This is a genomic window from Leclercia sp. UBA5958 (genome assembly GCF_002430365.1).
Classification (GTDB): domain Bacteria; phylum Pseudomonadota; class Gammaproteobacteria; order Enterobacterales; family Enterobacteriaceae; genus Enterobacter; species Enterobacter pneumoniae.
On the sequence record NZ_DJCE01000005.1, the window covers coordinates 1 to 114,578 of the forward strand.

At 55.9% G+C, this 114,578-nt stretch carries 110 protein-coding genes (1 of these 110 running past the window's edge); 37 read left to right on the top strand and 73 right to left on the bottom strand.

Features of this window, described 5'->3' with window-relative positions; translation table 11 throughout:
* The 9 genes from B2Q93_RS07425 to fkpA all read right to left on the bottom strand — a co-directional run.
* On the bottom strand, positions 1–180 hold a 180-nt coding region (locus tag B2Q93_RS07425; RefSeq protein ID WP_023994387.1), incomplete at its 3' end, for a GTP-binding protein.
* 69 nt (positions 181–249) lie between these two features.
* Positions 250–2,364, bottom strand: a complete 2,115-nt coding sequence (gene fusA, locus B2Q93_RS07430) for an elongation factor G (protein ID WP_212478431.1) — start codon at positions 2,362–2,364, stop codon at positions 250–252.
* A gap of 96 nt (positions 2,365–2,460) precedes the next feature.
* Entirely contained in the window at positions 2,461–2,931 is a 471-nt protein-coding gene (rpsG, locus tag B2Q93_RS07435) for a 30S ribosomal protein S7 (protein ID WP_004106370.1), read from the bottom strand.
* Positions 2,932–3,027: 96 nt separating this feature from the next.
* Positions 3,028–3,402 (bottom strand): 30S ribosomal protein S12, encoded by a 375-nt coding sequence (gene rpsL / locus B2Q93_RS07440; RefSeq protein ID WP_000246815.1) that lies wholly within the window; start codon positions 3,400–3,402, stop codon positions 3,028–3,030.
* A gap of 124 nt (positions 3,403–3,526) precedes the next feature.
* Positions 3,527–3,814: a sulfurtransferase complex subunit TusB gene (gene tusB, locus B2Q93_RS07445; RefSeq protein WP_286932395.1), complete on the bottom strand. Its 288-nt coding sequence runs from the start codon at positions 3,812–3,814 to the stop codon at positions 3,527–3,529.
* Between the two features lie 7 nt (positions 3,815–3,821).
* On the bottom strand, positions 3,822–4,181 hold the full coding sequence (gene tusC / locus B2Q93_RS07450) for a sulfurtransferase complex subunit TusC (protein WP_040078346.1): 360 nt from the start codon (positions 4,179–4,181) through the stop codon (positions 3,822–3,824).
* Positions 4,181–4,567: a sulfurtransferase complex subunit TusD gene (gene tusD, locus B2Q93_RS07455; protein WP_046886732.1), complete on the bottom strand. Its 387-nt coding sequence runs from the start codon at positions 4,565–4,567 to the stop codon at positions 4,181–4,183. Before tusD ends, tusC begins: the two co-directional genes overlap by 1 nt.
* Positions 4,567–5,289 (bottom strand): helix-turn-helix transcriptional regulator, encoded by a 723-nt coding sequence (locus B2Q93_RS07460; RefSeq protein WP_040078344.1) that lies wholly within the window; start codon positions 5,287–5,289, stop codon positions 4,567–4,569. Before B2Q93_RS07460 ends, tusD begins: the two co-directional genes overlap by 1 nt.
* 166 nt (positions 5,290–5,455) lie before the next feature.
* Positions 5,456–6,277 carry an FKBP-type peptidyl-prolyl cis-trans isomerase gene (gene fkpA / locus B2Q93_RS07465; RefSeq protein ID WP_040078343.1) on the bottom strand — a complete coding sequence of 274 codons (822 nt, stop codon included), beginning with the start codon at positions 6,275–6,277 and terminating at the stop codon, positions 5,456–5,458.
* A 219-nt stretch (positions 6,278–6,496) separates the two neighbouring features.
* Here fkpA and B2Q93_RS07470 point away from each other — a divergent pair, with 219 nt between their 5' ends.
* Positions 6,497–6,715: a protein SlyX gene (locus B2Q93_RS07470; RefSeq protein WP_040078342.1), complete on the top strand. Its 219-nt coding sequence runs from the start codon at positions 6,497–6,499 to the stop codon at positions 6,713–6,715.
* A 48-nt stretch (positions 6,716–6,763) separates the two neighbouring features.
* Here the strand turns inward: B2Q93_RS07470 and slyD are convergent, their stop codons facing one another.
* From slyD to kefG, 4 genes are all read right to left on the bottom strand, one after another.
* Entirely contained in the window at positions 6,764–7,354 is a 591-nt protein-coding gene (slyD, locus tag B2Q93_RS07475) for a peptidylprolyl isomerase (protein ID WP_040078341.1), read from the bottom strand.
* A 94-nt stretch (positions 7,355–7,448) separates the two neighbouring features.
* Positions 7,449–7,649, bottom strand: a complete 201-nt coding sequence (locus B2Q93_RS07480; RefSeq protein WP_003861689.1) for a YheV family putative zinc ribbon protein — start codon at positions 7,647–7,649, stop codon at positions 7,449–7,451.
* Between the two features lie 13 nt (positions 7,650–7,662).
* Positions 7,663–9,468: a glutathione-regulated potassium-efflux system protein KefB gene (gene kefB, locus B2Q93_RS07485; RefSeq protein WP_286809584.1), complete on the bottom strand. Its 1,806-nt coding sequence runs from the start codon at positions 9,466–9,468 to the stop codon at positions 7,663–7,665.
* Positions 9,468–10,022: a glutathione-regulated potassium-efflux system ancillary protein KefG gene (gene kefG / locus B2Q93_RS07490; RefSeq protein ID WP_040078337.1), complete on the bottom strand. Its 555-nt coding sequence runs from the start codon at positions 10,020–10,022 to the stop codon at positions 9,468–9,470. Before kefG ends, kefB begins: the two co-directional genes overlap by 1 nt.
* Before the next feature lie 138 nt (positions 10,023–10,160).
* Here kefG and B2Q93_RS07495 point away from each other — a divergent pair, with 138 nt between their 5' ends.
* From B2Q93_RS07495 to B2Q93_RS07515, 5 genes are all read left to right on the top strand, one after another.
* Positions 10,161–12,065 (top strand): ABC transporter ATP-binding protein, encoded by a 1,905-nt coding sequence (locus B2Q93_RS07495; RefSeq protein WP_286932397.1) that lies wholly within the window; start codon positions 10,161–10,163, stop codon positions 12,063–12,065.
* Between the two features lie 15 nt (positions 12,066–12,080).
* On the top strand, positions 12,081–13,022 hold the full coding sequence (locus tag B2Q93_RS07500) for a LysR family transcriptional regulator (RefSeq protein WP_040078335.1): 942 nt from the start codon (positions 12,081–12,083) through the stop codon (positions 13,020–13,022).
* A 113-nt stretch (positions 13,023–13,135) separates the two neighbouring features.
* Entirely contained in the window at positions 13,136–14,296 is a 1,161-nt protein-coding gene (locus B2Q93_RS07505) for an HNH endonuclease signature motif containing protein (RefSeq protein WP_286932399.1), read from the top strand.
* On the top strand, positions 14,293–14,799 hold the full coding sequence (locus B2Q93_RS07510) for a YrhA family protein (RefSeq protein WP_046886737.1): 507 nt from the start codon (positions 14,293–14,295) through the stop codon (positions 14,797–14,799). Before B2Q93_RS07505 ends, B2Q93_RS07510 begins: the two co-directional genes overlap by 4 nt.
* A gap of 106 nt (positions 14,800–14,905) precedes the next feature.
* Positions 14,906–15,205 (top strand): DUF6966 domain-containing protein, encoded by a 300-nt coding sequence (locus B2Q93_RS07515; RefSeq protein WP_286932401.1) that lies wholly within the window; start codon positions 14,906–14,908, stop codon positions 15,203–15,205.
* 102 nt (positions 15,206–15,307) lie between these two features.
* Here the strand turns inward: B2Q93_RS07515 and mdcH are convergent, their stop codons facing one another.
* The 8 genes from mdcH to mdcA form a co-directional block, all read right to left on the bottom strand.
* Positions 15,308–16,204 carry a malonate decarboxylase subunit epsilon gene (gene mdcH / locus B2Q93_RS07520; protein ID WP_233802540.1) on the bottom strand — a complete coding sequence of 299 codons (897 nt, stop codon included), beginning with the start codon at positions 16,202–16,204 and terminating at the stop codon, positions 15,308–15,310.
* Positions 16,204–16,821 carry a malonate decarboxylase holo-ACP synthase gene (locus tag B2Q93_RS07525; RefSeq protein WP_212478426.1) on the bottom strand — a complete coding sequence of 206 codons (618 nt, stop codon included), beginning with the start codon at positions 16,819–16,821 and terminating at the stop codon, positions 16,204–16,206. The genes mdcH and B2Q93_RS07525 overlap by 1 nt, the downstream gene beginning before the upstream one ends.
* 2 nt (positions 16,822–16,823) lie before the next feature.
* The gene (locus B2Q93_RS07530; protein WP_046886741.1) at positions 16,824–17,783 is read right to left on the bottom strand and encodes an AEC family transporter; all 960 of its coding nucleotides are present in this window, start codon (positions 17,781–17,783) and stop codon (positions 16,824–16,826) included.
* A 123-nt stretch (positions 17,784–17,906) separates the two neighbouring features.
* Positions 17,907–18,707 (bottom strand): biotin-independent malonate decarboxylase subunit gamma, encoded by an 801-nt coding sequence (gene mdcE / locus B2Q93_RS07535; RefSeq protein WP_040078329.1) that lies wholly within the window; start codon positions 18,705–18,707, stop codon positions 17,907–17,909.
* Positions 18,707–19,540, bottom strand: a complete 834-nt coding sequence (locus B2Q93_RS07540; RefSeq protein ID WP_286932402.1) for a biotin-independent malonate decarboxylase subunit beta — start codon at positions 19,538–19,540, stop codon at positions 18,707–18,709. The genes mdcE and B2Q93_RS07540 overlap by 1 nt, the downstream gene beginning before the upstream one ends.
* On the bottom strand, positions 19,533–19,832 hold the full coding sequence (gene mdcC, locus B2Q93_RS07545) for a malonate decarboxylase acyl carrier protein (RefSeq protein WP_006177845.1): 300 nt from the start codon (positions 19,830–19,832) through the stop codon (positions 19,533–19,535). Before mdcC ends, B2Q93_RS07540 begins: the two co-directional genes overlap by 8 nt.
* A 9-nt stretch (positions 19,833–19,841) precedes the next feature.
* Positions 19,842–20,699, bottom strand: a complete 858-nt coding sequence (locus B2Q93_RS07550; RefSeq protein ID WP_286932404.1) for a triphosphoribosyl-dephospho-CoA synthase — start codon at positions 20,697–20,699, stop codon at positions 19,842–19,844.
* A complete protein-coding gene (gene mdcA / locus B2Q93_RS07555) occupies positions 20,699–22,354 on the bottom strand; it encodes a malonate decarboxylase subunit alpha (RefSeq protein ID WP_286932405.1) in 1,656 nt (551 codons plus the stop codon). The genes B2Q93_RS07550 and mdcA overlap by 1 nt, the downstream gene beginning before the upstream one ends.
* A 228-nt stretch (positions 22,355–22,582) precedes the next feature.
* Here mdcA and B2Q93_RS07560 point away from each other — a divergent pair, with 228 nt between their 5' ends.
* The 3 genes from B2Q93_RS07560 to B2Q93_RS07570 are packed head-to-tail and all read left to right on the top strand — an operon-like array spanning position 22,583 to position 24,720.
* Positions 22,583–23,605 (top strand): hydrolase, encoded by a 1,023-nt coding sequence (locus B2Q93_RS07560; protein ID WP_040078325.1) that lies wholly within the window; start codon positions 22,583–22,585, stop codon positions 23,603–23,605.
* Complete coding sequence (locus B2Q93_RS07565) at positions 23,602–23,820, top strand: YheU family protein (RefSeq protein ID WP_040078324.1); 219 nt, start codon at positions 23,602–23,604, stop codon at positions 23,818–23,820. Before B2Q93_RS07560 ends, B2Q93_RS07565 begins: the two co-directional genes overlap by 4 nt.
* 30 nt (positions 23,821–23,850) lie before the next feature.
* On the top strand, positions 23,851–24,720 hold the full coding sequence (locus B2Q93_RS07570; RefSeq protein WP_040078322.1) for a phosphoribulokinase: 870 nt from the start codon (positions 23,851–23,853) through the stop codon (positions 24,718–24,720).
* Positions 24,721–24,786: 66 nt separating this feature from the next.
* Here the strand turns inward: B2Q93_RS07570 and B2Q93_RS07575 are convergent, their stop codons facing one another.
* A complete protein-coding gene (locus B2Q93_RS07575) occupies positions 24,787–25,191 on the bottom strand; it encodes an OsmC family protein (protein WP_040078321.1) in 405 nt (134 codons plus the stop codon).
* Positions 25,192–25,501: 310 nt separating this feature from the next.
* Here B2Q93_RS07575 and crp point away from each other — a divergent pair, with 310 nt between their 5' ends.
* Positions 25,502–26,134: a cAMP-activated global transcriptional regulator CRP gene (crp, locus tag B2Q93_RS07580; protein WP_000242758.1), complete on the top strand. Its 633-nt coding sequence runs from the start codon at positions 25,502–25,504 to the stop codon at positions 26,132–26,134.
* Positions 26,135–26,191: 57 nt separating this feature from the next.
* On the top strand, positions 26,192–28,279 hold the full coding sequence (locus tag B2Q93_RS07585) for a YccS/YhfK family putative transporter (RefSeq protein WP_046886748.1): 2,088 nt from the start codon (positions 26,192–26,194) through the stop codon (positions 28,277–28,279).
* On the opposite strand, the gene argD is transcribed toward B2Q93_RS07585, so the two are convergent.
* The 5 genes from argD to ppiA form a co-directional block, all read right to left on the bottom strand.
* Complete coding sequence (gene argD, locus B2Q93_RS07590; RefSeq protein WP_286932413.1) at positions 28,280–29,500, bottom strand: bifunctional acetylornithine/succinyldiaminopimelate transaminase; 1,221 nt, start codon at positions 29,498–29,500, stop codon at positions 28,280–28,282.
* 87 nt (positions 29,501–29,587) lie between these two features.
* On the bottom strand, positions 29,588–30,151 hold the full coding sequence (gene pabA / locus B2Q93_RS07595; protein ID WP_040078317.1) for an aminodeoxychorismate synthase component 2: 564 nt from the start codon (positions 30,149–30,151) through the stop codon (positions 29,588–29,590).
* A 32-nt stretch (positions 30,152–30,183) separates the two neighbouring features.
* Positions 30,184–30,786, bottom strand: coding sequence for a putative adenosine monophosphate-protein transferase Fic (locus tag B2Q93_RS07600; RefSeq protein WP_046886751.1), 603 nt, complete (start codon positions 30,784–30,786; stop codon positions 30,184–30,186).
* Positions 30,776–30,943 (bottom strand): YhfG family protein, encoded by a 168-nt coding sequence (locus B2Q93_RS07605; protein WP_072056378.1) that lies wholly within the window; start codon positions 30,941–30,943, stop codon positions 30,776–30,778. Before B2Q93_RS07605 ends, B2Q93_RS07600 begins: the two co-directional genes overlap by 11 nt.
* A 109-nt stretch (positions 30,944–31,052) precedes the next feature.
* Entirely contained in the window at positions 31,053–31,625 is a 573-nt protein-coding gene (ppiA, locus tag B2Q93_RS07610; protein ID WP_040078315.1) for a peptidylprolyl isomerase A, read from the bottom strand.
* 278 nt (positions 31,626–31,903) lie between these two features.
* On the opposite strand from ppiA, the gene tsgA reads away from it, so the two are divergent.
* A complete protein-coding gene (tsgA, locus tag B2Q93_RS07615) occupies positions 31,904–33,088 on the top strand; it encodes an MFS transporter TsgA (protein ID WP_212478423.1) in 1,185 nt (394 codons plus the stop codon).
* 3 nt (positions 33,089–33,091) lie between these two features.
* Here tsgA and B2Q93_RS07620 read toward each other — a convergent pair whose 3' ends face one another.
* On the bottom strand, positions 33,092–34,408 hold the full coding sequence (locus B2Q93_RS07620) for a cytosine deaminase (protein ID WP_286932416.1): 1,317 nt from the start codon (positions 34,406–34,408) through the stop codon (positions 33,092–33,094).
* Positions 34,409–34,648: 240 nt separating this feature from the next.
* On the opposite strand from B2Q93_RS07620, the gene nirB reads away from it, so the two are divergent.
* The 4 genes from nirB (at position 34,649) to cysG (ending at position 39,778) form a co-directional block, all read left to right on the top strand.
* Positions 34,649–37,192: a nitrite reductase large subunit NirB gene (nirB, locus tag B2Q93_RS07625; RefSeq protein WP_040078311.1), complete on the top strand. Its 2,544-nt coding sequence runs from the start codon at positions 34,649–34,651 to the stop codon at positions 37,190–37,192.
* Positions 37,189–37,515, top strand: coding sequence for a nitrite reductase small subunit NirD (nirD, locus tag B2Q93_RS07630; protein ID WP_040078310.1), 327 nt, complete (start codon positions 37,189–37,191; stop codon positions 37,513–37,515). Before nirB ends, nirD begins: the two co-directional genes overlap by 4 nt.
* A gap of 68 nt (positions 37,516–37,583) precedes the next feature.
* Positions 37,584–38,393, top strand: a complete 810-nt coding sequence (gene nirC, locus B2Q93_RS07635) for a nitrite transporter NirC (protein WP_286932418.1) — start codon at positions 37,584–37,586, stop codon at positions 38,391–38,393.
* An 11-nt stretch (positions 38,394–38,404) separates the two neighbouring features.
* Complete coding sequence (gene cysG, locus B2Q93_RS07640; protein ID WP_040078307.1) at positions 38,405–39,778, top strand: siroheme synthase CysG; 1,374 nt, start codon at positions 38,405–38,407, stop codon at positions 39,776–39,778.
* 61 nt (positions 39,779–39,839) lie between these two features.
* Here the strand turns inward: cysG and trpS are convergent, their stop codons facing one another.
* The 12 genes from trpS to B2Q93_RS07700 all read right to left on the bottom strand — a co-directional run bounded on the left by trpS (position 39,840) and on the right by B2Q93_RS07700 (position 49,813).
* Positions 39,840–40,844 (bottom strand): tryptophan--tRNA ligase, encoded by a 1,005-nt coding sequence (gene trpS, locus B2Q93_RS07645; protein ID WP_040078306.1) that lies wholly within the window; start codon positions 40,842–40,844, stop codon positions 39,840–39,842.
* Positions 40,837–41,598, bottom strand: a complete 762-nt coding sequence (gene gph / locus B2Q93_RS07650; RefSeq protein ID WP_263617139.1) for a phosphoglycolate phosphatase — start codon at positions 41,596–41,598, stop codon at positions 40,837–40,839. The genes trpS and gph overlap by 8 nt, the downstream gene beginning before the upstream one ends.
* On the bottom strand, positions 41,591–42,268 hold the full coding sequence (gene rpe / locus B2Q93_RS07655) for a ribulose-phosphate 3-epimerase (RefSeq protein WP_040078304.1): 678 nt from the start codon (positions 42,266–42,268) through the stop codon (positions 41,591–41,593). Before rpe ends, gph begins: the two co-directional genes overlap by 8 nt.
* Before the next feature lie 41 nt (positions 42,269–42,309).
* Complete coding sequence (gene dam / locus B2Q93_RS07660) at positions 42,310–43,122, bottom strand: adenine-specific DNA-methyltransferase (protein WP_040078303.1); 813 nt, start codon at positions 43,120–43,122, stop codon at positions 42,310–42,312.
* Positions 43,123–43,189: 67 nt separating this feature from the next.
* A complete protein-coding gene (gene damX / locus B2Q93_RS07665) occupies positions 43,190–44,452 on the bottom strand; it encodes a cell division protein DamX (protein WP_286932421.1) in 1,263 nt (420 codons plus the stop codon).
* A gap of 92 nt (positions 44,453–44,544) precedes the next feature.
* Complete coding sequence (gene aroB / locus B2Q93_RS07670; RefSeq protein ID WP_040078301.1) at positions 44,545–45,633, bottom strand: 3-dehydroquinate synthase; 1,089 nt, start codon at positions 45,631–45,633, stop codon at positions 44,545–44,547.
* Between the two features lie 57 nt (positions 45,634–45,690).
* Positions 45,691–46,212 carry a shikimate kinase AroK gene (aroK, locus tag B2Q93_RS07675; protein ID WP_010436374.1) on the bottom strand — a complete coding sequence of 174 codons (522 nt, stop codon included), beginning with the start codon at positions 46,210–46,212 and terminating at the stop codon, positions 45,691–45,693.
* Between the two features lie 296 nt (positions 46,213–46,508).
* Positions 46,509–47,744, bottom strand: a complete 1,236-nt coding sequence (gene hofQ / locus B2Q93_RS07680; RefSeq protein WP_212478417.1) for a DNA uptake porin HofQ — start codon at positions 47,742–47,744, stop codon at positions 46,509–46,511.
* Positions 47,689–48,060 carry a HofP DNA utilization family protein gene (locus B2Q93_RS07685; RefSeq protein ID WP_286932424.1) on the bottom strand — a complete coding sequence of 124 codons (372 nt, stop codon included), beginning with the start codon at positions 48,058–48,060 and terminating at the stop codon, positions 47,689–47,691. The genes hofQ and B2Q93_RS07685 overlap by 56 nt, the downstream gene beginning before the upstream one ends.
* On the bottom strand, positions 48,050–48,514 hold the full coding sequence (locus tag B2Q93_RS07690) for a hypothetical protein (protein ID WP_286932425.1): 465 nt from the start codon (positions 48,512–48,514) through the stop codon (positions 48,050–48,052). The genes B2Q93_RS07685 and B2Q93_RS07690 overlap by 11 nt, the downstream gene beginning before the upstream one ends.
* Positions 48,495–49,034: a PilN domain-containing protein gene (locus B2Q93_RS07695; RefSeq protein WP_286932427.1), complete on the bottom strand. Its 540-nt coding sequence runs from the start codon at positions 49,032–49,034 to the stop codon at positions 48,495–48,497. Before B2Q93_RS07695 ends, B2Q93_RS07690 begins: the two co-directional genes overlap by 20 nt.
* Positions 49,031–49,813, bottom strand: a complete 783-nt coding sequence (locus tag B2Q93_RS07700; RefSeq protein WP_286932428.1) for a DNA utilization protein HofM — start codon at positions 49,811–49,813, stop codon at positions 49,031–49,033. The genes B2Q93_RS07695 and B2Q93_RS07700 overlap by 4 nt, the downstream gene beginning before the upstream one ends.
* Positions 49,814–49,933: 120 nt before the next feature.
* Between B2Q93_RS07700 and mrcA the strand changes: the two genes are divergently transcribed.
* Entirely contained in the window at positions 49,934–52,486 is a 2,553-nt protein-coding gene (mrcA, locus tag B2Q93_RS07705; protein WP_046886760.1) for a peptidoglycan glycosyltransferase/peptidoglycan DD-transpeptidase MrcA, read from the top strand.
* A gap of 47 nt (positions 52,487–52,533) precedes the next feature.
* Here the strand turns inward: mrcA and nudE are convergent, their stop codons facing one another.
* Positions 52,534–53,094: an ADP compounds hydrolase NudE gene (gene nudE / locus B2Q93_RS07710; protein WP_046886761.1), complete on the bottom strand. Its 561-nt coding sequence runs from the start codon at positions 53,092–53,094 to the stop codon at positions 52,534–52,536.
* A gap of 322 nt (positions 53,095–53,416) precedes the next feature.
* Between nudE and B2Q93_RS07715 the strand changes: the two genes are divergently transcribed.
* The 5 genes from B2Q93_RS07715 (at position 53,417) to pckA (ending at position 59,608) form a co-directional block, all read left to right on the top strand.
* Positions 53,417–55,552, top strand: a complete 2,136-nt coding sequence (locus B2Q93_RS07715) for an intracellular growth attenuator family protein (RefSeq protein ID WP_046886762.1) — start codon at positions 53,417–53,419, stop codon at positions 55,550–55,552.
* A 66-nt stretch (positions 55,553–55,618) separates the two neighbouring features.
* Entirely contained in the window at positions 55,619–56,302 is a 684-nt protein-coding gene (gene yrfG / locus B2Q93_RS07720; RefSeq protein ID WP_207292523.1) for a GMP/IMP nucleotidase, read from the top strand.
* Complete coding sequence (gene hslR / locus B2Q93_RS07725) at positions 56,299–56,700, top strand: ribosome-associated heat shock protein Hsp15 (protein WP_040078288.1); 402 nt, start codon at positions 56,299–56,301, stop codon at positions 56,698–56,700. The genes yrfG and hslR overlap by 4 nt, the downstream gene beginning before the upstream one ends.
* Before the next feature lie 23 nt (positions 56,701–56,723).
* Entirely contained in the window at positions 56,724–57,602 is an 879-nt protein-coding gene (hslO, locus tag B2Q93_RS07730; protein WP_040078654.1) for an Hsp33 family molecular chaperone HslO, read from the top strand.
* A 389-nt stretch (positions 57,603–57,991) separates the two neighbouring features.
* A complete protein-coding gene (pckA, locus tag B2Q93_RS07735) occupies positions 57,992–59,608 on the top strand; it encodes a phosphoenolpyruvate carboxykinase (ATP) (RefSeq protein ID WP_286932432.1) in 1,617 nt (538 codons plus the stop codon).
* Positions 59,609–59,710: 102 nt separating this feature from the next.
* On the opposite strand, the gene envZ is transcribed toward pckA, so the two are convergent.
* Entirely contained in the window at positions 59,711–61,057 is a 1,347-nt protein-coding gene (gene envZ / locus B2Q93_RS07740; RefSeq protein ID WP_046886764.1) for a two-component system sensor histidine kinase EnvZ, read from the bottom strand.
* Entirely contained in the window at positions 61,054–61,773 is a 720-nt protein-coding gene (gene ompR, locus B2Q93_RS07745) for a two-component system response regulator OmpR (RefSeq protein WP_001157751.1), read from the bottom strand. The genes envZ and ompR overlap by 4 nt, the downstream gene beginning before the upstream one ends.
* A gap of 227 nt (positions 61,774–62,000) precedes the next feature.
* Here ompR and greB point away from each other — a divergent pair, with 227 nt between their 5' ends.
* From greB to feoC, 5 genes are all read left to right on the top strand, one after another.
* Positions 62,001–62,474 carry a transcription elongation factor GreB gene (greB, locus tag B2Q93_RS07750; protein ID WP_040078285.1) on the top strand — a complete coding sequence of 158 codons (474 nt, stop codon included), beginning with the start codon at positions 62,001–62,003 and terminating at the stop codon, positions 62,472–62,474.
* A gap of 87 nt (positions 62,475–62,561) precedes the next feature.
* Positions 62,562–64,892 carry a Tex family protein gene (locus B2Q93_RS07755; RefSeq protein ID WP_212478412.1) on the top strand — a complete coding sequence of 777 codons (2,331 nt, stop codon included), beginning with the start codon at positions 62,562–62,564 and terminating at the stop codon, positions 64,890–64,892.
* Between the two features lie 303 nt (positions 64,893–65,195).
* On the top strand, positions 65,196–65,423 hold the full coding sequence (gene feoA / locus B2Q93_RS07760) for a ferrous iron transporter A (RefSeq protein WP_040078283.1): 228 nt from the start codon (positions 65,196–65,198) through the stop codon (positions 65,421–65,423).
* 30 nt (positions 65,424–65,453) lie between these two features.
* Entirely contained in the window at positions 65,454–67,772 is a 2,319-nt protein-coding gene (feoB, locus tag B2Q93_RS07765) for a Fe(2+) transporter permease subunit FeoB (protein WP_286932441.1), read from the top strand.
* 10 nt (positions 67,773–67,782) lie between these two features.
* Positions 67,783–68,019 (top strand): [Fe-S]-dependent transcriptional repressor FeoC, encoded by a 237-nt coding sequence (gene feoC, locus B2Q93_RS07770; RefSeq protein ID WP_286758442.1) that lies wholly within the window; start codon positions 67,783–67,785, stop codon positions 68,017–68,019.
* Between the two features lie 36 nt (positions 68,020–68,055).
* Here the strand turns inward: feoC and B2Q93_RS07775 are convergent, their stop codons facing one another.
* A complete protein-coding gene (locus B2Q93_RS07775; RefSeq protein ID WP_040078280.1) occupies positions 68,056–68,325 on the bottom strand; it encodes a YdgH/BhsA/McbA-like domain containing protein in 270 nt (89 codons plus the stop codon).
* Positions 68,326–68,437: 112 nt separating this feature from the next.
* A complete protein-coding gene (gene bioH, locus B2Q93_RS07780) occupies positions 68,438–69,211 on the bottom strand; it encodes a pimeloyl-ACP methyl ester esterase BioH (protein WP_212478410.1) in 774 nt (257 codons plus the stop codon).
* Between the two features lie 37 nt (positions 69,212–69,248).
* Here bioH and gntX point away from each other — a divergent pair, with 37 nt between their 5' ends.
* From gntX to gntT, 3 genes are all read left to right on the top strand, one after another.
* Positions 69,249–69,932, top strand: a complete 684-nt coding sequence (gntX, locus tag B2Q93_RS07785; protein ID WP_286932444.1) for a DNA utilization protein GntX — start codon at positions 69,249–69,251, stop codon at positions 69,930–69,932.
* Positions 69,933–69,990: 58 nt separating this feature from the next.
* The gene (nfuA, locus tag B2Q93_RS07790) at positions 69,991–70,566 is read left to right on the top strand and encodes a Fe-S biogenesis protein NfuA (protein WP_040078277.1); all 576 of its coding nucleotides are present in this window, start codon (positions 69,991–69,993) and stop codon (positions 70,564–70,566) included.
* A gap of 350 nt (positions 70,567–70,916) precedes the next feature.
* The gene (gene gntT, locus B2Q93_RS07795; RefSeq protein WP_207292528.1) at positions 70,917–72,233 is read left to right on the top strand and encodes a gluconate transporter; all 1,317 of its coding nucleotides are present in this window, start codon (positions 70,917–70,919) and stop codon (positions 72,231–72,233) included.
* Between the two features lie 32 nt (positions 72,234–72,265).
* On the opposite strand, the gene malQ is transcribed toward gntT, so the two are convergent.
* Both malQ and malP read right to left on the bottom strand, forming a co-directional pair.
* On the bottom strand, positions 72,266–74,356 hold the full coding sequence (gene malQ / locus B2Q93_RS07800) for a 4-alpha-glucanotransferase (protein ID WP_212478409.1): 2,091 nt from the start codon (positions 74,354–74,356) through the stop codon (positions 72,266–72,268).
* Positions 74,357–74,365: 9 nt separating this feature from the next.
* Positions 74,366–76,759 carry a maltodextrin phosphorylase gene (gene malP, locus B2Q93_RS07805; RefSeq protein ID WP_286932446.1) on the bottom strand — a complete coding sequence of 798 codons (2,394 nt, stop codon included), beginning with the start codon at positions 76,757–76,759 and terminating at the stop codon, positions 74,366–74,368.
* 638 nt (positions 76,760–77,397) lie between these two features.
* Between malP and malT the strand changes: the two genes are divergently transcribed.
* A complete protein-coding gene (gene malT, locus B2Q93_RS07810) occupies positions 77,398–80,103 on the top strand; it encodes an HTH-type transcriptional regulator MalT (RefSeq protein WP_046886773.1) in 2,706 nt (901 codons plus the stop codon).
* 134 nt (positions 80,104–80,237) lie between these two features.
* Here malT and B2Q93_RS07815 read toward each other — a convergent pair whose 3' ends face one another.
* The 3 genes from B2Q93_RS07815 to glpE are packed head-to-tail and all read right to left on the bottom strand — an operon-like array spanning position 80,238 to position 82,219.
* Positions 80,238–80,996, bottom strand: a complete 759-nt coding sequence (locus tag B2Q93_RS07815) for a DeoR/GlpR family transcriptional regulator (protein WP_040078270.1) — start codon at positions 80,994–80,996, stop codon at positions 80,238–80,240.
* An 18-nt stretch (positions 80,997–81,014) separates the two neighbouring features.
* Positions 81,015–81,845: a rhomboid family intramembrane serine protease GlpG gene (glpG, locus tag B2Q93_RS07820; protein WP_040078268.1), complete on the bottom strand. Its 831-nt coding sequence runs from the start codon at positions 81,843–81,845 to the stop codon at positions 81,015–81,017.
* A gap of 44 nt (positions 81,846–81,889) precedes the next feature.
* Complete coding sequence (gene glpE / locus B2Q93_RS07825) at positions 81,890–82,219, bottom strand: thiosulfate sulfurtransferase GlpE (protein ID WP_040078267.1); 330 nt, start codon at positions 82,217–82,219, stop codon at positions 81,890–81,892.
* Between the two features lie 211 nt (positions 82,220–82,430).
* Here glpE and glpD point away from each other — a divergent pair, with 211 nt between their 5' ends.
* Positions 82,431–83,939: a glycerol-3-phosphate dehydrogenase gene (glpD, locus tag B2Q93_RS07830; protein WP_046886775.1), complete on the top strand. Its 1,509-nt coding sequence runs from the start codon at positions 82,431–82,433 to the stop codon at positions 83,937–83,939.
* 81 nt (positions 83,940–84,020) lie between these two features.
* On the opposite strand, the gene glgP is transcribed toward glpD, so the two are convergent.
* The 6 genes from glgP to asd form a co-directional block, all read right to left on the bottom strand.
* Positions 84,021–86,468, bottom strand: a complete 2,448-nt coding sequence (gene glgP / locus B2Q93_RS07835) for a glycogen phosphorylase (protein WP_040078265.1) — start codon at positions 86,466–86,468, stop codon at positions 84,021–84,023.
* Between the two features lie 19 nt (positions 86,469–86,487).
* Positions 86,488–87,921: a glycogen synthase GlgA gene (glgA, locus tag B2Q93_RS07840; protein ID WP_046886776.1), complete on the bottom strand. Its 1,434-nt coding sequence runs from the start codon at positions 87,919–87,921 to the stop codon at positions 86,488–86,490.
* A complete protein-coding gene (gene glgC / locus B2Q93_RS07845; RefSeq protein WP_040078263.1) occupies positions 87,921–89,216 on the bottom strand; it encodes a glucose-1-phosphate adenylyltransferase in 1,296 nt (431 codons plus the stop codon). The genes glgA and glgC overlap by 1 nt, the downstream gene beginning before the upstream one ends.
* Before the next feature lie 17 nt (positions 89,217–89,233).
* Positions 89,234–91,207: a glycogen debranching protein GlgX gene (glgX, locus tag B2Q93_RS07850; RefSeq protein WP_286932448.1), complete on the bottom strand. Its 1,974-nt coding sequence runs from the start codon at positions 91,205–91,207 to the stop codon at positions 89,234–89,236.
* Positions 91,204–93,390, bottom strand: coding sequence for a 1,4-alpha-glucan branching enzyme (gene glgB / locus B2Q93_RS07855; protein ID WP_040078260.1), 2,187 nt, complete (start codon positions 93,388–93,390; stop codon positions 91,204–91,206). The genes glgX and glgB overlap by 4 nt, the downstream gene beginning before the upstream one ends.
* Before the next feature lie 250 nt (positions 93,391–93,640).
* Positions 93,641–94,744 (bottom strand): aspartate-semialdehyde dehydrogenase, encoded by a 1,104-nt coding sequence (gene asd / locus B2Q93_RS07860; protein WP_233802596.1) that lies wholly within the window; start codon positions 94,742–94,744, stop codon positions 93,641–93,643.
* Positions 94,745–94,922: 178 nt separating this feature from the next.
* Here asd and yhgN point away from each other — a divergent pair, with 178 nt between their 5' ends.
* Together yhgN and B2Q93_RS07870 are read left to right on the top strand one after the other, a co-directional pair.
* A complete protein-coding gene (gene yhgN / locus B2Q93_RS07865; RefSeq protein ID WP_015960802.1) occupies positions 94,923–95,516 on the top strand; it encodes an NAAT family transporter YhgN in 594 nt (197 codons plus the stop codon).
* Positions 95,517–95,913: 397 nt separating this feature from the next.
* Positions 95,914–96,360: a hypothetical protein gene (locus B2Q93_RS07870; protein WP_286809559.1), complete on the top strand. Its 447-nt coding sequence runs from the start codon at positions 95,914–95,916 to the stop codon at positions 96,358–96,360.
* Positions 96,361–96,627: 267 nt separating this feature from the next.
* Here the strand turns inward: B2Q93_RS07870 and gntU are convergent, their stop codons facing one another.
* The 5 genes from gntU to B2Q93_RS07895 form a co-directional block, all read right to left on the bottom strand.
* A complete protein-coding gene (gntU, locus tag B2Q93_RS07875; RefSeq protein ID WP_040078256.1) occupies positions 96,628–97,968 on the bottom strand; it encodes a gluconate transporter in 1,341 nt (446 codons plus the stop codon).
* A 3-nt stretch (positions 97,969–97,971) separates the two neighbouring features.
* Positions 97,972–98,499, bottom strand: coding sequence for a gluconokinase (gene gntK, locus B2Q93_RS07880; RefSeq protein ID WP_286932451.1), 528 nt, complete (start codon positions 98,497–98,499; stop codon positions 97,972–97,974).
* 126 nt (positions 98,500–98,625) lie between these two features.
* A complete protein-coding gene (gene gntR / locus B2Q93_RS07885; RefSeq protein WP_040078254.1) occupies positions 98,626–99,621 on the bottom strand; it encodes a gluconate operon transcriptional repressor GntR in 996 nt (331 codons plus the stop codon).
* Positions 99,622–99,711: 90 nt separating this feature from the next.
* Positions 99,712–100,407: a pirin family protein gene (locus B2Q93_RS07890; protein WP_040078253.1), complete on the bottom strand. Its 696-nt coding sequence runs from the start codon at positions 100,405–100,407 to the stop codon at positions 99,712–99,714.
* 123 nt (positions 100,408–100,530) lie between these two features.
* The gene (locus B2Q93_RS07895; protein ID WP_286932497.1) at positions 100,531–101,568 is read right to left on the bottom strand and encodes an oxidoreductase; all 1,038 of its coding nucleotides are present in this window, start codon (positions 101,566–101,568) and stop codon (positions 100,531–100,533) included.
* Between the two features lie 228 nt (positions 101,569–101,796).
* On the opposite strand from B2Q93_RS07895, the gene B2Q93_RS07900 reads away from it, so the two are divergent.
* Positions 101,797–102,468: a bactofilin family protein gene (locus B2Q93_RS07900; protein WP_286932453.1), complete on the top strand. Its 672-nt coding sequence runs from the start codon at positions 101,797–101,799 to the stop codon at positions 102,466–102,468.
* A 186-nt stretch (positions 102,469–102,654) separates the two neighbouring features.
* Positions 102,655–103,143, top strand: coding sequence for an N-acetyltransferase (yhhY, locus tag B2Q93_RS07905; RefSeq protein WP_286932455.1), 489 nt, complete (start codon positions 102,655–102,657; stop codon positions 103,141–103,143).
* Positions 103,144–103,283: 140 nt separating this feature from the next.
* Here the strand turns inward: yhhY and ggt are convergent, their stop codons facing one another.
* Positions 103,284–105,029, bottom strand: coding sequence for a gamma-glutamyltransferase (gene ggt / locus B2Q93_RS07910; protein WP_286932456.1), 1,746 nt, complete (start codon positions 105,027–105,029; stop codon positions 103,284–103,286).
* A gap of 122 nt (positions 105,030–105,151) precedes the next feature.
* Here ggt and B2Q93_RS07915 point away from each other — a divergent pair, with 122 nt between their 5' ends.
* The gene (locus tag B2Q93_RS07915; protein WP_286932457.1) at positions 105,152–105,529 is read left to right on the top strand and encodes a DUF2756 family protein; all 378 of its coding nucleotides are present in this window, start codon (positions 105,152–105,154) and stop codon (positions 105,527–105,529) included.
* Here B2Q93_RS07915 and ugpQ read toward each other — a convergent pair.
* From ugpQ to livH, 11 genes are all read right to left on the bottom strand, one after another.
* Positions 105,516–106,259, bottom strand: coding sequence for a glycerophosphodiester phosphodiesterase (gene ugpQ / locus B2Q93_RS07920; RefSeq protein ID WP_286932459.1), 744 nt, complete (start codon positions 106,257–106,259; stop codon positions 105,516–105,518). The two genes, B2Q93_RS07915 and ugpQ, sit on opposite strands and share 14 nt — an antisense overlap.
* A complete protein-coding gene (locus B2Q93_RS07925) occupies positions 106,256–107,326 on the bottom strand; it encodes a sn-glycerol-3-phosphate import ATP-binding protein UgpC (RefSeq protein WP_040078246.1) in 1,071 nt (356 codons plus the stop codon). The genes ugpQ and B2Q93_RS07925 overlap by 4 nt, the downstream gene beginning before the upstream one ends.
* Before the next feature lies 1 nt (position 107,327).
* Complete coding sequence (gene ugpE / locus B2Q93_RS07930; RefSeq protein WP_046886785.1) at positions 107,328–108,173, bottom strand: sn-glycerol-3-phosphate ABC transporter permease UgpE; 846 nt, start codon at positions 108,171–108,173, stop codon at positions 107,328–107,330.
* A complete protein-coding gene (gene ugpA / locus B2Q93_RS07935) occupies positions 108,170–109,057 on the bottom strand; it encodes a sn-glycerol-3-phosphate ABC transporter permease UgpA (RefSeq protein WP_286932461.1) in 888 nt (295 codons plus the stop codon). Before ugpA ends, ugpE begins: the two co-directional genes overlap by 4 nt.
* 116 nt (positions 109,058–109,173) lie before the next feature.
* Positions 109,174–110,490 carry a sn-glycerol-3-phosphate ABC transporter substrate-binding protein UgpB gene (gene ugpB, locus B2Q93_RS07940; protein ID WP_040078243.1) on the bottom strand — a complete coding sequence of 439 codons (1,317 nt, stop codon included), beginning with the start codon at positions 110,488–110,490 and terminating at the stop codon, positions 109,174–109,176.
* Positions 110,491–110,973: 483 nt separating this feature from the next.
* Complete coding sequence (locus B2Q93_RS07945; RefSeq protein WP_040078242.1) at positions 110,974–111,342, bottom strand: type II toxin-antitoxin system death-on-curing family toxin; 369 nt, start codon at positions 111,340–111,342, stop codon at positions 110,974–110,976.
* On the bottom strand, positions 111,339–111,560 hold the full coding sequence (locus B2Q93_RS07950; RefSeq protein ID WP_040078241.1) for a type II toxin-antitoxin system Phd/YefM family antitoxin: 222 nt from the start codon (positions 111,558–111,560) through the stop codon (positions 111,339–111,341). Before B2Q93_RS07950 ends, B2Q93_RS07945 begins: the two co-directional genes overlap by 4 nt.
* Positions 111,561–111,646: 86 nt before the next feature.
* Complete coding sequence (gene livF / locus B2Q93_RS07955) at positions 111,647–112,360, bottom strand: high-affinity branched-chain amino acid ABC transporter ATP-binding protein LivF (protein WP_046886786.1); 714 nt, start codon at positions 112,358–112,360, stop codon at positions 111,647–111,649.
* A gap of 1 nt (position 112,361) precedes the next feature.
* Positions 112,362–113,129 (bottom strand): high-affinity branched-chain amino acid ABC transporter ATP-binding protein LivG, encoded by a 768-nt coding sequence (livG, locus tag B2Q93_RS07960; RefSeq protein WP_046886787.1) that lies wholly within the window; start codon positions 113,127–113,129, stop codon positions 112,362–112,364.
* Positions 113,126–114,403, bottom strand: a complete 1,278-nt coding sequence (locus B2Q93_RS07965) for a high-affinity branched-chain amino acid ABC transporter permease LivM (RefSeq protein ID WP_046886788.1) — start codon at positions 114,401–114,403, stop codon at positions 113,126–113,128. The genes livG and B2Q93_RS07965 overlap by 4 nt, the downstream gene beginning before the upstream one ends.
* A protein-coding gene (gene livH, locus B2Q93_RS07970) for a high-affinity branched-chain amino acid ABC transporter permease LivH (RefSeq protein ID WP_046886789.1) crosses the window boundary here: on the bottom strand, positions 114,400–114,578 show its 3' end. Its footprint extends 748 nt past the window's final position; only the last 179 of its 927 coding nucleotides appear in the window; the start codon falls outside the window, past its right edge; it ends in the stop codon at positions 114,400–114,402. The genes B2Q93_RS07965 and livH overlap by 4 nt, the downstream gene beginning before the upstream one ends.

The window sequence follows — 114,578 nt, forward strand, 5'->3', positions numbered from 1 at the left end:
ACCACGCGCTTTTTCTTCTGGTGCGTTATCGATCTGGTCGAATGCACGAGCAGCACCGCCGTAGGTTTTAGCCAGTACGGTAGTGATTGCAGCGGTCAGAGTAGTTTTACCGTGGTCAACGTGGCCGATAGTACCAACGTTGACGTGCGGTTTTGTACGTTCAAATTTTTCTTTAGACACGGCTATATTCCTTACTATAGTGCTCTCCCCTCTGGAGAGAGCACGGGACTTAGGTTTTAATCCTGTGGATTATTTACCACGGGCTTCGATAACGGCCTGAGCAACGTTGTTCGGTGCATCATCATACTTCAGGAATTCCATGGTGTATGATGCACGACCTTTGGTCAGAGAACGCAGCTGAGTTGCATATCCGAACATTTCAGACAGCGGAACTTCAGCGTGGATCTTAACGCCAGTCACTTCGGATTCTTGACCACGCAGCATACCGCGACGACGGCTCAAGTCACCGATAACGTCACCGGTGTTCTCTTCCGGAGTTTCTACTTCAACCTTCATGATTGGCTCAAGCAGAACTGGTTTCGCTTTCTTAAAGCCATCTTTAAAGGCAAGAGAAGCAGCCAGTTTAAACGCCAGTTCAGAGGAGTCAACGTCGTGGTAAGAACCGAAGTGCAGACGGATACCAATGTCTACTACCGGGTAACCTGCCAGCGGACCAGACTTCAGCTGCTCCTGGATGCCTTTATCAACGGCAGGGATGTATTCGCCAGGAATTACACCACCTTTGATGTCGTTGATGAACTCGTAACCTTTCGGATTAGAGCCCGGCTCCAGTGGGTACATGTCGATCACAACGTGACCGTACTGACCGCGACCACCAGACTGCTTAGCGTGTTTACCTTCGATATCGGTAACTTTAGAACGAATCGCTTCACGGTAAGCAACCTGAGGTTTACCTACGTTCGCTTCAACGTTGAATTCACGCTTCATACGGTCAACGATGATATCCAAGTGAAGTTCACCCATACCAGCGATGATGGTCTGGTTAGATTCTTCGTCAGTCCATACGCGGAAGGACGGGTCTTCTTTCGCCAGACGGCCCAGAGCCAGACCCATTTTTTCCTGGTCAGCTTTGGTTTTAGGTTCAACGGCGATGGAGATTACCGGCTCAGGGAATTCCATACGCTCCAGAATGATCGGGTGATCCGGGTTACACAGGGTGTCACCGGTGGTCACGTCTTTCAGACCGATAGCCGCAGCGATATCGCCCGCGCGAACTTCTTTGATCTCTTCACGTTTGTTAGCGTGCATCTGTACGATACGGCCGAAACGCTCACGAGCTGCTTTCACGGAGTTCAGGATGGTGTCACCGGAGTTAACCACACCAGAGTACACGCGGAAGAACGTCAGGTTACCCACGAACGGGTCGGTAGCGATTTTGAACGCCAGTGCAGAGAACGGCTCGTCATCACTTGCGTGACGCTCAGCCGGAGTATCTTTACCGTCGTCCAGGATACCGTTGATCGCAGGAACGTCTACTGGGGATGGCAGGTAATCAATTACCGCATCCAGCATTGCCTGAACACCTTTGTTCTTGAACGCAGAACCGCAGGTTACCAGGATGATTTCGTTGTTCAGAACGCGCTGACGCAGAGCTTTTTTGATCTCTTCTTCAGTCAGTTCTTCACCACCCAGGTATTTCTCCATCAGCTCTTCAGATGCTTCAGCTGCGGATTCGATCAGGTTCTGGTGCCATTCGTCAGCCAGGTCCTGCATGTCAGCCGGGATATCTTCGTATTCGAAGGTCACGCCTGCATCTGCTTCGTTCCAGTTGATGGCTTTCATTTTCACCAGGTCAACAACACCGGTGAAACCTTCTTCAGCACCAATTGCCAGCTGCAGCGGAACAGGGTTCGCGCCCAGACGGGATTTGATCTGACCAACAACTTTCAGGAAGTTAGCACCCATACGGTCCATTTTGTTAACGAACGCGATGCGTGGAACTTTATATTTGTTAGCCTGACGCCATACGGTCTCAGACTGTGGCTGAACACCACCAACTGCGCAGTAAACCATTACTGCACCATCAAGAACACGCATGGAACGTTCTACTTCGATAGTGAAGTCAACGTGGCCCGGGGTGTCGATGATGTTTACGCGATGCGGTTCATACTGCTTAGCCATACCAGACCAGAATGCAGTAGTCGCAGCGGAAGTGATGGTGATACCACGTTCCTGCTCCTGCTCCATCCAGTCCATGGTAGCTGCGCCGTCATGAACTTCACCGATTTTGTGGTTTACACCGGTGTAGAACAGAATACGTTCGGTAGTGGTGGTTTTACCGGCGTCGATGTGCGCACTGATACCGATGTTACGGTAGCGTGCGATGGGTGTTGTACGAGCCATTTGATTCCTCGTTTGTTTCTTTAGGCGTTCAGTTAAGTTACCCAGAGCGGGCGGCTTCTCTGAAGCGCCCGCCTGGTGACTACGACTCCGAAGGGATTACCAACGGTAGTGTGCGAACGCCTTGTTGGCTTCTGCCATACGGTGAACGTCTTCACGTTTCTTAACTGCAGTACCTTTGTTGTCTGCAGCATCAGAAAGTTCGTTCGCCAGACGCAGAGCCATGGATTTATCACCGCGTTTACGAGCAGCTTCAACGATCCAACGCATTGCCAGAGCATTACGACGAACCGGACGAACTTCAACTGGAACCTGATAAGTAGAACCACCAACGCGGCGGGACTTAACTTCTACAGTTGGGCGAACGTTGTCGAGAGCGACTTCGAAAGCTTCCAGTTCATTTTTACCAGAACGCTGAGCCAGGGTCTCAAGCGCGCTGTATACGATTGCTTCTGCAGTAGATTTTTTACCATCTACCATCAGGATATTTACAAATTTTGCCAGCAGTTCTGATCCGAATTTCGGATCTGGAAGGATTTTACGCTGACCAATGACGCGACGACGTGGCATGGGAATACTCCGTTGTTAATTCAGGATTGTCCAAAACTCTAAGAGTTTAGTGTGACATTAAGATAAATCAGTTTGGCCTTACTTAACGGAGAACCATTAAGCCTTAGGACGCTTCACGCCGTACTTGGAGCGAGCCTGCTTACGGTCTTTAACACCAGAGCAGTCGAGCGCACCACGAACTGTGTGGTAACGAACACCCGGAAGGTCTTTAACACGACCGCCACGGATCAGGATCACGGAGTGCTCCTGCAGGTTGTGACCTTCACCACCGATGTAGGAAGTCACTTCAAAACCGTTAGTCAAACGCACACGGCATACTTTACGCAGTGCGGAGTTTGGTTTCTTAGGAGTGGTGGTATATACACGAGTACATACGCCACGTTTCTGCGGGCAGGCTTCCAGCGCAGGCACGTTGCTTTTTGCAACTTTGCGAGCGCGTGGTTTGCGTACCAGCTGGTTAACTGTTGCCATTAAATAGCTCCTGGTTTTAGCTTTTGCTTCGTAAACACGTAATAAAACGACCTCATACAATATGAGGACGCGAAATTTTAGGGCTACGTCGAAAAGGTGTCAAGAAATATACAGCGATCTCAAATCACCAGTTCATTTGACTGGTATGCGTAACTGCAAGATCAACGAAGTCAGTATAGCCAACTACGTCAATTTTGGTTGAAATTTGACCAGTCAGCCCTCGCGCGTCAAGGTCATCTTTGAGCGCATAGACTTTAATGGGGGCGTTAGTGATATTTTCAACGTAACGACTGCCTGCAATTGCGGCCAATACGCCGTCCTGAATTAGCACCAGGGCATCGCCGTCGCGCAACATTCTCAGTAATCCGTCAATGTCGCACTGCCAGGGTGAACGGCTCAGAGTATGGAGCATGGCGGCCTCAGAAGGTTAAAACGGTATCGTAATGAGAAAGTTCTTCGCGTAAGCGGTCGGATGTCAGCCGTGTCGCATCCAGAACCAGCGGCGTCTCGTCGTCCAGCCCGCGCTCTCGCATTGACGTGGAACAGATCCAGAAGGTCTCGATATCATAGAGAGGCAGTACCTTAAACGTGGCGATATAGTCGCGCATCAATATCGTCTGGGGCTGCTGTCCAGCGAGAAGTTGAAATACACCGTCGCCAATAAAGAAGACGCCAATCTCCTCCGTCAGTGCGGAAGTGGCAAGCAGTGCATCCAGCCCTTCCCTGCCAGCAGCATTGCCATGCGGAGCGGAAGTAAAAACAAAAGCCACGCGATTCATCAGAATTGCACCATGCGGTCGCAGGTTAATGCGGCTTGCGCCAGGGCGCCTAATCCGCTGAGAGTGAACCCAGGCTGCAGATTGGCGCCCGCCAAGCCCAGACGTTCGGCTTCTGTGGCGTCGGCAATACCACGGCGCAACGCCGCAGCCACACAAATGTGTAGCGCGACACCGGACTGTTGATGTAGGGCTTGCCAGCCACGCACCAGATCAAATTCATCGCTGGCAGGCGAAGTGAGCTGGTTAGCGTTATAGACGCCTTCACGATAGAAAAACACACTTATGAGCTCATGGCCGGCTTCCAGAAGTGCGCGGGCAAACTGCAGCGCGCTGCTTGCCTGCTGAGTGCCATAAGCCGGGCCGGTCACCATCAACGCAAAACGCATTACTTCTCTTGTCCCACAAAGTCGCCGCTTTTGAACTGACGGATGTAGAGGTACACCGTGTGTTTGGAGATATTCAGGCGATCCGCAACCTGGTTAATCGCATCTTTAATGTCGAAGATACCTTTCTCGTAGAGATTGAGCACGATCTGGCGATTTTTAGCATTGTTAGAAACATTGCGATCGGCATTAACCTCTTCGATGGTGAATTCCAGCGTCTGGGTGACGAGATCTTCAACGGACGAGGCGAAGTTAACGGAAGAGCCCACGTCAGGCGTTTCCGGCGGAATAAAGGTGTTCATGATTTGCGAGAACGGAACGTCAAGGTTCATGTTGATACAGAGCAAACCAATGACGCGCTGTTCGCGGTTACGGATAGCGATAGTGACCGACTTCATCAGCACGCCGCTTTTGGCGCGTGTGAAATAGCATTTGGAGACGCTACTGTCCGCGCCGGTCATGTCGTGCAGCATACGCAGTGCAAGGTCGGTGATTGGCGAACCAATTTTACGGCCGGTATGCTCACCATTAGCAATGCGGATGGCAGAACATTTCAGATCTTGCAGGGAGTGCAATACGATTTCGCAGTGGGACCCAATGAGCATCGCTAACCCGTCCACTACCGCCTCGTAGGATTTCAGAATATCGAAATCGGTCTGATCGAAAGGACGCTGATCCAGCAGATCGAGCTCACTGGTTTCGTTGGTTAAAAGCGACCTGGTCATGAAAAAAACACTCCTTTTCAGGAGCCTGTCGGTAGGTTTTCAGGGCAGGCTCATCATTTACACGGACAACTAAATTAATACAGCGTAGGTAAGGCTTTCCAGTGTTAATTGACTCTGCCCCGGAATAAAAAAAACCGCCGCCTGGTAGGCGGCGGGTTTCGCAGTTTTATTTCTTCGCTGCGTCTGCAGCTTTGGCATCTGCTGCAGCTTCAGGCTTGGCATCCGCCTTCGGTGCTGGTTTGATGTCCAGCAGCTCTACGTCAAAGACCAGCGTAGAGTTAGCCGGAATACCCGGAACGCCGGTTTTACCGTAAGCCAGATCCGGTGGGATGACCAGCTTGATTTTGCCGCCTTTCTTGATGTTTTTCAGGCCTTCTGTCCAGCCAGGGATAACACCATCCAGACGGAAGGAGAGCGGTTCGCCACGGGTGTAAGAGTTATCAAACTCTTTACCGTCGATCAGAGTACCTTTGTAGTTAACGACCACGGTGTCGCTGTCTTTCGGTGCGTCGCCGGTACCTTCTTTCTCAACTTTGTAGACCAGGCCGGTAGAAGAGGTTTTTACGCCCTTCTCTTTCGCAAAGGTGTCACGATAGGCTTTACCTTTGGTTTCGTTCTCGGCTGAATCTTTTTCCATCTTCTCTTGTGCAGCGCCTTTCACACGCGCTTCAAAAGCCTGGAGAGTTTGTTCAATTTCCTGATCGGACAGTTTGCTCTTATCAGCAAAGGCGTCCTGAACACCGGCAATCAGCTGCGCCTGATCCAGTTTGATGCCCAGTTTTTCCTGCTCTTTGAGAGAGTTTTCCATATAACGACCCAGAGATGCTCCGAGCGCATAGGCTGATTTCTGGTCGTCATTTTTGAACGCCGCTTTGCTGTCTGCAGCAGCAGCTGGTTTCGCAGCGGTATCTGCAGCGAAAGACAGCGGTGCATTCAGCGCGACAGCCATAGTGGTTGCCAGCAGCGTTACTTTAAACAGTGATTTCATCCATATCTCCAGGGACCAGGGCCTCTCACCCCAGTGTTAAATGTAAATGAGTTGCGTACTATAAAACGTTGCGGAAGAAATCTACAGACAGACTCCCCCGAAACTCGATTCTTTTCAGACTATTTTTGTTTAAATTAGTTTCTTACTCGCAGCATGATTACTGCGAACCGGACCAAAGTCAGTTAATATTCCGCGCCAGACTGAACAACGAGGTGAATCATGCAGGATACAACAATGGAAGCGAGACTGGCGGAGCTGGAAAGTCGGCTGGCTTTTCAGGAGATCACCATCGAAGAGCTGAACCAGACGGTCACGGCCCACGAACTTGAAATGGCAAAATTGCGCGACCTGCTACGCTTGCTGACTGAAAAGATCAAGGCGACCCAGCCTTCCCATATTGCTTCCCAGTCTGAAGAGACCCCCCCTCCTCATTATTGAGACGTAAAAAAAGCGGGATAATCCCGCTTTTTTATTACCTGCAAGGTATTAGTGGCAACCGCAGCCGCCGTTACCGCAACCACCTTTACCGTGGTCGTGACCATGGTCGTGATCGTGGCCGTGGCCACCGCAGCAGCCGTCGTGACCGTGATCATGATCGTGGTCATGACCGTGCGCACCGTGAACGTGGCCATGAGCCAGCTCTTCTTCGGTCGCTTCGCGGATCGCAACAACTTCAACGTTGAACTTCAGGTTCTGGCCAGCCAGCATGTGGTTGCCATCAACAACAACGTGGTCGTCTTCAACTTCGGTGATTTCAACCGGTACTGGACCCTGGTCGGTTTCTGCCAGGAAGCGCATGCCAACCTGCAGCTCGTCAACGCCCATAAATACATCTTTAGGAACACGCTGAACCAGATTCTCATCGTACTGACCGTAAGCGTCGTTTGCGCCAACAGCAACATCGAATTTATCGCCGACTTCATGACCGTCCAGCGCGGTTTCCAGGCCGGAGATCAGGGAACCGTGACCATGCAGGTAGTCCAGCGGCGCACTCACCGGAGACTCATCAACCAATACACCGTCTTCTGTACGTACCTGATAGGCCAGGCTGACCACCAGGTCTTTTGCTACTTTCATGATATCTCCTGAGCGTGGGAAAATTGCTGGCGCAGATTGTAACGGAAATCTGCACCTGTGTACCCTTTAGCTTAAAAAAACTCGGGGCATATCGCTAGTCCGGATGGAAAATGCCGATCACTTGCTCTTCTTTGCGAACGTGATCGCGGGCCTCTTTGTCAGCCTCGCGCATCTGGTGGCCGCACTTAACACACTCAACGATATCAATATTATTCTCGCGCCACATCGCCAGCGTGTCTTGCGCCTGGCAGGATGGGCATTTTGCGCCCGCGATAAAGCGTTTACGTACAGCCATCTTTCGTTACCCTTTATTCAAATTCATCCCAGCCGTCCAGTTGGCGCCGTTCCTGCTGCATCTCACGCTGAAAAATCTCTTCCAGTTCACGCCGGGCTTCCCGTGCGCGGGAGATTTGCACCGTGTCGGTATGCACAGGCATCAGTTCACGCAGCATACGCATATCCAGACGACGAAAATGCAGTTGCGCGCGCTGGGCCTGATGCGGGTGCATGCCGAGGGTAACCAGCGTTTTGCGCCCCAACTCCAGCGCACTGGAGAAGGTCTCGCGGGAGAACTGTTTTACCCCCGCCTGTAGTAGCTCATGGGCCTCTACGCGACCCCGCGCGCGGGCCAGAATATGCAGATGCGGAAAATGCTGCTGGCAAATCTCCACCAGCTTCATGGTGTCTTCAGGCTCATTACAAGTAATCACAATGGATTCCGCCGCTTCAGCCCCGGCAGAACGCAACAGCTCAACCTGAGTCGCATCACCGTAATAGACCTTATAGCCATATTTGCGCATCAAATTCACCGCGCTAATGTCGCGCTCGAGCACGGTGATCCGCATCTTATTCGCCATCAACAGACGCCCAATCACCTGACCAAATCGCCCAAAGCCCACCACGATCACCTGCGGTTTATCGTCTTCCACCCATGGTGTCTCGTCTTCATCCTCAGAAGGATTAAACTGCCGCGAAAGTCGTCTATCGATCAATTTCATCAGCAGAGGCGTGGTCATCATCGATAAGGTTACGGTCACCAGCAGCAGCGCCATCTGATCATGCTGGAACAAACGCTGGGAAGATGCTGTGGAGAAGAGCACAAAAGCGAACTCACCGCCCTGGCTTAATACGCCAGCAAACTGCATTCTTTCAGAATTGCGCAGGCCATAGATTCGCGCAAGCAAATAGAGCACCAGGGTTTTTACTGCCACCAGTAAGGCTACGCCTACCACGACCAGCAGCAAATGGGTATAGAGCACCCCCAGATTCAGCGCCATGCCCACGGAGATAAAGAACAACCCCAGCAGCAAGCCCTTAAACGGATCGATGGCCATCTCCAGCTCGTGGCGATACTCGCTCTCCGCCAGCAGCACCCCGGCAATAAAGGTGCCCAGCGCCATAGACAGCCCCAGGGCATCCATAAACAGGGCCGAGCCTAATACCAGCAGCAGCGTGGCGGCGGTAAAGACTTCGCGCACGCCGGACGCGGCAATAAAGCGGAATACAGGCCGCAGCAGATAGCGTCCACCAATCAACATGCCAATAAACGCCAGCACTTTCATGCCAACCTTCATCCAGTCGAAATGATCATCACCGGAGCCGGCCAGCAGCGGTACCAGCGCCAGCGCCGGAATCACCGCCAGGTCCTGAAAGAGCAATACCGAGAAGCCCAGTTGCCCGGCTTCGTTACGGTTCATCCCTTTTTCACGCATGAGCTGCAATGCCATCGCCGTGGAGGACATGGCCAGGCCAATCCCGCCGATGACCGCCGCCTGCCAGGAGAAATCGGTCAGCATCAACAGGCCACCCAGCACCGCTGCGCTACAGAGCACCTGCGCTGCGCCCACACCAAAAATCGAGCGCCGCAATTGCCACAACTTCGCCGGGTTGAGTTCAAGGCCGATGATAAACATCAGGAATACGACGCCAAGCTCGGAGAAATGCAGAATTTCATCGACATCGCTAATGAAGCCTAGCCCCCAGGGGCCAATGGCGATGCCGGCCAGCAGATAACCCAGCACCGCACCAATACCCAGCCGCGCGGCCAGCGGCACGGCGACCACCGCCGCAAATAAGAATAAAACGCCTGCCAGTAACAGATCGGAACCTTCCATCAGCGGCCTCCCGTCGGCAGGGGGTCAGCCAGCCAGTCACCATAGGCTTTGGCATGGCTTGCCAGCGTTTGCGGCTGCTGCCGACGCGCCCAGTAGATAATAATCGGACTGAGCCAGTGCATATGGCACATGGCCGCCGTTAGCTCAAAAGGCCGCAGAATGTCGCTCATGGGATAACGGTTAAGCCCATCGTGACGGTAGGCGCTCTCCGGCTCGCCAGTAGTGATCACGTTCCGCCAGTACTTTCCCGCCAGCTGATTGCCCCCCACGCCGCTGGAGAAACCCCGGCTGAGCACGCGGTCCAGCCACTCTTTCAGCAGCGCCGGGCAGCTATAGGTATAAAGCGGATGCTGGAAGACAATCACATCATGCTGACGCAGGAGTTCTTGCTCATGGGGAATATCAATAAAGAAATCAGGATAGTGCGCGTAAAGATCGTGCACTGTGACGTTGCTGAGCTGTGTCGCCGGCTTAAGCAGTACCCGGTTCGCCACCGAGTCCTGAGATTCCGGATGGGCATACAGCAGCAGCACTTTGGCTGTCTGAGACATCATTCCCCTCCCGGTAAGGTTTCTGTTTTTGTGTATCGTTGTTGTTTTGGGCTACCATGGCGGCCCGGTGCGGCGGCAAATGGTCCACACCTTACATTATCATAATGACAAATTAACATAGTCGGAACATACGGCGCTTCTATGATTGTTTTCTCCTCGTTACAAATTCGTCGCGGCGTGCGCGTCCTGCTGGACAATGCCACTGCCACCATCAACCCTGGCCAGAAGGTCGGGCTGGTCGGCAAAAACGGCTGCGGTAAATCCACCCTGCTGGCGCTGCTGAAAAACGAGATTAGCGCTGACGGCGGCAACTTTACCTATCCCGGAAACTGGCAGCTCGCCTGGGTTAACCAGGAGACGCCCGCGCTGAGCGAACCGGCGCTCGACTATGTGATTGACGGTGACCGCGAATACCGCAAGCTGGAAGCGGAGCTCAATGCCGCAAACGAGCGCAACGACGGCCACGCCATCGCCACCGTTCACGGCAAGCTGGACGCCATCGACGCGTGGACCATCCGCTCCCGCGCCTCTAGTCTTCTGCACGGCCTGGGCTTTAGCAACGACCAGCTCGAACGCCCGGTGAGCGACTTCTCCGGCGGCTGGCGTATGCGCCTTAACCTGGCGCAGGCGCTGATTTGCCGCTCTGATTTACTGCTGCTTGATGAACCGACCAACCACCTCGATCTCGATGCGGTTATTTGGCTGGAGAAGTGGCTCAAGAGCTATCAGGGCACTCTGATTCTGATTTCCCACGACCGCGACTTCCTCGATCCGGTGGTGGATAAAATTATCCATATCGAACAGCAAACGATGTTCGAATACACCGGCAACTACAGCTCCTTCGAGCGCCAGCGTGCAACGCGTCTTGCCCAGCAACAATCGATGTATGAAAGCCAGCAGCAGCGCGTGGCGCACCTGCAGAGCTTTGTCGATCGTTTCAAAGCGAAAGCCTCGAAGGCCAAACAGGCGCAAAGCCGCATTAAGATGCTGGAACGCATGGAGATGATTGCGCCTGCGCACGTCGATAACCCGTTCCACTTCAGCTTCCGCGCGCCGGAGAGCCTGCCGAACCCGCTGCTGAAGATGGAAAAGGTCAGCGCAGGCTACGGCGAGCGTACAATTCTCGACTCTATCAAGCTCAACCTGGTGCCGGGTTCACGTATTGGTCTCTTGGGGCGTAACGGTGCCGGTAAATCAACGCTGATCAAACTGCTGGCGGGCGAGCTTAACCCGGTCAGCGGCGAGATCGGTCTGGCAAAGGGCATTAAGCTTGGCTACTTCGCCCAGCACCAGCTGGAATTTTTACGCTCGGATGAATCGCCGATTCAGCACCTGGCGCGGCTGGCACCGCAGGAGATGGAGCAGAAGCTGCGCGACTACCTCGGCGGGTTTGGTTTCCAGGGCGATAAAGTCACTGAGAATACCGAGCGCTTCTCCGGGGGTGAAAAAGCCCGTCTGGTGCTGGCGCTGATCGTCTGGCAGCGTCCGAACCTGTTGCTGCTCGATGAACCGACCAACCACCTGGATCTCGACATGCGCCAAGCGCTAACCGAAGCGCTGATTGAATTTGAAGGCGCGCTGGTGGTGGTCTCGCACGATCGTCACCTGATCCGCTCCACCACGGACGATCTCTACCTCGTGCACGACGGCAAGGTCGAACCGTTCGACGGCGACCTGGAAGACTATCAGCAGTGGCTGACAGACGTACAGAAGCAGGAAAACCAACCGGACGAGTCGGCAAAAGACAACGCCAACAGCGCGCAGGCGCGTAAAGACCAGAAGCGCCGGGAAGCGGAACTGCGCACCCAGACGCAACCGCTGCGTAAAGAGATCGCGCGGCTGGAAAAAGAGATGGAAAAGCTCAACGCCACGCTTGCGGCCGTTGAAGAGAAGCTGGGCGACAGCGACCTGTACGATCAGAGCCGCAAGGCCGAGCTAACGGACTGCCTGCAAATCCAGGCCAAAACCAAATCCAGCCTCGAAGAGTGTGAGATGGCGTGGCTGGACGCCCAGGAACAGCTGGAAGCGATGCTACAGGCCGACTAAACTGCCGGGAGGAGTATGAGTTTCGATACCACGAGCGACATTACATTTCGCAAGCTCAGCATCTTCATGACGTTCATGGAGAAGGGCAATATCGCGCGTACCGCCGAAACTCTGGGCCTCAGCGGCGTCAGCGTGCACCGCGCGCTGCACACCCTGGAAGAGAACGTGCGCTGCCCGCTCTTCACCCATAAGGGGCGCAACCTGATTGCGCTCCCCTCCGCCTGGACGCTGCTGGAGTATTGCCAGGAGGTGATGCAGGTCATGGCGCGCGGCGTGGAAGAGTCCCGTAAGATTGCCGGTATAGGTCAGGGGCGGCTGCGCGTCGGCACGCTTTATTCGCTAACGCTGGAGACCGTGCCGCGCCTGATCATGGGCATGAAGCTGCGCCGTCCGGATCTGGAGATGGATCTGACGATGGGCTCCAACGAAACGTTGCTGCACATGCTGGACGAAGGCTCGCTGGACGCGATTTTAATCTCCATTTCCGAAAGCGATATCGATCGTAACAGTCTTGAAGTACTTCCTCTGTTCCACGACGACATTTTCCTTGCCGCACCGGCGTCTGCGTCCCTCAACACCGGCGAGCTGGCCGACCTGCGTGATTATAAAGATCAGAAATTCGTCGCGCTGGCAGAAGGGTTCGCCACCTACGCCGGGTTCCAGGAAGCGTTCCACATCGCCGGATTCGAGCCGGAAATCGTCACGCGCGTGAACGACATTTTCTCAATGCTGAGCCTGGTACAGGCGGGGGTCGGTTTTACGCTGATGCCGGGCAGGATGAAGAAGGTGTATGAGAACTCGGTTCAGCTACTGAAGCTGGCGCAGCCGTATCAGATGCAGCAGTTGATCGCCATCGTCTTTGCCCGCAACCGCGAGCAGGATCCCAGCCTGCGCGCACTGGCCGCCGAAGGGCGGATGTATGCGCGAAGCCTCACAGCAGATACCTCGGCCCCGTAAGCCTGGTGCATTCCCCCTGTTCCAGGGTTCACTAAAACTGAACGCCACGTTTGACTTATCATCCGTTATCTCTGAATATCCACAAAAACAACATGGCTTATAGCAGGAACAGGATGTTCACACTCTATATGAAATGGGATGCGGGCTGTGATCTAGCACCGGGTGATATTCAGTTCATCCTCACGCCACGCGATGCACTGGAAATGGCAAGCGTATTTTATGAACTGGATTATCTAAAATATGACCCTCAAACCCGTTTTCAACATTTTACCATCCCCAGGCGACGTGACGGCGTATACCACCGCTTCGCGGCACAGCCATACAAACGCAAGCGCCACATTGAATACGACGGCCTTTATGATGAAGTAAAATGGAATCTAGAGCATGGCTGGATGGTTGGCGTAAACACCGCAGAGAAGTGGGACCGTTTCCGCAACCCCTTCTTCTTCGATGACGACGGTAATCTGGTTTATGACTGTTTCATGGACAGCTATAGCGACAGTTTCCAGCGAGAAGTACGGAATATTTACGAACATTGCCTGAACGCACACCCGGGACGAAAACCTGCTCCGACCATTAAACAACATGATTCCGATGCTCCCGTACAGCACGCACAGGCCACCAAAACCATTAACAGCAAAGCAGCCGGACGATTACTGGCGGCAGGTGGAATCTACAACGGCAACATTGAAGGCTTTAGACAAACAGCGGAGCAACTTGGTGGAGAAGCCGTAACAGGCTACGACAGCGTTTTAAATGAAACCACGTCCGGTATGATGATAACCGCCGCCTCGCTGCTGCTCATCAGAAATCCAGCGACAGCGAAACAGTTGACCGACTATTTGGGAAAATATAAAAACAACCAGGTTCTGCTAAGTGATATAAATGTTACGGAGCTAAACTACTTTCGCAGAAACCGTCTCGAATATAATGCGCTACGAAAAGAATTTAATAGTACTGTTCGTCCTGCTTTTCTCAAATCTCTTGCCAATCACCCTGATGCTTTAACAACTTTTGACTCTGACAACCTGCTCCGACTTGCCAATGGAAAAGTCCCCGCAGGATGGGAGGTCCATCATAAAATCCCCCTTGATGATGGGGGGACAAATACCTTTGAAAACCTAACGCTGATACAAAGTTCGCCCTATCATTACACACTTTCAAAGGCACAGGGCACGATAACTAAAGCTCTTCCCTATAATGAAAGCGCAGAAGTGTTATGGCCTGCTCCAAAGGATGTAATTTATCCCGCTGGCATTAAGGAGAAGAAATGAAGTCTACCGATGAATTGTTAGGCATATTCAAGACCCTAATGACTGCTGATAACTACCCGATAGCCAATCCTGTCAATCCTGCCGTAATGGCAGATCTCATGCGCAATGCTCCACCAGCCGAATGGGGCAGTCAGAAAAGAACGGTTTACGAGGATATACAGCGCTTGATGGCTACCCGAACTGACTACCTGAATATGTTCAACTTTATGGATGGTCTGGAGTATAACGGACTGACTTTATATAACGCAGTTCAGGCAGAAAATGGTGTGCCATTATGGTCAAATATCTACGTCCGCAACGTTGATACACGCACCGATGAAATCTATCTTGATCAGAATCTCACTGATAAAGTGCTCATTGGTGAGGATGGTATATCCGTTATTGTCTTCAGTTTCACTGATGATTGCTATCAGATACGTGATAAAGTCTCAACGAATTATGTTATAGAATCACATAACCAATTTCACGAATTGTTATCCGCACTAATTGATACGGTGAATTAATATGCGTCAAATCTCAAACTGGTTGTTTCCACGAAAAACGACCAGTAGTAGTACGTGAACCGTGGGAAATACCTGGTGTTAAAATACTGAGTAGTGGGGGTTTAAAATGATAAATGAAATAAAGAAAACGTTAACCAATATTATTAGCATACTGCGCTCAAACAATGAGAATGCATGGGCCAAAACCTTTGAGACTCTTGGTAGTGAACTTGACGTCGACTGTGAAACTACAATATTCGCATTAAAAAAAGTTTACGGTGGAATGGGATCATTTAACGATATTGTTCTTCACAAAAATGGGCTACCGCTCCGTAAAGAGAATAACGAGCTGGAAGATTTGCGTCATAGGCTTTACCAGCAACTTGAGCAGGCAAACGATTTAATTAAAAAAGGGTGTTTACTCTAACACTCGTCATCAGCGTCGCTGACGCATGCTCAGGGAGATACCCACCCTGAGCTATAAGTGCCTAACTTGCCTTACGTTTTTCGAAAGAGCCGTTGGGAAAACTCACCGCTTAAGCCGCCCCGCCAAATGTACCGCTACCTCAACCCCGCTGCGTTCCAGCGATATAGACTCCCCTTCCCACGCCGCCTGGCGCGTTAAGCAGGTCAATATGCCGCCGGGCGGCATCTCAATAGCCAGTCGCGCGTCGCGTTCGTTGGCGGAAATGACTGCCTCCTGCCAGCGCACGGTGCGGGCCATATTCATCGCCAGATCGTCGGCGATCTTCTCCGGCTGCCACAGTACGCGGCCGGTGCTGCCGCTAAGATAGGCTAAGCGTGGGCGAGAGAGCGTCACGTTTTCAAACGCCGCCACCAGCTTCTGCGCCGGTTCCGCCAGCAGCGCGCAGTGCGATGGTACGCTGACCGCCAGTCGTTTGGCCTTGCTGGCCCCTTTCGCCAGCGCGCGCTCGGCGACCTGCGCCATCCCGTCATCGCCTCCGGCGATCACAATCTGCGTTTCGGCGTTCAGGTTCGCAATATAGGTCCCGGTGCCTTCGATAAGCTGTTCCACCTGTGGCAGGGTCAAGCCCATAATCGCCGTCAGGCCATAACCGTGCGGATACGCCTGCTCCATTAAATCGCCACGCAGCGCGACCAGCCTGAGCGCGTCGGTGAAATCCAGCGCGCCCGCGATAACCGCCGCCGGGTATGCGCCAATGGAGAGCCCGCTGACGATATCCGGCGTTACGCCGCGTCGCTCAAGCTCGCGCGCCCAGGCGACACCGGCTATCAGCAGCGAAAGCTGCACCGCGCGGGTATGGGATAACGAAGCAGCGCTATCCAGCGTATCAACCTCCGTCCCCAACACCTCGCGCGCCTGTGCCAGCTCGGTGCCCGGCAGGTTTTGCAGCATGCCTTCATGCTGCGTGCCCTGCCCCGGAAAAGTAAACAGTATTTTCATCACGCCTCCCTGTGCCACGGGTCCGTCACCAGACGCGGCCCGCGGCGAGTTTTCAGCAGCGTTTTGCCGTCGCGCAGCCACTCCGCCAGCGCAAAGCCGCCCTCGGGCGTATCCACCTGCGTATCTGCCCGGCACAGCGCGCGGCTAAGCTGGGCTTGCCAGGCAGCAAACGCATCGGGGGAGAGAGGCTGTGGAGCGCGGATCAGCAGGTCGAGATCGCTGTCGGCATGGATAACCGGAATGCCGGTTGCCAGCGCGTAACCGGTGCTGCCGGTAATGCCCCACGACCACGGCCACGGCTGCTGGGAAAGTTGCAGCGCCACCTGAACCGGCGGCTGCGTCACAAAGGGCGAGCGCAGCAGATCGGCCGTTACGCTCAGTGATTCGGGCGACACCACACGCAACACGTTTTCTGGCTTCACCCATCCGGCCGCCCGCTGGTCGCGGCGCAATCCGCGCACGCCAACGGGAATACGGCCTTCGCTATCAACATCACGCCGCACCACGACCGGCAGGCCGGTATGCCAGGCCGCCTCCACCCAGGATTCGGTGATGCCTTCCAGCGCGTCACGCGCGGTAAGCCAGATGAGGTCGTGGGGGCGTAATGTTGTGGTCATGATTACATTCCTGAAGTCAACGAGATAAACAGCGGCAGCGACAGGATACACAGTACGGAGCTTAACAGCAGCACAGCTTCCGCATCCGGTGACTGCACGCCAAAGCGGTTACCGAACACCACGCCGAAGAAGCCCGCGGACAGCGCAATCATCAGGATAGCGGTGATCGCCACAGAACCGTGCAGACCGAAGATTAAAACGATACCCCAGGCAATCGCAGGCTGGATCAGCAGCTTGGCGATGGTGGAGGTGATCACCATGGTGTTGATCTGCAGCTTACGGGCAGAGAGGATCACCCCGGTCAGGAACAGCGCAGCTGCGGTGGCAGACAGCCCCAGCGGTTTGATCGCCGCGAGAACCAGTTCCGGCATTTTGATGCCGATAGCGGAGAGGATCACCCCCAGCAGCGGGCCCATAACGATCGGTTTTTTAATCGAGCGCCACATCAGTACCGGCAGCATGGAGAGGGTTGAGCCGGAGTTATTCCCTTCGGCGCGCGCTTTTTCACGCTCAAGGATCAGCAGGCAGAACGGCGTCATCAGTACGGAGCCACAGGCGATGGAGACCGCCACGGAGAGCGAGGTAGAAGAACTTTCACCGAGCACGCTGCCCAGGATTGGCAGGCCGAGCGCCGCGTAGTTCGGCAGGGCGACGGTCAGCGTCAGCACGGCCGCATCCTGCGGAGATTTTTTAAAGACGTTGGTGGCGAGGAAATAGATGGCCGCATAGGTTATCCACATCGCCAGAGTCAGCACCAGAATCAGCGGCGACTGGGCCACGATGCCGGTCCATGGCGTTTGCACGGTGGCGCTGAACAGCGCGGCAGGCAGTGCAAAATCCATGACGAAAATATTAAGCAGGGAAACATTTTTGTTATCGACCATCTTTGCCTTACCGGCCCAGAATCCCAGCAGCATGATGACGAAAATCGGTGCAAGAGCATGAACAATTACGTAAGTCATAAATCACCTGTAGTAAAAAAGTTTAAGCACTGGCGCGATGTTTATTATTTTCAGGATGCAGCCTCCCGTGTGGGCGCAACGGGTGCGCCCACGGGGACGTGCATCTGGCAGGTCTCTTTTTACTTACCAGCTGGCTCGCATGCGTTCGCGAACGAGTGCCGAGCTGCGGCGATTGTCAGCGCCTAAGCGGTTTTTCAGGGTGGCGTCCTGACGCGCGTCGTTGATGGCCTGTTGCAGTGTGGTTTTCACCTGCGCCAGATCGTTATCGGTTGGGGCATCCGGGTTGTTGATATCCAGCAGGCTGGAAAGCAGCCCCAGCGTGGCGTAGTTGCTGATGTCATACGCCATCGGCGGAATGGTGGCCGCCAGTTTTTCCAGCGCCTCCACGGTACGCAGGGTGATACGCGCCGCTGACTCTTTACCCATTGCGTGGATCAGCACCCCTTTGTCGTTAAAGGCGATCAGGCGGTTAGCCTGGTAGCCGTGCGCCAGAAACGCGCCGGACATCGCTTTGCCGACAATCAGGCCAATCACCGGATGACCGGCCAGGCGCGCGTTAGCGTAGGCCGCAGCGGCACCAGCCAGCGCCTGGTGAATACCAAACGCCTCTTCACGACGACCATAGGCCTGACTTGGGACGTCAATCACCGCCACAATCGGGCGTTTAACGGCTTTATCGGCATCAGCGGCAACGGTTTCGCTGACCACTTTTGCCAGCGTCCAGCCTTCAAGCAGGCCCACTTCGCCCTGCGCGGCACGCGGATAGTGGTTGTTGGCATCCGGAACGACGGCGACAAAACGTACCGTTTCACCGTTAAGCTCACCGTCTGCGGCCTGCACGGACGGGCAGAGCCCTTCCAGACGTTTGGCGTTCGGGGCGAGGGTTTCCAGCCAGAGTTCGCCACGGCTCATTGAATTACTCATCATTTCACCTCCCGGGCAAAAAGCGCTTTGATCTGTTCGGCATCGGCCTGTTTGCGGGTGTCGAAATTGGTCAGACGGTTCAGGTAATCGTCGTAGTTATCGGTACGGTGTTTCGCCGGCACGCCTTTCGCCATCGCGTCGTTCATTGCCGCTTTCACCGCGTTCACGCCGTCACCTACCAGCGCATCCACCAGGCCGCTTTCATAGCGCACTTCACCGCCGGTCATGCTCCAGATAAACGGACGGTCGCGAGAGTCGTACTCTTCAATTCCCGCTTCCTGTTCGATAACCTGCGGGCCGTTCAGGCCAAGACGCGCTTCGCGGGTCACAATCAGGTAGCTGCACAGCGCTGCGGCGATGGACATACCACCGAAGCAGCCCACGGTCCCGGCCACAATGCCGATCACCGGCGTGTAGCGACGCAGATCGACAATCGCGGCGTGGATATCGGCAATCGCCGCCAGGCCCAGGTTGGCTTCCTGCAAGCGTACGCCGCCGGTTTCGAGGCACAGCATCGCCTGAGTCGGGATGCCGTTGCGGTTATCTTCCGCCGCCAGCTCCAGCGCCGCCGCCATTTTGGCACCGGACACTTCGCCCATACTGCCGCCCTGGAACGCGCCTTCGATGGCAACTACCACGGCAGGCTGACCGTTGATGGTCCCTTTCGCTACCACCATGCCGTCGTCGGCCTGCGGCACAATCCCCTGTGGCCCCAGCCACGGAGAAATAATGCCTTCAAACGGATCCAGCAGTTCGCGGTAGCTGCCGTCATCCAGCAGCGCCTGCGCACGCTGGCGTGCTTTTAGTTCGATAAAGCTGCTGTCATCACGCATGGCTCACCCCCTCAAAAACCTGTTCGATACGAATGCGCGCCACGCCCGGCGTCGCGCCGAAGTCGTGGATGGTCAGTTTGCCTGCGGGCAGGCTGCTGACGGTTTGCAGGCGGGTAAACAGGGCTTCCCAGCGACCGCGGCTGTTGTCGACGGAAGTGGTGATATCAATGGTTAACGTCTGGCCCGGTTCGGCGGCGAACAGCACCTCCATATCCCCGGAACCGACAACCCCTGCCAGCGCCTTACCGCTTAACGCGCGGCTGGCGGGCATGGTTAATGTGATTTTTTCCATAACATCCTCTTAATGCTTTGAATAAGGCGTTTCGACGCGGTCGAGAAACAGCGTGGCGGCAAGCAGGTCGGCAGCGCCGCCCGGTGAGGCGTTGAGTGCCAGCATCTGACGATCTAACGTTGCCAGCGCCAGTTGGCCTGCGGGCGTGGCACATCCTCCGGCGTTCAGCACGGCGCGGGCGCCGTCCTGCATGGCGTCCAGCCCCTCCATTCCGGCGCGCGACAGCACGCAGGTATCGGTAAGCGACGTCATGATGGCCATCAGCGCGTCGAGCCTCGCCTGCGCTTCGCTGCTGCCGTTAAATCGGCTCAGACGAAGCTGCGGCAGCGCACGCTGCATGATGTGCGGAAACGCCTGCTGCGCCTCTTCACGCGCACCCGGCACGCGATAGCGATGCGTGGCGCGTAGCCCTTTGCTGAACACTTTCGGTGCGGCGTCATCCGGCAGTTTTGCCAGCCGGGCGGCGGTGTCTGCGACGGTTTGCGCAGAGGCGTCGCCGCCCTGCATCGCCACCGCGCTGACCAGTAATCCCAGCGCCCAAATCGCACCCCGGTGGGTATTGACCCCGCCGGTTGCCTTCATCATCTGCTGCTCGCCTTCGCGGCCAAGCCGCCCGACGGTTTGCCTGAGCGCGATGTCAGCCGGACGCTGCCAGCTTTGCTGCGCCAGCGCCTGAAACGTAGGGGTCAGGCTGTGCGCGGAGCGCTCCATTAGCGCCAGCGTAAGATCGTGGTGCGCGCCGTTCCCCCGACTGTCCACCAGACCGGGTTTCGGGCTTAATCGTGCTTCGTCAATCAGACACTGCGTGGCGGTTCGCGCCAGCCATTCGGCACCGCCTTCAACCTGAATCTGGGGCAGAAGTTTCATTACCAGCTCCGGAATTTCGCAGGTGGTTTATACAGACCGCCGGACCACTCAACGAGGTCAGACACGCTGCCCGCCGCCAGCAGTGAGCGGGTGGCATCGGTGCGGCGAATGCCCATATCTTCCGGGTAAACCACTTTTCCGCTCTGACGAAGTTCTGCGACGCGTTTGGCGTCTACGCCCAGACCGATATCGGTGATCCCCGCCACGGCGGCAACCATCGCCCGACGCTCTTCCAGATCTTTGGCGCGATAGAGGTAAGCAATCCCCTCTTCGGTCAGAACGTGGGTCACGTCATCGCCGTAAATCATCACTGGCGCCAGCGGCATCCCGGAGGCTTTCGCCACGTCGACGGCATCCAGTTTCTCCACGAAGGTCGGCTTCACGCCTGCCTGGAAGGTTTCCACCATCTGTACGACCAGTTTTTTACCGCGCTGCAGTGGGTCAGGCTCGGTGATCATGTTCAGCCAGGCCGGTGTGGCGTGGCGACGACCGTGCGGATCGTGCCCCATGTTTGGCGCGCCGCCGAAGCCGGAGAGACGCCCGCGGGTCACGGTTGAGGAGTTAGCGTAGCCGTCCACCTGGAGGGTGGAGCCGATAAACATATCTACCGCATACTGGCCTGCCAGCTGGCAGAAGGCGCGGTTGGAACGCATGGAGCCGTCGGCACCGGTAAAGAAGATATCCGGACGGGCGCGGATGTACTCTTCCATCCCCAGCTCGCCGCCGAAGCAGTGCACGCTCTCCACCCAGCCGCTCTCAATCGCCGGGATCAGCGTTGGATGTGGGTTCAGAGTCCAGTGCTTACAGATTTTGCCCTTCAGGCCGAGCTGTTCGCCGTAGGTCGGCAGCAGCAGCTCAATCGCTGCGGTGTTAAAGCCGATCCCGTGGTTGAGGGACTGCACCTGATGTTCCGCGTAGATGCCCTTAATCGCCATCATCGCCATCAGGATGTGTTCCTGTTTGATCAGACGCGGGTCACGGGTAAACAGCGGTTCAATAAAGAATGGCTTGTCGGCCACTACCACGTAGTCGATCCAGGAGCCTGGAATATCCACGCGCGGCAGATCGCATTCGTCGTCCACCAGCTCGTTAACCTGTGCGATGACGATCCCGTCGTGGAACGCGGCGGCTTCAACCAGCGCCGGGGTATCTTCGGTGCTCGCCCCGGTATAAAGGTTACCTTTACGGTCCGCTTTAAAACCGGCAATCAGGGCCACGTTGGGCGAGAGGTCGACGTAGAGGCGGGAATAGAGTTCGATATAGGTGTGAATCGCGCCGATTTCGAGCTGGCCATCTTCCAGCAGCTGCGAAATACGCAGGCTCTGGGTACCCGAGAAAGAGAAGTCCAGCTTGCGGGCGATCCCTTTCTCGAAGATATCCAGATGCTCGCTGCGCCCGACGCTTGGCATGATCATATGCAGGTCATGCACTATTTGCGGGTTCACTTCAGCGAGTGAGCGGGAAAGAAAATCTGCCTGCTTCTGGTTGTTGCCTTCCAGAACGACTTTGTCGCCTGGTGCGATCAGTTTTTCCAGCATGGCGACAAAATCGCCAGTCGGCAGTACCTTGCCCTGAACCGGTACGGATGCCAGACGACGCGCTTTTTCCGTGCGTCTGGTGTTCCATTGCCGGGTAGGTGTTTGCCCAGATAACATTATTAACCTCCTGATTCAGCACATCATTCTGATTTGCTTAACGTTGAGTAAAGTGTGCGCGCTGGTGAGAAAGGCATCAATTAAGCGTAGAGCGCAATCATTAGCCTGAGAGTAATAATCAACGTTAGGAAATGTGATCGGGATCAGTTCATGTTTCGGAAATACGGGCTAAACGGGGTACAATTCGGAAGGTATAGTAAATTTCAGACAAGAATCATCATCATCCTTATGACTCAAATTATTCCATCAGACTTCGACATTGCGACCGAAGAGAGCGCAGAATTTGTGCCCATGCGCGGCGTGGCGAATCGCCATCTGCAAACCATGCTGCCGCGCCTTATTCGCCGCAAAGTGCGCTTTACGCCGCATTGGCAGCGTCTCGACCTGCCCGATGATGATTTTGTCGATTTAGCCTGGAGTGAAGAGCCGCTCAGTGCGCGACATAAACCCCGGCTGGTGGTGTTCCACGGCCTGGAGGGGAGCCTGCACAGCCCTTATGCTCACGGTCTGATTGAGGCGGCGAAAGCGCGCGGCTGGCTTGGCGTGGTGATGCACTTTCGCGGATGCAGCGGCGAGCCAAATCGGCAAAAACGCATCTATCACTCCGGGGAAACGGAAGACGGTACCTGGTTCCTGCGCTGGCTGGCCGAAACGCTCGGCCCGGCCCCTACCGCTGCGGTGGGGTATTCACTCGGGGGAAACATGCTCGCCTGCCTGCTGGCGAAAGAGGGTGAAAGCGTTCCGCTGGATGCCGCCGCCATCGTCTCGGCGCCGTTTATGCTGGAGCAGTGCAGTTACCATATGGAAAAAGGCTTTTCGCGCGTCTATCAGCGCTATCTGCTGAACCTGCTGAAAGCCAATGCAGCGCGAAAGCTGAAGGCTTATCCCGACACGCTGCCGGTGAGCCTGCGCCAGCTGAAGAAAGTGCGCCGTATTCGCGAGTTCGACGATCTGATCACCGCGAAAATCCACGGATTTGCCGATGCGATCGACTATTACCGCCAGTGCAGCGCCATGCCCGTACTGAGTAAGATCACCAAGCCAACGCTGATTATTCATGCTAAAGACGATCCCTTTATGGATCATCACTCCATCCCTGCGCAGGAATTTTTGCCCGCTAACGTCCATTATCAACTGACCGAGCACGGCGGCCACGTCGGCTTTGTTGGCGGCACGTTGCGTCGTCCACAGATGTGGCTGGAAACCCGTATTCCGGACTGGCTGACAACATACCTGGAACCGAAACTATGATCATTCCCTGGCAAGATCTGGCTCCCGAAACGCTGGATAATCTGATTGAAAGCTTTGTGTTACGTGAAGGCACAGATTATGGTGAACAAGAACGCACGCTCGAACAGAAAGTGGCCGATGTTAAGCGTCAGCTGCAAAACGGCGAGGTACTGATCGTGTGGTCCGAGCTACATGAAACCGTTAACGTCATGCCCCGCAATCAATTTCGCGGTTAATCGCTTCATCTTTCTACTCAGGGAGTTGCTATGTCCGCCAGACATCCGGTTATTGCCGTCACAGGATCGAGTGGTGCAGGCACCACCACTACCAGCCTCGCCTTTCGTAAAATCTTCTCTCAGCTTCATTTAAGCGCCGCAGAGGTCGAGGGTGACAGCTTTCACCGCTACACCCGTCCTGAGATGGACATGGCCATTCGTAAAGCGCGCGATCTGGGTAAGCACATTAGTTATTTCGGCCCGGAAGCGAACGATTTCGGCCTGCTGGAGCAAACCTTTCTCGAGTATGGCCTGAGCGGTAAAGGACAGTCACGCAAATACCTGCACACCTATGACGAAGCGGTGCCCTGGAATCAGGTGCCGGGCACCTTCACCCCCTGGCAGCCGCTGCCGGAGCCGACGGATGTGCTGTTTTACGAAGGGCTGCACGGCGGCGTGGTCACGCCACAGCATGACGTAGCGCGCCATGTTGACCTGCTGGTGGGCGTGGTGCCTATCGTTAACCTCGAATGGATTCAGAAACTGACCCGTGATACCAGCGAGCGTGGACATTCGCGTGAGGCGGTGATGGACTCCGTGGTGCGCTCGATGGAAGACTATATCAATTTCCTGACGCCGCAGTTCTCGCGCACCCACATCAACTTCCAGCGCGTCCCTACGGTGGATACCTCTAACCCCTTTGCGGCTAAAGCCATCCCCTCTCTGGATGAGAGCTTTGTGGTGATCCATTTCCGCAACCTGGAGGATATCGACTATCCCTGGCTGCTGGCGATGCTGCAGGGCTCATTTATTTCGCACATGAATACGCTGGTCGTGCCGGGCGGGAAGATGGGGCTGGCGATGGAGCTGATTATGACGCCGCTGGTGCAAAGATTGATGGAAGGGAAGAAGATCGCATAAGCCTGTTCCCTCTCCCTGTGGGAGAGGGTTAGGGTGAGGGCATCAACACGCACGATGCCCCATAAATTACGCTTCGATCACCTCATACGAATGCGTAATATTCACCGCTTTCTCCAGCATCAACGCCACGGAGCAATACTTCTCTGCTGACAGATCTACGGCGCGGGAGACCGCCGCGTCTTTCAGTTCTTTACCCGTGACAATGAAGTGCAGGTTGATATGCGTGAACAGACGTGGCGCCTCTTCACGGCGCTCCGAGGTCAGTTTCACTTCGCAGTTTGTCACCTCATGGCGACCTTTTTGCAGGATCGAAACCACATCAATTGCGCTGCAACCGCCGGCGGCCATCAGCACCATCTCCATCGGGCTTGGCGCCTTATCTCCGGAGTTGCCGTCCATCAAAATCTGGTGCCCGGAAGCCGACTCGCCCAGGAACGTTAAGCCCTCAACCCATTTCACACGCGCTTGCATTGTAGTTAACTCCGAAGTTGCAATTTTCCTGACAGATTACGCGCCAGTAACAATTCTGGCAACGGAAGGCGACCTGTATCAAGCTGAAGCGAGACACCAGGAGACAGGCGGCTAAAGCTATGCTAAAACAGTCTGGATGCTACAGTAATACATTGACATTACGCATGTATGCAGAGGACATCACACATTACAGGCTGCTGAATATTGTGACAGCCCGATTCCCAGGAATGGGGAAGAATTCGATTGCAACCCCAGAGTGAAGGCGTCCATCCCGGCTCTGGAGACAGCTTATAACAGAGGATAACAGCGCATGGTGCTTGGCAAACCGCAAACAGACCCGACTCTCGAATGGTTCTTGTCTCATTGCCACATTCATAAGTACCCATCGAAGAGCACGCTGATTCACCAGGGTGAAAAAGCGGAAACGTTGTATTACATCGTTAAAGGCTCCGTGGCCGTGTTGATCAAAGATGAAGAAGGGAAAGAGATGATCCTTTCTTATCTGAACCAGGGCGACTTTATTGGCGAACTGGGCCTGTTTGAAGAAGGTCAGGAACGTAGCGCCTGGGTACGGGCAAAAACCGCGTGTGAAGTGGCTGAGATCTCCTACAAGAAGTTCCGCCAGCTGATCCAGGTGAACCCGGACATTCTGATGCGCCTCTCCTCGCAGATGGCACGCCGCCTGCAGGTGACTTCTGAGAAAGTGGGTAACCTCGCCTTCCTGGACGTGACCGGCCGTATCGCTCAGACGCTGCTGAATCTGGCAAAACAACCTGACGCGATGACCCACCCGGATGGTATGCAGATCAAAATCACCCGTCAGGAGATTGGTCAGATTGTGGGTTGTTCCCGCGAAACCGTTGGCCGTATTCTGAAAATGCTGGAAGATCAGAACCTGATCTCCGCCCACGGCAAAACGATCGTGGTTTACGGGACGCGTTAATTCCGAAAGAACGGCGTGCCATCGCAAGATGTCACGCCGTTTTTGTCTCTGGCATCTATGTGGCGCAGGCTGATTTATCACCCGGAAGTTAACTACGCACTCCGACAAACGCTGGTGCTGTGTCTTCCTGTGGCCGTCGGTCTGATTCTCGGCCACCTGCAACAGGGTCTGCTCTTCTCTCTCGTGCCTGCCTGCTGCAACATCGCAGGGCTGGATACCCCCCATAAACGCTTTTTCAAACGTCTGATCGTTGGCGGCTCGCTCTTTGCCGGCTGTAGCCTCGCCGTCCAGTTACTGCTGGCCCGCGACATCCCCCTGCCCCTGATCCTCACCCTGCTGGCAATGACGTTAGGGGTGACGGCAGAGATCAGCTCTTTGCATGCCAGGCTGCTACCCGCCTCGCTGATTGCCGCCATCTTTACCCTGAGCCTGGCGGGCAATATGCCGGTGTGGGAGCCGTTGCTGATCTATACGCTGGGCACGCTCTGGTATGGGCTGTTTAACTGGTTCTGGTTCTGGATGTGGCGCGAACAGCCGCTGCGGGAATCGCTGAGCTTGTTGTACCGCCAGCTTGCCGACTACTGCGAAGCGAAATATACCCTGCTCACCCAGCATACCGACCCGGAAAAATCCCTGCCGCCGCTGCTGGCCCGCCAGCAGAAGGTGGTGGATCTTATCAGCCAGTGTTATCAGCAGTTACACATGCTGGCAGCTAACAGAAATCACGAATACAAACGTCTGTTGCGAACCTTCCAGGTCGGGCTCGACTTGCAGGAGCATATCTCCGTCAGCCTGCATCACCCGGAAGAGGTGCAAAAGCTGGTGGAACGCAGCCACGCCGAAGCCGTGATCAGATGGAATGCCCAGACCGTCGCTGCACGCCTGCGTGTGCTCTCGGATAATATCCTCTATCACCGCTACCCCACCCGCTTCAGCATGGACAAGCAGTTGGGGGCGCTGGAGAAAATCGCCCGGCAGCACCCGGAAAACCCGGTTGGGCAGTTCTGTGCCTGGCACTTTAGCCGCATCGCCCGCGTGCTACGTACCCAGCGTCCGCTCTACTCGCGCGACCTGATGGCCGATAAGCAAAAACGTCTGCCGCTCTTCCCGGCGCTGAAAAGTTATCTGTCGCTCAAGTCTTCCGCGCTGCGCAATGCCGCACGCATCAGCGTCATGCTCAGCATCGCCAGCCTGATGGGGATGGCCCTCCATTTACCGAAGCCCTACTGGATCCTTATGACCGTCCTGCTGGTTACGCAAAACGGCTACGGGGCGACGCGGGTACGCATATTCCACCGGGCAGGCGGTACCCTGGCAGGGCTGATTATCGCGGGTGCCACGCTGCACTTCCACGTGCCGGAGGGCTTTACGTTACTGAGCATGCTGCTGATTACGCTGGTGAGCTACCTGATCATCCGTAAAAATTACGGCTGGGCGACGGTCGGCTTTACGGTGACCGCGGTATACACGCTGCAGCTCCTCACGCTGAACGGCGATCAGTTTATCATCGCCCGTCTCGCAGACACGCTGATAGGCTGTTTAATCGCTTTTGGCGGCATGGTGTGGCTGTGGCCGCAGTGGCAAAGCGGGTTGCTACGACAGAACGCCCACGATGCGCTGGAAGCCGACCAGGAGGCTATTCGCCTCATCCTGAGCAGTGATCCTCAGCCAACACCGCTTGCCTGGCAGCGCATGAAGGTGAACCAGGCGCACAACGCCCTGTTCAACTCGCTGAATCAGGCGATGCAGGAGCCGGGGTTCAATTCACACTACCTGGCCGACATGAAGCTGTGGGTCACGCACAGCCAGTTCATCGTAGAACATATCAATGCCATGACGACGCTGGCGCGGGAACACACCATGCTGACGCCGGATCTGGCCGAGCGCTATCTGCAGTCTTGTGAAATTGCGCTGCAGCGTTGTCAGCAGCGGCTGGATTATGACGCGCCGGGAGAGAGTGGCGACGCCAATATTCTGGAAGCGCCGGAGACGCTGACCCACGGGCCGATGAGCACCCTGGAGCAGCATCTACAACGCATATTGGGGCATTTGAGTACCATGCACACCATTTCGTCGGTGGCATGGCGTCAACGTCCGCATCACGGTGTCTGGTTAACCCGTATCTTGAAGCGGACGCCGTACTGATCAGGCCTGGACCACGCTCTTCACCGCGGCGGCAAAACGGCTCAATCCCTCGTCAATATCGTTATCTTCCACCACCAGCGAAGGGGCAAAGCGCATCACGTCCGGGCCCGCATTGAGGACCATCACCCCTTCCTGTGCCGCAGCGTGCAGGAAATCACGTGCCCGCCCTTTAAACTGCGGCTTAAGCTCAGCACCGACCAGCAGCCCCATCCCACGGATTTCGCTGAAAACGTCATACTGCTCGTCGATCTGCTGCAGCTGTTTTACAAAGCGTTCACGCTTCGCGTTCACGCCGCTAAGCACTTCGGGCGTATTAATAATATCAAAGGCCGCGCCCGCAATAGCGCAGGCAAGCGGATTACCGCCGTAAGTAGAGCCGTGAGACCCCACGTGGAATGCGGAGGCGATATCCTGCGTGGTGAGCACCGCGCTGATCGGGAAGCCGCCGCCCAGCGCTTTAGCGCTGGTGAGAATATCTGGCGTCACGCCGTAATGTTGATAGGCAAAAAGCTCGCCGGTTCGGCCCATGCCACTCTGTACTTCGTCAAAGACCAGCAGCGCCTGATGCTGGTCGCACAGATCGCGCAGCCCCTGCAGAAACGCCGGCGTCGCCGCCGTCACGCCGCCTTCGCCCTGAATCGGCTCCACCACTACGGCGCAGGTATGATCGTCCATCACCGCCTTCACCGCATGCAGATCATTGAAGGGAACATGGATGATGTCAGCCGGTTTCGGGCCAAATCCATCGGAATACTTCGGCTGGCCGCCAACGGAAACCGTGAATAACGACCGCCCGTGAAAGGCATTATGAAAAGCGATGATTTTGGTTTTGTAGGGGCTATGGCGGGTAGAGGCATAGTAACGGGCCAGTTTAAAGGCAGTTTCGTTGGCTTCGGTCCCCGAGTTCATAAACAACACACGTTCGGCAAAAGTCGCATCAATGATCTTACGTCCCAGGCGCAGGGCGGGTTCATTGGTGAAGACGTTGCTGGTGTGCCACAGGGTCTCGCCCTGGGTTTTCAGCGCCTCTACCAGCGCCGGGTGGCAGTGGCCTAACGCGGTAACCGCAATCCCGCCGGCGAAATCAACGTACTCTTTCCCCTCCTGATCCCAGACGCGGCTCCCTTTTCCCTTAACCGGGATAAATTCAGCCGGTGCATAAACTGGCAGAATGACGTCGTCGAATGTCGCGCGTGTAATTGCAGATTTTTCAGTTGCCATGTAACCCCACCCTTTTTTAAGCAAAAACAGGAAGTGAAAATATAATCACGAAATATGCTTAAAAAATCACTTTGTGGCAACTAAAAATCAACGATGAAGGAAATTAGCCAGCAGTTGGTGCCCCTGCTCGCTAAGAATGCTCTCCGGATGGAACTGGACGCCTTCCAGATCCCACTCACGATGGCGGATACCCATGATCTCCTGCGTCTCACTCCAGGCGGTGACCTCAAAGCAGGCGGGAAGCGTAGCAGGATCAATTAACAGCGAGTGATAGCGGGTCACGGTGAGCGGGTTGTTTAACCCCTGGAAAACGCCGATCCCGCTATGGGTGATGGGGCTGGTTTTACCATGCATGACCCTTGCTGCACGGACAATGCTCGCGCCAAATACCTGAGCAATGGCCTGATGGCCGAGGCAGACGCCGAGCAGCGGTATGTTACCGGCATAATGGCGGATGACCTCAAGCGAGATCCCTGACTCATCAGGCGTGCAGGGGCCAGGCGAGATAACGATTTTTTGTGGATCCAGAGCAGCGATATCTGCCAGCGTTAGCGCATCGTTTCGTCGTACTTCCACCTCGGCCCCCAGCTCGCAAAAATACTGGTACAGGTTCCAGGTAAACGAATCGTAATTATCAATCAGTAAAATCATGGCGGCTCCGGGTCAACAATCGCCGCCCTATTTTACTCAGATTCTCCCGCTTCGCTCACCACTTTGCCAAAGATGGTCTGCAACGCGCTGAGATCGCCCATCGCCCCGCTCTGATTGGCCTGCGCCCAGGCCTCGGGATCAATATCGCGCCAGTTGAGCTGGTAACCCGCATGGATAGCCAGTTGTTCAAAGAAGATGCGCTGCGCAATACCATTGCCGATACGGAATGGATGCAGGACGTTAATTTCACAATAATAATGGCTGAGGCGGGCGACAAACTCCTCTGGGTTCAACCCCACCAGGTACGCTTCATCCTCCAGATCCTGCATCAGGGCATTGCCCTCTTTTTCGATATAGGCGAAGTGACAAAAACGGGTGTCCCCCTGGTAAATATCGATTTCGCGAATCTCACCCGCCCAGTCAAACACATCCTGGTAAAGATGGCGATGAATGGCGCACAGATGTGGCAAGCCGCGCGCAGAGGGCCCCAGGGGCAAAGTTGCAGCGCGCAGAGCCGTCAGTTCGTAGGCCGCCTGCGCAAGGCGTTCGGCTTGGCGAATTCCCAGCCGGTTACGCATCACATTCAAACCGGGATAGAGATAAGGGTCGCGACCGTCGCCGTATTTATCGCTCATAGTGCCTCCTGAGTTCCTCAAGGCGCACCTGCGCTTCTTCCGCATTAAGCGTAACCAGTGGACTGTCGACCCCCTCAAGGAGGCGGCTGGCCCGGAAATTGGCATTTCGTAGCTGCTCCCAGAGACGGGATTTTTGCTTATCGGTGAGCTTTTTCACTTATGTCCTCCCTGCTTGTGTCCGTGTTTGCCACAAGTATAAGCAGCAAATAGCGGTTCCGCAGGGAGGAAAACGCATCGCAGACGTAGAATGCCCGCGTGAAGGGCGATTAAGGCAGGACTTTCGCGGAGAGGATAACTACCGGTTTTGACGGAACATTTTGGTATGGGCCCACGTCGTGAGTCTGCACCTGAGAAATCTTATCCGCCACGTCCATTCCTTTCACAATTTTACCAAACACTGCATAGCCAAAATCACGCTGCCCGTGATCGAGGAAGGCATTGTCAGCCACATTGAGGAAGAACTGGCTGGTTGCGCTGTCTTTATCAGCGGTACGCGCCATAGAGATGGTGCCGCGCTTGTTCAGCAGTCCGTTATCCGCTTCGTTTTTGATTGGCGGGTTAGGTTTCTTCTGCTGCATCTGCTCGGTGAAACCGCCGCCCTGGATCATAAAGCCCGGGATCACACGGTGGAAGGTGGTGTTGTTATAGAAGCCACTGTTTACGTAATCGAGGAAGTTTTTTACCGATACAGGGGCTTTCTGGCTATTCAATTCCAGCTCAATGTTGCCGGCGGAAGTGGTCAACAGAACGTGAGGGTCTCCTTTCGCTGCCAGCGCAGCAGGAGAAACGGCAGAAAGAGCAAACACAGCTGCAACAGCCGCCAGTGTTGATTTGAGCATGAGAATTCCTTAACAAAGCGCAGTATAAAAAGCGAATGGCTTGATTCTAAAGAGCAGTATGAGCCGAGACCAGCCTTTTACCTAATTTTACGAAAATGAAACAATTATTACCGCGCAAACGATTGGTTATCTCGCCGATTAATGTGATCTGGATCACATATAAAACTGCAACGATCTTCAAATTTCTCTTAAAAGATATGAATGGATCACTTTAATGTCTAAAATCTGCCCGTCCTCAGCGCCCTTTCCGGCGCTTCTCTTTTTTGAACAGGCCAGACATGACTAACAGCAATCGCATCAAGCTCACATGGATCAGCTTCTTCTCCTACGCCCTGACCGGCGCGTTGGTGATCGTCACCGGGATGGTGATGGGAAATATCGCAGACTACTTCCAGCTGCCCGTTTCCAGCATGAGTAACACCTTCACCTTCCTTAACGCGGGGATCTTGATCTCCATCTTCCTGAACGCCTGGCTGATGGAAATTGTTCCGCTGAAAACACAGCTGCGCTTTGGCTTCGTGCTGATGGTAGCCGCCGTGGCAGGCCTGATGCTCAGCCACAGCATCGCGCTCTTCTCTGCCGCCATGTTCGTACTGGGTCTGGTGAGCGGGATCACCATGTCCATCGGTACCTTCCTGATTACTCACATGTATGAAGGCCGTCAGCGCGGCGCTCGCCTGCTCTTTACCGACTCCTTCTTTAGCATGGCCGGCATGATATTCCCGATGGTGGCTGCCGTGTTGCTGGCACGTAGCATTGAGTGGTACTGGGTATACGCCTGCATCGGGCTGGTGTACGTAGCGATCTTTATTCTGACCTTCGGCTGCGACTTCCCGGTGCTGGGCAAAAAAGCGCAGACGACCTCAGAGCCGGTGGTGAAAGAGAAATGGGGCATCGGCGTACTGTTTCTCTCTATCGCGGCCCTGTGCTACATCCTGGGGCAGCTGGGCTTTATCTCCTGGGTACCGGAATATGCGAAAGGTCTCGGCATGAGTCTGAATGACGCGGGTAAACTGGTGAGCGATTTCTGGATGTCTTACATGTTCGGTATGTGGGCGTTTAGCTTCATCCTGCGCTTCTTCGACCTGCAGCGCATTCTGGCCGTACTGGCGGGGCTGGCAACCGTGCTGATGTATCTGTTCATCAACGGTTCACCGGAGCATATGCCATGGTTCATTCTGACCCTGGGCTTCTTCTCCAGCGCGATTTATACCTCCATCATTACGCTGGGATCGCTGCAGACCAAAGTGGCCTCGCCGAAGCTGGTGAACTTCGTTCTGACCTGCGGCACCATTGGTACCATGCTGACCTTTGTGGTTACCGGCCCGATCGTGGCGCACAGCGGCCCGCTGGCCGCCCTGCATACCGCTAACGGTCTGTACGCCGTGGTGTTTGTCATGTGTCTGGTACTGGGCTTTGTGACCCGCCACCGCCAGCACAACATGGCGGCAGCGTCGCACTAATCCTTATGCCCCTTTGCGCTCTGCGAAGGGGCTGTTTTTCGTAAAGAATACCTCCTCCCCACCGTTGTCCATCTGAATCCAGGTCTGCGCCAGCTGCGTGGTGGCAATCACCCGCCCGTGACGAATTGACCAGCGTACCGGCACCTGACAGCGCACCGCTTCAAAACCGCTCTCCGCGGGCAAAATAATCAGGTTCGCCGGATTTCCCGTCTCGATGCCGTAATCGCTCAGTCCGAAGGTGCGGGCGCTGTTGTGAGTGATCAGGTTCAGCCCACTGTCGATCTGCGAATAACCCATCATCTGGCACACATGTAGCCCCATATGCAGCACCTGCAGCATATTGCCGGTGCCGAGTGGGTACCAGGGATCAAAGACGTCATCATGGCCGAAGCAGACGTTAATCCCCGCCTCCTGCAGCTCTTTAACCCGGGTAATGCCGCGACGCTTAGGGTAGTCGTCAAAGCGACCCTGCAGGTGGATATTCACGAGCGGGTTAGCCACAAAGTTAATCCCCGACATCTTCAGCAGCCGGAACAGCCGCGAGGTATAAGCGCCATTGTAGGAGTGCATAGCGGTAGTGTGGCTGGCGGTCACGCGCGGGCCAATGCCTGCCTCATAGGCCAGGGTTGCCACTGTCTCGACAAACCGTGACTGTTCGTCGTCGATTTCATCGCAGTGAATGTCCAGCGGACGGTCATATTTCTTCGCCAGCGCGAAGGCGATGTGCAGCGACTCCACGCCATATTCGCGGGTGAACTCAAAATGCGGGATTGCGCCGACCACATCCGCCCCCAGCTTTAACGCCTCTTCCAGCAGCGCCGCGCCGTTCGGGTAAGAGAGGATCCCCTCCTGCGGAAATGCCACGATTTGCAGCGTCACCCACGGCGCCACCTCCTGCTTCACCTCCAGCATGGCCTTCAGGGCGGTAAGCGTCGGGTCGGAGACATCCACGTGGGTACGTACAAACTGGATGCCGTTGGCAATTTGCCATTTCAGCGTCTTCCAGGCGCGTGCTTTCACATCGTCGTGGCTCAGCTGCGCCTTGCGCTCCGCCCAACGTTCAATGCCCTCGAACAGGGTGCCGGACTGGTTCCAGTTCGGCTCACCTGCGGTCTGGGTGGTATCGAGATGAATATGCGGCTCAATAAACGGCGGGATCGCCAGGCCGCCGCGGCCATTAAGCACTTCATAACTTTCAGCGTGGGCATCGCCCATTGGCGTAATCTCGCTAAAATGACCGTTCTCCACGGCAAGTTGCCAAAGCCCTTCACGGCCAGGTAAACGGACATTCTGGATAAGCCAAAGCGGAGCTGTACTCATGATGTTCTCCTGAAAAACGCGGCTGAAATTTAGAGGTAGCCGGATCGGCATAATAACCCTGTAATTTGTACACAAATTCAACAAAGACGAAAAGCTCGATATTTCCGCAACTTAGAAAATCCCTGACAAATCAGGCATCTACCCACTAAGGAGTAGTTGAAGGCGTATTTGATTTACATCAATAAGTGGCTTTGCTGAATCGTTAAGGTAGGCAGTAATAGAAAAGAAATCGAGGCAAAAATGAGCAAAGTCAGACTCGCTATCATCGGTAACGGCATGGTCGGCCACCGCTTTATTGAGGATCTTCTCGATAAAGCCGAGGCTGACCAGTTCGACATTACCGTGTTCTGTGAAGAACCCCGTAAGGCGTACGACCGCGTGCACCTCTCCTCCTACTTCTCTCACCACACTGCCGAAGAGCTCTCTCTGGTGCGTGACGGCTTTTACGAGAAGCATGGCGTGAAGGTGCTGGTGGGCGAGCGTGCTATCACCATTAACCGTCAGGAAAAAGTGATTCATTCCAGTGCGGGACGCACGGTTTTTTACGACAAGCTGATCATGGCGACTGGCTCCTATCCATGGATCCCGCCCATTAAAGGCTCAGAAACCCAGGATTGCTTCGTTTATCGCACCATTGAAGATCTGAACGCCATCGAGTCCTGCGCCCGCCGTAGCAAACGCGGCGCGGTCGTCGGCGGCGGTCTGCTCGGTCTGGAAGCGGCCGGTGCGCTGAAGAACTTAGGCGTTGAAACTCACGTCATCGAATTTGCCCCGATGCTGATGGCAGAACAGCTCGACCACATGGGTGGCGATCAGCTGAAACGCAAAATCGAAAGTATGGGTGTGAAGGTACACACCAGCAAGAATACCAAAGAGATCGTGCAGGAAGGCACCGAGGCGCGTAAAACGATGCGCTTCGCCGACGGCAGCGAGCTGGAAGTCGACTTTATCGTCTTCTCTACCGGTATTCGTCCTCGCGACAAACTGGCGACCCAGTGCGGCCTGGCCGTGGCCCAGCGCGGCGGGATCATGATTAACGACACCTGCCAGACCTCCGATCCGGATATCTACGCCATCGGTGAGTGTGCCAGTTGGGAGAACCACGTCTACGGTCTGGTCGCCCCTGGTTACAAAATGGCGCAGGTCGTGGCAGACCATATCCTGGGTAATGAAAATGCCTTCGCGGGCGCCGACATGAGCGCCAAGCTGAAACTGCTGGGCGTGGACGTGGGCGGCATCGGTGATGCGCATGGTCGCACCCCGAACTCTCGCAGCTACGTTTACCTCGACGAAAGCAAAGAGGTCTATAAACGCCTTATCGTTAGCCCGGATAACAAAACCCTGCTCGGCGCGGTGCTGGTGGGCGACACCAGCGACTACGGTAACCTGCTGCAACTGGTCCTGAACGGTATTGAGCTGCCGGAGAATCCGGATGCCCTGATCCTCCCGGCTCACGCCTCCAGCGGTAAGCCCTCTATTGGGGTAGATAAACTGCCGGATAGCGCGCAGATCTGCTCCTGCTTCGACGTCACCAAAGGCATGCTGGTTGCGGCCATCAACAAAGGCTGTCACACCGTTGCGGCGCTGAAAGCCGAAACCAAAGCCGGTACCGGCTGCGGGGGTTGTATCCCGCTGGTAACTCAAGTGCTGAACGCCGAGCTGGCCAAACAGGGCATCGAAGTGAATAACAACCTGTGCGAGCATTTTGCATACTCTCGCCAGGAGCTGTATCACCTGATTCGTGTTGAAGGCATCAAATCCTTCGACGAATTACTGGAAAAACACGGCCAGGGTTATGGCTGTGAAGTGTGTAAACCGACAGTGGGCTCACTGCTGGCCTCGTGCTGGAACGACTACATCCTTAAACCGCAGCATACGCCGCTGCAGGATACCAACGACAACTTCCTGGCCAACATCCAGAAAGATGGTACTTACTCGGTGATCCCACGCTCTGCCGGCGGCGAAATCACGCCGGAAGGGCTGGTCGCGGTTGGTCGCATTGCACGCGAGTTTAACCTCTATACCAAAATCACCGGTTCTCAGCGTATCGGCCTGTTTGGTGCGCAGAAAGATGACCTGCCGGAAATCTGGCGTCAGCTGATTGAAGCCGGTTTCGAAACCGGTCACGCGTATGCTAAAGCGCTGCGTATGGCGAAAACCTGCGTAGGCAGCACCTGGTGCCGCTACGGCGTGGGCGATAGCGTGGGCTTCGGCGTTGAGCTGGAAAACCGCTACAAAGGCATCCGTACGCCACACAAAATGAAGTTTGGCGTCTCCGGCTGTACCCGTGAATGTGCGGAAGCACAGGGTAAAGACGTGGGTATCATTGCTACCGAGAAGGGCTGGAACCTGTACGTCTGCGGTAACGGCGGGATGAAACCACGCCATGCGGATCTGCTGGCGGCGGACATTGATCGCGAAACGCTGATCAAATACCTCGACCGCTTCATGATGTTCTACATCCGCACTGCGGACAAACTGACCCGTACTGCCCCGTGGTTAGATAATCTGGAAGGCGGCATCGACTACCTGAAGTCGGTCATTATTGACGACAAACTGGGTCTGAACGCGCACCTGGAAGAAGAGATGGCCCGCCTGCGCGACGCGGTGATTTGCGAGTGGACAGAAACCGTGAATACCCCGGCCGCTCAGGTTCGCTTCAAACACTTCATCAACAGCACCCAGCGCGATCCGAACGTGCAGGTTGTGCCTGAGCGCGAGCAGCATCGTCCTGCAACACCGTATGAACGCATTCCCGTCACTCTGGTGGAGGAAAACGTATGAGCCAGTGGGTAAACATCTGCAGCATTGACGCTATTCTGCCTGCAACCGGCGTATGTGCGCTTTTAGGTAACGAGCAGGTCGCCATTTTCCGTCCACGTCACGATGAACAGGTTTTTGCCATCAGCAATATCGACCCGTTCTTCGAGTCCAGCGTGCTCTCCCGCGGCCTGATTGCTGAACACCAGGGTGAACTGTGGGTTGCCAGTCCGCTGAAAAAACAGCGTTTCCGTCTGAGCGACGGGCTCTGTATGGAAGATGAAGGCCACTCCGTGAAGCACTATGACGTCCGGGTGAAGGATGGGCAGGTGCAACTGCGCGGTTAAACACTTATTGGGAGGCGCAATGCCTCCCTTTTTTACATTTTTCTTTTTATTTTCAGGATAATCAAACCATGTTCACAGACACTATTAACAAGTGTGCGGCTAACGCTGCGCGCATCGCACGGCTCAGCAAGAATAATCCCCTCGGTTTTTGGGTCAGCTCAGCGATGGCGGGTGCCTACGTTGGTCTGGGCATCATCTTGATCTTCACCCTCGGCAATCTGCTGGAACCCTCTGTCCGTCCGCTGGTGATGGGCGCAACCTTTGGTATCGCATTAACCCTGGTCATCATCGCCGGATCGGAGCTCTTCACGGGCCATACCATGTTCCTGACGCTGGGCGTTAAAGCGGGCACCATTACCCAGGGCCAGATGTGGGCCATCCTGCCGCAAACCTGGACGGGTAACCTGCTAGGCTCGGTCTTCGTCGCGCTGCTGTATAGCTGGGGTGGCGGAAGCCTGCTGCCTGTGGATACCAGCATCGTTCACTCCGTAGCGCTGGCGAAGACGACTCAGCCAGCTATGGCTCTGTTCTTCAAGGGCGCGCTCTGTAACTGGCTGGTATGTCTGGCAATATGGATGGCAATCCGTACCGAAGGCGCGGCCAGGTTTATCGCCATCTGGTGGTGCCTGCTGGCGTTTATCGCCTCCGGCTACGAGCACTCCGTGGCAAACATGACCCTCTTCGCCCTCTCCTGGTTTGGACACCATAGCGAAGCTTTCACCCTTTCGGGTATCGGCCATAACCTGTTGTGGGTAACCCTGGGCAATACCCTTTCGGGTGCAGTATTTATGGGCTTAGGTTACTGGTATGCTACCCCTAAAGCGGAGCGTCCGACTCCGGCCAACATCGCAACAGCACCGGCGAAAGCCCATTCTTAAGAGGTAATGTCGTGGATCACCTGCCAATATTTTGTCAATTACGCAACCGCGACTGCCTGCTGGTGGGCGGTGGTGATGTCGCCGAACGCAAAGCACGTCTGCTGTTAGAGGCAGGTGCACGACTGACCGTCAACGCTCTCGCGTTCGCGCCACAGTTTGAGGTCTGGGCGAAGGAAGGGATGCTCACCCTTGCGCCTGGCGAGTTCGATGAATCCCTGCTTGATACCTGCTGGCTGACCATCGCAGCCACGGACAATGATGACGTGAACCAGCGCGTCAGCGATGCCTGCGAAGTTCGCCGCATCTTCTGTAACGTGGTGGATGCGCCGAAAGAGGCGAGCTTTATCATGCCCTCTATCATCGACCGCTCGCCGCTGATGATTGCGGTGTCATCCGGGGGACGTTCGCCCGTTCTGGCTCGCCTGTTACGGGAAAAGCTGGAGGCCCTGCTGCCCCAGCACCTCGGGCAGATTGCACACTACGCCGGGCAACTTCGCTCCCGCGTGAAGCAAACCTTCCAGACCGTTGGGGAGCGCCGCCGCTTCTGGGAAAAATTCTTTGTTAACGACAGGCTGGCGCAGTCGCTGGCGAATCAGGATCAGAAGGCCATTGAAGAGACGACAGCGCAACTGCTGAGCGAGCCGCTGGATCATCGCGGTGAAGTGGTGCTGGTTGGCGCAGGCCCGGGTGATGCAGGCTTGCTGACATTGAAGGGGCTGCAGCAGATCCAGCAGGCAGATATCGTGGTTTACGATCGCCTCGTATCGGACGACATCATGAATCTGGTGCGACGCGATGCGGATCGCGTGTTCGTGGGCAAACGCGCAGGTTACCACTGCGTACCGCAGGAGGAGATTAATCAGATCCTGCTGCGCGAGGCGCAGAAAGGCAAACGCGTGGTGCGTCTCAAGGGGGGCGATCCCTTTATCTTTGGCCGCGGTGGCGAAGAGCTGGAAACTCTCTGCGAAGCGGGCATTCCCTTCTCCGTGGTGCCCGGTATCACGGCAGCTTCTGGCTGTTCGGCTTACTCCGGTATTCCGCTGACCCACCGTGATTACGCCCAGAGCGTACGTCTGGTAACGGGGCACCTGAAAACCGGCAGCGAACTGGACTGGCACAACCTGGCTGCTGAAAAACAGACGCTGGTGTTCTATATGGGGCTGAACCAGGCCGCCACGATTCAGGCGAAACTACTGGAGCAGGGTATGGATGCAGAGATGCCCGTCGCGCTGGTGGAAAACGGCACCGCCGTTACGCAGCGGGTGGTGAACGGCGTTCTGACGCAGCTGGGTGAACTGGCACAACAGGTTGAAAGTCCGGCGTTGATTGTGGTTGGCCGGGTGGTGGAACTTCGCAACAAGCTTAACTGGTTCTCAAATCACTAACGGACAAGCATAAAAAAACCGGGGCCATCCCCGGTTTTTTTTCACTGAGACTTCGCCGTATTTACGGTTTTGCCACAAAGCCAATCGCTTCGTAGACCGCTTTCAGGGTTTCAGACGCACGGGCACTGGCTTTTTCCGCCCCGTCTTTCATCACCTTCTGCAGGAAAGCTTCGTCGTTACGGAAACGGTGATAACGCTCCTGCAGGTCAATCAGCATACCAGACACCGCATCAGCAACTTCGCCTTTCAGGTGGCCATACATCTTACCTTCGAAGTGCTGCTCCAGCTCCGGAATGCTCTGGCCGGTCACGCCGGAGAGGATATCCAGCAGGTTAGAGACACCCGCTTTGTTCTGCACGTCGTAACGTACCACTGGCGGCTCATCAGAGTCGGTCACGGCGCGTTTCAGTTTTTTCACCACCGCTTTCGGATCTTCCAGCAGGCCGATAACGTTGTTGCGGTTATCGTCCGACTTGGACATCTTTTTGGTCGGCTCCAGCAGAGACATTACGCGCGCGCCGGATTTCGGAATGAACGGCTCCGGAACTTTGAAGATCTCGCCGTAGATGGCGTTAAAGCGCTGGGCGATATCGCGGCTCAGCTCCAGGTGCTGTTTCTGGTCTTCGCCAACCGGAACCTGATTGGTCTGATACAGCAGAATATCTGCAGCCATCAGCACCGGGTAATCGAACAGACCGGCGTTAATGTTTTCGGCATAGCGGGAAGATTTATCTTTGAACTGAGTCATACGGCTCAGCTCACCGAAATAGGTGTAGCAGTTCAACGCCCAACCCAACTGCGCATGCTCCGGCACGTGAGACTGAACGAAAATGGTGCTTTTCTCAGGATCGATACCGCAGGCCAGATAGAGGGCAAGCGTATCCAGCGTGGCTTTACGCAGCTGCTGTGGGTCCTGACGCACGGTGATCGCGTGCTGGTCAACGATGCAGTAAATGCAGTGATAGTCATCCTGCATGTTTACCCACTGACGCAGCGCACCCATGTAGTTGCCAATGGTCAGTTCACCTGAGGGCTGTGCGCCACTAAAAACGATGGGCTTAGTCATTTTTCAATTCCTGATTTTCACTGTGCGGGAGCCCGAGTGCGGGCAGTAAATCTTTAAAGTGGTCGAAGACGTAATCCGGCTCACTGAGGGTAATGGCTTCACCGTAGTTGTAGCCATAGGTCAGGCCAACGGAGGGGCTCCCCGCAGCTTTCGCAGCCAGAATATCATTGCGGGAATCACCCACAAAGAGCAGCGCTTCCGGCGATAAGGATAATTTTCCCGCCACCAGCAACAGCGGCTCCGGGTGTGGTTTTTTGTTCTGTACGTCGTCGCCGCCAACAATCACTGAGAAATAGTGGGCGATATTCAGCGCTTCCAGCAATGGGGCAACAAAGGGGGTCGGCTTATTGGTCACCAGCCCCAGCGGCAAGCCTTTGGCATGCAGCGCACTCAGCGTGGCCTCAACGTCCGGGAACAGGAAGCTGCCCTCTTCAACCGTCTCTTCATAGAAACGGTCAAACAGTTTGCGCAGGATACGTACCTGCTCTTCCTGAGGGATATCCGCATGGTCAACGCCCGGTTTGCCCTGTGCGGCGCGCTGAATGGCGCGCTCCTGGCGCGCCCAGCTTAATGCGCGCTCCATTAGCACATCGGCGCCGTTGCCGATCCAGGTAATGACCCGCTCTTCGCCCGCAACGGGCAGCTCCAGTGCGTATAACGCCTGGTCGACTGCGCGGGTTAAACCCGGTGCGCTGTCCACCAGCGTACCGTCGAGGTCAAAGGCTACACCCCGAATTGCCTGCAATTTATTCATGACTTACCTTTGCCAGTTCGCTGCGCATTTCATCAATCACTTTGCGGTAGTCCGGCTGATCGAAGATGGCAGAACCGGCGACAAACATATCCGCACCTGCCGCTGCGATTTCACCAATATTATTGACCTTCACTCCCCCATCCACTTCAAGACGAATGTCGTAGCCGGATTCGTCGATACGGCGGCGGACTTCACGCAGCTTATCCAGCGTTTGAGGGATAAAGGATTGACCACCAAAGCCCGGGTTGACGGACATCAGCAGAATGACATCCAGCTTATCCATCACGTAATCCAGGTAGCTCAGCGGCGTGGCCGGGTTGAACACCAGGCCGGCTTTACAACCGTGCTCTTTAATCAGCTGCAAGGTGCGGTCTACGTGCTCGGAGGCTTCCGGATGGAAAGTAATGATGCTGGCACCTGCGGCGGCAAAATCCGGCACGATGCGATCAACCGGCTTGACCATCAGATGTACGTCAATCGGCGCGGTGATACCGTAACTGCGCAGCGCCTTCAGCACCATCGGGCCGATGGTAAGATTCGGCACATAGTGGTTATCCATCACGTCGAAATGAACCACATCCGCGCCGGCAGCCAGCGCCTTCGCGGTATCTTCACCCAGGCGGGCGAAATCGGCCGACAGAATTGAGGGAGCAATCAAATACTGTTTCATCCGCATCTCCTTGAAAAGTTTATAGCGGCGGGCGAAACGGCTCAGGGTCGATAGAGAGCCAGCAGTTCGTCCACCTTTTTACGTGTGCCGCCGTTGCTGCTGATGCTACGGCGCACCTTCACCTGATAATGCTTCGCGGCTTTGTACCATTCGCGCGTATCAGGCGTGTCATGATTCGAAATTAACACCGGTATTCTTTTGCTGACCAGCTTTTCCGCCATCTCCGCCAGACGCGCCTGCTCGGCAGGGCTGAAGCTGTTGGTGTGATAGGCGGTAAAATTCGCTGTGGCAGACAGGGGGGCGTAAGGGGGGTCACAGTAGACCACCGAGTTTGCATCAGCACGATCCATACACTCCTCATACGAGAGGCAGTGAAACTCTGCATTCTGCGCTTTTTCGGCGAAGTGATACAACTCGGCCTGCGGGAAATAGGGGCGCTTATAACGGCCAAATGGCACGTTAAATTCGCCGCGCAGGTTATAGCGGCACAGGCCGTTGTAGCCATGACGGTTGAGATAGAGGAACAACAGCGCACGGCGGAACGGCTCCTGGCTCTGATTAAATTCAGTGCGGAACTGGTAGTAAACGTCCGGATGATTATGCTCAGGCGTAAACAGCTTACGGGCCTCATCAACGAACTCGTCTGTTCGCTCTTTAACGATGTTATAGAGGCTGATCAGGTCACTGTTGATATCCGCCAGGATGTAACGAGAAAAATCGGTATTGAGAAATACCGACCCGGCCCCGACAAAGGGCTCGATAAGGCACTCGCCTTTCGGCAGGTGTTTTTTAATATCATCAAGCAGGGGGTATTTCCCCCCTGCCCATTTCAGAAAAGCGCGATTTTTTTTCATGCTGACTAACTGATTACACCTTCTCCGGCTGTGGAGAAAGCTCCGACAGCATCCTGCGCTTCACAGATTATTTCAAATCGGACTGAACCTGACGGATAGGTTTAGCCCATGGGTTTTTCGCCTGAACGTCCGCTGGCAGCGAGGAAACAGCGCGTTTCGCCTCATCTTTAGAAGCATAAACACCGCTTACCAGCACGTACCATGGCTGACCGTTACGTGTGGTTTGATAGACCACATAGTTTTTCAGGTTCGACTTTTTCGCCCAACCGTTCAGGTTGTCATAGTTCGATGAACTGCTCAGCTGCAACGTATAGTTGCTGGAGGGTGCAGATTTCAGCGAACTGACGTTGCCGGTGGTTTTACCCGCGCTGCTGGTTGCAGTGGATGTCGCTGCAGGAGCGGCAGGTGCCGTTGCGGTCGCCTTCGGCGCAGACGGCGCTGCTGTGGTCGGCGCTTTTACCGGTGCGCTGGTCACGGTTTCGCTGTGCTTAGGCTGCGCGGCTGGTTTTGGCTCTGCGGCTTTGGCTACGGGCTGTGGTTTGGTTTCACGCTTCGGCTCGATAACCGTCTGCTTGCGTTCCTGACGCGGTGCAGTCTGGGTCTGGCGAGGCGTTGATTCGGTCGCGGCGGTTTGCTGGCCATTCGCACCACGAATTGGCGCAACGGTAGCTGGTTCCGTCGGCAGCGTAGAGCTGACAACGTTGTTAACCTGCGTCTGGTCCTGCGGCTGAGTCAGCGCATTATTCAAATCGCCCTGAACTTCTACACGCTGTTGGCCCTCAGGCGCGGCAGGTGCTTCACCCTGAGTCGGTGTGGAAGAGACTGGCGGCAGAGAGATCTCTTGCTGAGTATTGCCAGCAGTCTGCTCTGCAGAGGTCGTGCCCGGGGCTGGCTGAGTGCCATTAGCCTGATCGGCGGCGTTACCGGAAAGATCGATACTCTTTTCCGTATTTGCGCTTTGGTTAGCCGACGGGGTAGAAGGTGCTTTGAGTGCGGAACCGACGCCAATAATCAACAGCAGCAGAACCAGCACACCCAGCCCCATCATCACATACTGGCGGGAGGCGGGCTTAGCGGCAGCTTTTTTACGTTTACGCGGGCGACGCTCTACGGGCGCTTCGTCCATTGAATCATCTTCGGACTCATACTCTTCTTCACGCTCATCGCGTGCCGTGCGGGCTCGCGACGGACGACGGTCGTCACCATCAAGATCAACGTCATCAAAATTAATCTGCGGCTCGTTATCACGTTCTGAAGATTGACGAGTACGACCAGTACGACGATCGCTGGGATCGGGTTTCAGATCGTCTTCTGGTTTGAATTCATCCATTTAACACCCCACTCAACGGCTCATGCTTACAACGCTGCATATCACCTGAAGCAAAATGGCTACGTTTTACGGTAGCCGGACCTTTCTAGTTGTTACGCTTGCTGGCAATCAGCAATAGCGCCAAGAACGACATCGTGCGGCACTCCGCCGCGTACTTCACTCTTTCCTATTGCCAGCGGGAGCACCAGACGCATCTCGCCAGCCAATACTTTTTTGTCGCGCATCATATGAGGCAGGTAAGCCTGTGCCGACATCTCCTGCGGGCCGCTTACTGGCAAGCCAGCGCGCTTGAGCAGGGTAATGATGCGTTGCGTCTCGTCGGGGGTAAACTGTCCCAGGCGTTCAGAAGTGCGGGCCGCCATAACCATGCCCGCAGCAACCGCCTCGCCGTGCAGCCAGTTGCCGTAGCCCATTTCGGCCTCAATAGCGTGACCGTAAGTGTGCCCCAGATTCAGTAAAGCACGTAAGCCGGATTCGCGCTCGTCTGCGGCAACGACTTCTGCTTTCAGCTCACAGCACCGACGAATGCAGTACGCCATCGCCTGACCATCCAGACGCAACAGCGCATCCATATTCTCTTCCAGCCAGCTAAAGAACTCACCGTCGAGAATAATGCCGTATTTGATCACTTCCGCCAGGCCAGAGGCTAACTCACGCGCAGGCAAGGTTTGCAGACAGTCGAGATCCACCACCACCGAAGCGGGCTGGTAGAACGCGCCAATCATGTTTTTGCCAAGCGGGTGGTTAACGGCCGTTTTGCCGCCCACGGAGGAGTCCACCTGCGAAAGCAGTGTGGTAGGAACCTGAATAAAGCGCACACCGCGCTGATAGCTTGCCGCAGCGAAACCGGTTAGATCGCCAACAACGCCGCCCCCAAGGGCAACCAGCGTCGTATCGCGACCGTGCGGTTTTTGCAGCAGCGCGGTGAAGACGGTATCAAGAACCGCCAGGCTTTTAAATTGTTCGCCATCCGGCAGGATGACGCTGTCGACTTTCACACCCGCCTTTTCAAGAAGAAGGCGGATTTTTTCGAGATAAAGCGGCGCCAGCGTCTCATTGGTGACCAGCATCACCTGATCGCCCGCTTTCAGTGGCAAAAAGGAAGCTGGATCGTTAAACAAGCCAGCCGCGATGGTGATGGGGTAACTACGTTCCCCGAGAGTGACGGTAATCCTCTCCATGACGCGACATCCACCTTAAATGCTTATACCCGCAGGCGAGTGTGTATTAAGCCAGAATCAGTTGCTTTCCAGCATATGAATAATCTGGTTTGCGACCACTTTAGCGCTCTGATCGTCCGTGCGAATGGTGACGTCAGCAATCTCTTCGTACAGCGGATTGCGTTCACCTGCAAGGGCTTCCAGAACTTCGCGCGGAGGCGTTTCAACCTGCAGTAATGGGCGCTTTTTATCGCGCTGCGTACGTGCCAGCTGTTTTTCGATGGTCGTCTCGAGATAAACCACGACACCACGGGCGGAGAGACGGTTACGGGTCTCGCGTGATTTTACAGAGCCGCCGCCGGTTGCCAGCACGATGCCCTGTTTTTCCGTAAGTTCATTAATAACTTTTTCTTCACGGTCACGGAAACCTTCTTCGCCTTCTACATCGAAGACCCAGCCCACATCAGCTCCGGTTCGTTTCTCAATCTCTTGATCAGAATCGTAAAATTCCATATTGAGTTGTTGAGCTAACTGGCGCCCAATAGTGCTTTTGCCGGCACCCATAGGCCCAACCAGAAAGATATTGCGTTTCTCTGCCATTTTTTCGGTACTACTAAGACTATTCGTTAATGGTAAACCCGCTTCGCCGACACCTGGCGTAACAGGGCATGAACTGAAACCTCATATGCGATAGAGCGAGAGTCAGACTAAAAATTATCTCAGTACTCCCGGTTGTTTGGCAACAGAATAAATCACCGGACCAGAAGCTTAAGGCGTAAAGGCGCATGACCAGACAAGCTGACACTCAAATCGGTACTCCTTGTATGCTAATTCATGCCCCACGTCAAACATCTGCAACAAACTGAATGCAAAATCACTACGGGGATCGTTACCTGTTAGCGCGTCGTCACCAGACGAGGCGTAATAAAAACCACCAGCTCCCGGCGCTCTCTCTCTTTTCCGTCATGGCGAAATAGCTGCCCTAACAACGGAAGCCCTCCCAGCCCCGGAACCCGTTGACTGCCGGTTTTATGCTTCTGCGAAAAAATGCCGCCTAGCGCCAGCGTTTCACCGCTTTTGACTTCGACCTGGGTTTCAATCTCTTGCTTATCGATCGCCAGCGTTTCCCCCTCCGCCTGCTGCAATACCTGGCCTGGGGTATTTTCGCTGATCCGCAGCTTTAAGCGCACGCGTCCGTTGGCCAGTACCACGGGAGTCACCTCCATCCCCAGCACCGCCTCTTTAAATTCTACCGAGGTGGCACCGCTCTCTCCGCTGGAGACCTGATACGGGATCTCACTGCCCTGTTTGATGCTGGCAGGCTGCATATGCGAGGCCAATAGTCGTGGGCTGGCAATGATCTCTAGCTGCTGTTTCTGCTCCAGCGCAGAGAGCTCAATATCCAGCAGCCGACCATTAATCCGCCCGATATTGAACCCCAGCCGCCCGGTAGCATTGGCGACCGCCAGCTCGCTGTTCAGCGTGGTGAGCTGGCCGGGTTTACCCGCCTGCTGCGCTTCCGCCAGGTTCCACTTTACCCCCAGCTCACGCAGGCTCTTTTCGCTGATGGTGACAATATGCGCGGCCAGTTCAACCTGTGCCACGGGCAGATCCATCTGCTCAACCCAGCGCGATATTGACTCCAGGACTGCCCGGCTATCACGAACCAGCAGCCGGTTGGTGCGTTTGTCCACCGCCAGTGTCCCCCTGGCACTGAGCAGTTTCTCCGCCGCAGCCTGCAGATCGCTGGCATCCGCATAGGAGAGGGGGATGCTACGCGCTTCCAGCGGAGCGTTCTGGGCCCTTTTATTGCGCTCAGCCTCCTTGCCCGCCTGCTGTTGTTGCTGCCATACAGCGGTATGAACGAAATAAATGCCGTTCTCTTCCCGCAGTACCAGCCCGGCGCTGTTCACCACCGTCTGGATTGCCTGGCGCCACGGCACGTCCGTCAGCCGTAGGGATACCTTGCCCGCCACCTCGGGAGAGATGATCAGATTGCGGTTTTCCTGCTCGGCCAGCGCTTGCAGGACCTGCGCGACGGGTACCTCGTCCACCACCAGGCTGATGGTTGTGGGCTTAGCCATCAGCGGCGGCGTGCAGATCAGTAATAGCGCGACGATCCCTGTTCTCATTTTTTGTTGTTCCTTCTCGTGGCCATCGCCAGTGCTGCGGTTCACACGCAGCTAAGGTATCGATGACGAGTTCCTTCTCATTAAATGCCAGCACTCGCCAGCCGGTGGGCAGCGTTTCACCGTCCCGCACGCGAAGCCAGCGGCCATTCGCATCCCGTATAATGCCGAGCGGCCTCTTTCCACTCACTACCCCTGAATAGCGCCATTCGCCCGTTTTGCCGTTGGGGCAGTTCGACGGCGGCGGCTGAAACGGGTCGCGCATGCCCAGCAACAGGGGCAGGCTGATAAGCAGCCACCCTATCCTCCTACCCCGCATTCTGGCGCTCCAGCTGCAAAACCACCTGTAAACTTTGCTGCTCTGGCGCAACGCTAAAGCTCGTCACCGCCACATCACGCTGGGCCAGCAAGCTGAAAAGTGCGGGGATCGCTGCCCAGGCGGCATCCAGGACCAGTTCCCCACCTGCCGCAGCCGGTTGCCAGCGCACCAGACGCAGGCCATTGGCGTTGAACGCCAGCGGCGTAAAAGGCTGAGCGGGAGAGGTGATTGCCTCAGCCGGAGGCGGAAAGAGTTTTCTCGCCGCACACCACATAGCACGGTGAGAAGCCGCTTCACGTTGTCGCTGCGCCTCCAGCGAAATGAGCTGTTGTTGGGCTGGGCGGTACAACGAGAGCCACCACCCCAATAACAACAACAGGGAACTGGCCAGCCAGACGGCGCATCGCCCGCGCGGCGTAAGCGCGTACCAGCGCTCAAAGGGGACCGGCATCATTTGCCTCCCGCTTACTCAGGGCGTAGCTAAACTGCCAGCGTCCCTGCGCATCCTGTCGCATCTCGCCTGCGGGCTTGAGCAGGAAACCGGGAAATGCCTCAAGCGCGCGCTCCAGCCGGTTCAGGGCGCCTGGCGTGGAGGTGAAACCGGTCAGGTAGAGCGTGGATTGCTGAAAGCGCAGACGGGTAAGCCATGCCTGCGCGGGCAGAGTGTCTGAAAGGGTGATGAGCACCTGCTGCCAGTCGCGAGTGGCGGCTTTTTGCTGCTCCCAGCGTTGCCGTTGTTGGCGCTGATTATGCATCGCCAGCCACTGTTTTTTGCGCTGTTCGAGCGCCTGCTTTAGCGTCAGGTTGCTGTCGCGCCACTGCTGGGATGCTGGCAAAGAAGCGAAATGGCTGGCCCGTCCGCTCAGGTACAGCGACAGGACCAGAAACAGTGAACCGGTAAACAGCAGTCCCCAGAAGCGCACACAGAGGCGCTGGCGGCTCTGGCGCCAGGGCAGTAAATTGGCGGTTCTCACCGGGCGCCCTCCCCCATGGCCAGCGCCAGCGCTACGCTAAATTCCCCACCATTTTCCGGTAGCGGAGGCTGGCAATAATAGAGCGTTGCCCAGGGGTCGAAGCTATCGCTACCACAGCAGACGATCTCCTCTGGCTGCAGCGCCAGCAGGGCCGCCAGCCGATCTGGCGTCTGCGCCTCGGCCAGCGTTCGCCGCCCCCACTGGTGTCGCATCGCCCATAGCCATTGATCCTTGTCGCGCCAGGCGATGCACTGGGCAGGCAAGCTGAGCCAGGGAAGAAAATGCGCCAGCGCACCTGCATCGGGGGTAATGGTTGTCAGCCGCAGCCGTAACGCCACGGCGAGATCCAGTAGCGACGCAATCTCTCTGTTTTGCGCCGCAGTGACGTGAAAAGCGTGGCTGAAGGTGTCTTCGGTGTAGTCGAAGCGTAGCGCATCAGGAGCCATCTCCAGTTCACGACTGATGGCTGTGTGAATCCAGGCCACCTGCTCGTTTTCACGCAGGGTCATTTCCGGGCGCGGCAGGGTGCGCTGCAGGGTACGGGAAGCAGGGAACGCGAGGAAAATCTGATGCTGCTGAGGTAGCAGCCTACGCCACTCCCCCAGCGCGGTTACCAGCTGTTGGGGTTGCAAAATTTGCCCGTCGCGGATGATGCCAGGCACCAGCGGGATCTGCCACCAGCGGCGTAAACCCCAGCCCGCCTTCTCCTTAACCAGTGCGACGGCAAGCACCTTATCCTGTTGAATATGCAGGCCTGTTCGCCATGTTTTGAACGCCATGTTTCACGATCTCCTTATCACCGCCGGGGATGACGGCTATATCAATGATCCAGGCTTGCCTTTATACTACCGCGCGATTGTTTAGAAACTGCCCAGGTCCAACTAAATGGGAAATCTCCGGTGAAGTTCGTAAAGTATTTATTGATCCTTGCAGTCTGTTGCATTCTGCTTGGAGCAGGCTCGATTATTGGTTTGTACAAATATGTAGAGCCCCAGCTACCTGATGTTGCCACGCTGCGCGATGTGCGACTCCAAATCCCCATGCAGGTCTATAGCGCTGATGGCGAGCTCATTGCTCAATACGGTGAGAAGCGCCGTATCCCGCTGACCTTAGATCAGATTCCGCCGGTGATGGTGAAAGCGTTCATCGCAACGGAAGACAGCCGTTTTTATGAGCACCATGGCGTTGACCCGGTGGGAATTTTCCGTGCCGCCAGCGTCGCGATGTTCTCAGGCCATGCGTCTCAGGGTGCAAGTACCATTACCCAGCAGCTTGCGCGTAACTTCTTCCTCAGCCCTGAAAAGACGCTGATACGAAAGATCAAAGAAGTGTTCCTGGCGATCCGCATTGAGCAACTGCTGAACAAGGACGAGATCCTTGAGCTTTACCTCAACAAGATCTATCTCGGCTATCGCGCCTATGGCGTGGGGGCTGCGGCGCAGGTCTATTTTGGTAAGTCGATCGATCAATTGACGTTAAGCGAAATGGCGACCATTGCCGGCCTGCCGAAGGCGCCGTCAACCTTTAACCCGCTCTACTCGCTGGAGCGCGCAACTGCCCGTCGTAACGTGGTGCTGTCGCGTATGTTGAGCGAAGGCTATATCAGCCAGACGCAGTACGAGCAGGCGCGTAACGAGGTGATTAACGCCAACTATCACGCCCCGGAAATCGCCTTCTCGGCCCCTTATCTCACCGAGATGGTGCGTCAGGAGATGGTTTCCCGCTACGGCGAGCAGGCGTACGAAGATGGCTATCGTATTTACACCACCATCACCCGCAAAGTGCAGCAGGGTGCGCAGCAGGCCGTGCGTAATAACGTCATGGATTACGATATGCGCCACGGTTACCGTGGCCCGTCGAACGTCCTGTGGAAGGTGGGTGAAGCGGCCTGGGATAGCAAAAAAATCACGGATTCCCTGAAAACGCTGCCGACGTATGGCCCGCTTATCGCCGCAGTCGTGACCAGCGCCAACCCGCAAGAGGCCACGGCGATGATGGCCGACGGCACCTCAGTGTCACTGCGTATGGAAGGGATCCGCTGGGCGCGTCCGTACCGCTCTGATACCGCACAGGGCCCAACGCCACGCAAAGTGACCGATGCCGTCCAGGCGGGCCAGCAGATCTGGATCCGCCAGGTCGGAGACAGCTGGTGGCTGGCACAGGTTCCGGACGTCAACTCTGCGCTGGTCTCAATCGATCCCCACAACGGTGCCGTGCTGGCGCTGGTAGGTGGCTTCGATTTCAACCAGAGCAAATTCAACCGTGCAACCCAGGCGCTGCGCCAGGTCGGCTCGAATATCAAGCCATTCCTCTATACCGCGGCGATGGATAAAGGGTTGACGCTCGCCAGTATTCTGAACGACGTGCCGATTTCTCGCTGGGATGCCGGGGCCGGTTCCGACTGGCGTCCGAAAAACTCCCCGGCGGAGTATTCCGGGCCTATTCGCCTGCGTCAGGGGCTGGGTCAGTCGAAGAACGTGGTGATGGTGCGAGCGATGCGTGCCATGGGCGTGGATTATGCCGCTGAGTATCTTCAGCGTTTCGGTTTCCCGGCACAGAACATTGTCCATACCGAATCGCTGGCGCTGGGCTCCGCCTCCTTTACGCCGCTGCAGGTGGCGCGCGGTTATGCGGTGATGGCGAACGGCGGTTTCCTTGTCGATCCGTACTTCATCAGCAAAATCGAGAACGATCAGGGCGGCGTCATTTTTGAAGCGAAGCCTAAAATTGCCTGCCCGGAGTGTGATATTCCGGTGATTTATGGCAACACGCCGAAGTCTGACGTGCTGGAAGGCAAAGATATGGAAGATGTTGCCGTGTCGCAAGAGCAGCAAAACGCCACCGTGCCAATGCCGAAGCTCGAGCAGGCTAACCAGGCGCTGGTGTCGCAGGTGGGTGCGCAGGAGTACGCTCCGCACGTCATCAACACCCCGCTCTCCTTCCTGATTAAAAGCGCGCTCAACACCAATATCTTTGGTGAACCGGGCTGGCAGGGTACAGGCTGGCGTGCAGGACGTGATTTACAGCGTCGAGATATCGGCGGAAAAACCGGTACCACCAACAGTTCGAAAGATGCGTGGTTCTCCGGCTACGGCCCGGGGGTGGTGACCTCCGTCTGGATCGGCTTTGACGATCACCGCCGTGATTTGGGCCGTACCACTGCCTCTGGCGCCATTAAGGATCAGATCTCGGGCTACGAAGGCGGAGCGAAGAGTGCTCAGCCAGCATGGGATGCCTATATGAAGGTGGCCCTGGACGGCGTACCGGAACAACCTCTGACCCCGCCGCCAGGCGTGATCACGGTGAATATCGACCGCAGCACCGGTCAGTTAGCGAACGGCGGCAACAGTCGTGAAGAGTTCTTTATCGAGGGCACCCAGCCAACGCAGCAGGCTGTGCACGAGGTAGGTACAACGCTAATTGATAACGGCGAAACGCACGAGCTGTTCTGACAGCCATAAAAATAGCCCGGCTCGCCGGGCTATTTTTTTATAAGCAATTACAACCGCCCCTGTCCTTTTAGCCATTCCCTCACCAGGAACAACGCACTGACGTTGCGCGCTTCATTGAAATCAGGTTCTTCCAGCAGATCCATCAGATGCGCCAGCGGCCAGCGTACCTGCGGCAGCGGCTCGGGCTCGTCGCCCTCCAGCCACTCCGGGTAGAGATCTTCTGCCAGAACAATATTCATTTTGCTTGAGAAGTAGGACGGCGCCATGCTCAGTTTTTTCAGGAACGTGAGATCCTTCGCACCAAAACCCACCTCTTCTTTCAACTCACGGTTTGCTGCCTCAAAGACAGATTCACCCGGGTCGATAAGCCCTTTCGAGAACCCCAGCTCATAGGACTCTGTACCTACCGCATATTCGCGGATCAGAATCAGATGATCGTCAATAATCGGAACAATCATTACCGCTTCGCGCGTGGACGGACGCATACGTTCATAGACGCGACGCACGCCGTTGCTGAATTCCAGATCCACGCTTTCGACATTAAACAGACGCGACCTGGCGACAGTTTCAACATTCAGAATCGTGGGCTTTTGTAATGGTTTGCTCATATTGAGGGGTCTTTGCTGAGTGGACTCACGTCATTGTGCGATATGCCGCACGGGTTCGGCAACGTTCATCGCTCTGTATTTACATTTATGCAACTTATAGGGATTCATCCCTTATTTCAAACTGAAAGTCAAGAGGTTGAAATATGTCCAGGAATTTGCTGATATCCGCCATAGATTGCCTTTGCTATCATGACGGATCACTGGGACGCGTTTCAAATTGCTCAAGTTTGACTCCACACATGCCGATAGCCGAACACAGATTCTCATTCATTGTAAAAGGTGCAACTGATTACACCTGTAAAATAAGTAAGATGGGGAAAGCATGAGCACCATTTTGTTTTTTATCGCTGCTATGCTGGCCTGCGCAATGATTGCAGGGTGGGTGTACAGGCGTCGGGCAAAACGTCAGTATCGACTGCCCTTTTTAAATGCGTTTGCTGGCGCAGGCACGCGTAAACTCACTGCCGAAGAGCGCAGTGCCGTTGAGCAATATCTCGACGCCTTTAACCGCATTCAGCTAACGCCAGGCCCTACAGGCGCCAGCGCGGCACCGGTTTCCCTTACTCTGAATGCGCAGAGCAATACCGTGCTTTGCGTAACACGCTCTATTACCCGCTACGGCATTACCACTGACGATCCCAACAAGTGGCGTTATTACCTGGACTCTGCCGAAGTCCACCTGCCGCCGTTCTGGGAGCAGTACATCAATGATGAAAACAGCGTTGAACTGATTCAGACCGACTCCATTCCACTGGTGATTGCCCTTAACGGCCACACCATTGGTGAGTATGTGCAGGAAGCGCCTCGCTTTGCGCTGGAACATGTCAGCGCTACCCAGGCCTCTATCCGCGGTGAAGAGACCGAGCAAATCGAATTGCTTAATATCCGACAGGAGACGCACGAAGAGTATGCCTTAAGCCGCCCGGACGGGATCCGCGAAGCGGTACTGATTGTGGCCTCTTTCCTGCTGTTCTTTTTCTGCCTGGTAACGCCTGACGTGTTTGCTCCCTGGCTGGCTGGCGGCGGTGTTCTGCTGCTGGCTGCCGGTTTATGGGGGCTTTTTGCCCCGCCAGCGAAAAATACCCTGCGTGAAATTCACTGCCTGCGCGGTACGCCAAAACGCTGGGGTCTGTTTGGCGAGACCGATCAGGACCATATCAATATTTCGCTCGGTATTATCGACCTGATTTATCCCCGTCACTGGCAGCAGTGGATTGCCCAGGACATCGGACAAAAAACCGATATTGATATCTATCTCGACAGGCACGTCGTGCGCCAGGGGCGCTATTTATCCCTGCACGATGAAGTAAAAAACTTCCCCCTCCAGCACTGGCTGCGTAGTACCGTCATTGCGGGCGGCGCAGCCATTGTGCTGGCGATGCTGTTCTTCCTGGTGCCGCTGGATATGCCGCTCAAATTCACCCTGTCATGGATTAAAGGGGCGCAAACCGTTGAGGCCACCAGCGTCAAACAGCTTGAAGAAGCAGGTATTCGCGTGGGTGACACCCTGCGTCTGAAAGGAACAGGAATGTGTAACATCCACGCGCCTGGCACCTGGACGACCCGACAGAACTCGCCGTTCACGCCGTTTGACTGCTCACAACTTATCTGGAATGACGCCCCGCCGCTGCCGCTGCCGGAGTCCGACACCGTTAACAAAGCCGTTGCGTTAACCGAGGCGCTGAGTAACCAGCTCCACCCGAAACCAGACACGAACTCTCGCGTTAGCCCGGCGCTCCGCTCGGCCATTCAGAAGTCAGGCATGGTGCTGCTGGATGACTTCGGCGACATCGTAATGAAAACGCAGGATCTCTGTTCAGCGCAGGATGAGTGCGTGAGGCTGAAAAATGCGCTGGTGAATCTGGGTAACAGTAAAGACTGGGAGACGCTGGTCAAACGTGCCAGCGCCGGCCGACTGGATGGCGTGAACGTACTATTGCGCCCGGTTAGTGCGGAGTCTCTCGATAATCTGGTAGCGACCTCCACCGCGCCGTTCGTGATACGTGAAACCTCCCGTGCAGCGCAGGCGCTGAACAGCCCGGCTCCCGGTGGCTTTATCATTATCAGCGATGAAGGCACCGATCTGGTCGATCAACCCTATCCACCCGTGGCGTTGTATGACTATCCGCCTCAGGAACAGTGGGGCGAGTTCCAGCGCCTGGCGCAGATGCTGATGCAAACGCCGTTCAGCGCGGAGGGGATTGTCACCGGTATCTTTACCGATGCCAACGGCACCCGCCATGTTGATCTGCATCGTATGCCGGATAGCGCAGGGCTCTGGCGCTATATCTCCACCACCCTGCTGATGTTGGCGTTGGCTGTCTGTATTATCTGGAATGGTTTTCTGGCGCTGCGCCGCTATCAGCGCTCGCGCACTCGTCTGGATGAAATCCAGCAGTACTATGATAATTGCCTTAATCCGAAGCTCATCCCCTCTCCTGAAAGCCTGATCGGATAACGCTGCTGCGCGACAAGATGTGCTACCCTGTCGCGCATCTTTCTTCTGGCTGGAGAGTCCCCCCTCATGCACCTTGATATCACCTGGCAGGACGTTGATACCGTCCTGCTGGATATGGACGGCACGCTGCTCGACCTCGCGTTTGATAACTATTTCTGGCAAAAGCTGGTGCCGGAAACTTACGGCGCGCAGCAGGGCATCACTCCGGCAGAAGCCCAGGATTATATTCGTCAGCAGTATCATGCCGTGCAGCATACGCTAAACTGGTACTGCCTGGATTACTGGAGCGAGCGCCTCGGTCTGGATATCTGCGCGATGACCACCGCCCAGGGGGCACGCGCGGTACTGCGTGAAGACACGGTTCCTTTCCTGGAGGCGTTGAAAGCGTGCGGCAAGCGACGCATCTTGCTGACGAATGCGCATCCGCATAACCTGGCCGTGAAGCTGGAACATACCGGACTGGCCTCGCACCTTGATTTATTACTTTCCACCCACACATTTGGTTATCCGAAAGAGGATCAGCGTTTGTGGCAGGCGGTGGCTGAGCAAACCGGATTGCAGCCTGAAAGAACGCTGTTCATTGACGACAGTGAGCCGATTCTGGATGCCGCCGCGCAATTTGGTATCCGTTATTGTCTGGGTGTGACCAATCCTGATTCTGGTCTGGCAGAAAAAAGCTACCTGCGCCATCCGGGACTGAACGATTATCGCCGGATGATCCCCTCACTCAGCGTGAAGGAGACGCCATGAAAGAAAAACCCTCTGATGGGGTAAGACTGGATAAATGGCTGTGGGCTGCCCGTTTTTATAAAACGCGCGCCCTGGCCCGCGAGATGGTTGACGGCGGCAAAGTGCACTACAACGGGCAGCGCGCTAAGCCCAGCAAGATTGTTGAACTGAATGCCACCCTGACGCTGCGTCAGGGAAATGACGAGCGAACGGTGGTGATCAAAGCCATCACTGAACAACGTCGACCCGCGACCGAAGCCGTGTTGCTCTATGAAGAGACCGCAGAAAGCATCGAGAAACGCGAAAAAACGGCGCAGGCGCGCAAGCTGAATGCCCTGACCATGCCGCATCCCGACAGGCGACCGGACAAGAAAGAGCGCCGCAACCTGATAAAATTTAAATACGGCGAAAATGAGTAATCGTCGTTAAACGAGAGAAAACTATGGCCCAACACGACCAATTACACCGCTATCTGTTTGAGCAATTTGCTGTTCGCGGCGAGCTGGTGACTGTATCTGAAACCTGGCAGCAGATTCTGGAAAACCACAACTATCCGCTGCCAGTGAAAACCCTTCTTGGCGAGCTGCTGGTTGCCACCAGCCTGCTCACCGCCACGCTGAAGTTCGCGGGCGACATTACCGTGCAGTTGCAGGGTGACGGGCCAATGAACCTGGCCGTGATTAACGGTAATAACCAGCAGCAAATGCGCGGCGTTGCGCGCGTGCAGGGCGACATCCCGGAAGGTGCAGACCTGAAAACGCTGGTCGGCAACGGCTTCCTGGTGATCACAATCACCCCGGAAGAGGGCGAACGCTATCAGGGCGTGGTAGGTCTGGAAGGCGATACCCTGGCCGCCTGCCTGGAAGATTACTTTATGCGCTCCGAGCAGTTACCTACTCGTCTGTTTATCCGTACCGGCGAAGTAGAAGGTAAACCCGCCGCGGGCGGTATGCTGCTGCAGGTACTGCCAGCGCAGAATGCGCAGGGCGATGATTTCGAACACCTGGCCACGCTTACCGAAACCATCAAAGCGGAAGAGCTGCTGACGCTACCCGCGAATGATGTACTGTGGCGTTTGTATCACGAAGAAGAGGTCACGCTTTACGATCCACAGGATGTAGAGTTCAAGTGCACCTGTTCCCGTGAACGCTGTGCAGGCGCACTGAAAACGCTGCCGGATGAAGAGATCGACAGCATTCTGGCGGAAGACGGTGAGATCGACATGAACTGCGATTACTGCGGTTCACACTATGTCTTTAATGCCATGGATATAGCAGAAATTCGTAATAACGCCTCTCCGGCGGATCCGCAGGTTCACTAATCCTGTTATGAACTGCCCTCTCTGCAGGGCAGTTCATCTTCTTCTCGCTTCCTTTTTCCCGCGCCTCCCAGCCTGACTCATCTTTTTCTCTTCGTTTACGTTATGTGAATCACTTTCCATTCTGTAAGTATTACGTAATTTACTTTCATGTATGCGATTACATTCACATTCTTTTGGATTAAATCACCACCTCTTAACCTTTTAGGAACATTTTCTCCAACCAAAAAATGAATCCTGCCATAATCTGTGCCGCGGAGTGACAGGAGTTACAGCGTTTTCCGTTAAAATGGTTTTGTCCGGATACGTAAATCTATGAGCCCCGTCGCGGTCAACAAACTCAGAAAAACCCTACAATTTTAGGCAGTACATATTGGCTAAGGAGCAGTGACATGCGCGTTAAAAGTTTAACCCCGCAAGATCTCAAGGCTTATGGTATTCACGACGTCCAGGAAATCGTTTATAACCCCGATTACGATACGCTGTATCAGGAAGAGCTTAATCCGGCACTGGAAGGCTACGAACGCGGGATATTAACGAATACCGGCGCTATCGCCGTTGATACCGGTATCTTTACCGGCCGTTCGCCAAAAGATAAGTATATTGTCCGTGACGACACTACCCGTGACACCCTGTGGTGGGCAGATAACGGTAAAGGGAAAAACGACAACAAACCGCTTTCCCCTGAAACCTGGCAGCATCTGAAATCGCTGGTCACCCATCAACTTTCTGGCAAGCGTCTGTTTATTATCGACGCTTTCTGTGGTGCCAATGCCGATACCCGTCTCTCGGTGCGCTTTATCACTGAGGTGGCCTGGCAGGCACATTTCGTCAAAAACATGTTTATCCGCCCGACCGATGAAGAATTACAGGATTTCGAACCTGACTTTATCGTGATGAACGGCGCGAAGTGCACCAACCCGCAGTGGAAAGAGCAGGGGCTGAATTCCGAGAACTTTGTGGCATTCAACCTCACGGAGCGTATTCAGCTGATTGGCGGAACATGGTACGGCGGCGAAATGAAAAAAGGGATGTTCTCGGTCATGAACTACCTGCTGCCGCTGAAAGGCATTGCCTCTATGCACTGCTCGGCTAACGTGGGCGAGAAGGGTGACGTAGCGATCTTCTTCGGCCTTTCCGGCACTGGAAAGACGACCCTCTCCACCGATCCGAAGCGCCGTCTGATTGGCGATGATGAACATGGCTGGGATGATGACGGCGTGTTTAACTTCGAAGGCGGGTGCTATGCCAAGACCATTCGTCTCTCACCCGAAGCGGAGCCGGATATCTATCAGGCCATCCGTCGCGACGCGCTGCTGGAGAACGTCACCGTCCGTGCCGACGGTAGCGTCGATTTTGACGATGCGTCAAAAACCGAAAACACCCGCGTGAGTTACCCGATTTACCATATCGACAATATTGTGAAGCCGGTATCGAAAGCGGGTCATGCCACGAAGGTCATCTTCCTTACCGCCGATGCGTTTGGCGTACTGCCGCCGGTATCTCGTCTGACCGCGAGCCAGACTCAGTATCACTTTCTTTCGGGCTTTACCGCCAAGCTGGCAGGTACCGAACGTGGCGTCACCGAGCCGACCCCGACCTTCTCGGCCTGTTTTGGCGCAGCGTTTCTCTCTCTGCACCCAACGCAGTATGCCGAAGTGCTGGTGAAGCGCATGCAGGCAGCCGGTGCGCAGGCGTACCTGGTAAATACCGGCTGGAACGGCACCGGCAAGCGTATCTCGATTAAAGATACCCGCGCCATTATCGACGCCATTCTGAATGGTTCGCTGGATGATGCGGAAACCTTTACGTTGCCGATGTTTGATCTGGCCATCCCAACGGCGCTGCCGGGCGTAGAGACGCGCATTCTCGATCCGCGTAATACCTACGGCTCACCGGAGCAGTGGCAAGAAAAAGCGCAATCGCTGGCGAAGCTGTTTATTGAGAACTTCGAGAAGTATACCGATACCCCGGCGGGCGCTGCGCTGGTGAGTGCGGGACCCAAGTAAAGGTAAAAGTAAAAAGGCAACGAACGTTGCCTTTTTTCATGTTTTCTTTCTCTCCCCGAGGGAGAGGGCCGCGGTGAGGGCATCAGACCGCACCTTTAAGATCTAACTCTCTTTCACCTGCCCTCGCGTAACCGGCACCGGTAACCAGGCACGAATGCTCAACCCGCCCCGCTCACTGGTACCAATCTCCAGCAGGCCGTTATGGTTATCAACAATACGCTGCACAATCGCCAGGCCAAGACCGGTCCCGCTCGTGCTACGGGCACTGTCGCCACGCACAAACGGCTGAAACAGGTGCTTACGCTGCTCAGGTTTAATGCCCGGGCCGTCATCCTCCACCTGGAACCAGGCGCGGTTCAGTTCAGAACCGCTGCTCACTCTGATCCAGCCATTACCATAGCGGGCAGCGTTCACCACCATATTGGCGATAGCGCGTTTGATGGAGAGCGGGTGCATACGCACCTGAATTTCGCCTGGCTGCATCGCGGTTTCGATTTCGCGTTCATAACCACTCTCTGCTGCCACCACTTCACCCAGCACCGCGTTCAGATCGGCCATCTCCATGGGCATCTCCTGCCCGGTACGCAGGTAGTCAATGAACTGCTCGATAATGGCATTGCACTCTTCGATGTCTTTATTAATCGACTCGGCGAGATACCCGTCCTCTTCGCCCATCATCTCTGTCGCCAGACGGATGCGCGTAAGCGGCGTTCGCAGATCATGGCTGACACCCGCCATCAATAGCGTTCGGTCATCCGCCAGTTGCTTCACCCCTGCCGCCATATGGTTAAAGGCACGGGTTACCGACCGCACTTCCGATGCGCCATATTCACGCAGCGGCGGCGGAATAATCCCTCTACCGACCTGCAGCGCAGCATGCTCCAGGTCGACAAGGGGTCGGTTTTGTATACGGATGAATAGCCATGCGCCGCCTATCGCCAGCAGCATAATGGCCAGGGTGTAACGGAACAGCGGCGAGAAGTCGCCCTGGTGGATTTCGGTGAGCGGTACGCGTACCCAGATATTGGGTGACAGCCAGGTTTTCAGCCAGACGACCGGCGAGCTTTTGTTAACCTCGACGCGCACTTCCGTCGGGCCACCCAACTGCTGCGCCATCTGCTGGCTGAGAAATTCATAGTGCTGGGCCCAGCGCAGGCCTGCGTCTTCCGCCGCTTCGTTTGAATAGAGCGATATCCCCAGCTCCCGGTAAATTTCACGGCGGAACGCCGGCGGAACCACCAGCTGGGTGCCATCTTCCAGCTGCAGTTTATCGGTCATCAGCATACGGACTTCGTACGCCAGAACCTTATTAAACTGTTGAAGACTAGGCAGAATCGCAAAGTTCAGCACCACCAGATAGGTCGTCACCAGGCTGACGAACAGCAAGGTGACGATCAATAACAGGGTGCGGGCAAACGAGCTTCGCGGCGAGAAACGCATTCGCCTCATGCTTTAGAGCCGTCCGGCACAAATACGTAGCCCAGGCCCCAGACGGTCTGGATATAGCGCGGATGCGCGGGATCTTCTTCCACCATGCGACGCAGGCGAGAGATCTGCACGTCGATGGAGCGCTCCATGGCGGAATATTCGCGGCCACGCGCCAGGTTCATCAGCTTATCGCGCGAGAGCGGCTCACGCGGGTGGCTGACCAGCGCTTTCAGAACCGCGAACTCACCGCTGGTGAGCGGCATTGGCTCATCTTCGCGGAACATCTCGCGGGTGCCGAGGTTAAGCTTAAACTTACCGAAAGCGATAACCGCCTCTTCCTGAGAAGGCGCGCCCGGCAGTTCGTTCGCCTGGCGGCGCAGCACCGCGCGGATACGCGCCAGCAGTTCGCGCGGGTTAAACGGTTTTGGAATGTAGTCGTCGGCGCCGATCTCCAGCCCTACGATACGGTCAACTTCTTCCCCTTTCGCCGTCACCATAATGATTGGCATCGGGTTGCTTTGACTGCGCAGACGGCGGCAAATAGACAGGCCATCTTCGCCCGGTAACATCAGATCCAGTACCATCAGGTGGAAGGATTCACGGGTCAGCAGGCGGTCCATCTGTTCGGCGTTGGCTACGCTACGAACCTGGAAGCCCTGCTCGGTCAGATAACGCTCAAGCAGCGCGCGCAGGCGCATGTCGTCATCTACCACCAGAATCTTATAATTCTCTTGCATTGTGTGTACTCCCAAAGGTTCGGATACTCTTGAAGAACGTATTCTAAAAAAGTGCGCGTCTACGACCAGCTAATTCTGGTATAAATTCTAGTCGAAATTGTTACAAAGCATATTTAACAGCAGCTTATCTGCATAATCCATCACATAAATCATTATTAATCCTGTCTGTTACGCTCAGTGATACCTAATGTGCGTAAATGAGACAGGCCAGGTAGTAAGGCAAGATGATGAAAACGCCCCTGATCACCCGCGAAGGGTATGAGAACCTCAAGAAAGAGCTGGATACCCTGTGGCGCGAAGAGCGCCCGGAAGTGACAAAAAAAGTGACCTGGGCGGCTAGCCTGGGCGATCGCAGTGAAAATGCGGACTACCAGTACAACAAAAAGCGGTTACGCGAAATCGACCGCCGGGTGCGTTACCTGACCAAATGCCTGGAGAACCTGAAAATCGTCGATTACTCCCCCCAGCAGGAGGGCAAAGTCTTCTTTGGCGCCTGGGTTGAAATTGAAAACGACGACGGCGATCTCAAGCGTTTTCGCATTGTCGGCTACGATGAAATTTTTGGTCGTAAGGATTACATCTCCATCGACTCCCCCATGGCCCGCGCGCTGTTGAAAAAAGAGGTAGGGGATATCGCCATCGTCCATACCCCTGCGGGTGAAGCGAGCTGGTACGTGAATGAGATCCAGTACGTTAAATAGTCCGAGAGCACCCTCCCCGGCTGGCATTTTGCGGTGCCAGCCCGTATAACTATCCCCCTGATTTTTGATCCACAAGATGAACCAATCATGATGAAAGAGTCGCTCTGCCGCATTATTGCGGGTGATATTCAGGCCAGAGCCGAACAGGTAGAAGCTGCCGTTCGCCTGCTTGACGAAGGGAACACCGTGCCGTTTATTGCACGTTATCGTAAGGAAGTCACCGGCGGCCTGGATGATACCCAGTTGCGTAACCTGGAGACCCGTCTGGGCTACCTTCGCGAACTGGAAGACCGACGTCAGGCGATCCTGAAATCCATCGGCGAACAGGGCAAGCTGACCAGCGATCTGGAAAAAGCCATCAATGGCACCCTGAGCAAAACGGAATTAGAAGATCTCTATCTGCCCTACAAACCGAAGCGCCGCACGCGCGGGCAGATTGCGATTGAAGCGGGCCTGGAGCCGCTGGCCGATCTGCTGTGGAACGACCCCTCGCATGACCCGGAAACAGAAGCCGCCAAATTTATCGACGCCGACAAAGGGGTGGCGGATACCAAGGCCGCGCTCGACGGAGCACGCTACATTCTGATGGAGCGTTTTGCCGAAGATGCCGCCCTGCTCGCCAGGGTGCGTGATTATCTCTGGAAGAATGCCCACATTGTTGCCACCGTGGTGGCAGGGAAGGAGGAAGAAGGCGCGAAATTCCGCGACTACTTCGATCACCATGAGCCGATTGCTACCGCCCCTTCTCACCGTGCGCTGGCGATGTTCCGCGGCCGCAACGAAGGTGTGCTGCAGCTCTCCCTGAATGCTGACCCGCAGTTTGACGAGCCGCCAAAAGAGAGCCATTGCGAGCAGATCATTGCCGACCACCTCAATCTTCGCCTGAACAACGCCCCGGCAGACAGCTGGCGCAAAAACGTGGTGAGCTGGACCTGGCGCATCAAGATCTTAATGCACCTCGAAACCGAACTGATGGGCACCGTCCGCGAACGCGCGGAAGACGAGGCGATCAACGTCTTCGCCCGTAACCTGCATGACCTGCTGATGGCCGCGCCTGCTGGCCTGCGCGCGACCATGGGTCTCGATCCGGGTCTGCGTACCGGCGTGAAAGTGGCCGTGGTTGACGGCACCGGCAAGCTGGTTGCCACCGATACCATCTATCCACATACCGGCCAGGCCGCGAAAGCCGCCGTTGCGGTGGCCGCCCTGTGCGAGAAATATAACGTCGAGCTGGTGGCGATTGGCAACGGCACGGCGTCGCGTGAAACCGAGCGTTTCTACCTTGACGTGCAGAAGCAGTTCCCGAAAGTGACGGCGCAGAAAGTGATTGTCAGCGAGGCGGGCGCCTCCGTCTATTCCGCATCTGAACTGGCGGCCCAGGAGTTCCCGGATCTGGACGTTTCTCTGCGCGGTGCGGTCTCTATCGCCCGTCGTCTGCAGGATCCGCTGGCAGAGCTGGTGAAGATTGATCCGAAATCCATCGGCGTGGGCCAGTATCAACACGACGTCAGCCAGACGCAGCTGGCGCGTAAGCTGGATGCGGTGGTGGAAGACTGCGTAAACGCCGTTGGCGTAGACCTGAACACCGCCTCCGTTCCTCTTCTGACCCGCGTGGCAGGCTTAACCCGCATGATGGCGCAGAACATCGTCGCCTGGCGTGACGAGAACGGCCAGTTCCAGAACCGCCAGCAGTTACTGAAGGTCAGCCGCCTGGGGCCGAAAGCTTTTGAGCAGTGCGCGGGCTTCCTGCGTATTAACCACGGCGACAACCCGCTCGATGCCTCCACCGTTCACCCGGAAGCCTACCCGGTTGTGGAGCGTATTCTGGCCGCCACCCAGCAGGCGCTGAAAGATCTGATGGGCGACAACAGCGCGCTGCGCAACCTGAAGGCCGTCGATTTCACCGACGAGCAGTTCGGCGTGCCGACGGTCACCGACATCATCAAAGAGCTGGAAAAACCGGGCCGCGACCCGCGTCCTGAATTTAAAACCGCCACCTTTGCCGACGGCGTCGAGACCATGAACGACCTGCTGCCAGGCATGGTGCTGGAAGGCGCGGTAACCAACGTCACCAACTTTGGCGCGTTTGTTGATATTGGCGTCCATCAGGATGGCCTGGTTCACATCTCTTCGCTGGCCGATAAGTTCGTGGAAGACCCGCACACCGTGGTCAAAGCGGGCGACATCGTGAAAGTGAAGGTGCTGGAAGTGGACCTGCAGCGCAAGCGTATTGCCCTGACCATGCGTCTGGATGAGCAGCCGGGCGAGACCAACGCGCGCCGTGGTAACGGCGGCGGCGCTCGCGATCAGCAGCGTCCGGCAGCCAAAGCGGCGAAACCGCGCGGGCGTGATGCACAGCCAGCGGGTAATAGCGCGATGATGGATGCCCTGGCGGCAGCCATGGGTAAAAAACGCTAAACCTCTCTACCCTCTCCAGCCGGAGAGGGTATTTAATCCTGTAATAGTATTGCTTTATTCCTCACCCTTTATTTCATTCTGAAACCGATTGCACATCCATTATTAAACTGTAATTTATCACTCCATTAACAAATAAGTCATTTTTTCCACGAATCGAATATTCATTAAATATTGAGCAAGGTCAAACAGCCCGCAAATTAATAGCGCTATGCACATTTCGTCACAGTTTGAATATTGCTGGTAGTAACCATTCTCATTATCATTGCATCTGTTTATTATTTCACCTCAGTGTAAGTAGGCACTATGCAATTCACTCCAGACAGTGCATGGAAGATCACCGGATTCACGCGTGAAATCAGCCCGGCTTATCGACAGAAACTCCTGTCATTGGGCATGTTGCCGGGGTCCTCGTTCCAGGTCGTGCGGGTAGCACCTCTGGGCGATCCCATACATATCGAGACGCGCCGGGTGAACCTGGTGCTGCGCAAAAAAGATCTCGCATTCATTGAAGTCGAAGCCATGCCTCAATAATCCGCCAGCCGTCACCACGAGTTTTGAAAAATGAATAAATTAACCATTGGCTTAATTGGCAATCCAAATTCCGGCAAGACCACATTATTTAATCAATTAACTGGCGCACGTCAGCGCGTGGGAAACTGGGCGGGCGTTACGGTTGAACGAAAAGAGGGACAATTTTCGACGACGGATAATAATGTCACGCTGGTTGACCTGCCGGGTACCTATTCTCTTACCACTATCTCGTCGCAAACCTCGCTCGATGAACAAATAGCTTGTCACTATATTTTGAGCGGCGATGCAGATTTACTGATTAACGTGGTGGATGCCTCTAACCTCGAGCGCAATCTCTATCTGACATTACAGCTGCTGGAGCTTGGGATCCCCTGCGTGGTGGCGCTGAACATGCTCGATATTGCGGAGAAACAGAAAGTCCGCATCGATATCGACGCGCTGGCCGCGCGCCTCGGCTGCCCGGTGGTGCCGCTTATCTCTACCCGTGGGCGTGGTATCGATGCCCTGAAGCTGGCCATTGACCGTCACCAGAAAAATAGTGACCTTGAGCTGGTGCACTACCCTCGCCCGCTGCTGCGCGAAGCCGATCGGCTGGCGCAATTCATGGACCCGACGATGCCGCAAAAACAGCGCCGCTGGCTTGGTCTGCAGATGCTGGAAGGAGATATCTACAGCCGCGCTTTTGCCGGCAATGCCGCCCAAAAACTGGAGGCGTCGCTGGCCCATCTCAGCGAAGAGCTGGATGACCCGGCCCTACATATCGCCGATGCCCGCTATCAGAGTATCGCCGCCGTCTGCGAAGTGGTTAGCAATACCCTGACCGCTGAGCCCAGCCGCTTCACCGCTGCGGTAGATCGCATTATCCTCAACCGCTTCCTCGGTCTGCCCGTCTTCCTGCTGGTGATGTATTTGATGTTCTTGCTGGCAATCAACATTGGCGGGGCGCTGCAACCGCTGTTTGACGTCGGCTCGGTGGCAATCTTCATTCACGGTTTGCAATGGCTCGGCTACACCCTGCACTTCCCCGAATGGCTGACCATTTTCCTCGCCCAGGGGATTGGCGGCGGGATCAACACCGTTCTGCCGCTGGTTCCCCAGATTGGCATGATGTATTTGTTCCTCTCCTTCCTGGAGGACTCTGGCTACATGGCCCGCGCGGCTTTTGTGATGGACCGTCTGATGCAGGCGCTGGGTCTGCCGGGCAAATCTTTTGTGCCGCTGATTGTCGGCTTCGGCTGTAACGTCCCGTCGGTAATGGGGGCGCGAACCCTGGATGCGCCACGTGAACGTCTGATGACCATCATGATGGCACCCTTTATGTCCTGCGGCGCGCGTCTGGCGATTTTCGCCGTCTTTGCGGCGGCGTTCTTCGGCCAGCAGGGAGCGCTGGTGGTCTTCTCGCTGTACGTCCTCGGGATTGTGATGGCTATTCTTACCGGCCTGATGCTGAAGCACACCATTATGCGTGGCGAAGCGTCGCCCTTCGTAATGGAGTTGCCGGTCTACCACGTCCCGCACCTGAAAAGCCTGTTGATTCAAACATGGCAGCGTCTTAAAGGCTTCGTGGTGCGCGCCGGTAAAGTGATCGTGGTGGTCAGTATTTTCCTTAGCGCCCTGAATAGCTTCACCCTCAGCGGGAAAGCGGCCGATAACATCAACGACTCCGCGCTGGCCTCCGTCAGCCGCGTCATCACGCCGCTGTTCAAACCCATCGGCGTGCATGAGGATAACTGGCAGGCCACCGTTGGGCTGTTTACCGGTGCGATGGCTAAAGAGGTGGTCGTCGGGACACTGAACACGCTCTACACCGCCGAAAACATTCAGGAAGAGGCCTTTAACCCGGCGGAATTTCACCTCGGTGACGAGCTGTACAGCGCCGTGGATGAAACCTGGCAGAGCCTGAAAGAGACCTTCAGCCTGAGCGTGCTGGCCAACCCCATCGAAGCCAGCAAAGGCGACGGTGAAATGGCGACCGGCGCCATGGGCGTGATGAGCGAGAAATTCGGCAGCGCCTCAGCCGCCTACAGCTATCTGATCTTCGTTCTGCTCTATATTCCGTGCATCTCGGTTATGGGGGCGATTGCCCGCGAGTCCAGCCGCGGCTGGATGGGCTTCTCCGTACTGTGGGGGCTAAACATCGCGTATTCGCTCTCTACGCTCTTCTATCAGACGGTCAATTTCAGGCAGCATCCGCAGTTCAGCCTGGTCTCTATTCTGGCGGTGGTGTTGTTCAACGTGGTACTGCTTGGCATGCTGCGCCGGGCGCGCAGTCGCGTGGATATTAACCTGCTGGCGACACGTAAAACGCCGGCTCACTGCTGCGACAGCCCGGCAGAAAGTTGCCACTAAGGAGCGCAATATGGCATCGATGATTGATGTTCGCGATTTACTGGCGCTCCAGGGAAGAATGGAGGCGAAACAGATCGGTCTTCGTCTGCATATCCCGCAGGCGCTGGTGGATGCCATGCTGCACCGTCTTGAGGCGATGGGTAAAGCAGTACGTATTCAGGAGGAGCGCGAAAATTGCCTCTCCGGCAGCTGTAAAAGTTGCCCCGAAGGGAAAGCCTGCCTCAGAGAGTGGTGGGCACTGCGTTAATCAGGAAGCCGGGCATCACTGCCCGGCTCGCCTCGCTTACTTAAAGACTTCTGCGGTTGCGCGTACGTTTTTCGTATCTTTATTGGCGCTGGTAACCACAAAATATTTTCCGCCCATTTCGTCCGCTTTCTGTGAAAGCTCTTTTTTAGCGTCCATTGGCGCCGTGGTGTCAGACGTTGAAATCTCACCGACTTTGGTCAAATTCATCTCTTTCGCTTTGTCTTTTTCCAGCTCCTGTGCCGCAAAGACGCCAAAAGAAAGTGACCCGATAACCAGAGATGTAACAATACCTGTAACAAGTTTCATAGTCATAACTCCCAAAGAAATTGTTGTTTTGATAGTCGTAGGCAGAACAACCGCAACGACTTCTTGAGTATTGTTGCGGCACGTGACTTTTGCCAGGCGGATTAAAAAACAATCATTCGATGCGTTGACGTAGCGCAATCAGCGCGGCGCAAAATTCGGCGGGATGAGAGACAAACGGCGCATGTGCCGCTTTAGGGATTACCAGCGATTCGCTATCAGGCCATAGCGCATCCAGCAAGGGGACGATCTTGCGCGGTACCAGCCCATCCAGGTAGCCGTAGATCCGCAGATGCGGCATCGCCAGCGCAGCCAGCGGCGCGCGCAGATCGACCGTTTTTAGTATCTCCAGTCCACCGTTCAGCACGCTGACGTCGGGCATTGGCAAAGACAGCACGGTGCTTTTGAGCAGGCGCGCATCCTGGCGAGCAGTGTCGGTGCCCATGGTTTGTAGCGCCAGAAAACGCTCTACCGTGCGCTGAAAATCGTCACTCAGCTGTTGCTGGAACCCGGCTAACACCTCGGGTTTGATACCCGGCCACCCCTCACGCGCACTAAAGCAAGGCGAGGATGCCACCGTCACCAGCGCCTGAACGCGCGTCGGGTGCGTCAGTGCGATCTGGCTCGCCACCAGCCCGCCCAGACTCCAGCCGAGCCAGATCGCGTTTTGCGGCGCACGTTCCAGAACCTCTTCGGCCATCGCCTCCAGCGTCAGGGCCTGATAGCCGCGGCTGCGGCCGAAACCGGGCAGATCCACCAGGTGCAGGGTAAAGTGCGAGGCGAGTTCCTCGCGAATTGTATTCCATACTTCGGCATTCAGCCCCCATCCGTGCAGCAGCACAAGATGACAATTTCCTGTGCCTACGGTCTGCCACCAAAGACTCTTCATCGCTTACTGTTCTCTTTTATCTACAAGGAGGAGAGCTATGCTAACAGTGCCTGGCTTGTGCTGGCTATGTCGGATGCCCTTAATGCTGAGCCATTGGGGCATCTGCTCAGTCTGTGAGAAAGCCATTACTCCACAGCGTGGATGCTGTCCGCAGTGTGGCTTATCGGCATCCAGCCTTTTTCTGCCGTGCGGACGCTGTCTGCGCAGGCCACCGCCCTGGCAGGCACTGGTGGCAGTCTATCCCTATATCCCCCCGGTCAGCAGGCTGGTACATCAGTTTAAATTTTCTCGTCGCAGCCAGCTGGCGCAACCGCTGGCAAGGCTGTTGCTGTTAGCAATATTGCGGGCCAGACGCACCCGGGCACTGCCTCCGGTGGAGATGATTGTCAGCGTGCCGCTCTGGTCTCGGCGTCACTGGCGGCGCGGGTTTAACCAGAGCGACCTGCTCTGCCGTCCGCTGGCGCGCTGGCTCAAGTGTTACTACAACCCCGCCGCCCTTCGACGCACCCGGCCCACCGCTACCCAGCACCAGCTTAGCGCCAGATTGCGAAAGCAGAACCTGAAGCAGGCGTTTCAGCTTGAATTCCCGGTGGCGGGTCGCCATATCGCTATTGTGGATGATGTCGTGACAACAGGTACGACCGTGGCTGAACTATCCCGCCTGCTTTTGCGAAGCGGCGCGGCCTCGGTTCAGGTATGGTGTCTGTGTCGAACCTTGTAGCGCCCCCAGGTTGGGCGTATTATAACCAGGTATTTTAGTCAACTATTAGGCCAATGCTATGATCCGTATTTCCGATGCTGCACAAGCGCACTTTGCCAAACTGCTGGCAAATCAGGAAGAAGGGACCCAGATTCGCGTTTTTGTCATCAATCCGGGTACCCCGAACGCAGAATGCGGCGTCTCTTATTGCCCACCGGACGCTGTGGAAGCAACTGACACCGCCCTGAAATTTGAGCAACTGACTGCCTATGTCGATGAGCTGAGCTCACCGTATCTGGAAGATGCGGAGATTGATTTTGTGACCGACCAGTTGGGTTCGCAGTTAACGCTGAAAGCGCCAAATGCCAAAATGCGCAAAGTGAGCGATGACGCTCCGCTGATGGAACGCGTTGAGTACCTGCTGCAGTCGCAAATTAACCCGCAGCTGGCCGGGCACGGCGGTCGCGTCTCCCTGATGGAGATCACCGAAGATGGCCTGGCGATTCTGCAGTTCGGCGGTGGCTGTAACGGCTGTTCCATGGTCGACGTCACCCTGAAAGAAGGGATTGAAAAGCAGCTGCTGAATGAGTTCCCGGAGCTGAAAGGCGTGCGCGATCTTACCGAGCACCAGCGCGGCGAGCACTCTTACTACTAAGTTCCCGTCTGGTTTGCCCGGTGGCGGCGTCGCTAACCGGGCCATAGAACCCGACTCCAGGCCGGGCCATGCGTTTACGCTGGCCCGGCTTTTCTTTTGCCCTCTCCTGCACCATAAGTTGACCTGCGTCTCATAATTCAAATTTTGACCGGCCGGGTGATTCTCAAATCACCAATGTTACCCGTATCATTCGCGTGGGCACTAACCCCCCCAATAACAGCCGACTAAACTAGGTAGTCTGGACGGTATCAGTGTTAGTGCCATTACAACTCTGTTCCCAGTTGGGGCAATTGGACAATAGTCGTTGAAACAACGACGTTACCCATAACAATTCAAAGGCCAGGTCAATCATGCCATTAGTCATCGTAGCTATCGGTGTTGTGTTATTACTGCTCTTGATGATCCGTTTCAAAGTGAACGGCTTCATCGCTCTGGTTCTGGTGGCGCTTGCAGTCGGTTTGATGCAGGGTATGCCGCTGGTAAAAGTTATCAGCTCTATTAAAGCCGGTGTCGGCGGTACGCTGGGTAGCCTGGCGCTGATCATGGGCTTCGGTGCCATGCTCGGTAAAATGCTGGCGGACTGCGGTGGCGCACAGCGCATTGCAACCACGTTGATTGCCAAATTTGGTAAGCAGCATATCCAGTGGGCGGTGGTGTTAACCGGCTTTACCGTGGGTTTCGCCCTCTTCTATGAAGTCGGTTTCGTACTGATGCTGCCGCTGGTGTTCACCATTGCCGCCGCGGCGAATATTCCTCTGCTGTTTGTTGGCGTTCCGATGGCGGCGGCGCTCTCCGTCACGCACGGCTTCCTGCCACCGCACCCGGGCCCGACCGCAATCGCGACCATCTTCCATGCCGATATGGGTAAAACCCTGCTGTTCGGTACTATTTTGGCTATCCCGACCGTTATCCTCGCAGGCCCGGTGTTTGCACGCTGCCTGAAAGGGATCGACAAGCCTATTCCGGAAGGTCTGTACAACGCTAAAACCTTTACGGAAGACGAGATGCCAAGCTTTGGCGTCAGCGTCTGGACCTCTCTGGTACCGGTTGTGCTGATGGCGATGCGCGCCGTGGCGGAGATGGTTCTGCCAAAAGGTCATGCTTTCCTGGGCGTGGCTGAATTCCTCGGCGACCCGGTTATGGCTACCTTGATTGCGGTGCTGATTGCCCTCTTCACCTTCGGCCTGAACCGTGGCCGTAGCATGGATCAGATTAACGATACCCTGAGCTCTTCGATCAAAATCATCGCCATGATGCTGCTGATCATCGGCGGCGGCGGTGCGTTTAAACAGGTTCTGGTTGATAGCGGCGTGGATAAATACATCGCCTCTATGATGCACGAAACCAATATCTCGCCGATCCTGATGGCCTGGTCTATCGCCGCGGTACTGCGTATCGCCCTTGGTTCTGCAACCGTGGCAGCCATTACTGCCGGGGGGATTGTTGCCCCGTTGATCGCCACTACCGGTGTTAGCCCGGAGCTGATGGTGATTGCCGTCGGTTCGGGTAGCGTGATTTTCTCGCACGTGAACGATCCGGGCTTCTGGCTGTTCAAAGAGTACTTCAACCTGACTATCGGCGAGACCATTAAGTCCTGGTCAATGCTGGAAACCATTATTTCAGTCTGCGGCCTGGTGGGCTGTCTGCTGCTGGCAACGGTGGTATAAAAAAACGAAACCCGCCATCTGGCGGGTTTTTGTTATTTCTGGCGTTTTGACAGCGCTTTTCGCCGCTTATCCAGATCCTTAATCAGCTTGTTCACCCCGTCATCGGCAAACATCGCCTCCAGCGAGGTGGATAACTTCCGGCGCCAGTTCTTGTACTGATAACTGGTGCCAGGAATGTTCACCGGCCCGGCCATATCGAGCCAGTCTTCTGGCTGCAACCCTAACAGCGCACTGTTGCTATCGGCAATGTAACGCTGCATACCGCGATTCAGGGTTGGGGTCATCGCCATCAGCGACGCTTTGTGACCGGTACGTTTCGGCAGGCAGCCATGTTTATGTAACGCATCCAGCAGCCCCTGCTTCGACAGCTCTCTGTCCTGATACAGCCCGCGCAGCACCACCTCATCGGGATACAGCCCTAAGGTTTTACCGAGCGTGAGATCGCCACTCTCCCAGTAGCCCCTGAGCGTAGGAAGGTCATGCGTCGTCGCGACTGCCATTGACTGCTGAGGATACGCTTGCGGCGCACGGAAATTCTTCTCATGGTCGTTTTCAAAATAGAGCACCTTGTAGGAGTAAACGCCGCTGTCGCGCAGTTTACTGACGATCTCGACCGGCACGGTGCCAAGGTCTTCGCCAATCACCATGCAGTTGTGGCGCTTGCTTTCCAGCGCCAGGATCGCGAGCAGATCGTCTACCGGGTAGTGAACGTAAGCGCCGTGATCCGCGGTTTCACCATACGGGATCCACCACAGACGCAGCACCGACATCACATGATCGATACGCAGCGCGCCGCAGTTCTGCATGTTGGCACGCAGCAGTTCGATGAAGGGCTCGTAGGCACGAGACACGATAACGTGCGGATCCATCGGCGGCAGTCCCCAGTTCTGGCCCAGGGGGCCGAGAATGTCCGGCGGTGCGCCTACCGAGGCTTTCAGACAGTAGAGTTCACGGTCGCACCAAGTCTCCGCTCCCCCTTCTGCCACCCCCACCGCCAGGTCGCGATAAAGACCAATCGGCATGTTGTAACCCTGGCTTACTTGCCAGCAGGCGGCGAACTGGGTATACGCCAGCCACTGCAGCCAGAGGTAGAACTCCACTTCGTCAGCATGCTGTTCGCAAAAGGCGCGAACCTGAGGGGAGTCAACGGACTGATAGGCCTCCGGCCAGACCGGCCATCCCCAGCGCATTTCGTCCTCTTTAACCTGCTGCGCATGCAGCGCATCGAACGCCGCCTGCCAGTACAGGCTTTCGCCTTCGGCGGCGATAAACTGCCGGAAGGCCAGCATATCGGCATCGTCACGCTGAGAAAAACCTTTCCACGCCATACGCAGGGCGGCCATTTTCAGCGCCGTCACGGTGGCATAATCCACCCATTCAGCCTCACGCGCCTGCTTCAGCGCCTGTTGCGTGGTATCTAACGCCCACCACGCCTGCGCCTCAGCACTGTTTTTGAAGTCATCTAAGGCATTAACGTCGATATAAATCACGTTCAGCCAGCGACGAGACGACGGGCTGTACGGGCTGGCGCTCTCCGGGTTCGCCGGGTAAAGCGCATGAATCGGGTTCAGGCCAATAAAGGCGCCGCCGCGCTCACCCACTTCGGCGAGCATCGATTTGAGATCGCCAAAATCACCGATCCCCCAGTTGGCTTCTGAACGCAGGGTGTAGAGCTGTACGCAAGCCCCCCACAACTTTTTCCCTTCCAGCAAGGCCTGGGGTTCATAGCAGCGTTTGGGCGCCACAATCACGCGGCAGTGCCAGCGATGGTCGTCACGGGTTAGCGTCAGGGTGTGGTAGCCCTCCGGCAACTTTGCCGGAAGGTTCAGGTTTTTGCCGCCGGTGGCATGGCCTTTATGCTGTTGCCCCGTTTCAGTGGTCAGCAGCCAGGCAAACTCACCGTGGCCTTCGATCGGCAGCGGCATTTTTTTACCGGCAGTGAACACTTTCACATTCGGTACAGGGGTGACCGCTGCTTTTGCGCCGGGTGTGGCTTTGTGCATAGCATCCAGCAAACGCCTTTTGGTCTCAGCACCAATAGACTGCGGTTTACCATGAGCATTGATGTAGCTGGGGCTGATCCCCGCCGCCAGGGCGGCATTATCGAGACGTTTGCTTTCCATCGCGCTTCCTTAGCGTTTTGCCTGCCAGATACGAGCCTGGTAGTCACGGATTGAGCGGTCAGAGCTGAACATGCCGCAGCGCGCGGTATTCAGAATACAGGCGCGGGTCCAGGCATCCTGGTCACGGTACAGCACGTCCACCTGTTTTTGCGCATCCACATACGCCGTAAAGTCGGCCATCAGCAGATAAGGATCGCCGCCCTGTTTACCTATGCTGTGCAGCATCTGGTCGAAGGCGTGCTTATCCCCGTCGCTGTATTTACCGCTTTCCAGCTCTTTCAGTACGGCATCCAGCACTTTATCTTTCTTACGCCATTTCACCGGGTCGTAGCCTTTGGCTTTCAGGGCCTTCACCTCTTCCACGGTATGACCAAAGATAAAGATGTTTTCGTCGCCCACCTGCTCGGCAATTTCCACGTTCGCGCCGTCCAGAGTACCCACGGTCAACGCGCCGTTGAGTGCCAGCTTCATGTTGCCGGTGCCCGAGGCTTCTTTACCGGCCGTGGAGATCTGCTCTGAGACATCCGCCGCCGGGATCAGCAGCTCTGCCGCTGAAACACAGTAATCCGGCAGGAAGACCACTTTCAGCTTATCGCCCACTTTCGGGTCGTTATTAACCGCTTCTGCCACCTTATTGATAGCAAAGATAATGTTTTTCGCCAGGTAGTAACCCGGTGCCGCCTTGGCACCGAACAGGAATACGCGCGGTACGCGATCGGCCTGCGGGTTCTCGCGGATCCCTTTGTACAGCGCCAGAATATGCAGCAAATTCAGGTGCTGACGTTTGTATTCGTGCAGGCGTTTAATCTGGATATCGAACAGCGCGTGCGGGTTGATCTCAATGCCGGTGCGCGCTTTGACAAACTCTGCCAGACGCACTTTGTTCTCCTGCTTGATGGCTCGATACTGCTCGCGGAATTTCGCGTCATCGGCATACTTTTCCAGGTTGATGAGCTGATCAAGATCGTTAGCCCACTCTTTCTGCAAAGTGCTGTCGAGCAGTGCAGAGAGCGCCGGGTTGCACTGTTTGATCCAGCGACGCGGCGTAATGCCGTTGGTCACGTTGTGGAATTTGTTTGGCCACAGCTGGTGATATTCCGGGAACAGGTCTTTCACCACCAGATCGGAGTGCAACGCAGCCACGCCGTTCACCGCAAAGCCACTCACCACGCAGAGATTCGCCATCCGCACCTGTTTGTCATAGACGACCGCCAGCTTCGCCCAGATTGCTTTGTCGCCTGGCCAGGTTTGGTCGACCTGTTTTTTGAAGCGGTTGTTGATCTCGTTAATCAGCTGCATATGGCGTGGCAGCAGGGTTTTAATCAGCTTCTCATCCCAGCACTCCAGCGCTTCTGGCATCAGGGTGTGGTTGGTGTAAGCAAAGGTCTTACTGGTGATGGCCCAGGCATCGTCCCAGCTCATCTGGTGCTCATCGATCAGCACGCGCAGCAGTTCCGGAATAGCGATCGTCGGGTGAGTGTCGTTCAACTGGATAACTTCGAAATCAGCCAGATCGGCCACGTTACGGCCCGCCAGATGGTGGCGACGCAGAATATCGGCCACTGAACAGGCGCACTGGAAGTATTGCTGCATCAGACGCAGTTTTTTACCCGCCAGATGGTTGTCGTTCGGGTAGAGCACTTTTGTCAGTTTGTCGGCGTCGATACCCTGCTGCTCTGCGCGCAGGAAATCACCGTCGTTGAATTTGGTCAGGTTGAACGGGTGAGCGTGTGTCGCTTGCCACAGGCGCAGCGGCTGAGCTACGCCGTTACGGTAGCCCAGCACCGGCAGATCCCAGGCCTGGCCGGTGATGGTAAAGCCTGGCTCCCAATGCCCCGCTTTTGTCACTTTACCGCCGATGCCCACCTGCACATCCAGCGCCTCGTTGTGGCGGAACCAGGGATAGCTGCCGCGATGCCAGTCGTCCGGCGCCTCCTTCTGCTGACCATCCGCAAAGGATTGACGGAACAGGCCGTACTGGTAATTCAGACCATAGCCGGTGGCCGACTGGCCAACCGTCGCCATTGAGTCCAGGAAACAGGCAGCCAGACGCCCCAGCCCACCGTTACCCAGCGCCGGATCGATCTCCTCTTCGAGCAGATCGGTAAGGTGAATATTGTGGCCTTTCAGCACATCGCTCACCTCCTGGTACCAGCCCAGGTTCAGCAGGTTGTTACCGGTAAGGCGGCCAATCAAAAACTCCATGGAGATATAGTTGACGTGACGCTGCCCTTTAACCGGCTTTGCCGCAGGCTGGGCGTTCAGTAACTCGGCGAGCGCACCGCTAACGGCTTGCCACCACTGGCGAGACGTCATCTCCTCTGCGGCGACTAAACCAAAACGTTGCCACTGACGCGTCAGTGCGGCCTGAAATTGCGCTTTGTTGAAGGTAGGCTGTGACATAGGGAAACGGCATCCTGTAGAAAAAAATAAACACGTTGGTGCTAGTGTGCCTGGCTCATAAACGCTCTTCCTCCTCCTGCCAGGGATTAGCCAGGGAGGAGTACCGGGGATGAGCATCAAAGTGTGATCGTGGCCACTTTATCCACCCGGTTTCGCCCTTCAGCGCTCAAGAAAACAGTCCGAATCGCCGCCTGTCTCAGAAGAGGATGAACGAAATGTCATCAACACAATAAGGTCATCCTTGTGACAATATGTTTTTTAAGGTCGTCAGAAATAGCGCAGGCAAGAAATAATTACTCACGTGAAATAATATTTTTCGACATTAACGTTAAACCAACGTTTTATTTTATAGGGATGACAGTCGCGAAACTTTATTAACTCAGGTGATTGTTAACCTTCGTTTACGGTTTGGCTTGTTAAAGCAGCAGCTTCGGTGCAACCCAGTATCCATGCGCTCTCAAGGCCAATATAAAAGTTCCCTGCCATGCGGTAATATTTTTGTGACAGAGTGCAAATTCAGGCGCATTAAAAACGGTCATAACTTGCAATAAAAGTGTTTCTGGCCGAACTTATAAGCATTAATTACGAAGCGCAAAAAAAATCAAAATTCTCGTTTTCCACACAGTGAAGTGAATACCATGTTGATTCCGTCCAAATTAAGTCGCCCCGTTCGTCTTGACCATACCGTGGTTCGCGAACGGTTACTGGCGAAACTTTCCGGCGCGAACAATTTCCGACTGGCGCTGGTAACGAGCCCTGCGGGCTATGGCAAAACAACGCTCATTTCACAGTGGGCGTCAGGTAAAAGCGATCTTGGCTGGTTCTCCCTTGATGAGGGCGATAACCAGCAGGAGCGCTTTGCCAGCTATCTGATCGCCGCCATTCAGCAAGCCACAAACGGCCACTGCGTCACCAGCGAAGTCATGGTGCAAAAGCGCCAGTATGCCAGCCTCTCTTCGCTCTTCTCGCAGCTGTTTATTGAGCTGGCCGAGTGGCACCGTCCGCTATTCCTGGTCATTGACGATTATCATCTGATCACCAATCCGGTGATCCATGAATCGATGCGCTTCTTCCTGCGCCATCAGCCAGAAAACCTTACCCTGGTGGTGCTGTCGCGTAACCTTCCGCAGTTGGGTATTGCCAACCTGCGCGTTCGCGATCAACTGCTTGAGCTGGGCAGTCAGCAGCTCTCCTTTACCCATCAGGAGGCGAAACAGTTCTTCGACTGCCGCCTGACGTCCCCGATTGAAGCCGCCGAGAGCAGCCGTCTGTGTGACGATGTTGCCGGCTGGGCTACCGCTTTACAGCTTATCGCCCTCTCCGCGCGGCAGAACAATAGTCCCACACATCAATCCGCACGGCGTCTGGCAGGCATTAACGCCAGCCACTTGTCAGATTATCTGGTCGACGAAGTGCTCGACAGTGTTGACACCTCCACGCGGCAGTTCCTGCTGAAGAGCTCGCTGCTGCGTTCGATGAACGATGCGCTGATCGTCCGCGTCACCGGTGAAGACAATGGCCAGATGCGGCTGGAGGAGATTGAACGCCAGGGGCTGTTCCTGCAACGCATGGACGACTCCGGCGAATGGTTTAGTTACCACCCGCTGTTTGGCAGCTTCCTGCGCCAGCGTTGTCAGTGGGAGCTGGCCACCGAGCTGCCGGAGATCCACCGCGCCGCAGCGGAAAGCTGGATGGCGCAAGGCTTCCCGAGCGAGGCCATCCACCATGCGCTGGCGGCGGGTGATGCCCATATGCTGCGCGATATCCTGCTCAATCACGCCTGGAGCCTGTTCAACCATAGCGAACTGACGCTGCTGGAAGAGTCGTTGCGTGCCCTGCCGTGGGAGAGCCTGCTGGAGAACCCGCGTCTGGTGCTGCTGCAGGCATGGCTGATGCAGAGCCAGCACCGCTACAGCGAAGTGAATACCCTGCTTGCCCGCGCCGAGCAAGAGATGAAAGGCGATATGGATAGCTCGCTGCACGGCGAGTTTAACGCCCTGCGCGCCCAGGTCGCCATTAACGATGGCGATCAGGAAGAGGCTCAACGCCTGGCGATGGTTGCTCTCGATGAGCTGCCGCTGGCGAACTTCTATAGCCGTATCGTTGCCACCTCGGTGCATGGCGAAGTGCTGCACTGTAAAGGCGATCTCGCCCGCTCGCTGGCGCTGATGCAGCAGACCGAACAGATGGCACGTCGGCACGATGTCTGGCACTACGCGCTGTGGAGCCTGATTCAACAAAGCGAGATTCTGTTTGCCCAGGGCTTTTTACAGGCCGCCTGGGAGTCGCAGGAGAAGGCATTCCAGCTGATCCGCGAGCAGCATCTTGAACAATTACCGATGCACGAATTCCTGCTGCGTATTCGCGCCCAGCTGCTGTGGGCCTGGGCCCGTCTGGATGAAGCAGAAAGCACCGCCCGCCACGGCGTGGAAGTGCTTTCGGCATTCCAGCCGCAACAGCAGCTGCAGTGCCTGGCGCTGCTGGTGCAGTGTTCACTGGCGCGCGGCGATCTGGATAACGCCCGTAACCACCTTAATCGCCTGGAAAACCTGCTTGGCAACGGCCAGTACCATAGCGACTGGGTCTCTAATGCGGATAAAGTGCGGGTGATTTACTGGCAGATGGTGGGTGATAAAAAATCGGCCGCCAACTGGTTACGCCAGACGCCGATGCCAGAATTTGCCAATAATCACTTCCTGCAGAGCCAGTGGCGCAACATCGCCCGGGTGCAGATTTTACTGGGTGATTTCGAACCGGCAGAGATCGTGCTGGAAGAGCTGAACGAAAACGCACGCAGCCTGCGTCTGATGAGCGACCTGAACCGTAACCTGCTATTGCAAAACCAGCTCTACTGGCAGGCAGGTCGTAAAACTGATGCCCAGCGCGTCTTACTGGAAGCGCTGCAGCTGGCTAACCGCACCGGCTTTATCAGTCACTTTGTGATTGAGGGCGAAACCATGGCGCAACAGTTACGTCAGCTGATTCAACTGAACACCCTGCCCGAGCTGGATCAGCACCGTGCGCAGCGTATTCTGCGTGAAATCAACCAGCACCATCGGCACAAATTCGCCCATTTCGATGAGACCTTTGTCGAGCGTCTGCTGACCCATCCGGAAGTGCCTGAGCTTATCCGCACCAGCCCGCTCACCCAGCGTGAATGGCAGGTGCTGGGGTTAATCTACTCGGGATATAGCAATGAGCAGATCGCCGGGGAGCTGGCGGTAGCCGCAACCACTATCAAAACCCATATCCGTAATCTGTACCAGAAACTTGGCGTGGCGCATCGCCAGGATGCGGTACAGCATGCCCAGCAGCTGCTGAAGATGATGGGGTATGGCGTGTAGTTATGCGCGTACAGAAATGATAATGGCAACCTCAGGTTGTCATGCCATATTCCGCTGAACATGAGGTGAACGGAACAATTCCACCCTGTTTAACCGATCGGCATGACAACCGAAGTTTTCGTGTTGCTTTTACCTCAGCACAGCTCAAGCTGCATTTTATGGTCGTTAATCACCTTCAGCACCCCTTCAGGCGGCACCTCATCGGTATAGACCGCATCCACCATGCTGATACTGCCCATATTCACCATCGCGTTACGCCCGAATTTCGAGTGATCGACCACCAGCATGACGTGGCGGGAGTTCTCAATAATGGCGCGCTTGGTACGCACTTCATGGTAATCGAATTCCAGCAGCGAGCCGTCGGTATCAATGCCGCTAATGCCAAGAATGCCGAAGTCGAGGCGGAACTGGGAGATAAAATCGAGTGTCGCTTCGCCAATGATCCCGCCGTCGCGGCTGCGCAACTCTCCCCCGGCGAGGATGATGCGGAAATCCTCTTTCTGCATCAGCGTATTGGCCACGTTCAGGTTGTTCGTCACCACGCGCAGATTCTCATGGTCCAGCAGCGCGTGGGCCACCGCCTCCGGTGTGGTACCGATATCGATAAATAAGGTGGCGCCGTTTGGGATCTGGCTCGCGACCTTACGGGCGATACGCTCTTTTTCTGACGTCTGGGTCGCTTTACGATCATGCCAGGAGGTATTGACCGAGCTGGAGGGAAGCGCCGCACCGCCGTGGTGGCGTAAAATTCGGTTCTGATCGGCCAGGTCGTTCAGGTCACGGCGAATGGTTTGCGGGCTGACGGCGAACTGTTCAACCAGCTCTTCCGTACTGACATACCCCTGCTTTTTCACCAGCTCGATAATGGCATCATGACGTTGTGTCTGTTTCATCAAATATCCCTGCCAGAATTATGTTCGTTTTCGCGCATGCAGCGTATCGGCAAACGCCATCGCCAGCCCAACGGCCAGACCGGCCACGTGTGCACCGTTAGCTATCGCCATTCCGAACAGATCAAACCATCCGGCAATTAACCATATTAACGCAAAGGCAATTAAGCCGCGCTGAAGAAAGATGCCGCTTTCAGGATCACGCTCGCCGCGCAGCCAGACGTAGCCCATCAAGGCGTAAACGACGCCCGAGAGCCCACCGAACCACGGGCCGCTGAATTTATGCTGCACATAGCCGCTCAGCAAGGCGCTGATAAGAGTGATAACAATGAGTTTACCGCTGCCGAGCCGTTTCTCTACGGCACCGCCGAGATACCACCACCACAGCAGGTTAAAGAGAATGTGCAGGAAGGAGAAGTGCATCAGCGCATGGCTGAAGTAGCGCCAGACATCGAACTGCACCGACGGATCATAGGGCCAGGCCAGCAGCACCATCACACTTTGGTCACCTACGACGTTCATGATGATAAACGTCAGGATACAGGCCGCCATCAGCAGCAGCGTGAACGGGCCGGCACGCTCACGCACCGTGGCTAAAAACGGAAAACGGCGGTAGTGCAGCCCGCTACCGGTGTGGCCGGATTGCCAGCTGGCCGCCAGATAGCGCGGGTCGCCCGGGTTTTCCAGAAAGCGCGCCAGCTCGGCATGCACGCGTTCGGCCTGGCTCTCATCTGCCAGCCAGACGTCCGTTTGCGTATGTTGTTGGATAGTCAGGATCACACCCTGCGTCGCCATGTAATCGACAAACGCCTGAGCGACGCGCGGGTTGGTAAAGGAGGTAATCATCAGCATTGGCAGCGGTCGCTTATTCCACACAAAGGGGGACAGTATATACCTTAAAACCCAGTGTGCTCGACTTCCGCCGGGAAATGACGGTGCCAGGCGTCGAAACCGCCATCCACGCTGTAGACCGCGTCATAACCCTGTTGCAGCAAGTATTGTGCTGCACCTTTGCTACTGTTGCCGTGATAGCACATCACCATCACCGGGGTATCGAAGTCGTTGTCACGCATGAAATCACTAAGGGAGGCGTTAGTGAGGTGAAACGCACCCGGGGTGTGACCCATGGCAAAGCTTTGCGGGTCGCGAATATCTACCAGTACAGCGGTTCCCTGGTGCATCTTCTGGTGGGCTTCTTCGACATTAATACATTCAAACTGATCCATGCGGCTCTCTTTCGGTTATTCAGGGTAGTGCGAAGTGAGGTAAGGACCCCACTATTTTACCTTCTAGTGTACGTCCTGGCGGCGGGTAAACGCCATTATGTTAGCTGTATCACTCTAAATTGTTTTTTTAATGTTACCAAAGGCGCGTTCCTTTGCTATTATGAGCGATATCGAACATTTTTGAACGTAAGCGAAAGTGCGTGAGGATACGATGGAAACCAAAGATCTGATTGTGATAGGTGGCGGCATCAACGGTGCCGGGATTGCGGCCGATGCCGCTGGCCGTGGTCTGTCGGTATTAATGCTGGAAGCGCAGGATCTCGCTTGCGCAACCTCCTCCGCCAGCTCCAAGCTGATTCACGGCGGCCTGCGCTACCTTGAACACTACGAGTTTCGCCTCGTGAGCGAAGCGCTGGCTGAGCGCGAAGTGTTACTGAAAATGGCCCCGCATCTCGCCATCCCGATGCGCTTCCGCCTGCCTCACCGCCCGCACTTGCGCCCGGCGTGGATGATTCGTATCGGTCTCTTTATGTACGATCATCTGGGTAAACGCACCAGTCTGCCCGGCTCTACCGGTGTGCGTTTTGGCGCAGAATCGGTCCTTAAGCCAGAAATCGTGCGCGGATTCGAATATTCAGACTGCTGGGTCGATGATGCCCGTCTGGTGCTCGCAAACGCGCAAATGGTGGTTCGCAAAAATGGTGAGGTGAAAACCCGCACCCGCGCGACCTCCGCACGCCGCGAGAATGGTCTGTGGATTGTTGAAGCAGAAGATATCGATACCGGCGAGAAGTTCAGCTGGCAAGCGCGCGGGCTGGTTAATGCGACCGGTCCATGGGTGAAACAGTTCTTTGACGACGGCATGAAGCTGCCTTCGCCGTACGGTATTCGCCTTATCAAGGGCAGCCATATCGTCGTGCCTCGCGTGCATACCCAGAAGCAGGCTTATATTCTGCAGAACGAAGACAAGCGCATCGTGTTTGTGATCCCATGGATGGATGAGTTCTCCATTATTGGCACCACCGACGTGGAGTACAAAGGCGACGCCAAAAATGTCGAAATTGACGAGAGCGAAATCAGCTACTTGCTGAAGGTGTATAACGCGCACTTCAAAAAGCAGCTGGGTCGCGAAGATGTGGTCTGGACTTACTCCGGCGTGCGTCCGCTGTGCGATGACGAATCCGATTCGCCGCAGGCCATTACTCGTGATTACACCCTGGATATCCACGATCAAGACGGTAAGGCGCCGCTGCTCTCCGTGTTTGGCGGTAAGCTCACCACCTACCGTAAGCTGGCGGAACACGCGCTGGAGAAATTGACTCCGTATTACACCGGCATCGGCCCGGCATGGACCAAAGGCGCTACCCTGCCGGGGGGTGATATCGACGGAAACCGGGATGACTACGCGGCAAAACTGCGTCGCCGTTATCCGTTTATCAGCGAATCGCTGGCCCGCCACTATGCCCGTACTTATGGCAGCAACAGCGTTCAGCTCCTCGGCGATGCCAAAGAGATAGCCGATTTGGGCGAGCACTTCGGACATGAGTTTTACGAAGCGGAGCTGCGCTACCTGGTTGAGCACGAGTGGGTGCGCCGTGTAGAGGATGCGCTGTGGCGTCGTACGAAAGAGGGGATGTGGCTGGATGCCGAACAGCAATCGCGCGTGGCGCAGTGGCTGGTCAGAAACGCCCCAAAGCGTGAATTATCGCTTGCGTCCTGATGGGACAGTGCGGGCTGATGCCCTCACCCATAGGGTGAGGGTGAAAAAATGAAAACGGCAACCGACGTTGCCGTTTTGCTTTTACAACCTTACCGGGTCGATATGCCATATAGTCTCGGCATACTCTTTAATCGTCCTGTCTGAAGAGAAATACCCCATATTGGCGATATTGTGCATCGCTTTGGTGGTCCACTCTTCGGGACGGCGATAAAGCTCGTCAACCTTATCCTGACAATCCACATAGCTCCGGTAGTCGGCCAGTACCTGATAGTGGTCACCAAAGTTAATCAGCGAATCCACCAGGTCGCGGTAGCGGCCAGGCTCGTCCGGATTAAAGACCCCGGTGGCGATCTGCGTCAGCACCTGACGAAGCTCTTCATCCTGCTCGTAGTAGTCACGCGGTGAATAGCCCTTCGCCCTTAGCGCCTCAACTTCTTCGGTGGTATTGCCGAAGATAAAGATATTCTCTTCACCCACGTGCTCCAGCATCTCGACGTTGGCCCCATCCAGCGTGCCGATAGTCAGCGCACCGTTAAGGGCAAATTTCATGTTACTGGTGCCGGACGCTTCCGTCCCTGCAGTGGAGATCTGCTCAGAGAGATCCGCCGCCGGAATGATCAACTGCGCCAGGCTCACGCTGTAGTTAGGTATGAAGACCACCTTCAGCTTATCGCCAATCTGCGGATCGTTGTTGATCACTTTCGCTACATCGTTGATCAGATGAATGATGTGCTTCGCCATGTAGTAGGCCGAGGCCGCTTTACCGGCAAAGATGTTAACCCGCGGCACCCAGTTGGCATCCGGATCGGCCTTGATACGGTTGTAACGGGTGATCACGTGCAGCACGTTCATGAGCTGGCGTTTGTACTCGTGGATACGTTTAATCTGCACATCGTAGAGCGCTTTCGGGTTCGCAACCACGTTCAGATGCAGCGCCATCCATACCGACAGCCGTTTTTTATTCAGCAATTTGGCGTCACGCACCGCTTTGTTCACGGTCGGGAAGTCGGCATGCTGCTCCAGCTCGCTAAGCTGGCTCAGATCGGTACGCCAGTTGCGGCCAATGTTCGCATCCAGCACCTCAGAGAGCGGCTTATTGGCCAGCGCCAGCCAGCGACGCGGGGTAACACCGTTGGTGACGTTACAGAAACGCATCGGGAATATTTTGGCAAAGTCAGCAAACAGCGACTGCACCATCAGGTTGGAGTGCAGTTCCGACACACCGTTGACCTTATGGCTAATCACCACCGCCAGCCATGCCATGCGCACGCGACGGCCATTAGACTCATCGATAATAGAGGTGCGGCTCAGCAGCCCGGTGTCGTTCGGGTACTGTTCCTGAAGCGTTTTCAGGAAGTAGTCATTGATCTCGAAGATAATTTGCAGATGGCGCGGCAGAATTTTGCCCAGCATGTCCACCGGCCAGGTTTCCAGCGCTTCGCTCATCAGCGTGTGGTTGGTGTAGGAGAAGACCTGGCAGGTTACCTCAAAGGCATCGTTCCAGCTGAACTTATGTTCGTCGATCAGCAGGCGCATCAGCTCCGGAATTGAGAGTACCGGGTGGGTGTCATTAAGATGGATGGCGGTCTTCTCCGCCAGATTGTTATAGGTTTTATGCAGCTGGTAGTGGCGGTTCAGAATGTCCTGCACCGTCGCCGACACCAGGAAGTACTCCTGACGCAGACGCAGCTCACGGCCCGAATAGGTGGAGTCGTCCGGGTAGAGCACGCGTGACACATTCTCCGAGTGGTTTTTATCTTCCACTGCCGCAAAGTAGTCGCCCTGGTTAAATTTACCCAAGTTGATTTCACTACTGGCTTGCGCGTTCCACAGGCGTAGGGTGTTGGTGGCGTCGGTGTCATAACCCGGGATAATCTGGTCATAGGCGACGGCAAGGATCTCTTCGGTTTCAACCCAGCGGGATTTTTTCCCTTCCAGTTGAACGCGGCCGCCGAAGCGCACTTTATAGCGGGTATTGTGGCGTTTGAACTCCCAGGGGTTACCGTATTCGAGCCAATAGTCCGGCGACTCTTTCTGTCGCCCGTCGACGATGTTCTGCTTGAACATGCCGTAATCATAGCGAATACCGTAGCCGCGCCCCGGCAGCGCAAGAGTCGCCAGCGAGTCGAGGAAACAGGCTGCCAGGCGTCCCAGACCCCCGTTGCCAAGGCCCGGGTCGTTCTCTTCGTCGATCAACTCTTCTAAATCTAACCCCATCTCTTCCAGCGCGTTTTTTACGTCGTCATAAATCCCTAGCGACAACAAGGCGTTGGAGAGGGTGCGGCCAATCAAAAACTCCATCGACAGGTAGTAAACCTGACGTGTCTCTTGCGACAGCTGGGCGCGGTTGGATCGCAGCCAGCGTTCTACCAGGCGGTCGCGCACCGCGAACAAGGTGGCGTTGAGCCACTCGTGTTTATTGGCGATGACCGGATCTTTCCCAATGGTGAACATCAGCTTATAGGCAATGGAGTGCTTTAAAGCCTCTACGCTGAGTGTGGGTGATGCATAAGAAAAAGGTGCATTCATATCTATGATTCCAGCGTTGTTATATCAAGCGTTGATAAAGATCGCGGTAAGACTGCGCCGCAACTTGCCAGCTAAAATCCATCGCCATCGCCTGACGCTGCACAAAACGCCAGAGAGAAGGACGAGACCACAACACGAAAGCACGGCGGATCGCACGCAACAGCGACCAGGCATTACTGTCTTCAAACGCAAAACCGGTGGCGATGCCGTCCGCCAGGTTCTCCAGCGAGGTGTCGGATACCGTATCCGCCAGCCCCCCGGTGCGACGCACAAGCGGCAAGGTACCGTATTTCAGGCCATACAGCTGAGTCAGGCCGCAGGGCTCGAAACGACTCGGCACCAGAATCACGTCCGCACCGCCCATAATGCGATGCGAGAAGGCTTCGTGATAACCAATCTGAACCCCCACCTGCCCCGGATGCTCTGCCGCAGCGGCCAGGAAGCCCTCCTGCAACACCGGATCGCCCGCCCCCAGTAGCGCCAGTTGCCCGCCTTGCTCCAGCAGGCCTGGCAAGGCTTCTAGCACCAGATCCAGCCCTTTCTGGCTGGTCAGACGGCTGACGACCGCGAACAGCGGGACTTTGTCGTTAACCTTCAGCCCCATTGCTATCTGCAGCTGGCGCTTGTTTTCGGCCTTATCTTCAACCGAATCCCGGTTGTAGCGCGAGGCCAGCAGCAGGTCTGTTTCCGGACTCCAGATCTTCTCATCCACGCCGTTAAGAATGCCCGATAAGCGCCCTTCACGGTGGCGCTGGGTCAGCAATCCTTCCATACCGTAGCCAAACTGCGCTTCGGTAATTTCCCGCGCGTAGGTCGGACTCACCGCCGTAATGTGATCGGCGTAATAGAGGCCGGCCTTCAGGAAAGAGATCTGGCCGTTGAACTCCAGCCCGTGCATGTTAAAGAATGACCATGGCAGTTCGATGTCATCCATGTGCTGCGCATAAAACATGCCCTGATAAGCCAGGTTGTGTACCGTAAACACCGACTTTGCCGGACGCCCTCGCGCCGCCAGATAGGCAGGCGCTAGCCCGGCATGCCAGTCGTGCGCATGAACCACATCCGGGTGCCAGAAAGGATCCAGGCCGCAGGCCATTTCACAGCCTACCCAACCCAGCAACGCAAAACGCAGCACGTTGTCGGTATAGGCAAATAAGTTAGTGTCGTGATACGGGCTTCCAGGTCGGTCATACAGGTGTGGCGCATCAATCAGATAGATACCCACGCCGTTGTAATGCCCGAACAGCAGTGTGATACGCCCGGCAAACGTCTCCCGGCGGCTCACCACCTGTGCATCAGGTATGCCGCGACGGATGTCTGGAAAAGCGGGCAGCAGCACGCGCGTATCAACACCACCGGCAATTTGCGCAGCCGGTAAAGCACCAATAACATCCGCCAGCCCGCCCGTTTTCAATAATGGGAACATCTCCGAACATACATGTAAGACCTGCATTATCGCTCCTGTTTGACCTGCAGTTTGCGCAGCATTTCACGCGTAACCAATACAATGCCTTCTTCTGAGCGGTAGAAACGACGCGCGTCCTCTTCCGCGTTCTCACCAATCACCATCCCTTCCGGAATGACGCAGGCACGGTCTATAACACAGCGGCGCAAACGGCATGAGCGCCCTACCCACACATCCGGCAGCAGTACCGCCGAATCGATATTACAGAATGAGTTCACCCGTACTCGCGGGAAGAGCACGGACTGCACCACCACGGAGCCGGAAATAATACAGCCGCCAGAAACCAGCGAGTTCAGCGTCATACCGTGGCTACCGGAACGGTCCTGCACAAACTTCGCGGGCGGCAGCGACTCCATATGGGTGCGGATCGGCCAGTTCTGGTCGTACATATCCAGCTCCGGCGTAACGGAGGCCAGATCCAGGTTCGCCTTCCAGTAGGCTTCCAGCGTTCCCACATCGCGCCAGTAAGGCTCTGAGGCCGGATCGGACTGAACGCAGGAGAGCGGGAAAGGATGTGCATAGGCCATGCCAGATTTTGTGACCTTCGGAATAATGTCCTTCCCGAAGTCGTGGCTGGACTGCTCGTCATTGTCGTCCTCTTCCAGCAGCTGGTAGAGGTAGTCGGCGTCAAAGACGTAGATGCCCATACTGGCCAGGGAACGATCGGGGTTACCGGGCATGGCGGGCGGATTGGCAGGTTTCTCGACAAAATCAATAACTTTGTCGTGTTCATCCACGGCCATAACGCCAAAGGCGGTTGCCTCGGCAATGGGCACCGGTAAGCACGCCACGGTGCAACGTGCACCCTTTTCAACGTGATCGATGAGCATGCGCGAGTAGTCTTGCTTGTAGATGTGGTCCCCGGCGAGGATCACCACATACTCCGCATCGTAGCGACGAATGATATCCAGGTTCTGGGTGACCGCATCCGCTGTACCGCGGTACCAGTTCTCACCATGCACACGTTGCTGGGCAGGCAACAGATCGACAAACTCGTTCATCTCCTCACTGAAGAACGACCAGCCGCGCTGAATATGTTGCACCAGCGTGTGGGACTGGTACTGGGTGATCACGCCAATGCGGCGAATACCTGAGTTAAGGCAGTTTGAAAGTGCAAAGTCGATAATACGGAACTTGCCGCCAAAGTGGACGGCGGGTTTGGCACGCGTGATTGTTAAATCTTTTAAACGGGTACCGCGACCACCAGCAAGAATCAGGGCTACAGATTTTAATGGCAGTTGACGCGCTAGCATTAATGGATCGTTCTTATCTAACCTAACCATGACTAACTCCTTTTTTATCATTTCTGGAATACGCACACTCCGTGCGCAGGCCCATGCCAGACGGCCATCACCACCGGGTTGTCCTCACCGGCAAAGGGGGGAATAGCTCGCCACTCCCCATCAGGTAAAACCATTTCTGCTACTTCAGTGGTCGCGTTTAGCGTAATCAGCCATCGCTCTGAAAGCAGGATCTGCAGACGTGGAACGCCCCACTGCCACTCTTGCGCACTTAAAGGTTGCGCTTTGCTATTGAGCCAACGAACGTTGCCGTCACCCTCTTCCCACCACCGATCGGCCGTGAGTGCCGGGATTTGCTGGCGCAGGTGAATCAGCGCAGCAGCGAAGTTTGTTAGCCCGGTATTTGCCTCGTCCCAGGCAAGCCAGGTGAGTTCGTTATCCTGGCAATATGCATTGTTGTTGCCATGCTGGCTGTGGCCGTGTTCATCTCCGGCCAGCAGCATCGGTGTACCTTGCGAAAGCAGTAGCGTGGTCAGTAGCGCATGCACGCTGGCCCGCCGACGCTCAATCACATCCTGACTGCCCCCTAAACCTTCTATACCATGATTAAAGCTATGGTTATTGTTGGTTCCGTCGCGATTCTCTTCGCCGTTGGCCTCGTTATGTTTTCGGTCATAACAGACGCAATCACGCAGGGTAAAACCGTCATGCGCCGTGACCAGGTTGATCGAGGCCGACGGCAACCGCCCGCTGCGTTTAAACAGATCGCTGGAGGCGGCAAATCGTCCGGCTACGTCACCGAGCGACAGGTTACGCGTGAGCCAGAACCGGCGGGCTGCATCGCGAAAGTGGTCATTCCACTCGGCAAAGGGGGGCGGGAAATTTCCCACCTGATAACCCCCTTCACCAATGTCCCAGGGCTCGGCTATCAGCTTGACGCGAGAGAGCAGCGGACAATTTTTTATAGCCTCAAACAACGGCGCCTGCTGGCTAAACGTCGGCGTGCGTCCGATAACGGAGGCTAAATCAAAACGAAAACCGTCCACATGGAAGGTCTCGACCCAGTATTTCAGGCACTCATACGCATACTGCATGACTGCCGGGTGGCTAAGATTCAGCGTGTTACCGCATCCGGTCCAGTTGTGATAATCGCCATCCTCTCTGATCCAATAATAGCTACGGTTATCAATTCCGCGCAGGGAGAACGTCGGTCCCTCATAATCCAGCTCCGCGCTGTGGTTCAACACCACGTCGAGGATGACCTCGATTCCCGCCGCATGTAGCGCTTTAACCGCATCGCGAAACTCATCCCGGGCTTTAACAGGATGCGCGGCATAGCGCGGGCTGAGGGCAAACATTGCCATGGGGTTGTAGCCCCAGTAGTTGCTTAACCCCAGCCGTTGCAGACGCGGCTCGCAGGCGTAATGGGCGACAGGCAATAGTTCCAGCGCCGTAATGCCCAGATGTTTGAAATAGCGAATCATGGCCGGGTGGCCGAGCGCTTTATAGGTGCCGCGCATCTCCGCCGGAATGGCCGGATGTTTGAAGGTAAGCCCCTTGACGTGGGCTTCATAAATGACCGTCTTGCCCCAGGGCGTCGCGGGAGGTGTATCGTCTTCCCAGTCGTAACGGTCGGCGATCACTACCCCTTTGGGCGCGGCGGGCGCACTGTCGCGGCTGTCGGGTTGATCCAGACCGCCGCACAGCAGACCGGTATCCCGCAGCTCGCCCTCCACCTGAAGGGCATAAGGGTCGAGCAACAGTTTCGCCGGGTTAAAGCGGTGTCCGTTAGCCGGATCCCAGGGGCCATGAACCCGATAGCCATAATGCAGACCCGGTTTGACGCCGTCGAGGTAGCCGTGCCAGACCTCACCGGTACGGCCAGGGAGATCGAATCGTTGCTCATTCCCGTGGGCATCAAACACGCAGAGTTCGACCCGCTCCGCATGAGCGGAGAAAAGGGTAAAATTTACCCCCTTACCGTCAAAGCTTGCGCCGAGCGGTTCGGCCTGGCCTGCGCTTAGCTGGGTCATTCCCCCTCCCTGACCAGCCAGATGGTAGACAATGGCGGCAGCGTCACGCTGAGGGAGTGAGAACGACCGTGGCTTTCGTGCTCATCGCTTTGCACCAGCCCACCGTTTCCGGCATTGCTGCCGTGGTAGTGCACAGAGTCGGTGTTGAGTATTTCACGCCACTTGCCCGGCTGGTTGATGCCAAACCGATAATTATGGCGCGGAACCGGGGTGAAGTTACTGGCAACGATAATCTCATTCCCGGCTTTATCACGACGCACAAAGACAAAGATTGAGCGTTCGTGATCGTCCACCACCAGCCACTCGAAGCCGTATGTGTCGAAATCCAGTTCATGCAGTGCTTTGTGGTAACGGTAGGTCAGGTTGAGATCGCGCACGAGACGCTGTACGCCGTGGTGCCAGTTGTCGCCCCCTTCCAGCAGATGCCAGTCGAGGCTGGCGTCGTGGTTCCACTCTCGTCCCTGGGCGAATTCATTCCCCATGAACAGCAGCTTTTTACCCGGGAAGGCGAACATCCAGCCGTAGTAGGCGCGCAGATTGGCGAACTTCTGCCACGCATCGCCCGGCATCCGATCAAGGATCGATTTTTTGCCATGCACAACTTCATCGTGTGAGAGCGGCAGAACGAAGTTCTCGGTGCCGTTATAGAGCATGCCAAAGGTGAGTTTGTCGTGGTGATACTGACGATGCACCGGATCCAGCTTCATATAATCCAGCGTGTCGTGCATCCAGCCAAGGTTCCACTTATACCAGAAGCCCAGCCCCCCCATTGACGGTGGACGAGAGACGCCTGGGAAATCGGTAGACTCCTCGGCCATGGTTACCGCGCCAGGTACCTGCTCGCCGAGAATACGGTTCGTGCTGCGCAGGAAGTCTATGGCCTCCAGGTTTTCGCGCCCGCCGAACTCATTCGGGATCCACTCTCCCTCTTTACGGCTATAGTCGCGATAGATCATGGATGCCACCGCATCCACGCGCAGAGCGTCGATGCCAAAGCGTTCAATCCAGTAAAGGGCGTTACCCACCAGATAGTTGGTCACTTCACGACGGCCATAGTTGTAAATCAGGGTATTCCAGTCCTGATGATAACCTTCGCGCGGATCGCTGTGCTCATACAGGTTGGTGCCGTCGAACTCAGAGAGACTAAAGTCATCCGACGGGAAGTGGCCTGGCACCCAGTCCAGGATCACGTTCAGCCCGGCCGCATGCGCGGCGTCGATGAAGTAGCGGAAGTCGTCACGGGTCCCGAAGCGGCGGGTCGGAGCGTAGAGTCCAGTGGGCTGATAGCCCCAGCTTCCATCGAAGGGGTGTTCGTTAATCGGGAGCAGTTCCAGATGGGTAAAGCCCATCCACTTCGCATAGGGGACCAGTTGGTCAGCCAGCTCACGATAGCTCAGCCAAAAATTGTTGTCCGTATGACGGCGCCAGGAGCCGAGATGCACTTCATAAATGGAAATGGGCTGATCGAACTGGTTGGCCTTGACGCGCGCTTCGCTCATGGCGATCTTCTCTGGCAGGCCGCAGATCATCGAGGCCGTATCCGGACGCATCTGCGCCTCAAAGGCATAGGGATCCGCTTTAATGCGCAGCTGTCCGTGGGCATCGACCAGCTCAAATTTATACAGTTGTCCGGTGTGCGCGCCGGGGATAAACAGCTCCCAAATACCGGTTTCACGGCGCAGGCGCATCGGGTGGCGGCGGCCATCCCAGTAGTTGAACTGACCCACGACCGAAACACGACGCGCATTAGGCGCCCAGACGCTGAATCGGGTACCGGTGATGCCGTCCATCGTATCGGCATGGGCACCCAGGGTTTCATAAGGACGCAGGTGCGTACCTTCAGAGAGGAGCCAGGCATCCATCTCCTGCAGAAGCGGGCCGAAGCTGTAAGGATCGTCAATCAGGTTTTGCTGACCATGCCAGAGTACGGCAAGCTGGTAGCGGAAGGGATTTTTACGGCGGGGCATAATGCCCGAGAAGAAACCACGTGAGTCAAGGCACTCCAGTTTGCCCACTTTGCGGCCCGTTTTGGGTTCGATGACCCAGACTTCCGTCGCGTCAGGTAACAGCGCGCGGACTTCCAGTCCGGCCTCTGTACGGTGCATGCCAAGTACAGAAAAGGGGTCCGCAAAATGACCCGTAATAAGCGCATTAATCACGTCTCTATCAATACGAACGGACATGGTGTTCATCCTGTTTTTTTTGTTGTCGGCCCTGGCGTGCTAAGGGTTCGACCTTATTGTGACCTGAATGGAACAGCACATTGTGCATCCTCTCTGTTCCACCCATCCTCCAGGCTGGATGCCACGCATCCAACTTAAAGCATAGCCAACGCTTTATATGACTCCCGATAAATAATGACTCATCTGCGTTTTACTCCGTGTATTACGCAAAAAAAGGGGTGTCTAAGCACCCCTGAGATTTAACAAATTATTACGCCAGCTGGCGAAGCATCCTGCGAAGCGGCTCGGCGGCCCCCCACAGCAGCTGGTCGCCAACGGTGAAGGCGGAGAGATACTCCGGCCCCATATTGAGTTTACGCAGGCGCCCTACCGGGGTAGAGAGCGTGCCGGTGACCGCCGCCGGGGTCAGTTCGCGCATCGTGATGTCGCGATCGTTTGGCACCACTTTTGCCCACGGATTGTGCGCAGCCAGCAGCTCTTCCACGGTCGGAATAGACACATCTTTTTTCAGTTTAAGGGTGAATGCCTGGCTGTGGCAGCGCAGCGCGCCAACGCGCACGCAGAGGCCATCGACCGGGATCGCGGAAGCGGTATTGAGAATTTTGTTGGTCTCAGCCTGGCCTTTCCACTCTTCACGGCTCTGGCCGTTGTCGAGCTGTTTGTCGATCCACGGAATCAGGCTACCCGCCAGCGGTACGCCGAAGTTATCAACCGGCAGCTCGCCACTGCGGGAGAGCTGAGTCACTTTACGTTCGATATCCAGAATGGCCGATGCCGGGTTCGCCAGCTCGTCTGCCACGTGATGATGCAGCTGGCCCATCTGCGCCAGCAGTTCACGCATGTGACGCGCGCCGCCGCCGGAGGCTGCCTGATAAGTTGCCACGGAAACCCACTCCACCAGGTCCTGTGCGAACAGGCCGCCCAGCGACATCAGCATCAGGCTAACGGTGCAGTTCCCGCCAACAAAGGTTTTCACCCCTTTGTTCAGGCCGTCGGTGATAACATCCTGGTTGACCGGGTCGAGAATGATGATGGCGTCGTCTTTCATGCGCAGTGAAGAGGCTGCATCAATCCAGTAGCCCTGCCAGCCGCTTTCACGCAGCTTTGGATAGATTTCGTTGGTATAATCGCCGCCCTGGCAGGTGACTATAATGTCGAGTGCCTTCAGCGCTTCCAGATCGAAAGCATCCTGCAACGTACCAGTGCTACCGCCGAAAGAAGGCGCAGCCTGGCCGAGCTGGGAAGTTGAGAAGAAGACCGGGCGGATGGCGTCAAAGTCGCGCTCTTCAACCATGCGTTGCATGAGTACAGAGCCGACCATACCGCGCCAGCCGATGAAACCAACGTTTTTCATAGCGTATTTTTCCTGCAGAGGTGTGTGCTGAGTGTGCCGAACCAGATTCCAACTGGCTCCAGCCTTCACATTACAAAATGCAGCCAAAGTCGCAAGCGAAATTAATCGATGATTGCGCCGCAATCAGTAATACCACTTATTACGATAATAACCATAAGGATTCAGGGGATAAATAATAATGACTGAAATAATTTCCGCGGCGGTTCTTTTAATCCTGATTATGGACCCCCTGGGGAACTTGCCCATCTTTATGTCGGTGCTGAAACACACCGAGCCGAAGCGCCGGCGGGCGATCATGATCCGCGAGCTGCTCATCGCGCTGCTGGTGATGTTTATCTTCCTGTTTGCCGGCGAAAAGATCCTCGCCTTCCTTAACTTGCGCGCCGAGACCGTCTCCATTTCCGGCGGGATTATTCTGTTCCTGATTGCTATCAAGATGATTTTCCCGAGCGCGGAAGGCAGCAGCAGTGGTCTGCCTGCCGGTGAGGAGCCGTTTATCGTACCGCTGGCCATCCCGCTGGTGGCCGGCCCGACCATTCTGGCCACGCTGATGCTGCTGTCGCATCAATACCCAAATCAGATGAGCCACCTGGTGATTGCCCTACTGATTGCCTGGGGCGGCACCTTTATTATTCTGCTGCAGTCGTCGCTGTTTTTGCGTCTGCTGGGCGAGAAAGGGGTAAATGCTCTGGAGCGCCTGATGGGGTTGATCCTGGTAATGATGGCGACCCAGATGTTCCTCGACGGGATCCGGGCGTGGATGAAGGGCTAGGTAAAAGCAAAACGACAACCCCTGGTTGTCGTTTTTAGTATTTGCTCCCTCTCCCCGTGGGAGAGGGCTGGGGTGAGGGCAACAGACCGCACCATCAAAAATAATCCTGCGTTTTGCGAGCCGCCTTCCAGAGCCTCTCTTGCCACCTGTTCAGCAAAGCAATATCGTCTCGCCACGCCTGCAAAATGAGGCGTCAGGGTTGGTCCCCTGTTATCCTCATCCGTGATAAATAACGTTTTTATCGCGTGGCCAGTTACACCTCAATGGTGGGCTGGACGGTGGCGCCGTAAGGCGCGCCGGTAGCTGATGAGGCCGGTAGGACCAACGCCGTTCAGTCCGCCACCAGTGAGGTTGGTCCCTCCTTTGGCGGCCCATTCAACTCATCAGAGGCTGTCTTATGACTACTACCCCAGGCTTTTCTCACGCTTTATTCACAACTGCGTTCGATCACACCACCGATTTCACCGACCTGGCAGACAACTGCGAGCGATTCGTAGATGTGCTGGTTGAGTGTGAAGACCCGGTACAAAAGATGGCGCTGTGTGGGCGGCTCGCAGCCCGCCTTGCTCTGCTCCAGCCCATGCTGCTTGATCCTGTGCCGGAACATTTGAAAGCAAGTCTCACGGTGGATGACCTGCCGCTGGAGGCGCCGCGCTTCGACCCGGAAATCGATCAACTGGGGAGATACTGCCAACTGCTAACGCAACTGCTGTTGTCTCGCTCGCTCTCGGCGGGTGATGAAAGAGTTGCAGGAGATTTGTTGCAGGATTTGGTGGGGTTTTATAGTGATACGCTGAAAGCGCCGCGCTGGCTGCGCACGGAGAAAGGTGCCGTACTGCTGTAGAAGCTTGCGCTACCGGGGCTGCGGTTCGAGGCGTTTTTCTGGTCGGGTATGGCGAAGCTGCCGCCCGACAAAATAGCACCTTTGCGGCCTGATGCCCTCACCCCGACCCTCTCCCACAGGGAGAGGGGGAAAACAAGGGTCAGCCCGGCGGTTGGATACCCTCACCCCGACCCTCTCCCACAGGGAAAGGGGGAAAACAAGGGTCAACCCGGCGGTTGGATACCCTCACCCCGGCCCTCTCCCAGAGGGAGAGGGGGAAAACAAGGGTCAGCTCAGCAGTGAAAACGCAATCATCCCGACAATCGCGCCTGTGGTGCCGAGAATCGTCTCCATCAGCGTCCAGGTCTTCAGGGTTTGCGCTTCAGTGGCGCCGGTAAATTTACCGAACAGCCAGAAGCCGGCATCATTCACGTGTGAAACCACAATTGACCCACCCGCGATACAGATAGAGAGCGCCGCCATCTGCGCACCGGAGTAGTTCAGCTGTTCAATGACCGGCATCACCAGCCCCACGGCAGTTAAACACGCCACGGTAGCAGAGCCCTGAATAATACGTACCGCTGCCGCCAGCACGAAGCAGGTCACCGCAATCGGCAGCCCCATGCCGGTTAACGCTTCACCGAGCGCCGGGCCGACGCCGGAATCCACCAGCACCTGCTTGAACACCCCACCGGCACCGATCACCAGCAGGATAATCCCTGCAGGTTGCAGCGCCGCGCCGCAGATCTCCATCACTCTGTCTTTCGGCATGCCCTGACGCATCGCCAGACCATAAATCGCTACCAGACAGGCTACCAGGATCGCCGTGAACGGGTGGCCGATAAACTCAAACCACTCGTAGGCGCTGGAACCGACCGGCACAAAGCGCGCGGCGATGGTCTTCAGGCCCACCAGCACCAGCGGCAGCAGGATCAGCGCCAGGCTGAAGCCGAAGGAGGGCATTTTGCCTTCGCCCAGGTGCGGCTCGGTAATGTCGTCAGGAATATGAAGTTCAACGTAGCGGCTAATGAAGTTGCCCCACAGTGGGCCAGCAATAATCATTCCCGGGATAGCGGCGCAGAGGCCAATCAGGATCATCCAGCCGAAGTCAGCGTGCATCTGCGAGGCCAACAGCATCGGCGCGGGCCCAGGCAGCAGGAATGCCGCCGCTGCCGCCACCCCCGCAAACAGCGGAATGACCAGCTTCACAAGATTGGTACCGGTATGGCGCGCCATGGAGAATGCCACGCTTATCAGCAGCACAACGGCCACTTCAAAGAACAGCGGCAGAGCGCAAATCAGACCGGCCAGGCCAATGGCATAATGTGCGCGGCTATGGCCGAACGATTTCAGCATCTTGACGGCAATCTGATCGACCGCGCCCGTTTCATGCAGAATCTTGCCAAACATCGCGCCCAGCGCGACCACTATCGCCAGAAAGCCCAGCGTGCCGCCCATCCCTTTTTCCATTGTCGCTGCGATCTTGTCGAGCGGCATACCGGAAAAGAGACCTGCACCAATAGACACCACCATCAATGCCACGAAAGCGTGCATACGCGCTTTCATGACCAAAAACAGCAGCAGTAAAACGGAGCCCACTGCTGTCAACACAAGCGTTAAAGTACTCAAAACTTACTGCCTTTTATTAATAACCTCGATGGTGCTTGCGACCACACCTTCCAGCGGCTGATCGATATCAACCACTAATACATCTTGCTCGTCCGCACCCGGCTCTTGCAGAGCTTCAAACTGGGTGACCAGCATCTGGGTTTTGAAGAAGTGACCTTTACGCGCCTTCAGACGGCTTTCAATCACCGCAAAATCGCCTTTCAGATAGATGAAAGAGAGATTCGGGTTACCGTCACGCAGCAGGTCGCGGTAGGTTTTTTTCAGCGCAGAGCAGACAATCAGCGACACTTTATTGGTGCGCTGCATGGCAAAGGCGGCGTCATTCAGCGCCTGCAGCCAGGGCTTACGATCGTCGTCGTTCAGCGGCTCGCCGGCGGCCATTTTCGTGATATTACTGCGCGGATGGAGGAAGTCACCATCAAGAAACGCAGCATGGAGTTGATGCGCCACTTCGCTGGCCACCGCAGATTTACCGCTACCGGAAACGCCCATCAGGACGTATACGTGGTGATCGTGGTTAGTCGTGCTCAAAGGGAGTCCCTCGGTCAATTGTTACGGGTAACTGTTATCGGTAACATTGTCCTGCCGGGGCTATGGAGAAGCAATATCCAAAGGTGCGAGAAATGAATAAGTGTGAGCTACTTCAAATTTGTCACACTAAATGGATCCACCCGGTGACAAGGTGAAACCTAAATCTAACATTTTCGGCGTCACCGCTTCCCCACGAATACGCGCCAGCAGACGTTCTGCACCGATGCGGCCCATACGCTCGCGCGGTGTTAACACGCTCGCCAGACGCGGCTCCATCACCTGGCCGATGTCGTGGCCGTGGAAACCGGCAATGGCCATATCTTGCGGAATTTTTAACCCCAGGCGCTGGCATTCGAAGGCCGCGCCAACCGCAAGGTCATCGTTAGTGCAGAAGATACCGTCGAGCTGCGGATACTCGCGACGTGCCTGACGCATCAGTTCAATACCGGAAGTGTATGAGGATGATTGTTCCACCATCACGCTGTAGGGCGTTAAACCGGCATCGAGCATCGCCTGCTCATATCCCTTCTGTTTGATGATAGTACGTTCATCCAGACGTGCGCCAAGATAGGCGACGTGACGATGACCACGGGCAATAATGGCTGCGGTCATCTGCCGGGCCGCTTCAAAGTTATCGAAGCCAACGGCAATATCGAGACACGGCGACTGGCTGTCCATCAGCTCCACCACCGGGATACCCGCCACTTCAATCATTTTAAGGGTACGCGGAGTGTGAGTACGTTCCGTTAAAATCAGGCCGTCGATGTTCCAGGAAAGCATGGATTCAAGACGCTCTTCTTCCAGTTCCGGTTTATACCCATAGTGCGCAAGCATGGTCTGATAACCAAAGGCATCCGTCACGCTTTCGATACCGCGTAAGACTTCGGCAAACACCTGGTTAGTTAAGGAAGGTAACAGGACACCCACCGCGCGGCTGGTGGCATTCGACAGAATATCGGGTGCGCGATTGGGGATATAGCCCAGTTCATCCAGAGCAGCGGCAATCTTGCCACGCAACGCCACGGAAACCTGTTCCGGGTTACGTAAAAAGCGGCTGACCGTCATTTTGGTCACACCGACGCGATCGGCGACATCCTGAAGTACGGGGCGTTTCTTTTTCATCGTCCTGAGAAATCGGTAGGGAAAGATTCCTTCAGTTTATCACGGACAAAGCTCAACCTTCCCCGTTTAAAGGGAAGGTTGAGTAATTATTTATACCGGTGGCAGATCGAACAGCAAGATTTCACTTTCGCTGTCGGCATGCACAGAGAGTGCCTGCTCATCCCAGATAGCCAGGCCATCGGCCGTAGTCGCTTTGGTGCCGTTGATAGACACTTCGCCTTTAACCACCTGGATCCAGACGCGGCGGTTAGCAGCAATCTGATGAACAGACTGTTCGTCTTTCGCCAGCGCCCAGCGGTACAGCTCCATATCCTGATGCACTTTCAAAGACCCATCACGCGCATCCGGAGAGAGCACCAGCTGTTTGCCCTGCTCTGCATCAAAGCGGCGCTGTTCATAGCGTGGCGTGATGCCGGTTGTTTCTGGAATGATCCAGATTTGATACAGGTGCAGTTTGTCTGTTTTGCTCGGGTTGTACTCCGAGTGACGCACGCCGGTACCCGCGCTCATAATCTGGAACTCACCTGCCGGAACCTGCTCTTTGTTGCCCATGCTGTCCTGATGCTCTACCGCCCCTTCCAGCACATAGGTCAGGATCTCCATGTCTTTATGCGGGTGGGTACCGAAGCCCTGGCCTGCATCAATCACGTCATCGTTAATTACCCGCAGTGCCGAGAAGCCCATAAAGTTCGGGTCATAATAATCGGCAAACGAGAAGGTGTGCCATGAGTCCAGCCAGCCATGATTTGCGTGACCACGTTCGTTAGCTTTGCGTAAGAAGATCATCTGTTTTTACCCCAGTTCGTTTCGATGGAGTAAGTGTGGACGCAATCGACCTGGGATCATAGAGGGTGAAAATTGACTCCTCTGTTCAAAATCATTGAACAAGAACAAAGGAGTCAGAACTGCTTATTTGGCGAGGGTTACCGTGGAGGGTGATGCCTGCTCGAAGGCCCGCTCAAGGATTTCAAGATTGGTGAGAACTTCAGTTTCCTTGACGTAATTTGGCACGCCATTGCTGAGGGTGTCATACAGCGCATCGTAGACCCGACCGTAGTCCCCGGTTTCCGGCGCAAGCGTCTCTTTTACCGTCTCGCCCGCCTCGTTGACATACTCCAGCACCCCTACGGAGTCATCCGCCGCAAAGCCCGCTTCGCCCGGCATGATATTGGCCTTCAGGCTGGTCTCCTGTTGGTCGATGCCGTATTTGATAAACGAGCCCCGGGTGCCGTGCACGATAAATTTCGGGTAGTCGATTTTCACCAGATGGCTGGTTTTGACGATGGCTTTCAGGTCACCGTAGAACAGCTGAGCTTCGAAGGTGTCATCCGGGTTGGCTTTGTTGCGCAGGCTGCGGATGTCATAGGCCACATGATCCGGGCGGCCAAACAGGGAGATGATCTGGTCCATGGTGTGTACGCCCAGACCGTAAAACGAGCCGTCCTGCGGCAGGCCAGGTTTGGTCTCTACGACCGGGCGGTAGTAATCGAAGTGGCTTTCAATTTCGACAATGTCACCCAGCTTGCCGCTCTCAATCGCCTTCTTCGCGGTCAGGAAGCAGCTGTCGAAGCGGCGGTTCTGATACGGCGTGACGGTCAGCCCTTTGCTGTTTGCCAGCGCGAACAGCTCTTTTGCTTCCGCAATGGTCGGGGTGAAGGGTTTTTCCACCAGCACGTTTTTACCCGCTTCCAGCGCACGCTTCGCGTAATCAAAGTGGCTATCCGCATGGGTGCAGACAATCACCAGTTTGACCTGCGGATCCGTTAGCACTTCATCGAGATCGCTGGTGAAGTGGATATGAGAATATTGCGGGGCCTGCTCTTCGGGCTTTGCGCTGCGGCGGAAGGTATGGGCGACATGCCAGCTCTCTTTCCGGTTAAGAACGTAAGGCAGATGATACCGGGTGGTGCTTTTACCAAAGCCAATAAAGGCGCAATGTAATGTCATCATGTTGTCCTGATTCAGAAAACTGCTTTAACCATAGCGCAACCCGCGGGTGAATTTAATCAGACCGCTTCACCCTTTCACGATCCCATGCGCTTAAGCGCGTTAACAGAGCGGCTAATAGCAGGCTTTGTCCATTCCTAAAATGCGGGCAACAGCTTGACCTGAAGAGAACGAATCCCGATAAATACTAGCCAAAACCACATGGTCGCTAAGGGAGTAGCTACGCATATGGCTGGCAATTATTTCGCGTTAAATATCGCGCTGGTTTTCTGGTTTCTCACACTGATTTGCTGGACCTTATCAGCCACCCTGCCGGCGCAGATATTCGGCGCGCTCTCCTTACTCCACTTCACTATCCACGCTTTTTCTAATCAGGTTAATCGTATGTTTAAGAAGAAAAAATCCGAAGAGATCGAACAGCCCGTTATCTCCCGTCCCGCCCCCGTTGAAGTTCGTGAAAAAGAGCCGACCGCAACGGAAAAACAGGCCACAACGGTTATCGCCAGCGACGTCTGCTTTGAGGGAAATATCGTGGCCGGCGGCCACGTCTATATTCACGGCACGCTGAAAGGCAATGTTGATGCCAAAGAGAACCTGATCAAGGTGATGCGTGGCGGCGTGATTGAAGGGAATATTAGCTGCCGTGAGCTGATCATTGACGGCAGCGTGAATGGCCAGTGCACCTGCGACATCGTAGATATTTGCGAGAATGGCCATGTCACCGGCACCCTCACCTACCGCACGCTGGCGGTGAAAAAAGGCGGTACTTTCTCTGGCCAGGCGGAAGTGATGCCCCTGAAGATTGAGAAGACCAACGTGGTGGGGTTGACGCCAGAGGTCACTGAAAACGCGGTCGAGGCAAAATCGCAGGCAAAAAAAAGCCAGCACGCGGCTGGCTAAAGTAATACTGGAAGCAATGTGAGCAATGTCGTGCTTTCAGGTTCCCGTAGTGGTCTTCCTGAATGCAGAGCAATAATAATCATTCTCATTCGCACTTGTCCAATACTTTTTGCAAAAAAGGTGGGTTGACTCAAATTTTAAAGTCACTGATGTTAAAGAGGACATTAACCTACAGAGGATGAAGGAATGAGTGAGATAGTGATACGCCACATTGAAGCCAGCGATGCCGCCGCATTACGCGAGATCATGACGCATCCGGAGGTGTATCAAGATACGCTACAACTTCCTCACCCCTCTCTGGAGATGTGGCAAGAACGCGTAGCCGCCAGGCCGGGCAGGCGCCATCTCGTCGCTTGTCTGGAAGGGCGCGTGGTGGGGCATATGGCACTGGATGTAATGGAAAATCCACGCCGTAGTCATGTTGCAACCTTCGGCATCAGCGTCGCCGCGGATATGCAGGGACGGGGCGTGGGTCGCCGCCTGATGAGCGAGATGGTTAACCTGTGTGATAACTGGTTACGCATTGAACGTATTGAACTGACGGTGTTTGCCGATAATCCCGCCGCCGTCGCGCTCTATAAAAGTTTCGGTTTTGAAATTGAAGGGACCGGCAAGAAATTTGCCCTGCGCAACGGGGAGTATGTGGATGCCTATTATATGGCGCGGATGAAGTAAGCCTCCCCCCTCACCCCGGCCCTCTCCCCAAAGGGGCGAGGGGGAAAAGACCGCACCGGGCAAATACTCTTCCCATAAGTGCAGACCGCACCGGGCAATCCCCTCTCCCTTAGGGAGAGGGTTAGGGTGAGGGGAAAACATCAATACCCTGCCGTCAAATCATCCACCGAACGCGGATCCGATGCCCCATACAACTCGCCGTCCGGCCCGACCATGATGCTCTGAGTGCTACCCATCGCTTCTTTCACCACCACTTTCTGCCCGCGCTGCTCCAGCAGTTTCAGGGTATCCGGGCTAAAGCCCTTCTCCACGCGCAGCTCGTCCGGTAGCCACTGGTGATGGAAACGCGGGGCGTTGGTCGCTTCGGCGACGTTCATCCCGAAATCGATACTGTTAACCACCATCTGCAGCACGGTGGTAATAATGCGGCTGCCGCCAGGGCTGCCGGTCACCAGCCAGGTCTTACCGTCTTTTACCATGATCGTCGGTGACATAGAGGAGAGCGGGCGTTTCTTCGGCCCCACCGCATTCGCATCACCGCCCACCAGACCATAGACGTTCGGCACGCCCGGTTTGGCCGAGAAGTCATCCATCTCGTTATTCAGCAGAACACCGCTGTTGCCCGCTACGATCCCGGTGCCGAAGGTGGTATTGAGCGTGTAGGTCACCGCCACCGCATTGCCCTCTTTATCCACCACCGAGAAATGGGTGGTCTGGTTACTTTCATAAGGGGCGAGCTTGCCAGGACGGATCTGGCTCGAAGGTTTAGCCTTATTGATATCGATCTGCTCCGCAATGGATTTGGCATAGGCTTTACTGGTTAGCGCCTGCCACGGCACCTTCACAAAATCGGGGTCGCCGAGATATTCCGAACGGTCAGCGTAGGCGTATTTCTCCGCCTCGGCCATTACCTGCATCGCATCCGCGCTGCCGAAGCCAAATTTGTGCATGTCGAAACTTTCGAGAATGTTGAGGATCTGCACGATATGGATCCCCCCGGACGAAGGCGGCGGCATTGAGAACACCTGATAGCCGCGATAATCGCCGCTGACCGGCTCGCGCTCAACGGCTTTGTACTCCGCTAAATCCGCTTTGGTGATAAGCCCGTTATGCTTCTGCATCTCGTCGGCAATCTGGTCGGCAATGGCCCCTTTATAGAAGGCGTCCGGGCCGTTTTCCGCAATCAACTCCAGACTTTTAGCGAGATTCGTCTGCACCAGCTTGTCGCCCTTTTTCAGCGGCTCGCCCTCTTTCCAGAAAATGGCCTTGCTGTTTTCATGATTCGGAATCACTTCGCTGCCATAGGTTTTGAGATCGTCCGCCAGGGCGTCATTCACCACAAAGCCATCACGCGCGAGCTTAATGGCAGGCTGTACCACTTTGTTTAGCGGCAAGGTGCCATATTTTTCCAGCGCCAGCGAAAAGCCCGCGACGGTGCCTGGCGTGCCGGTAGCAAGGTGTGAAGTGAGCGACTTTTTACTGTCCGGATTGCCCTGATCGTCCAGGAACATGTCTCGTGTGGCCTGAGATGGCGCCATTTCACGGAAGTCGATGGCGGTCGTTTTCCCGTCTTTGGTGCGCAGCATCATAAAGCCGCCGCCCCCCAGATTCCCCGCCTGCGGGTGGGTCACCGCCAGCGCATAGCCTACGGCGACGGCCGCATCCACGGCGTTACCGCCCTGCTTCAGGATATCGACCCCCACCTGCGTTGCCAGCGCGTCTACCGAGGCGACCATCCCCTGCTTCGCGCGCACCGGATGGAAGACATCCTCCTCTACGCCGTAAGAGACGGGAGGTGCCGCGGGGGGATTGGCTGCCACGCTAAAGGTGCCGCCTGCCATCAGGGCAGCAATGGCTACCCAGCGTAAAAACGTTGGTTTTATCATTGTTGTTCTCCAGGTGAAGGGACCCATATTCCCGTTTAAGCCTGGTTCACAACTCCTAAAAAATCATCGTAGTGACGGAATAGAGGTAAACTTAGAGGAGACCTCAGAAGGGGGAAATCACAATGAAACGACTTCTTTTACTGACGACGTTATTGCCTTTTGCCGTGCTGGCACAGCCGATTAATACGCTGAATAACCCTAATCAGCCGGGTTATCAGAATCCGAGCCAGCAACGGATGCAGACCCAGATGATGAACCAACAGCAGCAACAGAAAGGGATGCTGAATCAGCAGTTGCAGACGCAGACGCGCATCCAGCAACAGCAGCTGCAAACGCAGATGAATAACAATACGCAGAGGATCCAGCAAAGCCAGCCGGGTGTGCAGGCGTTACCCAACACCAGCGGCGGCATGCTCAACAGCACCACCAGTCAGAGCGGCATGCAGCAACAGCATATGTTGCCGCAGCAGCAGAATGGCACCCTGCTTAACCAGCCGTAAAGTTCGGGCCTATCTGGTCAATGGCATCGGTGCAGATGCAATCCACTCCCCAGCGCAGCAGCTCGGCTGCACGCTGGGGTTTGTTGACGGTATACACCAGGATATGCAGCCCCGCCTCTTTCAACGCCTTGACCCGTACTTCATCCAGCAGCTTGTGGTTTAAGTGAATCGACACGCATTGCAGGCGGGTCGTTAACTCGCGCCAGTCTTCACGCCATTCATCCAGCAGCACTCCGCGCGGCAGTTCCGGAACGGCGGCCTGGGCCGCCTCGAGCGCGTCAATATCAAACGACGATAGCAGCGGTGCGGTCATCCCTTCCCACAGTTGACGTGCGGCGAGGGCAATCACTTTTCCCGTGAGCGGCCCGGTGCCAGTCGTGGGTTTGATCTCAATATTGGCCATCATCCCGTGTTGACGACAACGGTCCGCCACCTCCGCTAACAGCGGCAGCGGTTCGCCTTTGAATTCACCGCTGTACCAGCTTCCGGCATCCACTTTCAGCAGGTCACGCCACGGCAACTCCCCCGCCACGCCCCAGCCGTTGCTGGTGCGCTCCAGATTGTCGTCGTGCAGCAAGAAGATTTCGCCATCTTTCGACAGCTTGGCATCGAACTCGATCATCGTATGGCCGAAACGCGCGCCGGTGTCGATAGCCGCCAGGGTGTTTTCCGGAGCCAGTTTACCGCCGCCACGGTGGGCGACGATGTGGGGATAAGGCCAGTTACTCATAGTCGTTGTCCTGTTTCACCATCAAAGAGATGCAGGTGATTTTCCGGCAGGTGCAGCCATAGCGTGCTGCCTGCTTTAGGGCGTTCCTGATGGGCCAGACGCACCACCAGCTTTTGCTCGCCCCACCGTCCGTGCGCCAGGTTGTCTGCCCCCAGCATCTCGAGCGTGTCCATCACCAGCGGCACGCCCCCGTCCGCCTGAGAGGTTAAACCGATATGTTCCGGGCGGATACCGAGCGTCATTTTACGCCCGGCGTAACCACGATAGTACCAGTTGATGGGCAATGCCATCCCGCTTTCCAGTTCAAAGTGGGTGCCCGCGCTGCTGATACGCCCTTCCAGCAGGTTCATCGCCGGGCTGCCGATAAAGCTCGCCACAAAGCGGGTGGCCGGCTTCTCGTACACTTCCACCGGCGTGCCAATCTGCTCGGCAATCCCTTTGTTCATTACCATGACCCGCTGGGCGAGGGTCATGGCCTCCACCTGATCGTGGGTCACATATAACGAGGTAGTTTTCAGGCGGCGATGCAGCTGCTGTAGCTCGAGACGCATCTGCACACGCAGCTTGGCGTCAAGGTTAGAGAGGGGCTCATCGAACAGGAACACCGCCGGATCGCGCACGATGGCGCGCCCCATCGCTACGCGCTGACGCTGGCCGCCGGAGAGTTCACGCGGGCGACGCTTTAGCAGGCCGTCCAGCTCCAGAATGCGCGCCGCCTCTTTAACGCGCTCCTCAATATGGCCTTTGCCCATGCCGCGGATTTTCAGCCCCCAGGCCATGTTCTCTTCCACGCTCATGTGCGGATAGAGGGCGTAGTTCTGAAACACCATCGCAATGCCGCGATCTTTTGGCTCCATCTCGGTGACGCGCTGGCGGTCAATCCAGATATCTCCGGAGGTCACGCGCTCCAGCCCAGCCACCATCCGTAGCAGCGTCGATTTGCCGCAGCCGGACGGGCCGACCATGACGATAAACTCGCCGTCCGCTACGTCGAGCGTGAGCGGCTGAATGACCTGGGTTTTGCCATCCCAGCTTTTGGTTACTGCCTGAAGTTTTAAACCTGCCATGTTATTTCTCGCTATCGACCAGGCCGCGGACAAATGCACGCTGCATGGCTAAAACTATGACGACGGGTGGGATAAGGGTGAGCAGCATCGCCGCCATCACCTGGTTCCAGAGGGTGGTGCCTTCGCCGGTGGCGATCATGCCTTTGATGCCTGCCACGGCCGTGCCGAGGTTGACGTCCTGAATAATCAACAGCGGCCACAGGTACTGGTTCCAGCCGTAGATAAAGGTGATCACAAACAGCGCCGCGAGGTTGGTGCGTGAGAGCGGTAGCACGATGTCGCGGAAAAAGCGCATCGGCGAGGCACCGTCGATACGCGCCGCTTCAATCAGCTCGTCCGGCAGGGTCATAAAGAACTGACGGAACAGGAAGGTGGCGGTGGCCGAGGCCATCAGCGGCAGGGTTAAGCCCGCGTAGCTGTCGAGCATGCCGAGGTTAGCGATCACCTCCACCGTCGGGAAGATACGCACTTCTACCGGTAGCATCAGGGTGATGAAAATCATCCAGAAGAAGAGGTTACGCAGCGGAAAGCGGAACCAGACGATGGCGAAGGCCGAGAGCATCGAGACGGTGATTTTGCCCACCGTAATGCCAAACGCCATGATGAAGCTGTTGAGCATCATCAGCCAGAACGGCGCGCTGTTGGCGCCCACGCCCTGGGTCCAGATGGTCCTCATGTTTTCTAGCAGATGCGTGCCGGGGATCAGCGTCATTGGCGTATCAAACACCGCTTTGGTGTCCAGCGTGGCGGCCACAAAGGCCACATACAGCGGGAAAAGAATAACGACGATCCCCAGAATCAACATGGTATGGCTGAAAATCGTCAGCCCACGACGGTTCTCAATCATTGGTAGCGCACCTTACTTTCAACATAGCGGAACTGCACCACCGTCAGGAGGATGACGAGGAACATGAGCACGACGGACTGGGCGGCGGACGCCGAGAGATCCAGGCCGGCGAAGCCTTCGCGATAGATCTTATAAATCAGGGTGGTGGTGGCCTGTACCGGGCCGCCTGCGGTGGCGGCGTCGATCACCGGGAAGGTGTCGAAGAAGGCGTAGACCAGATTGACCACCAGCAGGAAGAAACTCACCGGCGCGATTAGCGGCAGGGCAAGACGAAAGAAGCGGCGTATCGGGCCTGCACCATCAATGGCGGCGGCCTCTACCAGCGATCGCGGAATAGATTGCAGCGCGGCGAAGAAGAACAGGAAGTTGTAGCTGATCTGCTTCCATACCGAGGCGAAGACCACCAGGAACATCGCCTGACCGCTGTTCTGCGCATGGTTCCAGTCATAGCCGAGCTCTGCCAGGAAGTGGGTAATCAGCCCGCGCCCGGGATTAAACAGGAAGATCCACAGCACGGCGGCCACGGCAGGCGCCACGGCGTAGGGGAGCAGCATCAGGGTTTGATAGAGGCGGCTGCCGCGCACCACATAATCCACCAGCGCGGCGAAAAACAGCGAGACGAGCAGGCCGCTGACGGTAACCAGCGCGCTGAATTTCATCGTCGTCCAGAATGCGTCGAGGTAATAGCTGTCGTGCCAGAGGGCAGCGAAATTATCCAGGCCAACAAACTGACTGGAGAGCCCGAACGGATCGACGCTTTGTACCGAGTACCAGAGCGCTTCGCCCGCAGGCCAGATAAAAAAGATAACGGTGATAACCAGCTGCGGCGCGACCAGCAGATAGGGTAGCCAGCGGGAGCGGAACACCGGACGGGATGAGGACATAGTTTAGCTCAGGTAGTTTTTCACCCCTCACCCTAACCCTCTCCCCAAAGGGGAGAGGGGACGATGACACCCTCTCCCCTTTGGGGAGAGGGTCGGGGTGAGGGGATGAGTTTTAATTACGATTTCGTCGACTGTTCAAAGCGGCGCAGCAGCTGGTTCCCGCGCTCTACCGCAGAATCCAGCGCCTGCTGTGGCGTTTTCTTCCCGGTCCAGACGCTTTCCAGCTCTTCATCCACGATGGTACGGATCTGCGGCATGTTGCCCAGACGCAGACCTTTAGTGAACGGCAACGGCGGCTTGTTCAGCATCTGACGCGTGGCGATATCCGCCCCCGGGTTCTTCTCATAGAAGCCCTGCTCGCGGGTCAGGTCGTAGGCGGCTTTGGTGATCGGCAGGTAGCCGGTCTTCTGGTGCCATTCGGCCGCATTTTCTGGCTTCGCCAGGAAGTCGAGGAACTCGGCCACGCCCTTGTAGGTGCCGTTATCTTTACCCTGCATGACCCACAGGCTCGCCCCGCCGATGATGGCGTTCTGCGGCGCGCCCTTCACGTCGGCGTCGTAAGGCATCATGCCCACGCCGTAGTTGAATTTGGCGTAGTGACGGATGTCCGCCAGCGAGCCGGAGGAGGCGGTAGTGATAGCGCAGTCACCGCTGTAGAACTTCTCGGTGGATTCGTCTTTACGGCCGAAGTAGCTGAAGTCACCCTTCTTGTTCAGATCGGCAAGCAGCGCGATGTGTTTTACCTGCTCTGGCTTGTTGAACTCCAGCACTGCGTCGGTGCCGTCGAAGCCGTTGTTTTTGGTCGCCACCGGCAGGCCGTGCCAGGCGCTGAAGTTTTCAATCTGGATCCAGCCCTGCCAGCCGCTGGCGTAGCCGCACTTCATCCCTGCGGCTTTCAGCTTCGCAGTGTACTCGGCGAGATCCTGCCAGGTTTTTGGCGGCTGCTCCGGGTCTAAACCGGCTTTCTTAAAGGCGTCTTTGTTGTAGTACAGCACCGGGGTAGAGCTGTTGAACGGCTGAGACAGCAGGTGGCCGGTTTTGGAATCGGTGTAGTAACCGGAAACCGTCGGCACGAACTGGGATTCGTCGAAGTTGATGCCCGCGTCTTTAAACACTTCGTAGACCGGTTTGATGGCTTTCGAGGCCATCATGGTGGCGGTGCCCACTTCATACACCTGCAGCAGGGCAGGTGCGTTGCCGGTACGGAAGGCGGCGATGCCCGCGCTCAGGCTCTGCTCGTAGTTACCTTTGTACACCGGCACAATTTTGTAATCCGGGTGGGTGTCATTGAAACGCTGCGCCAGGGAGTCTACTTCTTTACCCAACTCCCCTTCCATGGAATGCCAGAATGGAATGGTAGTGACAGCCATTGCGTTCGTCGCAAAAGCCAGACCGATTGCCAGACCCAAAGCTGTGTGTCGTAACGATGTCATTGTCATCTCTCTTATTGTGCCGGATGCGCGATATCACGCGTTTTGTGCTCGCGAGGTAACATGACATGCTCGAATGACAGAAAAATAACTGTTTGTTTACAGATAGGTTACAACAAGACGTCAGGGGGATGATGGTTGTGTGAAGGGGTTGGGGGTTGGATTCGTTGCGGTCTGGTGCCCTCACCCCAGCCCTCTCCCACGGGGAGAGGGAGCAAGCACTAAAAAAGGCAACGTGCGTTGCCTTTTTGCTTTTGCCTTGTGCGGTCTGGTGCCCTCACCCCAGCCCTCTCCCACGGGGAGAGGGAGCAAACACTAAAAAAGGCAACGTGCGTTACCTTTTTGCTTTAGCCTTGTGCGGTCTGATGCCCTCACCCCGGCCCTCTCCCACGGGGTGAGGGAGCAAACACTAAAAAAGGCAACGTACGTTGCCTTTTTGCTTTTACCTTGGTCTGGTACTTACCCACGCGAAGAGAAGGCTTCGGGCTAACAACGTAGACGCTGGACAACCTCGTCAAGCGTCAAACGCCCTGCCGCTGCCTCAACGGTCATATCCACATAATCGGGATTGGCCTTTAACGAAATACCATTACGTTTGAGAAACAGCAGGGTAATAAACAAAGCCGTTCGCTTATTGCCGTCATTGAAGATGTGACCGCGAGAGATAGCCAGCAGGTGCATCGCCGCCAGCATCCAGACATCGGTAACGCCTTCGTATTCGTACTTATTCAGCACGCGATACAGCAGGGCTTCCGCCCGGCCTGGATCCGGCATTCCCGCAACGCCCGGCGTCACGCTAAGCAGCTTGTCGTGAAACAGCACTATCTCTTCCGCTGAGATAAATTGCAGCGTCATTTATCAGCCAGCTCCCTGATTTCGCTGCCATGAATACCCATGATGGCGTCAAACTCTGCGTCGAGCTTTGCCGTCTGATAGCGCTCAAACTCTTCCATACTGATGATCACCGCAGACTTATGACCACGACGTGAAATAGTGACTGGCGTTCCTGCTGCCGCGGACTCGAGCGCGGAGGCAAGATTCTGCCGGGCTTCGCTATAGTTCATTGTACGCATAGAGCCTCCTTTTAAGTACAGGTTTATTGTACAGGTAAGGCGTACAAAAAAGGAGCCAGATGGCTCCTTTTTAAAAGATGAATCTCTCAACCGCCCAAATACGCACTCCGCACGGCTTCGTTCGCCAGCAGCGCGTCGCCGGTATCGGACAGCACCACGCGACCGTTCTCCAGCACGTAGCCGCGGTCGGCGAGCTTCAGCGCCTGGTTGGCGTTCTGCTCGACGAGGAAGATGGTCATCCCCTCTTTGCGCAGCTGTTCGATGGTGTCGAAAATCTGCTGGATAATGATCGGCGCAAGGCCGAGCGAGGGTTCGTCAAGCAACAGCAAACGCGGCTGGCTCATCAGCGCGCGACCAATCGCCAGCATCTGCTGTTCGCCACCGGACATGGTGCCGGCACGCTGCACGCGACGCTCCCACAGACGGGGGAAGAGTTCGTATACCCATTTGATGCGGGTCTGAAACTGGTCGCGGTGGGCGAAGAAACCGCCCATCGCCAGGTTCTCTTCCACCGTCATGCGCGAGAAGACGCGGCGCCCTTCCGGAACAATCGCCACCGCTTCGCGCATGATTTTGGCGGTCTGCCAGTCGGTGATCTCTTTGCCGTCGAACACAATCTGCCCGCTGCTGGCACGCGGGTCGCCGCACAGGGTGCCGAGCAGCGTGGTTTTACCCGCGCCGTTGGCCCCAATCAGGGTGACGATTTCGCCCTGATTAATGTGCAGGCTGACATCGTGCAGCGCCTGGATCTTACCGTAGTGCGCATTGACCTTGTCGAACGTTAACATCGCTTTTTCCATCTTATGCCTCACCCAGGTATGCGCGGATCACGTCCGGGTTGTTGCGGATCTCTTCCGGCGTGCCGTTGGCCAGCGGTGTGCCCTGATTTACCACGTAGATACGGTCAGAAATGCCCATCACCAGCTTCATATCGTGTTCGATAAGCAGGATGGTGGTGTCGTGATGATCGCGCAGCTCAGCAATCAGCTCGTCCAGCTCTTTGGTCTCTTTCGGGTTGAGGCCAGCGGCCGGTTCGTCGAGCATCAGAATTTCCGGCTGGGTCACCATGCAGCGGACAATCTCCAGACGACGCTGATCCCCGTAGGCCAGGTTACTCGCCTGGCGGTTAGCGTGTTGCAGCAGACCGATACGATCCAGCCAGGTAGCGGCGCGGTCGAGCGCTTCTTCCTGCGCGCGGCGGAAGGCCGGGGTTTTCAGCAGGCCGGAGAAGAGGCCGGTTTTAAGCTGCTGATGTTGCGCCACCAGCAGGTTTTCAATCACCGTCATTTCACGGAACAGGCGCACGTGCTGGAAGGTACGCACTACGCCCATGCGGGCAATCTGCTGGCCCGGCAGCCCTTCCAGGTGCTGCTCGCGCAGCATGATGGTGCCGCCCGTCGGCTTATAGAAGCCGGTCAGGCAGTTAAAGACCGTGGTCTTTCCTGCGCCGTTCGGGCCAATCAGGGAGACGATCTCTTTCTTATGCAGATCCAGATTCACATTGTTGACGGCCAGCAGGCCGCCAAAACGCATCATCAGACCGTTAACGGATAATAATGGCTGACTCATGCCTGCTCTCCTTTCGCTTCCGCACGCTTAAGCTTCAACTGCGGACGGGTCATCGGCAGCAAGCCCTGCGGACGCCAGATCATCATCAGCACCATCAAACCACCCAGCATCAGCATGCTGTATTCGTTAAAGTCGCGCATCAGCTCGCGGGAGACCACCAGCAGGACGGCTGCAAGAATAACGGCGAACTGCGATCCCATCCCGCCCAGCACCACAATCGCCAGCACAAAGGCAGATTCGGCAAAGGTGAAGGATTCCGGGCTGACGAAGCCCTGACGCGCGGCAAACAGCGTTCCGGCAAAGCCGGCAAACGCGGCGCTGATGGTGAACGCGGTCAGCTTGATGCGGGTCGGGTTCAGACCCAGCGAGCGACAGGCGATCTCATCTTCACGCAGCGCTTCCCACGCGCGGCCCAGCGGCATGCGCAGCAGACGGTTAATCACGAATAGCGTGATGACCACCAGCAGCAGTGCCACCAGATAGAGCCAAATCACACGGTCGGACGGATCGTACTTAATGCCAAAAAAGTTGCTGAAGGTGTCCCAGCCGCCTTCGCGGGCGGTGCGGCTGAACTCCAGGCCGAAGAAGGTCGGTTTCGGGATCTGGCTAATGCCGTTCGGGCCGCCGGTCACTTCGGTGTTGTTGAGCAGCAGGATACGGACGATTTCACCGAAGCCTAAGGTCACAATCGCCAGATAGTCGCCGCGCAGGCGCAAGACCGGGAAGCCAAGCAGGAAGCCCGCAGCAGCCGAGACCAGCCCCGCCAGCGGCAGACAGGTCCAGAAGCCGAGGCCGTAATAGTGGTTCAGCAGCGCAAAGGTGTAGGCGCCGATGGCGTAGAAACCGCCGTAGCCCAGCACCAGCAGGCCCGACAGGCCCACCACCACGTTCAGACCGAGACCGAGGATTACGTAAATCATGGTCAGGGTGGCGATATCCACCGTGCCACGAGAGACCACGAACGGCCACGCTACCGCGGCCACCAGCAGCGCCACGAGGAACAGCTTCTGCTTAACGGTCGAGCCGTCGATTGCCGGCAGCACGAATTTCGGCCCTGAGACGTTTTTCAACGTCTTCTGGAAAATCGGGCGCAGCAGCTGGAAGAAGAAGACCACCGCCGTGCCGATAAATACCCACTGCCAGCGAATGTCAGCCGCGGAATCCACGACCAGTTTGGTACCACTCAGCTCCAGCTGGACGCCCATAAAGACGCCCGCCAGCACGAAGAACATGGCGGCAGAGAGCAGCGCCATCGCGAAATGCATCGGTTTCATACTTTCTCTACCTCCGGACGGCCCAGAATACCGGTAGGCATCACCAGCAGCACCAGAATCAGCAGGGCGAACGACACCACGTCTTTATATTCTGTACTCAGGTACGCCGAAGAGAGCGCTTCCGCCACGCCGAGGATCAGGCCGCCAATCATCGCGCCCGGGATACTGCCGATAC

Excerpts from the sequence above, each read along its gene's own strand:
- aroB (WP_040078301.1), bottom strand. The coding sequence starts at position 45,633 with ATGGAGAGGATTACCGTCACTCTCGGGGAACGTAGTTACCCCATCACC.
- glgA (WP_046886776.1), bottom strand. The coding sequence starts at position 87,921 with ATGCAGGTCTTACATGTATGTTCGGAGATGTTCCCATTATTGAAAACG.
- B2Q93_RS07890 (WP_040078253.1), bottom strand. The coding sequence starts at position 100,407 with ATGATCTTCTTACGCAAAGCTAACGAACGTGGTCACGCAAATCATGGC.
- ugpQ (WP_286932459.1), bottom strand. The coding sequence starts at position 106,259 with ATGAGTAACTGGCCTTATCCCCACATCGTCGCCCACCGTGGCGGCGGT.
- B2Q93_RS07575 (WP_040078321.1), bottom strand. The coding sequence starts at position 25,191 with ATGCAAGCGCGTGTGAAATGGGTTGAGGGCTTAACGTTCCTGGGCGAG.
- mdcH (WP_233802540.1), bottom strand. The coding sequence starts at position 16,204 with ATGAAAATACTGTTTACTTTTCCGGGGCAGGGCACGCAGCATGAAGGC.
- nirC (WP_286932418.1), top strand. The coding sequence starts at position 37,584 with ATGTTCACAGACACTATTAACAAGTGTGCGGCTAACGCTGCGCGCATC.
- hofQ (WP_212478417.1), bottom strand. The coding sequence starts at position 47,744 with ATGAGAACAGGGATCGTCGCGCTATTACTGATCTGCACGCCGCCGCTG.
- B2Q93_RS07950 (WP_040078241.1), bottom strand. The coding sequence starts at position 111,560 with ATGCGTACAATGAACTATAGCGAAGCCCGGCAGAATCTTGCCTCCGCG.
- glgB (WP_040078260.1), bottom strand. The coding sequence starts at position 93,390 with ATGTCCGTTCGTATTGATAGAGACGTGATTAATGCGCTTATTACGGGT.
- B2Q93_RS07560 (WP_040078325.1), top strand. The coding sequence starts at position 22,583 with ATGACTCAAATTATTCCATCAGACTTCGACATTGCGACCGAAGAGAGC.
- feoB (WP_286932441.1), top strand. The coding sequence starts at position 65,454 with ATGAATAAATTAACCATTGGCTTAATTGGCAATCCAAATTCCGGCAAG.
- kefG (WP_040078337.1), bottom strand. The coding sequence starts at position 10,022 with ATGATGTCTCAGACAGCCAAAGTGCTGCTGCTGTATGCCCATCCGGAA.
- gntR (WP_040078254.1), bottom strand. The coding sequence starts at position 99,621 with ATGAAAAAGAAACGCCCCGTACTTCAGGATGTCGCCGATCGCGTCGGT.
- mdcA (WP_286932405.1), bottom strand. The coding sequence starts at position 22,354 with ATGTTATCTGGGCAAACACCTACCCGGCAATGGAACACCAGACGCACG.
- B2Q93_RS07565 (WP_040078324.1), top strand. The coding sequence starts at position 23,602 with ATGATCATTCCCTGGCAAGATCTGGCTCCCGAAACGCTGGATAATCTG.
- livG (WP_046886787.1), bottom strand. The coding sequence starts at position 113,129 with ATGAGTCAGCCATTATTATCCGTTAACGGTCTGATGATGCGTTTTGGC.
- hslO (WP_040078654.1), top strand. The coding sequence starts at position 56,724 with ATGGCCCAACACGACCAATTACACCGCTATCTGTTTGAGCAATTTGCT.
- gntX (WP_286932444.1), top strand. The coding sequence starts at position 69,249 with ATGCTAACAGTGCCTGGCTTGTGCTGGCTATGTCGGATGCCCTTAATG.
- mdcE (WP_040078329.1), bottom strand. The coding sequence starts at position 18,707 with ATGAGTAATTCAATGAGCCGTGGCGAACTCTGGCTGGAAACCCTCGCC.
- B2Q93_RS07460 (WP_040078344.1), bottom strand. The coding sequence starts at position 5,289 with ATGACCAGGTCGCTTTTAACCAACGAAACCAGTGAGCTCGATCTGCTG.
- ugpE (WP_046886785.1), bottom strand. The coding sequence starts at position 108,173 with ATGATTGAGAACCGTCGTGGGCTGACGATTTTCAGCCATACCATGTTG.
- rpsL (WP_000246815.1), bottom strand. The coding sequence starts at position 3,402 with ATGGCAACAGTTAACCAGCTGGTACGCAAACCACGCGCTCGCAAAGTT.
- mdcC (WP_006177845.1), bottom strand. The coding sequence starts at position 19,832 with ATGGAAAAAATCACATTAACCATGCCCGCCAGCCGCGCGTTAAGCGGT.
- B2Q93_RS07700 (WP_286932428.1), bottom strand. The coding sequence starts at position 49,813 with ATGGCGTTCAAAACATGGCGAACAGGCCTGCATATTCAACAGGATAAG.
- B2Q93_RS07915 (WP_286932457.1), top strand. The coding sequence starts at position 105,152 with ATGAAACGACTTCTTTTACTGACGACGTTATTGCCTTTTGCCGTGCTG.
- malQ (WP_212478409.1), bottom strand. The coding sequence starts at position 74,356 with ATGGAAAGCAAACGTCTCGATAATGCCGCCCTGGCGGCGGGGATCAGC.
- argD (WP_286932413.1), bottom strand. The coding sequence starts at position 29,500 with ATGGCAACTGAAAAATCTGCAATTACACGCGCGACATTCGACGACGTC.
- hslR (WP_040078288.1), top strand. The coding sequence starts at position 56,299 with ATGAAAGAAAAACCCTCTGATGGGGTAAGACTGGATAAATGGCTGTGG.
- B2Q93_RS07690 (WP_286932425.1), bottom strand. The coding sequence starts at position 48,514 with ATGATGCCGGTCCCCTTTGAGCGCTGGTACGCGCTTACGCCGCGCGGG.
- glgP (WP_040078265.1), bottom strand. The coding sequence starts at position 86,468 with ATGAATGCACCTTTTTCTTATGCATCACCCACACTCAGCGTAGAGGCT.
- B2Q93_RS07755 (WP_212478412.1), top strand. The coding sequence starts at position 62,562 with ATGATGAAAGAGTCGCTCTGCCGCATTATTGCGGGTGATATTCAGGCC.
- B2Q93_RS07570 (WP_040078322.1), top strand. The coding sequence starts at position 23,851 with ATGTCCGCCAGACATCCGGTTATTGCCGTCACAGGATCGAGTGGTGCA.
- rpe (WP_040078304.1), bottom strand. The coding sequence starts at position 42,268 with ATGAAACAGTATTTGATTGCTCCCTCAATTCTGTCGGCCGATTTCGCC.
- kefB (WP_286809584.1), bottom strand. The coding sequence starts at position 9,468 with ATGGAAGGTTCCGATCTGTTACTGGCAGGCGTTTTATTCTTATTTGCG.
- malP (WP_286932446.1), bottom strand. The coding sequence starts at position 76,759 with ATGTCACAGCCTACCTTCAACAAAGCGCAATTTCAGGCCGCACTGACG.
- greB (WP_040078285.1), top strand. The coding sequence starts at position 62,001 with ATGAAAACGCCCCTGATCACCCGCGAAGGGTATGAGAACCTCAAGAAA.
- trpS (WP_040078306.1), bottom strand. The coding sequence starts at position 40,844 with ATGACTAAGCCCATCGTTTTTAGTGGCGCACAGCCCTCAGGTGAACTG.
- aroK (WP_010436374.1), bottom strand. The coding sequence starts at position 46,212 with ATGGCAGAGAAACGCAATATCTTTCTGGTTGGGCCTATGGGTGCCGGC.
- B2Q93_RS07470 (WP_040078342.1), top strand. The coding sequence starts at position 6,497 with ATGCAGGATACAACAATGGAAGCGAGACTGGCGGAGCTGGAAAGTCGG.
- B2Q93_RS07480 (WP_003861689.1), bottom strand. The coding sequence starts at position 7,649 with ATGGCTGTACGTAAACGCTTTATCGCGGGCGCAAAATGCCCATCCTGC.
- fusA (WP_212478431.1), bottom strand. The coding sequence starts at position 2,364 with ATGGCTCGTACAACACCCATCGCACGCTACCGTAACATCGGTATCAGT.
- ugpA (WP_286932461.1), bottom strand. The coding sequence starts at position 109,057 with ATGTCCTCATCCCGTCCGGTGTTCCGCTCCCGCTGGCTACCCTATCTG.
- nudE (WP_046886761.1), bottom strand. The coding sequence starts at position 53,094 with ATGAGCAAACCATTACAAAAGCCCACGATTCTGAATGTTGAAACTGTC.
- B2Q93_RS07505 (WP_286932399.1), top strand. The coding sequence starts at position 13,136 with ATGTTCACACTCTATATGAAATGGGATGCGGGCTGTGATCTAGCACCG.
- dam (WP_040078303.1), bottom strand. The coding sequence starts at position 43,122 with ATGAAAAAAAATCGCGCTTTTCTGAAATGGGCAGGGGGGAAATACCCC.
- gph (WP_263617139.1), bottom strand. The coding sequence starts at position 41,598 with ATGAATAAATTGCAGGCAATTCGGGGTGTAGCCTTTGACCTCGACGGT.
- B2Q93_RS07895 (WP_286932497.1), bottom strand. The coding sequence starts at position 101,568 with ATGACATTACATTGCGCCTTTATTGGCTTTGGTAAAAGCACCACCCGG.
- tusD (WP_046886732.1), bottom strand. The coding sequence starts at position 4,567 with ATGCGTTTTGCGTTGATGGTGACCGGCCCGGCTTATGGCACTCAGCAG.
- B2Q93_RS07775 (WP_040078280.1), bottom strand. The coding sequence starts at position 68,325 with ATGAAACTTGTTACAGGTATTGTTACATCTCTGGTTATCGGGTCACTT.
- nfuA (WP_040078277.1), top strand. The coding sequence starts at position 69,991 with ATGATCCGTATTTCCGATGCTGCACAAGCGCACTTTGCCAAACTGCTG.
- glpE (WP_040078267.1), bottom strand. The coding sequence starts at position 82,219 with ATGGATCAGTTTGAATGTATTAATGTCGAAGAAGCCCACCAGAAGATG.
- B2Q93_RS07495 (WP_286932397.1), top strand. The coding sequence starts at position 10,161 with ATGATTGTTTTCTCCTCGTTACAAATTCGTCGCGGCGTGCGCGTCCTG.
- B2Q93_RS07550 (WP_286932404.1), bottom strand. The coding sequence starts at position 20,699 with ATGAAACTTCTGCCCCAGATTCAGGTTGAAGGCGGTGCCGAATGGCTG.
- slyD (WP_040078341.1), bottom strand. The coding sequence starts at position 7,354 with ATGAAAGTAGCAAAAGACCTGGTGGTCAGCCTGGCCTATCAGGTACGT.
- B2Q93_RS07685 (WP_286932424.1), bottom strand. The coding sequence starts at position 48,060 with ATGCGGGGTAGGAGGATAGGGTGGCTGCTTATCAGCCTGCCCCTGTTG.
- nirD (WP_040078310.1), top strand. The coding sequence starts at position 37,189 with ATGAGCCAGTGGGTAAACATCTGCAGCATTGACGCTATTCTGCCTGCA.
- B2Q93_RS07585 (WP_046886748.1), top strand. The coding sequence starts at position 26,192 with ATGTGGCGCAGGCTGATTTATCACCCGGAAGTTAACTACGCACTCCGA.
- B2Q93_RS07815 (WP_040078270.1), bottom strand. The coding sequence starts at position 80,996 with ATGAAACAGACACAACGTCATGATGCCATTATCGAGCTGGTGAAAAAG.
- tusB (WP_286932395.1), bottom strand. The coding sequence starts at position 3,814 with ATGCTCCATACTCTGAGCCGTTCACCCTGGCAGTGCGACATTGACGGA.
- yrfG (WP_207292523.1), top strand. The coding sequence starts at position 55,619 with ATGCACCTTGATATCACCTGGCAGGACGTTGATACCGTCCTGCTGGAT.
- B2Q93_RS07540 (WP_286932402.1), bottom strand. The coding sequence starts at position 19,540 with ATGCGTGATGACAGCAGCTTTATCGAACTAAAAGCACGCCAGCGTGCG.
- damX (WP_286932421.1), bottom strand. The coding sequence starts at position 44,452 with ATGGATGAATTCAAACCAGAAGACGATCTGAAACCCGATCCCAGCGAT.
- B2Q93_RS07965 (WP_046886788.1), bottom strand. The coding sequence starts at position 114,403 with ATGAAACCGATGCATTTCGCGATGGCGCTGCTCTCTGCCGCCATGTTC.
- B2Q93_RS07620 (WP_286932416.1), bottom strand. The coding sequence starts at position 34,408 with ATGAGTACAGCTCCGCTTTGGCTTATCCAGAATGTCCGTTTACCTGGC.
- fkpA (WP_040078343.1), bottom strand. The coding sequence starts at position 6,277 with ATGAAATCACTGTTTAAAGTAACGCTGCTGGCAACCACTATGGCTGTC.
- glgC (WP_040078263.1), bottom strand. The coding sequence starts at position 89,216 with ATGGTTAGGTTAGATAAGAACGATCCATTAATGCTAGCGCGTCAACTG.
- tsgA (WP_212478423.1), top strand. The coding sequence starts at position 31,904 with ATGACTAACAGCAATCGCATCAAGCTCACATGGATCAGCTTCTTCTCC.
- envZ (WP_046886764.1), bottom strand. The coding sequence starts at position 61,057 with ATGAGGCGAATGCGTTTCTCGCCGCGAAGCTCGTTTGCCCGCACCCTG.
- gntT (WP_207292528.1), top strand. The coding sequence starts at position 70,917 with ATGCCATTAGTCATCGTAGCTATCGGTGTTGTGTTATTACTGCTCTTG.
- glpG (WP_040078268.1), bottom strand. The coding sequence starts at position 81,845 with ATGCTGATGATTACCTCCTTTACCAACCCGCGCGTCGCTCAGGCGTTT.
- ggt (WP_286932456.1), bottom strand. The coding sequence starts at position 105,029 with ATGATAAAACCAACGTTTTTACGCTGGGTAGCCATTGCTGCCCTGATG.
- B2Q93_RS07925 (WP_040078246.1), bottom strand. The coding sequence starts at position 107,326 with ATGGCAGGTTTAAAACTTCAGGCAGTAACCAAAAGCTGGGATGGCAAA.
- ugpB (WP_040078243.1), bottom strand. The coding sequence starts at position 110,490 with ATGACATCGTTACGACACACAGCTTTGGGTCTGGCAATCGGTCTGGCT.
- B2Q93_RS07945 (WP_040078242.1), bottom strand. The coding sequence starts at position 111,342 with ATGACGCTGCAATTTATCTCAGCGGAAGAGATAGTGCTGTTTCACGAC.
- B2Q93_RS07515 (WP_286932401.1), top strand. The coding sequence starts at position 14,906 with ATGATAAATGAAATAAAGAAAACGTTAACCAATATTATTAGCATACTG.
- B2Q93_RS07715 (WP_046886762.1), top strand. The coding sequence starts at position 53,417 with ATGAGCACCATTTTGTTTTTTATCGCTGCTATGCTGGCCTGCGCAATG.
- glgX (WP_286932448.1), bottom strand. The coding sequence starts at position 91,207 with ATGACCCAGCTAAGCGCAGGCCAGGCCGAACCGCTCGGCGCAAGCTTT.
- B2Q93_RS07525 (WP_212478426.1), bottom strand. The coding sequence starts at position 16,821 with ATGACCACAACATTACGCCCCCACGACCTCATCTGGCTTACCGCGCGT.
- tusC (WP_040078346.1), bottom strand. The coding sequence starts at position 4,181 with ATGAATCGCGTGGCTTTTGTTTTTACTTCCGCTCCGCATGGCAATGCT.
- rpsG (WP_004106370.1), bottom strand. The coding sequence starts at position 2,931 with ATGCCACGTCGTCGCGTCATTGGTCAGCGTAAAATCCTTCCAGATCCG.
- B2Q93_RS07530 (WP_046886741.1), bottom strand. The coding sequence starts at position 17,783 with ATGACTTACGTAATTGTTCATGCTCTTGCACCGATTTTCGTCATCATG.
- asd (WP_233802596.1), bottom strand. The coding sequence starts at position 94,744 with ATGAAAAACGTTGGTTTCATCGGCTGGCGCGGTATGGTCGGCTCTGTA.
- B2Q93_RS07500 (WP_040078335.1), top strand. The coding sequence starts at position 12,081 with ATGAGTTTCGATACCACGAGCGACATTACATTTCGCAAGCTCAGCATC.
- B2Q93_RS07510 (WP_046886737.1), top strand. The coding sequence starts at position 14,293 with ATGAAGTCTACCGATGAATTGTTAGGCATATTCAAGACCCTAATGACT.
- livF (WP_046886786.1), bottom strand. The coding sequence starts at position 112,360 with ATGGAAAAAGCGATGTTAACGTTCGACAAGGTCAATGCGCACTACGGT.
- bioH (WP_212478410.1), bottom strand. The coding sequence starts at position 69,211 with ATGAAGAGTCTTTGGTGGCAGACCGTAGGCACAGGAAATTGTCATCTT.
- ompR (WP_001157751.1), bottom strand. The coding sequence starts at position 61,773 with ATGCAAGAGAATTATAAGATTCTGGTGGTAGATGACGACATGCGCCTG.
- nirB (WP_040078311.1), top strand. The coding sequence starts at position 34,649 with ATGAGCAAAGTCAGACTCGCTATCATCGGTAACGGCATGGTCGGCCAC.
- yhhY (WP_286932455.1), top strand. The coding sequence starts at position 102,655 with ATGAGTGAGATAGTGATACGCCACATTGAAGCCAGCGATGCCGCCGCA.
- B2Q93_RS07900 (WP_286932453.1), top strand. The coding sequence starts at position 101,797 with ATGGCTGGCAATTATTTCGCGTTAAATATCGCGCTGGTTTTCTGGTTT.
- malT (WP_046886773.1), top strand. The coding sequence starts at position 77,398 with ATGTTGATTCCGTCCAAATTAAGTCGCCCCGTTCGTCTTGACCATACC.
- crp (WP_000242758.1), top strand. The coding sequence starts at position 25,502 with ATGGTGCTTGGCAAACCGCAAACAGACCCGACTCTCGAATGGTTCTTG.
- yhgN (WP_015960802.1), top strand. The coding sequence starts at position 94,923 with ATGACTGAAATAATTTCCGCGGCGGTTCTTTTAATCCTGATTATGGAC.
- B2Q93_RS07870 (WP_286809559.1), top strand. The coding sequence starts at position 95,914 with ATGACTACTACCCCAGGCTTTTCTCACGCTTTATTCACAACTGCGTTC.
- B2Q93_RS07600 (WP_046886751.1), bottom strand. The coding sequence starts at position 30,786 with ATGAGCGATAAATACGGCGACGGTCGCGACCCTTATCTCTATCCCGGT.
- feoC (WP_286758442.1), top strand. The coding sequence starts at position 67,783 with ATGGCATCGATGATTGATGTTCGCGATTTACTGGCGCTCCAGGGAAGA.
- ppiA (WP_040078315.1), bottom strand. The coding sequence starts at position 31,625 with ATGCTCAAATCAACACTGGCGGCTGTTGCAGCTGTGTTTGCTCTTTCT.
- feoA (WP_040078283.1), top strand. The coding sequence starts at position 65,196 with ATGCAATTCACTCCAGACAGTGCATGGAAGATCACCGGATTCACGCGT.
- glpD (WP_046886775.1), top strand. The coding sequence starts at position 82,431 with ATGGAAACCAAAGATCTGATTGTGATAGGTGGCGGCATCAACGGTGCC.
- pabA (WP_040078317.1), bottom strand. The coding sequence starts at position 30,151 with ATGATTTTACTGATTGATAATTACGATTCGTTTACCTGGAACCTGTAC.
- pckA (WP_286932432.1), top strand. The coding sequence starts at position 57,992 with ATGCGCGTTAAAAGTTTAACCCCGCAAGATCTCAAGGCTTATGGTATT.